Source organism: Paenibacillus paeoniae (genome assembly GCF_003388735.1).
Classification (GTDB): domain Bacteria; phylum Bacillota; class Bacilli; order Paenibacillales; family Paenibacillaceae; genus Pristimantibacillus; species Pristimantibacillus paeoniae.
Genome location: NZ_QUBQ01000001.1, coordinates 1,440,770 through 1,556,112 on the forward strand (window position 1 = coordinate 1,440,770; position 115,343 = coordinate 1,556,112).

General features: G+C 48.4%; 100 protein-coding genes (1 of these 100 cut by a window edge). 82 read left to right on the forward strand and 18 right to left on the reverse strand.

Annotated features, from left to right (window positions below; translation table 11 throughout):
- The 6 genes from DX130_RS06500 to DX130_RS06525 all read left to right on the forward strand — a co-directional run.
- Window positions 1-537, forward strand: partial view of a sigma-70 family RNA polymerase sigma factor gene (locus DX130_RS06500; protein WP_116043750.1) — the 3' end only. Its footprint begins 1,173 nt before the window's first position; only the last 537 of its 1,710 coding nucleotides appear in the window; its start codon lies beyond the left edge, outside the window; it ends in the stop codon at window positions 535-537.
- 305 nt (window positions 538-842) lie between these two features.
- Complete coding sequence (locus tag DX130_RS06505; protein ID WP_133297898.1) at window positions 843-1,364, forward strand: hypothetical protein; 522 nt, start codon at window positions 843-845, stop codon at window positions 1,362-1,364.
- A gap of 301 nt (window positions 1,365-1,665) precedes the next feature.
- On the forward strand, window positions 1,666-2,622 hold the full coding sequence (locus tag DX130_RS06510) for a copper amine oxidase N-terminal domain-containing protein (protein WP_116043753.1): 957 nt from the start codon (window positions 1,666-1,668) through the stop codon (window positions 2,620-2,622).
- A 2-nt stretch (window positions 2,623-2,624) separates the two neighbouring features.
- The gene (locus DX130_RS06515; RefSeq protein ID WP_116043755.1) at window positions 2,625-4,823 is read left to right on the forward strand and encodes a hypothetical protein; all 2,199 of its coding nucleotides are present in this window, start codon (window positions 2,625-2,627) and stop codon (window positions 4,821-4,823) included.
- A 1,254-nt stretch (window positions 4,824-6,077) separates the two neighbouring features.
- Window positions 6,078-9,689 (forward strand): glycoside hydrolase family 78 protein, encoded by a 3,612-nt coding sequence (locus DX130_RS06520; RefSeq protein WP_133297899.1) that lies wholly within the window; start codon window positions 6,078-6,080, stop codon window positions 9,687-9,689.
- 259 nt (window positions 9,690-9,948) lie between these two features.
- Window positions 9,949-10,569, forward strand: a complete 621-nt coding sequence (locus tag DX130_RS06525) for a rhomboid family intramembrane serine protease (protein WP_116043758.1) — start codon at window positions 9,949-9,951, stop codon at window positions 10,567-10,569.
- 185 nt (window positions 10,570-10,754) lie between these two features.
- On the opposite strand, the gene DX130_RS06530 is transcribed toward DX130_RS06525, so the two are convergent.
- A complete protein-coding gene (locus tag DX130_RS06530; RefSeq protein ID WP_116043759.1) occupies window positions 10,755-11,192 on the reverse strand; it encodes a CBS domain-containing protein in 438 nt (145 codons plus the stop codon).
- 419 nt (window positions 11,193-11,611) lie between these two features.
- On the opposite strand from DX130_RS06530, the gene DX130_RS06535 reads away from it, so the two are divergent.
- From DX130_RS06535 to DX130_RS06575, 9 genes are all read left to right on the forward strand, one after another.
- Entirely contained in the window at window positions 11,612-15,529 is a 3,918-nt protein-coding gene (locus DX130_RS06535) for a galactose-binding domain-containing protein (protein WP_116043760.1), read from the forward strand.
- A gap of 163 nt (window positions 15,530-15,692) precedes the next feature.
- On the forward strand, window positions 15,693-16,472 hold the full coding sequence (locus DX130_RS06540; protein ID WP_116043762.1) for a GNAT family N-acetyltransferase: 780 nt from the start codon (window positions 15,693-15,695) through the stop codon (window positions 16,470-16,472).
- A 167-nt stretch (window positions 16,473-16,639) separates the two neighbouring features.
- Entirely contained in the window at window positions 16,640-17,836 is a 1,197-nt protein-coding gene (gene ligD, locus DX130_RS06545) for a DNA ligase D (protein WP_240644326.1), read from the forward strand.
- A gap of 161 nt (window positions 17,837-17,997) precedes the next feature.
- Complete coding sequence (locus DX130_RS06550) at window positions 17,998-19,068, forward strand: undecaprenyldiphospho-muramoylpentapeptide beta-N-acetylglucosaminyltransferase (RefSeq protein WP_116043765.1); 1,071 nt, start codon at window positions 17,998-18,000, stop codon at window positions 19,066-19,068.
- A 363-nt stretch (window positions 19,069-19,431) separates the two neighbouring features.
- Window positions 19,432-21,144, forward strand: coding sequence for a proline--tRNA ligase (locus tag DX130_RS06555; RefSeq protein ID WP_116043766.1), 1,713 nt, complete (start codon window positions 19,432-19,434; stop codon window positions 21,142-21,144).
- A 145-nt stretch (window positions 21,145-21,289) separates the two neighbouring features.
- Window positions 21,290-22,192, forward strand: coding sequence for a LysR family transcriptional regulator (locus tag DX130_RS06560; protein WP_116043768.1), 903 nt, complete (start codon window positions 21,290-21,292; stop codon window positions 22,190-22,192).
- Window positions 22,193-22,333: 141 nt separating this feature from the next.
- Window positions 22,334-24,619 carry a 5-methyltetrahydropteroyltriglutamate--homocysteine S-methyltransferase gene (gene metE / locus DX130_RS06565; RefSeq protein WP_116043770.1) on the forward strand — a complete coding sequence of 762 codons (2,286 nt, stop codon included), beginning with the start codon at window positions 22,334-22,336 and terminating at the stop codon, window positions 24,617-24,619.
- Window positions 24,620-24,808: 189 nt separating this feature from the next.
- The gene (locus DX130_RS06570; RefSeq protein WP_116043771.1) at window positions 24,809-25,909 is read left to right on the forward strand and encodes a DUF3626 domain-containing protein; all 1,101 of its coding nucleotides are present in this window, start codon (window positions 24,809-24,811) and stop codon (window positions 25,907-25,909) included.
- Window positions 25,910-26,106: 197 nt separating this feature from the next.
- Window positions 26,107-26,556: an acetyltransferase gene (locus tag DX130_RS06575; RefSeq protein WP_116043773.1), complete on the forward strand. Its 450-nt coding sequence runs from the start codon at window positions 26,107-26,109 to the stop codon at window positions 26,554-26,556.
- 30 nt (window positions 26,557-26,586) lie between these two features.
- Here the strand turns inward: DX130_RS06575 and DX130_RS06580 are convergent, their stop codons facing one another.
- Window positions 26,587-26,790, reverse strand: a complete 204-nt coding sequence (locus DX130_RS06580) for a DUF6199 family natural product biosynthesis protein (protein ID WP_116043774.1) — start codon at window positions 26,788-26,790, stop codon at window positions 26,587-26,589.
- Window positions 26,791-27,007: 217 nt separating this feature from the next.
- Here DX130_RS06580 and DX130_RS06585 point away from each other — a divergent pair, with 217 nt between their 5' ends.
- Both DX130_RS06585 and DX130_RS06590 read left to right on the forward strand, forming a co-directional pair.
- Complete coding sequence (locus DX130_RS06585; RefSeq protein ID WP_116043776.1) at window positions 27,008-27,895, forward strand: ABC transporter permease subunit; 888 nt, start codon at window positions 27,008-27,010, stop codon at window positions 27,893-27,895.
- A complete protein-coding gene (locus DX130_RS06590) occupies window positions 27,892-28,809 on the forward strand; it encodes an ABC transporter permease (protein ID WP_116043778.1) in 918 nt (305 codons plus the stop codon). The genes DX130_RS06585 and DX130_RS06590 overlap by 4 nt, the downstream gene beginning before the upstream one ends.
- Before the next feature lie 105 nt (window positions 28,810-28,914).
- Here the strand turns inward: DX130_RS06590 and DX130_RS26855 are convergent, their stop codons facing one another.
- Entirely contained in the window at window positions 28,915-29,091 is a 177-nt protein-coding gene (locus tag DX130_RS26855) for a hypothetical protein (RefSeq protein WP_240644327.1), read from the reverse strand.
- Between DX130_RS26855 and DX130_RS06595 the strand changes: the two genes are divergently transcribed.
- The 11 genes from DX130_RS06595 (at window position 29,056) to DX130_RS06645 (ending at window position 37,449) form a co-directional block, all read left to right on the forward strand.
- Window positions 29,056-29,586: a TetR/AcrR family transcriptional regulator gene (locus DX130_RS06595; RefSeq protein WP_240644470.1), complete on the forward strand. Its 531-nt coding sequence runs from the start codon at window positions 29,056-29,058 to the stop codon at window positions 29,584-29,586. The genes DX130_RS26855 and DX130_RS06595 overlap by 36 nt on opposite strands.
- A 17-nt stretch (window positions 29,587-29,603) precedes the next feature.
- Entirely contained in the window at window positions 29,604-30,614 is a 1,011-nt protein-coding gene (locus DX130_RS06600) for an ABC transporter permease (protein ID WP_116043781.1), read from the forward strand.
- Window positions 30,607-31,458 carry an ABC transporter permease gene (locus DX130_RS06605; RefSeq protein ID WP_116043782.1) on the forward strand — a complete coding sequence of 284 codons (852 nt, stop codon included), beginning with the start codon at window positions 30,607-30,609 and terminating at the stop codon, window positions 31,456-31,458. The genes DX130_RS06600 and DX130_RS06605 overlap by 8 nt, the downstream gene beginning before the upstream one ends.
- A gap of 29 nt (window positions 31,459-31,487) precedes the next feature.
- Window positions 31,488-33,107 carry an ABC transporter substrate-binding protein gene (locus DX130_RS06610; RefSeq protein WP_116043784.1) on the forward strand — a complete coding sequence of 540 codons (1,620 nt, stop codon included), beginning with the start codon at window positions 31,488-31,490 and terminating at the stop codon, window positions 33,105-33,107.
- A gap of 51 nt (window positions 33,108-33,158) precedes the next feature.
- The gene (locus DX130_RS06615; RefSeq protein WP_116043786.1) at window positions 33,159-34,154 is read left to right on the forward strand and encodes an ABC transporter ATP-binding protein; all 996 of its coding nucleotides are present in this window, start codon (window positions 33,159-33,161) and stop codon (window positions 34,152-34,154) included.
- On the forward strand, window positions 34,129-35,094 hold the full coding sequence (locus DX130_RS06620; protein ID WP_116043788.1) for an ABC transporter ATP-binding protein: 966 nt from the start codon (window positions 34,129-34,131) through the stop codon (window positions 35,092-35,094). Before DX130_RS06615 ends, DX130_RS06620 begins: the two co-directional genes overlap by 26 nt.
- A 45-nt stretch (window positions 35,095-35,139) precedes the next feature.
- Window positions 35,140-35,565 carry an OsmC family protein gene (locus DX130_RS06625; protein ID WP_116043790.1) on the forward strand — a complete coding sequence of 142 codons (426 nt, stop codon included), beginning with the start codon at window positions 35,140-35,142 and terminating at the stop codon, window positions 35,563-35,565.
- A gap of 138 nt (window positions 35,566-35,703) precedes the next feature.
- Window positions 35,704-36,225: a ribonuclease domain-containing protein gene (locus DX130_RS06630; protein WP_116043791.1), complete on the forward strand. Its 522-nt coding sequence runs from the start codon at window positions 35,704-35,706 to the stop codon at window positions 36,223-36,225.
- Complete coding sequence (locus DX130_RS06635; RefSeq protein ID WP_116043793.1) at window positions 36,218-36,487, forward strand: barstar family protein; 270 nt, start codon at window positions 36,218-36,220, stop codon at window positions 36,485-36,487. Before DX130_RS06630 ends, DX130_RS06635 begins: the two co-directional genes overlap by 8 nt.
- Window positions 36,488-36,524: 37 nt before the next feature.
- A complete protein-coding gene (locus tag DX130_RS06640) occupies window positions 36,525-36,830 on the forward strand; it encodes a hypothetical protein (protein ID WP_116043794.1) in 306 nt (101 codons plus the stop codon).
- A gap of 52 nt (window positions 36,831-36,882) precedes the next feature.
- The gene (locus tag DX130_RS06645) at window positions 36,883-37,449 is read left to right on the forward strand and encodes a hypothetical protein (protein WP_116043796.1); all 567 of its coding nucleotides are present in this window, start codon (window positions 36,883-36,885) and stop codon (window positions 37,447-37,449) included.
- A 75-nt stretch (window positions 37,450-37,524) separates the two neighbouring features.
- Here the strand turns inward: DX130_RS06645 and DX130_RS06650 are convergent, their stop codons facing one another.
- Window positions 37,525-37,938 carry a hypothetical protein gene (locus DX130_RS06650; RefSeq protein ID WP_116043797.1) on the reverse strand — a complete coding sequence of 138 codons (414 nt, stop codon included), beginning with the start codon at window positions 37,936-37,938 and terminating at the stop codon, window positions 37,525-37,527.
- Window positions 37,939-38,144: 206 nt separating this feature from the next.
- Here DX130_RS06650 and DX130_RS06655 point away from each other — a divergent pair, with 206 nt between their 5' ends.
- Window positions 38,145-38,654: a hypothetical protein gene (locus tag DX130_RS06655; protein WP_116043799.1), complete on the forward strand. Its 510-nt coding sequence runs from the start codon at window positions 38,145-38,147 to the stop codon at window positions 38,652-38,654.
- Between the two features lie 65 nt (window positions 38,655-38,719).
- On the forward strand, window positions 38,720-39,604 hold the full coding sequence (locus DX130_RS06660; RefSeq protein ID WP_116043800.1) for a hypothetical protein: 885 nt from the start codon (window positions 38,720-38,722) through the stop codon (window positions 39,602-39,604).
- Here DX130_RS06660 and DX130_RS06665 read toward each other — a convergent pair.
- The gene (locus DX130_RS06665) at window positions 39,601-40,557 is read right to left on the reverse strand and encodes a LysR family transcriptional regulator (RefSeq protein WP_116043802.1); all 957 of its coding nucleotides are present in this window, start codon (window positions 40,555-40,557) and stop codon (window positions 39,601-39,603) included. The genes DX130_RS06660 and DX130_RS06665 overlap by 4 nt on opposite strands.
- 184 nt (window positions 40,558-40,741) lie before the next feature.
- Between DX130_RS06665 and DX130_RS06670 the strand changes: the two genes are divergently transcribed.
- The 3 genes from DX130_RS06670 to DX130_RS06680 all read left to right on the forward strand — a co-directional run bounded on the left by DX130_RS06670 (window position 40,742) and on the right by DX130_RS06680 (window position 43,132).
- The gene (locus DX130_RS06670; RefSeq protein WP_165861183.1) at window positions 40,742-42,001 is read left to right on the forward strand and encodes an APC family permease; all 1,260 of its coding nucleotides are present in this window, start codon (window positions 40,742-40,744) and stop codon (window positions 41,999-42,001) included.
- Between the two features lie 167 nt (window positions 42,002-42,168).
- Entirely contained in the window at window positions 42,169-42,618 is a 450-nt protein-coding gene (locus tag DX130_RS06675; protein WP_116043806.1) for a GNAT family N-acetyltransferase, read from the forward strand.
- 34 nt (window positions 42,619-42,652) lie between these two features.
- Window positions 42,653-43,132: a 2-thiouracil desulfurase family protein gene (locus DX130_RS06680; protein ID WP_116045778.1), complete on the forward strand. Its 480-nt coding sequence runs from the start codon at window positions 42,653-42,655 to the stop codon at window positions 43,130-43,132.
- Between the two features lie 37 nt (window positions 43,133-43,169).
- On the opposite strand, the gene DX130_RS06685 is transcribed toward DX130_RS06680, so the two are convergent.
- Window positions 43,170-44,243, reverse strand: coding sequence for a copper resistance D family protein (locus tag DX130_RS06685; RefSeq protein WP_116043808.1), 1,074 nt, complete (start codon window positions 44,241-44,243; stop codon window positions 43,170-43,172).
- Window positions 44,244-44,434: 191 nt separating this feature from the next.
- Here DX130_RS06685 and DX130_RS06690 point away from each other — a divergent pair, with 191 nt between their 5' ends.
- The 13 genes from DX130_RS06690 (at window position 44,435) to DX130_RS06750 (ending at window position 59,679) form a co-directional block, all read left to right on the forward strand.
- Entirely contained in the window at window positions 44,435-45,358 is a 924-nt protein-coding gene (locus DX130_RS06690; protein WP_240644328.1) for a poly(ethylene terephthalate) hydrolase family protein, read from the forward strand.
- A gap of 25 nt (window positions 45,359-45,383) precedes the next feature.
- Window positions 45,384-46,274 carry a GNAT family N-acetyltransferase gene (locus DX130_RS06695; protein ID WP_116043810.1) on the forward strand — a complete coding sequence of 297 codons (891 nt, stop codon included), beginning with the start codon at window positions 45,384-45,386 and terminating at the stop codon, window positions 46,272-46,274.
- A 414-nt stretch (window positions 46,275-46,688) separates the two neighbouring features.
- A complete protein-coding gene (locus tag DX130_RS06700) occupies window positions 46,689-47,375 on the forward strand; it encodes a hemerythrin domain-containing protein (RefSeq protein WP_240644329.1) in 687 nt (228 codons plus the stop codon).
- A gap of 121 nt (window positions 47,376-47,496) precedes the next feature.
- A complete protein-coding gene (gene adhE, locus DX130_RS06705; RefSeq protein WP_116043811.1) occupies window positions 47,497-50,103 on the forward strand; it encodes a bifunctional acetaldehyde-CoA/alcohol dehydrogenase in 2,607 nt (868 codons plus the stop codon).
- 79 nt (window positions 50,104-50,182) lie between these two features.
- Window positions 50,183-50,785: a molybdenum cofactor guanylyltransferase gene (gene mobA, locus DX130_RS06710; protein WP_116045782.1), complete on the forward strand. Its 603-nt coding sequence runs from the start codon at window positions 50,183-50,185 to the stop codon at window positions 50,783-50,785.
- 77 nt (window positions 50,786-50,862) lie between these two features.
- A complete protein-coding gene (gene pflB, locus DX130_RS06715) occupies window positions 50,863-53,133 on the forward strand; it encodes a formate C-acetyltransferase (RefSeq protein ID WP_116043813.1) in 2,271 nt (756 codons plus the stop codon).
- Window positions 53,134-53,171: 38 nt separating this feature from the next.
- A complete protein-coding gene (gene pflA / locus DX130_RS06720; RefSeq protein WP_116043815.1) occupies window positions 53,172-53,909 on the forward strand; it encodes a pyruvate formate-lyase-activating protein in 738 nt (245 codons plus the stop codon).
- Window positions 53,910-54,056: 147 nt separating this feature from the next.
- The gene (locus tag DX130_RS06725; RefSeq protein WP_116043817.1) at window positions 54,057-54,767 is read left to right on the forward strand and encodes a Crp/Fnr family transcriptional regulator; all 711 of its coding nucleotides are present in this window, start codon (window positions 54,057-54,059) and stop codon (window positions 54,765-54,767) included.
- A 20-nt stretch (window positions 54,768-54,787) separates the two neighbouring features.
- Window positions 54,788-55,189 carry a nucleoside-diphosphate kinase gene (ndk, locus tag DX130_RS06730; protein WP_116043819.1) on the forward strand — a complete coding sequence of 134 codons (402 nt, stop codon included), beginning with the start codon at window positions 54,788-54,790 and terminating at the stop codon, window positions 55,187-55,189.
- Between the two features lie 67 nt (window positions 55,190-55,256).
- Window positions 55,257-55,448, forward strand: a complete 192-nt coding sequence (locus DX130_RS06735) for a hypothetical protein (protein WP_116043821.1) — start codon at window positions 55,257-55,259, stop codon at window positions 55,446-55,448.
- A gap of 200 nt (window positions 55,449-55,648) precedes the next feature.
- Entirely contained in the window at window positions 55,649-57,619 is a 1,971-nt protein-coding gene (locus tag DX130_RS06740) for a serine hydrolase domain-containing protein (protein ID WP_116043822.1), read from the forward strand.
- A gap of 18 nt (window positions 57,620-57,637) precedes the next feature.
- Entirely contained in the window at window positions 57,638-58,312 is a 675-nt protein-coding gene (locus DX130_RS06745) for a response regulator transcription factor (RefSeq protein WP_116043824.1), read from the forward strand.
- Entirely contained in the window at window positions 58,309-59,679 is a 1,371-nt protein-coding gene (locus tag DX130_RS06750) for a HAMP domain-containing sensor histidine kinase (RefSeq protein ID WP_116043825.1), read from the forward strand. The genes DX130_RS06745 and DX130_RS06750 overlap by 4 nt, the downstream gene beginning before the upstream one ends.
- Window positions 59,680-59,876: 197 nt before the next feature.
- On the opposite strand, the gene DX130_RS06755 is transcribed toward DX130_RS06750, so the two are convergent.
- The gene (locus tag DX130_RS06755; RefSeq protein ID WP_116043827.1) at window positions 59,877-60,116 is read right to left on the reverse strand and encodes an indolepyruvate ferredoxin oxidoreductase subunit alpha; all 240 of its coding nucleotides are present in this window, start codon (window positions 60,114-60,116) and stop codon (window positions 59,877-59,879) included.
- A gap of 192 nt (window positions 60,117-60,308) precedes the next feature.
- On the opposite strand from DX130_RS06755, the gene DX130_RS06760 reads away from it, so the two are divergent.
- Both DX130_RS06760 and DX130_RS06765 read left to right on the forward strand, forming a co-directional pair.
- The gene (locus DX130_RS06760) at window positions 60,309-60,662 is read left to right on the forward strand and encodes a HesB/IscA family protein (protein WP_116043829.1); all 354 of its coding nucleotides are present in this window, start codon (window positions 60,309-60,311) and stop codon (window positions 60,660-60,662) included.
- A gap of 31 nt (window positions 60,663-60,693) precedes the next feature.
- The gene (locus tag DX130_RS06765) at window positions 60,694-61,695 is read left to right on the forward strand and encodes an NAD(P)/FAD-dependent oxidoreductase (RefSeq protein WP_116043830.1); all 1,002 of its coding nucleotides are present in this window, start codon (window positions 60,694-60,696) and stop codon (window positions 61,693-61,695) included.
- A gap of 245 nt (window positions 61,696-61,940) precedes the next feature.
- Here the strand turns inward: DX130_RS06765 and trhO are convergent, their stop codons facing one another.
- Both trhO and DX130_RS06775 read right to left on the reverse strand, forming a co-directional pair.
- Window positions 61,941-62,846: an oxygen-dependent tRNA uridine(34) hydroxylase TrhO gene (gene trhO, locus DX130_RS06770; protein ID WP_116043832.1), complete on the reverse strand. Its 906-nt coding sequence runs from the start codon at window positions 62,844-62,846 to the stop codon at window positions 61,941-61,943.
- Window positions 62,847-62,949: 103 nt separating this feature from the next.
- On the reverse strand, window positions 62,950-63,612 hold the full coding sequence (locus DX130_RS06775; RefSeq protein WP_116043833.1) for a helix-turn-helix transcriptional regulator: 663 nt from the start codon (window positions 63,610-63,612) through the stop codon (window positions 62,950-62,952).
- 344 nt (window positions 63,613-63,956) lie between these two features.
- On the opposite strand from DX130_RS06775, the gene DX130_RS06780 reads away from it, so the two are divergent.
- Window positions 63,957-66,338 (forward strand): polyprenyl synthetase family protein, encoded by a 2,382-nt coding sequence (locus DX130_RS06780; protein WP_116043835.1) that lies wholly within the window; start codon window positions 63,957-63,959, stop codon window positions 66,336-66,338.
- 71 nt (window positions 66,339-66,409) lie between these two features.
- On the opposite strand, the gene DX130_RS06785 is transcribed toward DX130_RS06780, so the two are convergent.
- On the reverse strand, window positions 66,410-68,530 hold the full coding sequence (locus DX130_RS06785) for a heavy metal translocating P-type ATPase (RefSeq protein ID WP_116043837.1): 2,121 nt from the start codon (window positions 68,528-68,530) through the stop codon (window positions 66,410-66,412).
- 228 nt (window positions 68,531-68,758) lie between these two features.
- Here DX130_RS06785 and DX130_RS06790 point away from each other — a divergent pair, with 228 nt between their 5' ends.
- The 7 genes from DX130_RS06790 (at window position 68,759) to DX130_RS06820 (ending at window position 77,853) form a co-directional block, all read left to right on the forward strand.
- Window positions 68,759-70,255, forward strand: a complete 1,497-nt coding sequence (locus tag DX130_RS06790; RefSeq protein ID WP_116043839.1) for a spore germination protein — start codon at window positions 68,759-68,761, stop codon at window positions 70,253-70,255.
- Window positions 70,252-71,448 (forward strand): Ger(x)C family spore germination protein, encoded by a 1,197-nt coding sequence (locus DX130_RS06795; protein WP_116043841.1) that lies wholly within the window; start codon window positions 70,252-70,254, stop codon window positions 71,446-71,448. The genes DX130_RS06790 and DX130_RS06795 overlap by 4 nt, the downstream gene beginning before the upstream one ends.
- The gene (locus DX130_RS06800; RefSeq protein WP_116043843.1) at window positions 71,438-72,538 is read left to right on the forward strand and encodes a GerAB/ArcD/ProY family transporter; all 1,101 of its coding nucleotides are present in this window, start codon (window positions 71,438-71,440) and stop codon (window positions 72,536-72,538) included. The genes DX130_RS06795 and DX130_RS06800 overlap by 11 nt, the downstream gene beginning before the upstream one ends.
- Window positions 72,535-72,738, forward strand: coding sequence for a hypothetical protein (locus tag DX130_RS06805; RefSeq protein ID WP_116043845.1), 204 nt, complete (start codon window positions 72,535-72,537; stop codon window positions 72,736-72,738). The genes DX130_RS06800 and DX130_RS06805 overlap by 4 nt, the downstream gene beginning before the upstream one ends.
- A 699-nt stretch (window positions 72,739-73,437) precedes the next feature.
- Window positions 73,438-74,802 carry a lytic polysaccharide monooxygenase gene (locus tag DX130_RS06810; protein ID WP_116045784.1) on the forward strand — a complete coding sequence of 455 codons (1,365 nt, stop codon included), beginning with the start codon at window positions 73,438-73,440 and terminating at the stop codon, window positions 74,800-74,802.
- Window positions 74,803-74,951: 149 nt separating this feature from the next.
- Window positions 74,952-76,943 carry a Na+/H+ antiporter gene (locus tag DX130_RS06815; protein ID WP_116043847.1) on the forward strand — a complete coding sequence of 664 codons (1,992 nt, stop codon included), beginning with the start codon at window positions 74,952-74,954 and terminating at the stop codon, window positions 76,941-76,943.
- 244 nt (window positions 76,944-77,187) lie between these two features.
- The gene (locus DX130_RS06820; RefSeq protein WP_116043849.1) at window positions 77,188-77,853 is read left to right on the forward strand and encodes an SDR family NAD(P)-dependent oxidoreductase; all 666 of its coding nucleotides are present in this window, start codon (window positions 77,188-77,190) and stop codon (window positions 77,851-77,853) included.
- Between the two features lie 77 nt (window positions 77,854-77,930).
- Here the strand turns inward: DX130_RS06820 and DX130_RS06825 are convergent, their stop codons facing one another.
- Window positions 77,931-78,506: a TetR/AcrR family transcriptional regulator gene (locus DX130_RS06825; RefSeq protein ID WP_116043851.1), complete on the reverse strand. Its 576-nt coding sequence runs from the start codon at window positions 78,504-78,506 to the stop codon at window positions 77,931-77,933.
- A gap of 182 nt (window positions 78,507-78,688) precedes the next feature.
- Here DX130_RS06825 and DX130_RS06830 point away from each other — a divergent pair, with 182 nt between their 5' ends.
- Complete coding sequence (locus DX130_RS06830; RefSeq protein ID WP_116043853.1) at window positions 78,689-79,429, forward strand: SDR family oxidoreductase; 741 nt, start codon at window positions 78,689-78,691, stop codon at window positions 79,427-79,429.
- Window positions 79,430-79,627: 198 nt separating this feature from the next.
- On the opposite strand, the gene DX130_RS06835 is transcribed toward DX130_RS06830, so the two are convergent.
- Window positions 79,628-80,890: a glycoside hydrolase family 19 protein gene (locus tag DX130_RS06835; protein WP_240644330.1), complete on the reverse strand. Its 1,263-nt coding sequence runs from the start codon at window positions 80,888-80,890 to the stop codon at window positions 79,628-79,630.
- A gap of 355 nt (window positions 80,891-81,245) precedes the next feature.
- Here DX130_RS06835 and DX130_RS06840 point away from each other — a divergent pair, with 355 nt between their 5' ends.
- Complete coding sequence (locus DX130_RS06840; RefSeq protein WP_116043854.1) at window positions 81,246-82,001, forward strand: arylamine N-acetyltransferase family protein; 756 nt, start codon at window positions 81,246-81,248, stop codon at window positions 81,999-82,001.
- A gap of 90 nt (window positions 82,002-82,091) precedes the next feature.
- On the opposite strand, the gene DX130_RS06845 is transcribed toward DX130_RS06840, so the two are convergent.
- Window positions 82,092-83,312, reverse strand: coding sequence for an MFS transporter (locus DX130_RS06845; RefSeq protein ID WP_116043856.1), 1,221 nt, complete (start codon window positions 83,310-83,312; stop codon window positions 82,092-82,094).
- A 123-nt stretch (window positions 83,313-83,435) separates the two neighbouring features.
- Here DX130_RS06845 and DX130_RS06850 point away from each other — a divergent pair, with 123 nt between their 5' ends.
- From DX130_RS06850 to DX130_RS06910, 13 genes are all read left to right on the forward strand, one after another.
- On the forward strand, window positions 83,436-84,230 hold the full coding sequence (locus tag DX130_RS06850; RefSeq protein WP_116043858.1) for an AraC family transcriptional regulator: 795 nt from the start codon (window positions 83,436-83,438) through the stop codon (window positions 84,228-84,230).
- Window positions 84,231-84,416: 186 nt separating this feature from the next.
- Window positions 84,417-84,599 (forward strand): hypothetical protein, encoded by a 183-nt coding sequence (locus DX130_RS06855; RefSeq protein WP_116045788.1) that lies wholly within the window; start codon window positions 84,417-84,419, stop codon window positions 84,597-84,599.
- A gap of 271 nt (window positions 84,600-84,870) precedes the next feature.
- The gene (locus DX130_RS06860) at window positions 84,871-85,296 is read left to right on the forward strand and encodes a DMT family transporter (protein WP_116043859.1); all 426 of its coding nucleotides are present in this window, start codon (window positions 84,871-84,873) and stop codon (window positions 85,294-85,296) included.
- Window positions 85,297-85,327: 31 nt separating this feature from the next.
- Entirely contained in the window at window positions 85,328-86,044 is a 717-nt protein-coding gene (locus tag DX130_RS06865) for a Crp/Fnr family transcriptional regulator (RefSeq protein WP_116043861.1), read from the forward strand.
- Window positions 86,041-86,523: a DMT family transporter gene (locus DX130_RS06870; protein WP_116043862.1), complete on the forward strand. Its 483-nt coding sequence runs from the start codon at window positions 86,041-86,043 to the stop codon at window positions 86,521-86,523. Before DX130_RS06865 ends, DX130_RS06870 begins: the two co-directional genes overlap by 4 nt.
- Window positions 86,524-86,817: 294 nt before the next feature.
- Complete coding sequence (locus DX130_RS06875) at window positions 86,818-88,296, forward strand: Lsa family ABC-F type ribosomal protection protein (protein ID WP_116043864.1); 1,479 nt, start codon at window positions 86,818-86,820, stop codon at window positions 88,294-88,296.
- Window positions 88,297-88,446: 150 nt separating this feature from the next.
- Window positions 88,447-88,953 carry a phosphotransferase-like protein gene (locus tag DX130_RS06880; protein WP_116043865.1) on the forward strand — a complete coding sequence of 169 codons (507 nt, stop codon included), beginning with the start codon at window positions 88,447-88,449 and terminating at the stop codon, window positions 88,951-88,953.
- Window positions 88,954-89,272: 319 nt separating this feature from the next.
- Window positions 89,273-90,310 carry a Cfr family 23S rRNA (adenine(2503)-C(8))-methyltransferase gene (locus DX130_RS06885; protein WP_116043867.1) on the forward strand — a complete coding sequence of 346 codons (1,038 nt, stop codon included), beginning with the start codon at window positions 89,273-89,275 and terminating at the stop codon, window positions 90,308-90,310.
- A gap of 359 nt (window positions 90,311-90,669) precedes the next feature.
- Window positions 90,670-92,118, forward strand: coding sequence for an SWIM zinc finger family protein (locus DX130_RS06890; RefSeq protein WP_116043869.1), 1,449 nt, complete (start codon window positions 90,670-90,672; stop codon window positions 92,116-92,118).
- A 14-nt stretch (window positions 92,119-92,132) separates the two neighbouring features.
- On the forward strand, window positions 92,133-93,941 hold the full coding sequence (locus DX130_RS06895; RefSeq protein WP_116043870.1) for a HEAT repeat domain-containing protein: 1,809 nt from the start codon (window positions 92,133-92,135) through the stop codon (window positions 93,939-93,941).
- Window positions 93,917-95,011 (forward strand): AAA family ATPase, encoded by a 1,095-nt coding sequence (locus tag DX130_RS06900; RefSeq protein ID WP_116045789.1) that lies wholly within the window; start codon window positions 93,917-93,919, stop codon window positions 95,009-95,011. The genes DX130_RS06895 and DX130_RS06900 overlap by 25 nt, the downstream gene beginning before the upstream one ends.
- Window positions 94,969-97,314 carry a DUF5682 family protein gene (locus DX130_RS06905; protein WP_116043872.1) on the forward strand — a complete coding sequence of 782 codons (2,346 nt, stop codon included), beginning with the start codon at window positions 94,969-94,971 and terminating at the stop codon, window positions 97,312-97,314. Before DX130_RS06900 ends, DX130_RS06905 begins: the two co-directional genes overlap by 43 nt.
- 3 nt (window positions 97,315-97,317) lie before the next feature.
- Window positions 97,318-98,559, forward strand: a complete 1,242-nt coding sequence (locus DX130_RS06910) for a VWA domain-containing protein (protein ID WP_116043873.1) — start codon at window positions 97,318-97,320, stop codon at window positions 98,557-98,559.
- 105 nt (window positions 98,560-98,664) lie between these two features.
- On the opposite strand, the gene DX130_RS06915 is transcribed toward DX130_RS06910, so the two are convergent.
- Window positions 98,665-99,582 carry a hypothetical protein gene (locus tag DX130_RS06915; RefSeq protein WP_116043875.1) on the reverse strand — a complete coding sequence of 306 codons (918 nt, stop codon included), beginning with the start codon at window positions 99,580-99,582 and terminating at the stop codon, window positions 98,665-98,667.
- A gap of 190 nt (window positions 99,583-99,772) precedes the next feature.
- Here DX130_RS06915 and DX130_RS06920 point away from each other — a divergent pair, with 190 nt between their 5' ends.
- Both DX130_RS06920 and DX130_RS06925 read left to right on the forward strand, forming a co-directional pair.
- Window positions 99,773-100,732: a helix-turn-helix domain-containing protein gene (locus DX130_RS06920; protein ID WP_116043876.1), complete on the forward strand. Its 960-nt coding sequence runs from the start codon at window positions 99,773-99,775 to the stop codon at window positions 100,730-100,732.
- Between the two features lie 105 nt (window positions 100,733-100,837).
- A complete protein-coding gene (locus DX130_RS06925; RefSeq protein WP_116043878.1) occupies window positions 100,838-102,049 on the forward strand; it encodes an MFS transporter in 1,212 nt (403 codons plus the stop codon).
- A gap of 125 nt (window positions 102,050-102,174) precedes the next feature.
- Here DX130_RS06925 and DX130_RS26375 read toward each other — a convergent pair whose 3' ends face one another.
- Window positions 102,175-102,321 carry a hypothetical protein gene (locus DX130_RS26375; protein ID WP_165861184.1) on the reverse strand — a complete coding sequence of 49 codons (147 nt, stop codon included), beginning with the start codon at window positions 102,319-102,321 and terminating at the stop codon, window positions 102,175-102,177.
- A 171-nt stretch (window positions 102,322-102,492) separates the two neighbouring features.
- Between DX130_RS26375 and DX130_RS06930 the strand changes: the two genes are divergently transcribed.
- From DX130_RS06930 to DX130_RS06950, 5 genes are all read left to right on the forward strand, one after another.
- The gene (locus DX130_RS06930; protein ID WP_116043879.1) at window positions 102,493-103,056 is read left to right on the forward strand and encodes a TetR/AcrR family transcriptional regulator; all 564 of its coding nucleotides are present in this window, start codon (window positions 102,493-102,495) and stop codon (window positions 103,054-103,056) included.
- 27 nt (window positions 103,057-103,083) lie between these two features.
- Entirely contained in the window at window positions 103,084-106,332 is a 3,249-nt protein-coding gene (locus DX130_RS06935; protein WP_116043881.1) for a bifunctional cytochrome P450/NADPH--P450 reductase, read from the forward strand.
- Between the two features lie 211 nt (window positions 106,333-106,543).
- The gene (locus DX130_RS06940) at window positions 106,544-107,491 is read left to right on the forward strand and encodes an ABC transporter substrate-binding protein (protein ID WP_116043882.1); all 948 of its coding nucleotides are present in this window, start codon (window positions 106,544-106,546) and stop codon (window positions 107,489-107,491) included.
- A 157-nt stretch (window positions 107,492-107,648) separates the two neighbouring features.
- Window positions 107,649-109,325: a helix-turn-helix domain-containing protein gene (locus DX130_RS06945; RefSeq protein ID WP_116043884.1), complete on the forward strand. Its 1,677-nt coding sequence runs from the start codon at window positions 107,649-107,651 to the stop codon at window positions 109,323-109,325.
- A gap of 99 nt (window positions 109,326-109,424) precedes the next feature.
- Entirely contained in the window at window positions 109,425-109,838 is a 414-nt protein-coding gene (locus DX130_RS06950; RefSeq protein ID WP_116043885.1) for a TerB family tellurite resistance protein, read from the forward strand.
- Between the two features lie 168 nt (window positions 109,839-110,006).
- Here DX130_RS06950 and DX130_RS26180 read toward each other — a convergent pair whose 3' ends face one another.
- The 3 genes from DX130_RS26180 to DX130_RS06965 form a co-directional block, all read right to left on the reverse strand.
- The gene (locus tag DX130_RS26180) at window positions 110,007-110,423 is read right to left on the reverse strand and encodes a hypothetical protein (RefSeq protein WP_133297901.1); all 417 of its coding nucleotides are present in this window, start codon (window positions 110,421-110,423) and stop codon (window positions 110,007-110,009) included.
- 230 nt (window positions 110,424-110,653) lie between these two features.
- Window positions 110,654-111,070, reverse strand: a complete 417-nt coding sequence (locus tag DX130_RS06960; RefSeq protein ID WP_116043889.1) for a hypothetical protein — start codon at window positions 111,068-111,070, stop codon at window positions 110,654-110,656.
- A 124-nt stretch (window positions 111,071-111,194) separates the two neighbouring features.
- Window positions 111,195-111,884, reverse strand: a complete 690-nt coding sequence (locus DX130_RS06965; RefSeq protein WP_116043890.1) for a Crp/Fnr family transcriptional regulator — start codon at window positions 111,882-111,884, stop codon at window positions 111,195-111,197.
- Between the two features lie 84 nt (window positions 111,885-111,968).
- Between DX130_RS06965 and DX130_RS06970 the strand changes: the two genes are divergently transcribed.
- From DX130_RS06970 to DX130_RS06985, 4 genes are all read left to right on the forward strand, one after another.
- Window positions 111,969-112,724: an HAD-IIB family hydrolase gene (locus tag DX130_RS06970; RefSeq protein ID WP_116043892.1), complete on the forward strand. Its 756-nt coding sequence runs from the start codon at window positions 111,969-111,971 to the stop codon at window positions 112,722-112,724.
- Between the two features lie 117 nt (window positions 112,725-112,841).
- Complete coding sequence (locus tag DX130_RS06975; RefSeq protein ID WP_116043894.1) at window positions 112,842-113,501, forward strand: cyclase family protein; 660 nt, start codon at window positions 112,842-112,844, stop codon at window positions 113,499-113,501.
- Window positions 113,502-113,638: 137 nt separating this feature from the next.
- The gene (locus DX130_RS06980; RefSeq protein ID WP_116043896.1) at window positions 113,639-114,277 is read left to right on the forward strand and encodes an HD domain-containing protein; all 639 of its coding nucleotides are present in this window, start codon (window positions 113,639-113,641) and stop codon (window positions 114,275-114,277) included.
- A 96-nt stretch (window positions 114,278-114,373) separates the two neighbouring features.
- Window positions 114,374-115,273, forward strand: coding sequence for a LysR family transcriptional regulator (locus tag DX130_RS06985; protein ID WP_116043898.1), 900 nt, complete (start codon window positions 114,374-114,376; stop codon window positions 115,271-115,273).
- Window positions 115,274-115,343 lie beyond the last annotated feature (70 nt).

Below are 115,343 nucleotides of genomic sequence, written 5' to 3' on the forward strand. Positions count from 1 at the left end.
ATCGGCAGAGGAAAAACATCGGAGATCAGCATCATTGCTATCCAGGAAGAGAGAGCTATAGATAGGAAGGCGGCATTGCTGCAAATGATTGATGCTGTGCTGGAGCATGGATATACAGAGGGTACTCGCAACACCGGTGATGGTGAGCTTGCAAGCGGACTCGCGGCATATGATGCATGGATGGAAGCTTTTCAAAGCGGGCGTATCGTTCCTTTTTTCAATGCTTACAATACAGTAGTTTACGCAGAGCTTCGCCAATATGCGAAGCAGTTTCTACATAGATTGTGTGATGATCCGGACTTTATTCAGGATCGTGAGCTGCTAGAAGCGGCTTCGGCCAGTTACGAAATAACTGCAAAAGCGCTGCAAGAGCTGGCTATCTTGTTCCCGTTCCCAATGGGAGGCGACCCGATGAATGAACAGCAAGTTCAAAAAGCCATCTTTTTGCTCCAGGAAGCCAAGCAGGCTGAAAAGGAAGGGTTATATCATCTTGCGTTTTGGAGAGATCGATTACGCTTGGAGCCGCCGTTAGATTGATGGAATTGTTAAGTTTATCCTATACCGCGGAAGTCTGTGCATCAGACTTCGCGGTTTTTGTATGTTTTGGGGTAGTAGTCTGCGTTTAAATAAATTTAAAATGAATCAAGAAGCTTATTCTTATTTTGGTGGTAGTCAGTAAAATACGTCTATTAAAAGGCTTGGTGGGAATTGCCCAAAATGTAGTTGATTAATAGATGTTATTTCCATTCATTTTCTTCTAAAGAGCGACGTGATAGGATACAATAGGAAGAAAGACAGATTGCGTTTCTAGTAAAAGGTTCTTATCGGAAGTGTCTATTACTATGAATAGGGGAGATTATGTGCGAAGATTGTCCCAGTTTGCTATGTTGCTGCTTATTCTGGTTATAGGCGCAGGATGTGCCGCCTCGAACTCTTTGAATGATACGGTTAAGATTAGGCCTGAGTCTGTAACTATAAATGAAGACGCTTTCCTGGCGGATAGCATGCAGTATGACCTAGACGGTGATGGACAAATGGAGATGATTCGGATGTACATCTATCCTGCACCAGCCGAAGCTGAAAATAAGCCGGGCCAATACCTGTGGCATGAGAGCCATCAATGGCAATTAATCGTAAATCGCGGAGAAGATACCTATTTGTTATACAATAATCATTTAAGCGGTAAGCTTAAGTTTTGGATTGAGGATCGAGGAGGTTCACAGAAAGCGATCGTGCTGCTGGAGGAAGGTAAAGGATTGCGCTTGGATAGCTTTACGCTTAACGAAGATCATATTTTTGAAAGAATGATGAATTATAATCAATTTAACTCCGTAATTGTAGAGAGCTCCACTACATTCAAATAATCTGTCGAATAAGTATCGACAAATTTCACCAAGAATGCTATGCTTTAGGTAATGGATATCTGCTAAGTCGACTTCGGAAGCACCGAACGGATGGGGATTTATTTCTCTATGTGTTGGGTGCTTTTTTGCGTGCGATTTGATCGTTGGCTATGGCTAGGTAGGAGAAAAATACTTTGGATTATTCGCTGACGATTGACAAACATGGAACATTATGTCGAAATAAAAGGGTCAGTGTTTATTCATTGGGTGTAGATTACATAGTTGAAATGCAATCATAATTTTAACGATGGGAGTGTAAGAAATGAAGAAAATGACGTATGTAGTTGCTCTTTTTCTATTGATGACCGCATTGATGGTGCCTGCTGCAGGTGCAGCGAGCAAAGTACCGCTTATTAAGATTAATGGAACTTTATTTGTGACGCCGGCAGGTGAGCCTCAGCCTTATATTAACAAGGATTACCGTACGATGGGATCGGTACGTTTGGTAGGGAATGCGCTCGGCGTATTGGATGACAACATTGAGTGGGACGACAAGGCCCGGACCGTTCGAATGGAGAAAAACAAGACGGTCATACTCATTACAGTGGGGCAGCAGGATTTGAGCGTAAATGGAAAGACAGTAGAAATGGATACAGTCGCGGAGTTGAAAAACGGACGCGTCTTTATTCCACTGCGATTTATCGCGGAGTCTCTTGGAGCTAAAATTGAGTTCGATGAAAAATCGAGGACGGTTTTGATTACAACGGATGATCCTTCGGTGGGGAAGCATAACCTTGCTAGTTATAAAGAGTTAAAGGTTGTTACCAATTTCCCGATTGTTCTGGAAGCTAGTGGTTTGAAGTTAACGGTTCATGATGTTTATTTGTATAAAGCTGACTCAAAAGTTGTAAAAGACTTGCATAAGAAATACAAGTTTCAGTTTTTTGATCGTGCAAAGTATATAGTTTGGAGCAAAATAACGTTGGAGAATAAGTCCAAACAAACGATTAGATATGATGGGTTAGATCTAAACCCTAAAGTTGAGTGGTTTACTGCAACCAAAGATACAGCAGGACTGTTTATAAATTCTAGCTCAGTGAATTATCCTGATATGAGTAGCTCTGATGTACTTAGTGGATGGATTCTTAAACCAGGTGAATCAATCACAAGTACAAATGTTCAAATAGATTATTTGAGCGAAAAACCATTTGATACATTTGGTGTTAATTTGAACTATAATAATGTTTCGTCAGCTGAAACAATCGCTATCGGGAAGTGATGATGAAAAAGTTAATTAGTATTATATTGTTGATATCATTTTTGATACCTATATCCACTGCAAAAGCTAACACAAACCTACAAAACACATATCATGTTAAAGAATATACTTCTGATGATGAACAACAGATCGAAATTATTATTGATTGGCCTACAGAGGCTGGAATGATAATACCTACTGGTTACTCGTTTAAAGGAAAAGGTAATCTTACGTCTTTTAAACCAGATACTAATACAAGAACCATAAAAGTTGTAATTGCAGGAGAAAAGAAATCTGTTACAGAGTTAGTAAAAGGATATCAAAACGTAATGAATGGGAAGGGACTAACCTTCAACAAATTACCAGGAAATGCTTTTTGTCGTTATAGTGATGGGGTAAAATGGCAAATAAACAGCTTTAGTGTAGACACAAAGTCGCAATCTAGAAAAGATTATTTTCGAGAGGCTTCAGCTTCACTTCCAACTATTTATCCACCTTATTCGCAAATGACTGAAATTGTAGGGTACATGGATATAAATCTTAATAATCATCAAGCAGTATGGATTAGCAATTTAGGGAAAATAGTTGATCCCAAAAACATAAAAAGAAACTCAATCATTATTCCACCCAAGTCACATTCATCATCGTTCAAGTCATATACAGCTTTAGGTTTATCAGATTATAATCCTACAAACCCAAGATTAGCTCTTCAATATAAAGCAGAACATTTTGATTTTGGTCCACAAAACCAAATCCCTGCATCAAATCCTGCTTTTTACACAGGCCACGCCCAATGTTACGGCTATCCATTTAATTTACAATATTACCTTCAAGCAGAAGCCGAATACGATGTTTACAATTACGGAGGCACGATTACTTTTAATTACGCTAAGGTTGCAACATCCTATATTGCAGGAGAAATGAAACCCGATCCAGTCAGCCAACGGTTTGAGGGAAAAGAAGTAAAGGTTAAGGTTACAATTAGTGCCGAAATAACTGACATTAAAGATCCCGGAGCCATTAGTCATTATGAAATTTATTTGAACAATGAGCTTGGCGATAAAATGTATGAAGAAAAAAACATTCTAGCAAACGGCAATATGAAGATAAGTCGAACTTTCGATTTTGTCATCCCAACCTCACGCATGACGAATAAAGATTCACATGACGAAGTATTCGTTGGGAGAGTAAGAGCTCATTTCAAAAAAAGCTCCTATTATGTCGATCCAACCTACGGCCATTATATGGATACTGGAAGGATATATGCATCTACGACTGTATACAAAGAAGCACCGCCAGCACCTCCCGCTAAGGGTATGGGTCCGGTCGCTATTATTGATGCTCCTAGTGAAGTTATGCTTGGTGATGATGTTACAATAAACGGATCGAGATCCTATGATCCGGACGGGACAATAGAAAAGTATGTATGGAACACACCAAATGCAATTGGCGATATGACGGACATGCCTTCTGGCGAAATTTATTTTACCAAGTTAGGGCCGCAAAAAATACAGCTTTGTGTATGGGATAACGACGGTGAAAGAGATTGCGCTCAGCATAGTTTAGTCGTTACGGAACCATTTGTGAGGGCTAATGTTTTCCAATCTGGAACGCTGAAAGAAAATCGGAAAGTAACCTTCGCAGAGTTCTCTTTCACCTCTTCACGTTATCCGGTTATTGATAGTAAGACGAGGTGGGCCATCAAACCAAGGTACGAAGAAATACCGCAAAGCTCGATTAAGTACAGCGGCAGTCTGGATGGAAAGAATAAATTTGATGTACTATTCAAGCAGCCAGGAGAATATGTTGTGACCCTAAGCGTTGAAAATACAGCAGGATATACCGATTCGACTTCACGCATCGTAACAATTCAGCCTGACTTGCCGCCTGTTACGGTCCTATCCGCTGAGTCTATGATCGAATACCGCGATCCCAAATATATGAACAAAGCCAAATTCATTTTACGAGATAATTCCTACTCGCCGGACGGAGATATTATCGCGTGGGGCAGATGGTATGTCATTTTCGACGCCAATAATGACGGAATATTCAGTGAACAACGAGTACTCATTTATGAAGGCGATGCAAAAGAAGTGGTGTACTATGCTGATCATGTTGGCAAGTACCGTTTCCATAAAGAAACCATAGAAGAGTTTGGACAAGAAACGATTCCTGCCTTTGTCACGGCTGCAGACCGTCGCCGGAGCCACACATGGGATTGAAGGAGATAACATATGTTAAAACCAATTGCCCACACGGGCCTGATTAAACGCAGGCCCTTTTCTTTTACGCTCATTTTCATGTTGATATTGTCGCTTAGTATGCCGCCAGTCAACGCAAATCCTGTTGACACAGAGGTTAAAAATTTGGCCCCGTTCGTGGATTTTGAAGTGAAGGAGAAGCGGAAGGTAGATGTAATTGTAGACGTAGGTAATACCAAGTATAAAAAGAACGAGATACAAAGTCGCGTCAATGAGTTTCTTGTCCCAGCCCTGCAAGCGTCAGGAATCGACTATCAAATAACAGTCGATGAATCCAATGAAGGGGACACTGCGATCTATTATACTGGCTCTAATGGGCAGCCTGGCAGTAGAACATCAGATTTATATAAATACGATATGATCACAGAAGAAACATCTTTAGTGGTAGCAGGAGTTGTTGAATCAGGGGGCTATGTGTTACCTAATGGTTTAATCATTTATGGCAATCACTCAGGTGGTAAAGGAGTGATAGATACTAAAAGCAAGCTCTACAATGCCATACCTAATACGCATGAGTCTTATGGGGAGTGGGTAGTAGCACCGGATGGAAACCTCTATGTCTTGGCTGGGGGTCATCCGGTTTGGTCAGGAACGTATCGAATCAATTGGCAAAACTATAAAATTGACCCGAATGCTAGTTACTATAAGATTAGCTTTCCCGACAACGAGAGAATCATCAGTCAGTCCCCATCCGAAGCTTCTAAGCATTTAATTATGGGCAAAGATAATCATTTTTATCAGCGTATCTACTGGTCGTCAAATGATAGTCTTAGCTTAAGTGTAATAAAAAACTATCGGATGCCAGATCAAAAATCAATAACCCTGGCTTCAAATAATCTTGATAAAGCAATGCAATTGACTCCCAATGGTTTATTTTTCTATTCTGTAAAAACACCCGTAAATTCATCATCCACATACGATATATGGGTGTACAACCAAGAAGATGATTCAAGGACCAAGGTTCTGGAAAAATTGCCTTATATCTATGATTTTTGGGCAATGGATGATGGCCGCTTAATAATCATGAAACCAAAAGAAGTGTTTGTTGATTTCACTCGTACGTATTGGATTATGGAAGATATTTATGATCCCAACTCACTCCGTCAAATACCCTTTAAATACGTTAGTGATTTTGCCGGTTACGTTGGTATACTCAGAGTCCAAGGATCAAATGTTATATACAGCCATGTTGTTAAAGATGTATATACCCTCAGAATGTACAATATTGATACAGGTGAAGATAAGGAAATTGTTAACCATAGAGTCTGGAGTCTTTTAAGATCTCCTCACTGGTACAATCCGAACACTCGCACAATCCAGGATATTATCGCTGCTGCACCCTTGCGACCTGACGCCGAGAAAATCTATGTACGGGTAGACGATCTTTCCATGAACTCGATTGCCAGAGCTGACGGCATGGGAGAAATTGCGGCATTGCTTGCACAGCACAATATGTCTTTTATTGGATTGGGTACGACTTCAAATCAAGACCAATTCTATAGGTTGCTAGAGAACATCGGTCATAACGGAACCTTCCTGAGTAATGGGAACTTGCGAACGGCCATGTCTGATCTGAGCGATTTTATTACCGAACGAAGGGAAGTCAACCTCCATGTGATCTTTGGAGACACACAGTATACGGAACAACAAATCCGAGATCGATTCAATCAACGGTTAATAGATCTTAGACTTTCCAACATACGTGTCAACTTGCAGCTTATTAAAGCGGAGGGGAAAAACCTTCAGGAGCTGCTTTACTTGGCCCACTGGGATTATAACAAGAATAACTACATCGCCTATGTCCATAACCCTTTAATGCCAGAGCTGGATGATGAATTGATCTATGACGATACGATTATTACGCTGAAAGAATACAATGCCCATTTCTTAGGTATAGGCAGCACGACTAACCGCACCACATTAAATAATATCGTTGCCTCCAACAATAACTTGGGTGCTTTTTACGACAATATTAATCTCGTATCTGCCGTTACAAAAACTATGAACTACATCAAAAATACGGCGATCACAAATGTTAAAAAGCTGACCAACTACATTGTTCTGAATGCTGATCCAAGCACAGGGGAGTATTCATCGGAGATCTCGGTTCAGACTTATTATGAAGATGCCGAGTCGGATCCCAAGCTAGCCGAGCGATGGAAGACGACACATGATCCCGACATTTATGAGAATAACATGGGAGTTCTTGAGGGTACAGGTCAATATACGCGGGAGCCGATGAAGAGCTTTACGAAAGTCGGCAAATATGAAATCGTAGCCCAGGTTCAAGATAATCCGTCTACAAACCCGCTGTTCAACGAATATCAGATGTGGAGTAAAGATTCGCTTTCCAGAATGGTCGTATACGTGCATCGAGCGCCTGTGGCTGATTACAGAGCAACAGTAGATGCAACAAGGATGTTATCTATTATTGACCAATCGTATGATTTGGATCGTTACTCGTATCCGGAAAAGGGGATTTCCCAAAAGATTTGGAAGTGGAAGAAGGTAGATGATTCAGTCTGGAGCGATGGCCGCCCGCCAAATATTCTTGACCCCAATACAGACTATCTTTTGTCACTGAAAGTGAAGGATTTGGACGGGGCATGGTCACCGGAAACGATAAAATTCGTATCAACAAACCCATACAATCGCCCGCCTGTCGCTTATTTTACGATAGATAAGAAAACAATTTCTCTAAACGGACAAGCCCTTTTTACAGATCTGTCCTATGATCCGGATAATGATCCGATTAGTGAGCGCGTGTGGAATGTAAGGAAAGATGGTATTCAATTGTATGAAGGTGTCATAAAGCCATCAGGGACATTGCTTAAGCAATATGCAGTCCAGAAGGGAGTTTCTCGGCTGGGCAAATATATCATTTCACTAAAAGTGCGTGATAATCCTAGAGTTGCTGAACCGTTATGGTCAAATCCTTATGTCGATTATTTGGATATCGTTAATTATCCGCCTATTGCAGCATTCGATCCGCTAGAGCCTACTTATCGGGATTCAATTAATGCTGTTATTAACCGAACCGCAGCTCCTGACCAGGATGGAGACCCGATCAGCTATCAATGGACGCTGCTTTATGGATCAAAGGAATATGGGGCAGGCCAATCAAGAGATATTTCCTTCCGAATACGCGATTTTAGATTAGGAAAACTCGCAGTCGGCACATGGATGCTGCAGCTTCAGGCATCCGATCCGCATGGTGCGTCTACCTTTGAGACACATTCATTCGAGGTGTTGAATCATTCGCCGGAATCTCTTATTACGCAGGGGATCTGGACAGGATACATCGATGAACCCTATTCGTATAGATCAATGCGTACTGATCAGGACACGGAGGATGTCGCCAGTTTGCAATCCTATTGGAAGCTGATTGCGCCTGACGGACAAATCCAAACCTTCAATACGCAGCATATTACGATAACTTTTGAGAAAAAAGGTAAGTACCGACTGGAGAACTGGGCAGTGGATCAGCTTGGTGCTAGGAGTGAAATTGATGCTAGAGAGATTCATATTGTCAATCAGAGGCCGATTCCGGGCTTCACCATTATGCCGACTCCAGCATTTATTGATTCACTTGTACGCATTAAGAGTACAGCAACTGACCTGGATGGTTACATTGATAGCCATCAATATTTTATTGCGCCGCCAGGGGGTACGGCTTCACCTTATACGACAATGGCCGACTTTGAAAGGATATTCGCTTCTATTGGCATATGGACCATTCGGCAAATCGTAACGGATAACGATGGTGCCAGTGCGGAGCTGACGCAGACGCTTCAGGTAGTGAATCGTCCGCCGACTGTAGAGATTCTTACGCCAAGTGGCGCTTCAAGTGCTACAGCAACAGAGTTTAATACACTGACGCCTCGTATCGTATGGAGAATGATGGACGCCGACAATCATCCCCAGCAAAGATACCGGCTCCTGGTGAAGAGGGAGAACGGTGTGCTTGTGTATGATAGTCAGCCTGTGGCATTATCCAGAAACGATCACGTGCTGCCTGCAAGTTCTGGGCTGGTAGAGAACATGAAGTACAGGGCAGAGGTGCAAGTGTATGATGGTTATGACTGGAGTCCGTATTCCGCTCCAAAGTATTTCTATATAGTGCTGAATCGACCACCGAGCGCAGACTTTAGCTGGTCGCCCCAGCCCATCTATGAAGGGGATACGGTTACCTTCAGGACAAATGTCGATGATGAAGACAAGGATGTGCTGTCTGTCCAGTATGAGCTCACAAATCCTGCTGGAGTAAAGCATCCGTTCCGCTATACCTTTAATCATCCTTATCCATCGAGCGGGCCCGTCTTCCGAATGACTGAGACTGGGACTTGGACGATGAAACTAACGGTCAGCGACGGAAAAGCAGCCCCTGTCATTGTGACCAAAACACTTCAAGTATTGCCGCTTAGTGTTACTGGTGCTGTTAAGCATACGGAGCTATGGAATGAGCATCGTCAAGCCTATAACTTGAAGCAATCGGGCAACGTTGAGTCGCCGCGCGGCTATTCCGTTTTTTGGGCGGGAGAGAAATTTATACTGGAAGCGGGCACAACAGAAACCGTCACAGCTACTATGGCAGAACGTGTAGAGGTCACGATGAACGCTTTCAGAACGGAACTGAAAACGACGGGAACCGCATTGGCAAGCTGGAGAGGAGAACTTTGGGACCCCTCGTTCGAAAAGCTGCCGAATGGCACACTGACTTTCATCTTCACGGCTTATTACACTAATGGAACGGTGAAAATCGAAGAAATTGAGGTTCAAATTTCTGGAAATATGAATGCATATCTCCAGGTGCATCGCGTGAAGTAGATGTTATGGGCAGCCCCCTTGATGCTTGTCTTCCTACGGCTGAGACCTAGCACATAGTATAGCAAGGCTATCGCGAAAATTTGAAACCTGCTAAAAAGCGGGTTTCTTTTTCGTTTGAATGGTTATCATTGTCTCTTTCATTTGAACCATCCCATTCGTTTGAACTATAATGGACATTACAAGCGATTTATGTTGACCATGCTGCATGGGAAAGACATCATTACACGCGTAGGTGAGCGAGAAGAGGACGGTTAACGTTATGTTTCTAAGAAGAGAAAGTTTAAAGGAGTATATGAGGCTGTATCCGGTGATCAGCATTATAATTGCGATCAATATTGTTATGTTTGGTATATTGGAATTGTCAGGAGGCTCTACAGATACCAGGACATTGTACCGTTTTGGCGCCATGTTCGGAGGATGGGCGATGGAGCCGGAATTGTGGCGTTACGTCTCCTCGATGTTTCTGCACATCGGATTTATGCATTTGCTGATGAACAGTTTCTCGCTATATGTATTCGCAGCTCCAATGGAGCGGATGCTGGGTGCGTGGAAGTTCGCGGTGCTTTACCTGGGATCAGGTATTGCAGGCAACATTTTCAGCTATCAATTGCAACAGGATCTTTATATCGGTGCCGGGGCATCAGGAGGCATCTATGGCATTTACGGAGCTTTTTTATTTTTGTCCCTCTTCAGGAAGGACGTATTGGATGCCGATAGCTCTAAAACGATCTCCATCATTCTGATTATTGGTATTGTGTATTCGTTCATTGTTCCGAATGTAGATCTGTACGCGCATATGGGCGGATTTCTTGGCGGTTTCCTGTTTATGGCGATTCTGAGTACGATTATTAAAAGAAGAGCAATGCGGCGTGGGTTGTAACGGACTGTGTTGGAGTAACCAGACAGATACATGAAAGAATGCATTTTACAGAACCGCACTCCAATGGTTAGAAATCATCTAAGCATTAGAGAGCTATTTGCAGCGGTTCTGTTACTTTTAGACTCATCAACAAGAAGCTCCAGGTGTGAATACGCCTAGAGCTTCTTGTTTTGCTGATTCGTAATTTAATGCAAAACCTGATGGTCTTCGGATATTTCGCTTAATGCGACGCCGGCATCATGTCCGGTCGTACTGCCCAGAGACAAATCACCAAGCGTAATTACTCCGACCAGCTTGTCGTAATCCACGACGGGAAGCCGTCGAATTTGATGCTGGGCCATAATATCGGCTGCTTCTTCGGCATCTTGATCCGGCGAAATGGTAATGAGGGATTCACTCATGACATTTTGTACGGAACAGGAGCCGGGCTGTTTCTCGGCATATCCACGAATGACCAAATCGCGATCTGTAACAACGCCAATCAGCTTGCTGCGGTCTTCCGCTTCCACTACCGGCACGAATCCGATATCATGCTGGGCCATCAATACTGCAATCTCATAAATATTGTCCTGTAGTGTTACTGTTTTGCAATCCGTCGTCATCAATTCTTTCACAGGTTTCATGTTTCGTACTCCTTCATTATTATTATAGCTTGGGGATATTCAATCCATGATCTCCCAACTGGTATAGCGTTCGCTATTATGGTCGTTATTATCCCGCAACGAAGGGATGTGGCCCATTATAACGGTCCCCCTATGTTCTTTTTGAATGACAAAGAATAGATGTCTAATGGGGAGAGAAAAACAAATCATCATGGAAACGCATACATTTTCCGTAGAATTGCTTCTATAGCTGGAGCCATTCCGTTTCTATAATGAAATTGTAGACATGAAATTGGATGGTCTACAACCCAAGTCACAGAAAGGAGGCTGAGGATGATGAATATAGGTAACATGAAGTAGGTAATAATGTAATCGCTTTCAATGCATGAGCTATGATTCATCCATCTTTTTGACGAACAAATTGATGAAGGAGGAATATCATGCGAACCAAGTACATGGCATGGTCGCTTATTGTCGCCTTGCTGATCACCACTTTGTTTCAATCCATTGGGCCGGGTGAGCCTGCTGAAGCAGCCGGGGGACCTAACCTGGCATTGGGTAAAACGGTAACCGCGAGCGGACAAGTTCAAACGTACAGTCCAAGTCAAGTGAACGACGGCAATCAAGGGACGTATTGGGAGAGTACAAACCAAGCATTCCCACAATGGATTCAAGTCGATCTAGGTGCAACGACAAACATCGATCAAATCGTACTAAAGCTTCCTTCCAACTGGGAGACGCGCACACAGACGATTGCCGTTCAAGGCAGTGCGAACGGTTCAACATTTTCGAATATAGTGGCTTCCTCGAACTATGTATTTAATCCATCGGTAGCAGGCAATTCCGTAGTGATTAACTTTGATGCTGCGAGCACGCGTTATGTCCGATTGCTTGTGACGAACAATACGGGCTGGCCTGCGGCACAACTGTCCGAGTTTGAAATTTATGGCGCAAACGGATCGACACCAACGCCAACCCCACCACCATCCGGAACCTATCAAGCGGAGTCCGCTGCATTGTCTGGCGGAGCAAAGGTGAATACGGATCATAGCGGGTATTCCGGAACGGGTTTTGTGGATGGCTACTGGACTCAAGGCGCAACAACAACCTTCACCGTCCAAGCGCTTACCGGCGGCAATCATCAAGTAACGTTGAAATATGCCAATGCTAGCGGAAGTGACAAAACTCTAAGCCTTTATGTCAACGGTACGAAGCTTCGCCAAACCACACTGGCTAATTTAGCGAATTGGGACACATGGGGCAACAAAGCGGAGACTGTCAATCTGAATGCAGGAGCCAATACGATCGCTTATAAATATGACCCGGGTGATTCCGGAAACGTTAACCTTGACCAAATTTCAGTAGAGGCGACTAGCTCCACACCAACGCCTACTCCAACACCAACGCCCACACCAACGCCCACACCTACTCCAACACCAACACCAACACCCACACCAAAGCCCACACCAACACCAACACCCACACCAACATCCACCCCAACAGTCACTCCAACGGTAACGCCTACGGTGACACCGACACCTCCACCAGGCAGCAATATCGCCATTGGCAAGCCGATTACGGCATCCTCCAGCATATTCACATTCGTCGCAGCCAATGCAAATGACAACAACACCAACACCTATTGGGAGGGCGGCAGCAACCCAAGCACATTGACACTCGATCTGGGTGCAAATCATGACATCACATCCATCGTATTAAAGCTTAATCCTTCGACGGCCTGGAGCACGCGTACACAGACGATTCAAGTGCTGGGCCACAACCAGAATACAACTGCTTTCAGCAACCTGGTATCATCACAGAGCTATACTTTCAATCCCGCAACTGGCAATACAGTGACGATCCCGGTAACAGCAACAGTGAAGCGTCTTCAATTGAACATCACGTCAAATACTGGCGCGTCAGCTGGACAAGTGGCGGAATTTCAAGTGTTCGGCACACCGTCTGCGAATCCGGATCTAATCGTTACAGGCTTATCCTGGTCGCCGTCTTCTCCGATTGAGACAAGCGCCATTACGCTGAACGCCACTGTCAAAAATGACGGTACAGCGCCATCCGGCGCCACAACCGTCAACTTCTACTTGAACAACACGCTGGCGGGATCTGCTCCAGTAAGCGGGTTAGCAGCAGGGGCTTCGACGACCGTCTCACTCAATGCGGGAACTAGGACAGCGGCTTCTTATTCCGTTAACGCAAGGGTGGACGAGGACAATTCCGTCATCGAATTGAACGAGTCGAACAACAGCTTTACGAACCCAACGCCACTTGTTGTAGCGCCAGTAGCGAGCTCCGATCTGGTTGGCACTGTATCCTGGACTCCTAGCAATCCAGTAGCGGGCAATGCCGTGTCATTGTCTGTAAATCTGAAAAACCAAGGCAACATTGCTTCCGCAGGCGGCGCACATGGCATTACAGTCACTCTGAAAAACCCGGCAGGCTCCACGCTCCAAACGTTCAGCGGCTCCTATAGCGGTGTATTGACTGCGGGTGCATCTGTTAACGTTACATTGCCGGGCACTTGGACAGCGGCGACTGGCAATTATACGTTGACGACTTCAATTGCAGTAGACGCCAATGAATTGCCGATTAAACAATCCAATAATGTAAGCAACACGAATCTGGTTGTTTATTCTCCTCGCGGAGCGAGCATGCCGTATACAAGATATGATACGGATGACGCAACGAGAGGAGGAGGAGCTACGCTGCAGTCCGCACCGACATTCGACCAAGCCTTGACTGCATCGGAAGCATCAGGCCAACGCTATATTGCTCTGCCTTCCAACGGTTCCTATGCACAATGGACCATTCGCCCTGGCGAGGGCGGTGACGGCGTTACGATGAGATTCACGATGCCAGACTCGTCCAACGGAATGGGATTGAACGGATCGTTGGATGTCTATGTCAACGGCGTTAAGGCCAAGACCGTATCGCTCACCTCCTATTACAGCTGGCAATACTTCTCCGGCGATCACCCAGCGGATACGCCGGCAGGCGGACGACCGCTCTTCCGATTCGATGAGGTGCACTGGAAGATGGATACTCCGTTGCAGCCAGGCGACACGATCCGGATTCAGAAATCCAATACCGACAGCCTGGAGTACGGAGTAGACTTCCTTGAGATTGAATCCGTACCGGCAGCTATTGCCCGTCCAGCGAATTCGGTCTCGGTAACCGATTTCGGCGCTGTTGCGAACGATGGACAGGATGATCTGGCAGCGTTCGAAGCTGCCGTGACTGCTGCTGTTTCATCCGGAAAAATACTATATATTCCTGCCGGCACGTTCCATCTGGGCAACATGTGGAAGGTTGGAAGCATAGCTAACAAAATTCAGGATATCACAATCATGGGCGCAGGCATCTGGCATACGAATATTCAGTTCACGAACCCTAATCAGGCGTCTGGCGGTATCTCGCTGCGTGTAACGGGCAAGCTGGATTTCAGCCATATTTATCTGAATTCGAATCTGAGGTCGCGTTACGGAGAGCAAGCCATCTACAAAGGCTTTATGGATAACTTCGGAACGAATTCCAGAATTCATAACGTCTGGGTAGAGCATTTTGAATGCGGCTTCTGGGTAGGCGACTACGCCCATACACCAGCCATAATTGCGAACGGACTCATTATTGAGGACAGCCGTATTCGCAATAACCTTGCGGACGGCGTCAATTTCGCTCAAGGCACCAGCAACTCAACTGTACGGAATAGCAGCATCCGCAACAATGGCGATGATGGGCTGGCTGTATGGACCAGTAACGTGAATGCCGCTCCAGCAGGCGTCAACAACACGTTCTCCTACAATACGATCGAAAACAATTGGCGCGCGGCTGCTATCGCATTCTTCGGAGGCAGTGGTCACAAAGCAACTCACAACCTGATTGTAGATACGGTAGGCGGCTCCGCGATCAGAATGAACACAGTATTCCCAGGCTACCATTTCCAGAACAATACCGGCATCCTGTTCTCGGATACGACGATTATTAACAGCGGGACGAGCAAAGATTTGTATAACGGCGAACGCGGCGCGATTGATCTGGAAGCATCCAATGATCCAATCAAAAACGTAACGTTCACCAATATCGATATCCGAAACACGCAGCGGAGCGCGATCCAATTCGGCTACGGCGGCGGATTCGAGAATATCGTATTCAATAATATTACTATTAATGGAACGGGCAAAGACGGCGTATTGACCTCGCGCTTTACAACGCCGCATCCGGGCGCAGCTATCTACACCTACACGGGCAATGGCTCGGCAACGTTCAACAACTTGACGACGAACGACATTGCGCATCCGAACCTGTACTTTATACAAAATGGATTCAACCTGACTATTCAATAATTTAGCGAAGAATGAAGGAGGAGGGGCTCGTGGAGAGCTTCTCCTTCTTTTTATGCAAGGTTAGCTATATTCTTTTGGTCTACTATGATTAAATGGAGGAAGTAAAACTAGTAGTTCATAATCAAGCACTTCATGAAGTGAAATGTAAGGAGAAATAAGACATATGATTTCACCATTACAGCCAGAAGAAATGGATACTATCCTGAATACCATAGACAGGGAGCGGCATTTTCTCTACTACTCTTACCTGACCTCGCGCAGATCGCGTTCGATCCATTTTGGCCATTACTCTGATACCGGACATTTACTCGGGATACTGGCTTACTGCAGCGGTTTGTCCTTTCATGCATTTTCGGTTTATCCCATACAGGACCCATTTTGCGTCAAACCGCTATTTGCCCATGTAAAAGAACGGTTAAACCTTCCTGCAGAGGCCGTAGGCAGCTTTATTGTACATGAAGAGGTCAAAGAACAGCTTGAACAGCAGCTCGTATTGGCAAAACCGTCTATCCCTATCCATTTGATGAAGCATCGGCATTCATTACCGTTGCCTCCAGCAGACGAACAAGTCGTACAGCTTGAACCGGCCAGTTACATAGAGATTGAAAACAAGCTGACGGAATGGAACACCATGGCCTTTGCCAAAGAAGAATTGCAAAATCCGTTTTATGGCATTTGGGAGGAAAGGCAGCTAATTGCACTTGGGGGCTATCATGTTTACTCCAAAGAGTACGTGGAGCTTGGCAATATCGGCACAGATGTGAATTGGCGAAATCGAGGAAACGGAAGAAAAATATCGGCTCAGCTTACGCGGTCCGGCTATGCGATCAGCGATCATGTTTATTTGAACGTTCTGGCGAATAATGCAGGCGCCATTCATCTGTATCAATCTTTGGGATATGACACGGTCAGCCATCAATTCATCGTTACCTTTAAGCTATAAGCGATTGAGGTTGAGGGATTCTGCTATAGCTGGATATTTGCTATCCGAATGGACAAGCTATCGCCAAATGAATCCAGATGAAAGGCGGACGGGCGAAGATGGACAGCGGGCTTTTGAGACCATTTCCCAAGCGGCAAAGGGAGCGGTATAAGGGTGTTTTTTTCATAATGGGGATAGAAAAGGGGACGAACTCCTTTGCCGTAGGCCTATATGAAAACCGCGAGATGGTGCACATAGGCGCGTTCCATAGAGGCTTGAAGGAGAAGGAGCAAGAAACGCTGCGTCAGACCATTATTCAAAATCAGACGCAGGATGAAGGTTCCTTCATCAAAGTTGCGCCGGCGATATGTGTAGAGCTTTCTTTCCAATCCATGGTGGGGCGAGAGCTCGTTGATCCGGTATTTGTTTCATTCCAGCTCGCCGTTCCTGCTATGGCGTGCACGTGGGACAAGCTTATATGTGACAATAACGACGTGCACCCGGACGTGCGCATCACGCATTCGGATAAGCTGGTGTGGAAGGATCTTTCGATCGACAAAGAGAACTATATCGCTTACCTCATTCAAATTTCGCCTTATATGCTGCCATTCCTGCGAAACCGAATTTTAACGCTAATTCGTTATCCGCAAGGGATACCTGGCGAATCATTTTTTCAGAAGGATTGCCCCAGCTATGCGCCTGACTTTATCGCTACTGAACGGGAAGGCGACAAATCCTATATCGTGTGCAATGATCTGTCCACATTATGCTGGCTTGGCAATCAATTGGCGATTGAATTCCATATCCCGTTTCAAACCGTTGGAGACGATCGTCCACTGGAAATTGTGCTTGATTTGGACCCGCCAAGCCGGGAGCAATTTCAATTGGCGGTCAAAGCCGCAATCGAGATGAAAAAAATATTCGATACGTTCGGCATTGTGGGCTTTCCCAAGCTATCAGGCGGGAAAGGGCTGCAAATTCATATCCCGATATCCAAGAGCAGCAGCTTAACATATGATGACGCTAGAGTGTTTACTTCTTTTCTTGCGCATTTTTTGGTCGAGCAGTTTCCCGATGATTTTACGATTGAGAGATTGAAGAAGAACCGGGGAGGAAGACTGTACATCGATTATATTCAGCACGCGGCGGGGAAAACCATCATCTGTCCCTACTCGGCGAGAGGGAACGAGGACGCTACTGTAGCGGCTCCGCTTTATTGGGAGGAGCTCAACGACCAGCTTTCGGCACAGACTTTCCATATTCCGTATGTGCTGGAGCGTCTCACGCGCGTGTCCTGTCCGATGAGTGGCTTTTTTAAGCAGGAGAATAGAGGACTGGATCTAGTAATTGCCAAGCTCAAGGAGAAGAGCACGGTGTTGCGCTAGCAACGGGCCGCAAACTTGCCCAGACATTCATTCCGATTGTGCAGAACAGCCGCCATTATTGCTGTTTTTGGCATGGCTGAGAAAGCTGGGTGATTGAACTTCTGTGCAACAATGATTGCTAATCGAGTATAATGGGTAAAAATCGAATGTCAGGTGACGGTATGAAAAACATTATGTTTACCGGGGGCGGATCAGCGGGACACGTAACCGTGAACATCGCTTTGATCCCGAAGCTGGCGGAGTCAGGCTGGTCCACTGCCTATATCGGTTCCAACGATGGTATTGAGCGGAGGCTGGTCGCGGAGCTGCCGCAAGTCAGCTATCACTCTATCTCGACCGGGAAGTTAAGACGGTACATGTCTTGGCAAAACATGAAGGACCCGTTCCGAGTAGTAAAAGGCATTTTTCAAGCCTATCGGATCATCAAAAAAGATAAACCTGATGTTGTGTTCTCCAAGGGAGGATTTGTGTCCGTGCCAGTCGTAATGGCAGCTTGGATGAATCGAGTGCCCGTTATTATACATGAATCGGATATCACCCCCGGACTTGCCAACAGACTGGCTAGCCCGTTCGCAACGGTCATCTGCACCACTTTTCCAGAGACAGCGAGGGCGATAGGTGAGAAGAAGAGCCGGTATGTAGGAGCCGTAATCCGGGAAAACTTAAAGCAAGGCAACGCGGATCACGGACGCTCCTTCACAGGACTTCCGGACAACGGGAAGCCAGTTCTTCTCATTATGGGCGGCAGTCTGGGCGCTCGACGTATCAATGAAGCCGTACGTCATGCTTTGCCGGAGCTAACAAAGGCTTATCAGATCATCCATTTGTGCGGGAAGGGCCAACTGGAAGGGACAATTAGGCTTCCGGATTACCGCCAATATGAATATGTGAATGAACAGCTTCCTGATCTTTTGGCCATGAGCAGCTGCATCATTTCCAGAGCAGGGTCCAATTCAATCTTTGAATTTCTATCCCTTAGGAAGCCGATGCTGCTTATTCCTCTCACCAAGCAACAGAGCAGGGGCGATCAACTTCTGAACGCGGCATCGTTTGAACGAAGCGGATATTGCAAAGTACTGCATGAAGAGAAACTGAATTCGGAATCATTAATTGCCTCCGTTCAGGACCTCTCGCGCAACAAGCAAGCCTATCTCCGCAGCATGGATCAATATGATGCTCAAGATGCGTTAACGGCAGTTTATGAGATCATTATGGAGACAGCAAAAGGTTAACGATTCGTGGGGTTAGAGGTATCGCTTGAACCGCAATCACACAGGTTGACGTAGATAGCCAATTCATGTAAAGTAATGTAAATTAGCGATACTGCAATAGCGTAGACCAAGATCAACACGTTCCAACTATTCGCTGTACAGAGAGGGAACCCAGCGGCTGAAAGGTTGCCCGATGCGAAGGAACGTCAACCTGTCTTGTGAGCTGCAATCGTGTTTTCATATACGGTTGCCGGCCAACGGCCGTTATCAGCATAAGGACCGCGCTTGCTAGGCTGCGGTCGAATATAGGGTGGTACCACGGCGCTTTCGTCCCTGACGAAGGCGTTTTTTTGCGTTTATTTATAGGAAGAAGGAGGTTTGTTTATGTATCAAAGTCGATTGTTATCAACCACATGGAGGGAAGCGCCAGCTGATGCCGAAGCCGTTAGCCATCAACTTATGCTGCGTGCGGGGCTTATACGCCAGCTTGCGGCGGGTATTTATACGTATATGCCGCTTGGCAGGAGAGTGCTGCGGAAGGTTGAGCACATTATTAGAGAAGAGATGGACCGGATGGGCGCGCAAGAGTTGTACATGCCTGCTATGCAGCCCGCAGAGCTGTGGAAGGAGTCGGGACGGTTTTTTGATTATGGACCTGAGCTAATACGATTTCAGGATCGCCATAACCGGGAGTTTGCGCTTGGCCCAACGCATGAGGAAGTGATTACAACGCTTGTTCGTGCCGAGATTAATTCCTATCGGAGGTTGCCGCTAACCCTCTATCAAATTCAAACGAAGTATCGAGATGAGCGCCGTCCAAGATATGGCTTGTTGCGCGGACGGGAGTTTCTGATGAAGGATGCTTATTCCTTCGATATAGATGGGGATGGTTTGGATCGTTCTTATTGGCAGATGCACGAAGCTTATAAGCGAATTTTCAGCCGTTGCGGTATCCGGTTTCGCGCTGTTGAAGCGGACGCGGGTACGATTGGCGGCGATGGCGGCACGCATGAGTTTATGGCACTGGCTGATATCGGCGAAGATACGATAGCCGCATGTACACATTGCGATTACGCTGCAAATCTGGAGAAAGCGGAACCTGGACCGTCCAAAGATAAGGCAAAGGGGGCTCCGGATGACGCCCCAGCTCTGGAGAAGGTGCACACGCCAGGCATACGAACCATCGATGAACTGGCAGCATTTTTGCAAATTGGTCCAAAAGAATGCATAAAGACACTCGTTCTAAAGGTGGATCAGCAACTGGCAGCTGTAGTCCTTCGAGGTGATCATGAGCTTAATGTATTAAAGGTAAAACATTATCTTCAAGCGAATGAGGTGACTTTGGCAGAGCCGGAGGAAGTATTGCGTGCTACGGGTGTTCCTGTAGGATTCCTCGGCCCTGTCAATCAATCCTTGCCGCTGTTGATTGACCGTACTGCTGCTGATATGGTGACAGCAGTTGCGGGGGCGAATGAATCAGATTATCATTACCGGCATGTCAGGCTGTGGCTAGATATAGCGGATCATTCCGTTGGAGATTTCCGCAATGTTACAGAAGGTGAGCACTGTTCTCGATGCGCAGAGGGGACATTGACGTTTCATCGGGGTATAGAGGTTGGTCATGTATTTAAGCTGGGCACCCGATACAGTGAGAAGCTTGGAGCACGATTTCTTAATGCATCGGGACAGGAACAATCATTTGTTATGGGGTGTTATGGAATTGGCGTTTCCCGTATTCTGTCCGCTGTCGTCGAACAGCATCATGATGAGACAGGTATCATATGGCCGATGTCGATTGCACCGTATCAAGTGCATCTGATTCCAATTTCGATCAAGAACGAGCATCAGATGGGAGCGGCTCATGATTTATATACGCGTTTGCAGAGTATGGGGATAGAAGCGTTATTGGATGATCGGGATGAGCGACCTGGTGTCAAGTTCAAGGATGCCGATCTGATCGGCATTCCCATAAGGATTGTAATCGGGAAGGATGCTGAGCAAGGGATGGTGGAGTATACGGAACGGAGAAGGCTGCAAAAGGAATCTCAGCGGATAGAAGAAGCGGTGGAGCGTATACGCCAAACCATAACAACTTAGACAGCAGCAGGCTTTCTCTTGTTTCCTGAGGACGGCATGAACTTTATTTTTGATAAATGCGGATCGTCTGTCACGCCTATTATTAGGTATAATGAGAGAAAGACAAGCGAATGACGCATACGCACGAAAAGAGGAGGCTTATTCTTTGACTCTGCAGCAGCTGAAATATGCAATTGAAGTGGCCAATCGTGGCTCTATTAATGAAGCGGCCAAGCGGCTGTTCATCTCCCAGCCCAGCTTGTCCAATGCGATAAAGGATCTGGAAGAGGAGATGAGCATCTCGATCTTCGAGCGTACCAATAAAGGCATCTCCCTCTCCAAAGAAGGCGTGGAGTTTCTGAGCTATGCCAGGCAAGTGGTGGAGCAAGCCGAGCTGCTGGAGAGCCGGTATCTGAATTCGAAGCCTTCTCCGCAGCACTTCTCGGTATCTACCCAGCATTATGCCTTTGCGGTTAATGCTTTTGTTAGCTTGGTGCAGGAACACGGCCAGGATGAATATGAGCTGGCATTGCGAGAGACCAAGACGCATGAGATTATTGAAGACGTCAAGAGCATGCGCAGCGAGATCGGCATCCTTTACTTGAATGAATTCAATGGGAAAGTCATTAATAAACTGCTCAAGTCAGCCAATCTTCAATTTACGAGCCTGTTTACAGCGAAGCCGCATATCTTTGTAAGCATCAAAAACCCGCTCGCCAAGCAATCGATTGTGAAGATTGAGCAATTGCAGCCTTATCCGAATCTGTCCTTCGATCAAGGCGAATACAACTCGTTCCACTTTGCCGAAGAAATTTTGAGCACATTGACGCATAAGAAGAGCATTCGGGTGAACGACAGAGCTACGCTGTTCAACCTGCTCATCGGCTTGAACGGGTATACGATCTCTACAGGCGTGCTGAGCGCCGATCTGAACGGCAACGAAATCATCCCCGTGCCGCTGGACTGTGAGGAAAGTATTAATGTGGGCTGGATTTCCCATAAGAACGTCGCTTTGTCCAAGCTTGGCATGTCCTATGTCGAAGCTTTGAAGCTGGCAATAGGGCAATAATCATCAGTTAGAGTGGCTAGAAATCGATTGCTTTTTTGATATAGCTATTGGCTATAACTAGTCATAGCATAATTCAGTTACACTATACCGATGAATCCGTGTTATCTTTCTTGTAACAATTCATTTAGGGGTGTGACGAGAATGGTGAAAAGCAGTATTTTGGGTTATCCGCGTATTGGAGCGGACCGTGAGTGGAAGAAAGCGCTGGAAGCATTCTGGGCTGGCAAGCTAGAGGAGTCGGCATTCGAGAACCAACTGCAGGACATCCGTTTGAATCATCTTCGCAAGCAAAAAGAGCGGGGTATCGACCTTATTCCGGTCAATGACTTCAGCTATTATGATCATATACTGGATACAGCCGCTATGTTCGGCATCGTTCCGAAGCGTTTTGCCTATGAAGGCGGTGCTGTATCTCTTTCCGTTTATTATGGTATGGCTCGTGGAACGAAGGAAGCTACAGCAAGTGAAATGACAAAATGGTTCAATACGAACTATCACTACATCGTGCCTGAGCTTGACGGCGCAACGCCAGCGCTTACGGAGAACAAACCGTTGAACGCATACCGTGAAGCAAAAGAAAAATTGGGCATCGAAGGCAAACCGGTTATCGTAGGTCCGCTGACGTTCCTGAAGCTGTCGAAAGGCTATGATGCATCTGAAACGGATGCATGGCTGGATCGCTTGCTGCCGCTTTACGTACAACTTCTGACAGAACTTGCAGAAGAGGGTGTGCAATGGGTTCAGATCGATGAGCCAATCCTGGTTACAAAAGTATCGGAAGCAGACATTGAGCGTCTTCGTAACATCTACGGAACTATTAATAAAGCTGTACCAGGCCTAAACATTTTGCTGCAAACGTATTTCGAGTCGGTGGAGAGCTACGAGGCTGTCGTACAGCTTCCAGTACAAGGCATTGGCCTCGACTTCGTACACGGCGGTACTGCTAACCTTGCCGCAGTGAAACAGTTCGGCTTCCCGTCGGACAAGGTACTGGGCGCAGGCGTTATCGACGGCCGCGGCATCTGGAAAGCTTCCCTTCGTGAGAAGCTGTCGCTTGTACAAGAGCTTGCTGGACTTGTGTCCGCAGATCGCCTGATTGTACAATCCTCCAGCAGCTTGCTGCATGTACCGGTAACGGTAGGCAAAGAAACAAAGCTTCTTCCTGAGTTGAGGGGCGCACTTGCCTTTGCTGACGAGAAGCTGGAAGAAATCGTATTGCTGACAAAAGCATTGAACGCTGGTGAAGAGGCAATTGCTTCGGAAATCGAGCAATATGAGAAGGACGTTCTTGCATTGAGAGAGTCCAGCCAGCGTAATCGTGGCGACGTGAAACAAGCCGTAGCGGCGATCAGTGCGGGCGAACCTAGCCGTCTGCCGTTCGAAGAGCGTCATATCGCTCAACAAAACAAATGGCAGCTTCCAATCTTGCCGACAACGACAATCGGCAGCTTCCCGCAATCCGCAGAAGTTCGCAAAGCGCGTCAATTGTGGCGCAAAGGCGAGTGGAGCGAAGCTCAATACGAAGCATTCATTCAAGAGCAAATCGATATCTGGATCAAGCTTCAAGAGGAAATTGGCATTGACGTACTTGTTCACGGTGAGTTCGAGCGTACGGATATGGTTGAGTTCTTCGGAGAGAAGCTCGCAGGATTCGCATTCACGCAATTCGGATGGGTTCAATCTTACGGCTCCCGCTGCGTGAAGCCGCCAGTTATTTTCGGTGACGTGGCATTCGAGCAAGCGATGACGGTCGAAGAGACGAAGTATGCGCAATCGAAGACAAACCGTCCGGTAAAAGGAATGCTGACAGGTCCAATTACAATCATGAACTGGTCGTTCGTGCGTGATGATATTACACGTGAACAGATCGCTTATCAACTGGCGTATGCTCTGAGACAAGAGGTTGAAGCGCTGGAGCAAGCAGGCATCGGCATGATTCAAGTGGATGAGCCGGCTGTCCGCGAAGGCTTGCCGCTGAAAGAAGCGGATCAAGCATCTTATCTGGCGTGGTCGGTGAAAGCTTTCCGTCTGACGACAGCTACAGTTCAGCCTGAGACGCAGATCCACACGCATATGTGCTACTGTGAATTCCATGACATGATCGGTTCCATTGAAGCAATGGATGCGGATGTTATCTCCATCGAGACTTCCCGCAGCCACGGCGAACTGATTCACAGCTTCGAGGAGAACACTTACAAGCTGGGTATCGGACTTGGCGTATACGACATTCATAGCCCGCGTGTCCCAGGCGTTGAAGAAATGACGAACATGATCGACCGTGCTTTGCGCGTACTTGATCCGAAGTTGTTCTGGATCAACCCAGACTGCGGATTGAAGACACGCGGTCAAGAAGAGACAGTTGCTTCTTTGCGCAACATGGTTGAGGCTACACAAATCGCTCGTAATAAACATGCTGTACAGGTTTAATACAAGTCTATTCCAAGTACAGAGACAGCGATTGGATAGAGTTTATATAAAAGAGCAGGCGCTTAGGCGTTCTGCTCTTTTTTACATTTCCCCTTCTAGTGATCATAGCTCATGCTTATCATTCACAAGAAATCTGCTATGATAGGAATTGAAAGTAAGTCGGAGTTCATCTAAACAGGAGAGAGCCTTATGTCCAATACCTTAACAAAAGCGCAGCGACTGGCGATTGATCATATTTCTGAATACGCGCAATCCCGCAAAGATGATGCGCGCTCCATTATAAAAGAAGTGCTCGTTATGTCTAACATAACGGAAGAGAAGCTGGAGCAAGCGCTAGCGAACATGATGATGCATGCCCAGGTTGCCTTACATTTTCATCCGGATCGTTTGAACCCGAAGATGAAGAGTATTGCGGAAGCTTTGCTGGATGAAGGCGTCTATAAAAGTCAATTCGAGACGTTGCTGTCTAATGGCAGCGTATCCGCATATCCAGGCGGTCAAAGGGATCTATGGGAAGAGAAACTGTTCGGCGGGGCGTATCAGTTGGAGGGAACCGTTCATGCAGAGCGTCCCAAGTACGGTGCGCTCAACTTGATGCTTCATCCGGACGGACCTGCCCCGCGGTTCGGATCATGTTATTTTCTATTGCACCCGCATGTCTCTGGACGTTGTACGTTCACCTATCTGGACTCGCATCAAGAGCGGGAGGAGAAGGGAAGCTACGAGCAATTCGACTTGGTGCTGGCAGCTTTGCTGAGCGACACGTTTACGAATGATTATGCGATCGGCGAGAAGGGCCTGACACCTGGCAGCTTGGTGGATCATTTGCTGAATGGTCTTGGTCTTCCGCTGCTCGATCCCTCCAAGCGGCCGGCGAATCGTAATTTGAACCATTACATAGAGACGCAAGTACACGGAACGATTTCGTTGAAGGAAGATGTAGAGGCGCTTGTTGCCGATCCATCCTTTAAAGGTACAAAGATCGGTTTTTGGCTGGAGCGATTGTGCCAATTGTATGCGATCAAGCTCTATTGGCATGGGGGCTTTTCTTTAGCCGTTGCAGATGTGCCTTCCGATTTCCGCGGGCCGACGATGCCCTCGCTGGCAGAGAGAATTGCTGTGAACGGTACCATTAATGCTTATGCCATCGGTGCAGCGGCAGCGGATGTAGTCAGGAATTCTGTTGCCTGGAGCCATAGAGGAAGTGCCAAAGAAGTGCTGCAAGAGTTGAAATTGTTGTGGCATGTACTCGTCCGTTATGGTAGTACCCTCCCGCTAGAAGAGGTATAATAGATGGGCTAATCTCTAACCGATGTGAAAAGCCAGATGATGACGCCGACTATCGTGCATACTAATAAAAGGAACAACAGGTTTCCCCATTTTGTTTTAGTTTTGACATGAGAATCATAGCGGTCTGGATTGCGGTCGAGAAAGCCGACTTCCAGTGTACTTAATCTATATTTAGATCCTTAAAGGAGTAACGCCATATGACTTATCCCATAGTTGCTTACCAGAATGAAACCCATGATCAGTTGGTCGACATTTGGCACCGCGCAGTCCGTGCCACCCATCACTTTTTAACAGAGCAAGATATTCAATTCTTTTACAGTATGGTAAGCGGCGGAGCGCTTGCCGAAGTGGAGATTTGGACTGCAGTTGATCAAGCAGGCAAGCCGCTTGGTTTTATCGGTCTTGAAGACAAGAAGATCGAAATGCTGTTTGTCGATCCGCTTAGTCATGGACTGGGAATTGGCAAAGCTCTCTTGAACCATGCGATTCAATTAAAAGGCAATGATATTGAAGTTGATGTAAATGAACAAAATGAAGGCGCACATACATTTTATCTCAAATGCGGCTTCCAGCAGATCGGACGTTCGCCGCTGGATGGTTCGGGAAAGCCGTTCCCACTGCTTCATCTGAAGCTGCGCTCCAAGTAAGTCAGTGCCAACAGCTAAGTTCTCGGCAGTTTAATAGAAAATACCGCTCAGCAGAAAAATGATGCCGACAAAAATAGCTACGATACCGCCAAACTTGGTCATCAGCAGATAACCTTCGCTTGGTTCAGAGTCGCCCTTTACTTTCCAGCCCTCATTGATATACCAAGCAAAATCCGGCTTTATAAGGTTAAGGATGCCTAATGCAATGAAGATCAAGCCAAAAAATACGAACATTCGATCCACTCCTTTACAAAGAAATACGCACAATACAAGGACAAGATTCCAATATGTTCCTGATGTTGATTCGGATTGTCCATTATGGAAAACCGTCGCAAGCGAATAAGCTTAGGCGGTTATTTCTTTATGTAAATTTTTGGACTTATGAAATGAAGAAAGTTAAAGCTATAATAAATTCATCCAAATAATAGTAGAGAGAGAAGGGACATTCACTATGCCGAAAGCGGCACAGATGACCATTATTATTCCGGGCATTCTTCTGTTGGTATGTCTATTCGCCATGATGCCGGTCGTGCTTCACTTCGGCCCGGGCGACGGTGGGCTGCAGTTTTCATGGGGTCAAGGATTTCAAAGCTTAAAAGATTACATCACAGGTCTGGGAACAGGGGAATCATTCACCTATTATTCTGGCAAGAACGAGCATCATTTCTGGGAGCGAATTGGCAGCTACTTTCTCACTTCATTCTATTATGTGGCAGCTGCAAGTATACTGGGCTCAGCCATTGGCATATTCGTAGGTATCTATTTTGCGGTATCGAAGGCGGGTTGGGCGAAGAGCATCGCTGATTTTGTTGGCGCGTTGCCTGATTTTGTAATCGTGCTGATCCTTCAATTTATCATTGTGCTTATTGCCAAAGAAACCGGGGTCGTCTTGTTTGAAGTTGCAACATTAAGCGCGGATGATCCGGCGGTCGTGCTTCCGCTTCTCGCGATGATCATTATTCCGGCTAATTACATGGTTCGCAATGTAGCGATGCAGATGAAGCTGACGCTAACGGAAGATTACATCAGCAACGCCAAAGCAAAAGGCTTGGGCAAGATATATATTATTTTTTATCACGGCTTGCCAAATGTACTGCCTTATGTAAAGGGCGATCTGCATAAGCTGATGGGCATTGTGATGGGCAATCTGTTTATCGTTGAGTATCTATTCAACAACAAAGGGGTGTCCATACTCCTATTCGCCCATGCGTTCGTTGGAGGAGAGTATCAATATGACATCGTAGTAAACGGATTATTTTCATTTCTGCTCCTTTATGGGCTGGGCTACGCCTTATTGAGAGCATTTTTATATGGGGTAGGGAAGGTGTTTCTACGATGAACAAGACGCTGCTTGTTGGCTTGGTGGTTACCGGAATGATGATTTTCATCGGCCTCTTCGGGCCGCTGCTTGCTCCGTATGGGATAGACGATCAACTTAAAATTGAATACATTGTGGACGAGGACGGGAAAGGCATGGTCATTGCGCCTCCTGTTGCCCCCAATGCGGAATATCCGCTAGGAACAGATAAGAATGGCTACGATCTTCTGACAAAGCTGCTGTATGGCGCTAAATATACGATCTTCCTAGCGATTGGCATTGCCATTGCCCGCGTAGTTATCGGGGGCTGGATCGGATTGATGCTTGGTTATTACGGTAAAGGGGAAAAGAAAAAGAAGGGTCAATCGTTCTGGAGCATGCTGAACGGCATTCCGATCTTTCTGATCGTATGGCTGATCTTGATCGGCATATCCATTAATCCGAATGCCTCGCCGTTCATGATGTCCTTGCTGCTTGCTGTCGTGTTGCTTATCATTGGCGTGCCGTCTGTAGCCACGACCGTGAAAGAAAAAACGGAGGTCATACGCGAGAAGCAGTTCGTTCAGGCGTCTGAATCGCTTGGGGCGGGAGGCTGGAAGATCATTCGCTCCCATCTGCTTCCGCATCTGAAGGAGAGCTTCCTCATCTTGATTGTGCAAGAAATTATACTGATCCTGACCTTGTTCGGGCAGCTGGCCATCTTCCATATCTTCGTCGGCGGCACCACGATGTATCCCGATCCGGCCGAATATTATAGCCGCACGAACGAGTGGGGCGGATTGATTGGACAGAACCGGATGAATTTTTACGTGAACCAATGGATCTTTTATGTGCCTCTTGTTGCTTATGTTGCACTTATTCTCGGTTTCCATCTGGTATCCAAAGGTTTGGAGAAGCGCTACGGCACCATGTTCTCCAAGCATTCGCGACTATAAGGACTCGAAAAACGGATAATCATGGATTGTCCGTTTTTTTGTGCGATCAAGAAGTTAGAATTCATTCATTGACAAATACCAAGTAAGTTTATATGATATATTGTATTAACTGACTGACCAGTCAATCGGAAGGGGCTGATTTTCATTTCTACCAGTCAACCTATATCTCAGCGTGATGTACGCAGGGAGCAGCTGCTTGCCGTAGCTGTCGAACGCTTTGCCAAGCATGGCTATCATCGAACCAAGATTTCGGATATCGTCGAGCAGGCGGGTGTTTCGCAAGGAACCTTCTATTGGCATTTCAAAAGCAAGCAAGAAATTGCCCTCGAAATTATAAGAGCCGGCCGAGAGGGACTGCTTGCGGTCATTAATCAGGGCTACCCAACAGAAGGGCGTTCGGTTGAGGAAATGGTTCGTCGTTCTCAGCGATTGCTGAAAAATATTTTTGAATTTGCGGCAGAGAATCGTTATTTCATGGAGCTGCTGCTGACAGAAAGCGGGGCGGAGGACGTCATCCGCGTCGCAATCAGAGAAACACGGATAGATATGCAAACAGCCTTCCGCAGCAATATCAAGCGGGCTGTGGAGCTAGACATGCTGCCGAATACAATTGATCTGGATATGAGATCGGCTTTTCTAGTAAGCCTGCTTGAAGGCGTCATTGCCAGATGGCTGATCGGTCCTGTAGTCGATGAATCCAAGCTTCAGCAGTTGTCTCCGGAGGAGCTGGCTGCTGAGACGGTGCGATTCGAATTTTTCGGATTGCTTGGGATCTAGAAGAAGGGAGATATATCTTGCTACGTTACACATTGCGAAGGCTTTTAGTCATGATACCCAGCTTGCTTGGCATCGTAGTCGTGACATTCATCCTTACTCGTGTATTGCCAGGCGATCCTGCCTTAATGATTACAGGCGAGCAGGCTTTGCCTGAATTTGTAGAGCAGGTACGGAAGGAATACGGCTTTGATCAACCGTTAATCGTCCAATTCGGCTCCTACATGAAACAGCTGGTACAAGGAGATTTCGGCTATGCCTGGCATACCGGACATGCTGTACTGGATGATCTTGCGACAAGATTTCCAGCTACAGTAGAGCTGACCTTGGCGAGTATGGCGATTGCACTGCTTGTTGCTTTGCCAATAGGTGTGCTAGCAGCATCACGCAAGGACTCCATGTTGGATCACACGGCCCGCGTTTTGTCGCTGATAGGCTCATCCGTCCCTATTTTTTGGCTGGGCTTGCTGATGATCTCGCTCTTCTATGCTTCCCTTGGCTGGCTTCCTGCTCCAATAGGCAGAATTAGCGGCGGCATTCATCCTCCAACGCATACAACAGGCTTATATGTGGTGGATAGCTTGCTTAGCTGGGATATGACAGCTTTGAAAAACTCGATTGCTCATTTGATCATGCCGGCACTTTGTCTCAGCATGGGTACAATGGCAGTCGTCATGAGAATGATTAGGACAAGCATGCTGGATGTAACCGAGCAAGACTATATGAGGACAGCACGTGCAAAGGGCTTGTCCGAGCGCAAGATCGTGTTCAAGCATGGACTTGTGAATGCCTTTATTCCAGCACTTACGATGATTGGACTGCAATTTGGCTCGTTGCTGGGCGGCGCTGTCATTACCGAGACGATCTTCGCTTGGCCGGGTGTAGGCAATTATGTCACAGAATCCATATTGGCTGCGGACTACGCTCCGATTCAGGCGATGACGTTGATCAGTGCCGTGCTGTATGGTCTAATTAACCTCGCTGTAGAGCTGATCTACGGCGTGCTTGATCCGAGGGTGCGCTATGAATAACACAACAAAAAGAGGATTTCCGCTAGTATGGCAGCGTCTGCTTCGCAATCGTATGGCGTTGATTGGATTGCTGCTTGTCATGATATGGATCGTGCTAGCAATTGCAGCGCCGTTTATCACGAAGTATCCGCCCAATGAAATTCGATTGGAACATAAGCTTCTTCCTCCAAGCGCCGACCATTGGTTCGGCACCGATAATTTCGGGCGAGATTTATTCAGCCGTATCGTATACGGCGGTCAAGTAACGGTATGGACAGGCTTCGTATCCATCGGCATTGCCTTCATGATCGGCGTTCCGCTAGGCGCAATTGCCGGATATTTCGGCGGTGTGGTCAGCAATGTGATTATGCGAATCATGGATACGTTGCTCGCTTTTCCATCCTTAATTCTAGCGATGGCGATTGCAGCGTCTATCGGACCGGGACTGATAGGCGCGTTGATCGCAGTCGGCATCGTAGCCATTCCTGAATTTGCAAGGTTAATGTACGGTCAGACAATCGTCATTAAGGAAAAGGAATATATCGAGGCTAGCAGGGCGATTGGCGTGAAGCATTTGTCGATTTTAAGAGGACATATATTTATCAATGCTTTTCCTCCGCTGCTTGTCCAAGTAACGCTTGGACTTGGCTCGGCAGTGCTCATTACATCAAGCTTGAGCTTTATCGGTCTTGGCGTAAAGCCGCCGACTGCGGAGTGGGGCTCCATGATTTCGTATGGCAGAGATTATATTATTTCTGGCGAGTGGTGGATGACCTTATTCCCGGGACTTGCCATTGCAACAACGATATTGGGCTTTAATTTGCTTGGAGACGGTTTGAGAGACGCTTTGGATTCCAGGCGTTAACACACTACATGTACAGGAGTGATCACACCATGTTTAAAAAAGGTTCTATATTCAAATTTGCAGCAACTTCACTATTACTAATGTCCGTCGTGATCGCAGGATGCACGAACAGTGCCAATCCGAAGGGTAATGAGACAGCACCGTCTTCAACACCTGCCGCAGGAACGGAAAATCAACCGGCCAAAGGAAGTACAATTACGATCGCCTACTCGCAAGGAGCAGGTCAAACGATGGACCCGCATGAAGCGGCTGACTTGACTTCCGCATCTTATGCGCTTGCCCTGTACGATCAGCTCGTAACGAGCGCTACAGAAGAAAAGGACGGCAAAACAGTAGGCCGTACGGATAAAGTCGTTCCCTCATTAGCTAAGGAATGGAAAGTATCCGATGATGGTTTGACGTACACCTTCACGCTAGAAGAAAAAGCGAAGTTCCAAAGCGGCAACCCGGTAAATGCAGACGCAGTTGTGTTCTCCTTGAAACGACTGCAGTCCAAAGGTGAAGGCGGCAGCCTGTATGCCCTGTCCAACATCGACAGCTTCACAAAAGTGGATGACACGACTGTTGAAATCAAGCTTTCTGCACCAAATCCGCTATTGCTGAAATACTTGGCTACCTTCACATTCTCCATCGTTGATCCTTCCGTTGTAGAAGGTCAGGCGGACGACTATTTGACACAGCATTCCGGCGGTTCCGGTCCTTTCTCTCTTGAGAAATGGGATCCGGCAACAGAAGCCGTATTCGTAGCGAACAAGTCTTACTGGAAGGGCGCTCCGCAAGCGGACAAAGTTATTGTGAAATATATCAAAGAAGCATCCAACCGTGAGCTGTTGCTTGAAAATGGCGATGTAGACGTAGCGCTGGACATTCCGACCAAAGATGTGGAGAAGCTGCGCGCCAACAAAGATTTGACGATCAGCTCGGAGTCTACAAACCGTATTGTGTACTTGGGCATGAACTCGAACATCAAGCCATTCGACAACTTGAAGGTTAGAGAAGCGATTAACTACATGATTCCGCAAGAGCAATTAATTCATAACGTGGCATATGGTCAAGCTTCACCGATGACAAGCTCGATTTCCAGCAAATCTTCGGCTCACACATCCGAAGGCAATAGCTTCAAGTTTGATCCTGAGAAGGCGAAGCAGCTTCTTAAAGAAGCAGGCTACGAGAATGGACTCAGCTTTGATCTGGTTGTAAGCTCCGCGACTCAAGATTATGAAGACATCGCGGTATTGCTTAAATCCGAGCTTGAAAAAATCGGCGTGAAGCTGGAGATCCAAAAAACAGCGCCTGCTCAATACCGTGAAATCATTAACAAGAAGGAAGCAGCTGCTTTCCTTGGCAAATATACATCCCTGGTCAATGATCCTTCGTATCACTACGGATTCCTGCTGGCTACAACAGGTGCGTCCAACTATGCAGCGTACTCCAACAAAGATGTAGACGCATTGCTGGATTCTGCAAAGTCCATTACGGACGAAGCAAAGCGCGTAGAGATTTTCCAAGAGGTGCAAAAGAAGATTACAGCCGATGCACCTTGGGGCTATCTATATGAAAGCAATCTGATCGCTGGCTTGCGCAACGAAGTGAAAGGCTATGTCTTCTATCCAGATGAAATTATCCGTTTCGTAACGCTATCTAAATAAGAGGTTAGCCCCCGATCCTCAATCGGGGGTTTTACTCCGAAGGAGGCTACCATGAAGCCATTGCTCGAAGTGTCCCATTTATCAACCGACTTTCATACTTCTGCCGGCAAGGTACGGGTCGTAGAGAACGTGTCCTTTACGCTGGCAGCGGGACAGACGCTAGGGATTGTTGGCGAATCAGGCAGCGGCAAAAGTGTAACCTCCTTATCGGTTATGAGGCTGCTTCCTAAGAAAAGAGCTGTCGTACAGGGCAGCATTAAGCTGCATGGTACAGAGCTAAGTACGCTCAAGGATAAGGAGCTGCGTAAAGTTCGTGGCAACAAAATCGCCATGATCTTTCAAGAACCTATGACGGCTCTCAATCCTGTGTTCAAAATCGGCAATCAACTGCAGGAGGCCATCATTCAGCATACAGGCAAGCGAGGCAAGCAGGCTCGCGAGCTTGCAATTCAATTGCTCAAGGATGTAGGCATTTCAGCGGCACAACAGATGATGTTGTCTTATCCTCATCAGCTATCCGGTGGGATGCGGCAACGGGTTATGATTGCAATGGCGATGTCCTGTGATCCTGAGGTGCTCATTGCAGATGAGCCTACCACTGCCCTTGATGTTACGATTCAGGCTCAAATTTTGGATTTAATGAAGGAGCTTCAGCGGAAGCGGGGAACTGCTATCGTACTGATTACGCATGATCTGGGCGTTGTTGCGGAAATGTGCGATAAGGTAGCCGTCATGTACGCCGGTCAAATCGTAGAGGAAGCGGATGTGAAGACGCTGTTCCAGTCTCCGAAGCATCCCTATACAAAAGGATTGCTGCAATCCCATCCGCAGCTGTCCGATGATCAACAGCGATTATTTTCTATAGCAGGTCAGGTTCCAACGCCAGCTCACTACGGAGACGGCTGCCGCTTTGCTTCACGCTGTTCATCCCGAATGGACATTTGCGATAAGATTCCGCCTGCGGTTACTTCTTTTGGTGATAGCCAGCATAGCAGATGCCACTTATATGGAGGTGAAGCTCATGTCAGCGCCCATACTGGAAGTTAAAAATTTGCAGAAGCATTATCCTTACAAAAAAGGACTGTTTCAAAAACCCGGATTAACGAAGGCGCTTGATGGAGTATCGCTAACTATAGAGAGAGGTGAGACGGTCGCCATCGTAGGGGAGTCGGGCAGCGGCAAAACGACGCTTGGGAAAACGCTGCTGCGTTTGATTGAGCCGACTGGCGGTGAGGTTCATTTCAAAGGAAGGGACATCACGGAGCTTTCTGCGGAACAGATGCGCAAGCTGAAGGCAGATATGCAAATTGTATTCCAGGATCCTTACGGCTCGCTTGATCCGAAGTGGACCATTGGACGCACGCTGGAAGAACCGTTGCGCACCCATCGCAGTCATCTGTCAGGGGCAGCGCTAAAGCAGGAAGTGAACGCGATGCTTGAGCGAGTGGGCCTTCAGCCGCATCATGGGGAGCGTTATCCGCATGAGCTATCCGGTGGACAACGCCAGCGGATTGGCATTGCGCGAGCTCTAATCTTGCAGCCGGAGCTGGTCGTGCTGGACGAGCCCGTATCGGCGCTGGATGTGTCAATCCAGTCTCAGATTCTAAACTTGATGCAGGACTTGCAGACGGAAATGGGACTAACCTATCTGTTCATCTCGCATGATTTGTCAGTCGTCCGATTTATTAGCAATCGGGTAGCGGTTATGTATTTGGGCAAGGTAGTGGAGATTGGGGAGACAAAAGAGGTATTTAACAACCCGTTGCACCCCTATACAGAGGCTCTCATATCTGCAATTCCAGTGCCAAACCCTAATTTGAAGCGTGAACGAATTGTGCTTGCCGGCGACATCCCAAGCCCGAGAAATCAGCCATCCGGCTGCGCATTTCATACGAGATGTCCGAAGGCGATGGCCCAATGCAAAACGCTCCAGCCGGACTTGAAGGAAATCGGATCGAAGCACTATGCGGCTTGTCACCTGTTTTAGAAAAGGTTTAATCCTGTTTTATTATTTTGTGAAGGAGAGATCGTTATGAACGTTACTACGCTTTGGGAAGGCGGGCGCGCTTTTACAGCCACAGGCCCTTCCGGCTACCCGATTCATATGGATGCTACAGCAGCTTACGGAGGAGAAGGCAAAGGCGCTACACCGATGGAGCTATTGCTTGCCGGACTTGCTGGCTGTATGGGCATTGATGTGACGATGATATTGAATCAGTCGCTTGAACAAGTAAAAACCATTCGAATGGAAACCAACGGCACCCGGAGAGAAGAAAAGCCTGCTGGCTTTACAGCGATTGAGCTCATTTTCCACGTGGAGGGCGAGCTGCCGGATTACCGGATATGGAAAGCGATTGATATGAGTCAGGAAAAATACTGCTCGGTATCGGATTCTTTGCATGCGGACATTACATTCCGGCTTATTTTGAATGGAGAAGAGCGTCCTAAAGGTGCTTAATCATCCATAAATCGAAGACATGCCTACTCCCAAGATGGAGGGGCATGTTTTTTTATGCCTGAATCATGTAAGATAGATTTCATTACTGTAAAAGAGAGATGAAGAGCGATTGCAGTAACGGAAGGGGAAGATGATACTATGCTGAAGGCGTGGAGCAAGTATGCAGGGGGATTCAAGCCGGTTTGGTTTATATCCGTATTATTGTCTTTAGCCGTTTTGTTAAGCGGCTGCGGCGCAACGATTGACGAATTATTGAACGTGTCTGGGCAGCCTCAGCATTCAAGCGGAGCTTCAGAACAAAAAGAAGAGCCGCTAACGAGTTTCAAAGGGGTCTCGGATTATATACGAAAGCATGAAAAGCTCCCCCCTAACTTTATAAAGAAGAAGGAAGCGGAAGAGCTGGGGTGGGTTCCGTCAGAGGGTAATCTGGACAAGGTAGCGCCAGGCAAAAGTATTGGCGGCGATCGATTCGGCAATCGTGAGGGGCTGTTGCCTAAAGCGAAAAATCGAAATTGGTATGAGGCCGATATTCATTATAAGGGTGGCAGACGAGGGGCTGATCGCATCTTATATTCAAGCGACGGTCTGATCTTTATGACAAGGGATCATTACAAATCATTTACCGACATTACGAAGGAAGGCAGCGTACCTCATGATTAGGACGATACAGCTTAAGCAATCTGATGCTGAACAATTTTCGGATGTGCATGATTGGCTCAAGGAGCGACTCTCGCTTCCTGAGTTTTATGGCCGCAATCTGGATGCATTATGGGATAGTGTGACGGGCATCGTGCCGCTGCCTCTGCGAATCGTATGGATTGCCGACACCGATCAAGCGGAGCGATACACCGCTTTTGTTGAGTTGTTTCAGGAAGCTGCAGATGAGTATGAGGATATAGCGTTTGAGATGGTGTCTGAGTGAAAAGAGTAACGGCGACTAAATGGAGGGGGGGATCTCTATGGATAAAGGGGTATCAGATCTCTTTGAGGAGTACTCTTTGCACTGGGGAACAAGAGGAGATCCTTATCTTTGGGAAGATTTGAAACAATATTTTTCAAATAAGGAACTTCCTTGCCCGGCGGAGCAATTCGAATTAGAGTTTTTTCTTGCTTTTGAACAGTTGACGGGCGTGTCGCTTGATAGCACACAAGAGCCATTTTTGGTACAGAAATATGCACATGGTGGCATGTCAAGCGGCTATATCAGCCCGAAGTTTTGGATGGAGACAGCGTTGCCTCTGTTAGTAGAGCGTCTAAAAGCATAAGGATAAGTCAATTCAACTCTTTCATCGAGGTTATGAAAGGAAGGTGCGGAGCATGAGTCTATTTTATTACATAGCTGCCAATCATGAGCTGCCTACAGGCTCTTTTGGTCATAAAAAGCAGGTCATGACGATTATGGAGTATTTGACGAATGTGAATCCGTCGGCAAGAGAGCAATTTGGGATGCAAGTGATGCTGGAGAAGGACCCTGAGGGCAAGCAACTTATGGAAGTTTTTGAAACGGAGGAGGATGCGGCGGGCATCTACGTCGTTCGACTGGACAATGCGGAGGTCGCAAAAGTGTTTACTTTGCCATTCGTATATCAAGTCAATCCTGAAGGCGGCTCCTACACGATCGATGATTCCTTGCAGGAAAAGATTCCGCATTTATACATTGGAAGTCAAAAGTGTGTAAGCACGCTGCTAAGCTATTTGGACGAGCAAATGAAAACAGGGGACAAGGTAGAGCTGTACAGCTGCTGGGCGGACGGTCTTGAACGTTTTGAGGAGCAGCCAATTAAGGAGCTGGAGCTAAACTGTACGATCTCGGAATGGAGCGAGCATAAGCCCTTTTCATGGAAGAAGCGCCAGCTTATTCGGTTGGTGAAGGATGTGCCATAGCAATCAAGAAATGGTTACTGATAATGAATTCTGCAGAGCTGATGTTCCTTGGACATCAGTTTTTTTATGTTTGCCTCATTCAACAAGAGATTTCATATCCTTCACAACCATTTCAATTCGATCATCTTCAGGATTGCCCTCAAAACTATATAACATTAAGACATTTGCGGCTTGATATCTTCTATGTGGTACGAGATTCGCTGTCGCTGTTTTATACTCAAAATCCTTTATTCCTTCCTTAACACCTTCACTGGACGCATATACATATATACTGATGATTTGTTTATCATTAATCAGATAAGATTCAGGCTCGATATCATTTAAAGTCATTTGAAATACATTATTCTTGTTTAAAGCTTGTTCTCCTAATAGAATCCCATGCTTCTCAAATAAATTTTTTATATGTACTAAATTGATTGTTTTCTCCCTATTTGTGCACGCTGTCATAAAAGAACACAGCACGAACAGCATTATCATAATCTTTTTCATGGTTGGCCCCCTTTTACAACTCACGAATAGTCTAACTGATAAATAACTCTACAGAGCTGATGTTCCTTGAGCATCCGTTTTTTTACGCTTGCTTAATATAAAATTGGAAATAAAGCAACATTTTACATGTTCGAGCTGTTTTAATGGTATATATAGCAAGGGTTTATTAGTGGTCAAATGGGTGGTTTTCAAACAAGGAGGTTTTTATGAAGATTAGAAAAGTATTGTTGATCAGTAGTGTACTCATAATTATAGGTGTCATATTAGGTATCGTCTATAGCCAATACAGCTTGAAGGGCTTTTTATTATGGAGAGGAATCAAGATGGATCAAGTCGTCATGACGCAACAGCTTAGTAATCCTAACGGCAGCGCTGTGCTTTACTCGAAATCCTCTAAAGCTGGAATCCTCTTTATTGAAAATTCAGGAAATCGTTATATAGAGATTAGCCATGAGTGGGCGGAAAAGAACAATAGCCCCTTCATGATGCTTGCATCTTCATATTTGTCGATCCTGGAGGGCGGAGTGCCCAAATCATCATTTATATTAGGCGGATATGGGCTTGTACAGGACGGCGAAAAATTAAAACTTCAATTAGGTGACCATTTAGTTGAACCTGAACATCATTTTTTTGATAGTGACAAAGGAATCCTCTATTTTATACATGTTGTGAAAAATGCTGACGAAATGGAGAGTTACAGCATAGTCGTGAGTTGATATGATGCAATCATTTATACAAGCGGGGTAAAAGTTCAGTTTTATGATAACAGGAGGCGGAGCGGGTGAAGAAGCGATTGTTGTTCGTGATCATGTTGATCGGATTACTCGTCTCAGGCTGTACAAAGATTGATGAAGTAACCACTATGGAAGAAACAAGCTCACCAATGGAGGTCGAGTTTGCGCAATTACGCGCTCAGCTGGAATCGGTGCAGGCCGAGCTTCGGGCTTCCAACGAAAGAAATGACATTTTAAATAAGGTGCTGGATACGATAGGCTTGGCAGCACCTGATTTTGAGAAATATCCGGAACTCGCCATCTTGTCGAATAATCCTGTTTTTGAGCGTATTGAGTTCAAGGGCGAAGGGGGAACTGTTTCAATTACAGATCCGAAGATCCTTTCGAGCGTTTCGTATCCATTTTACATTCAAGAAATTGCAGGTCTAGGCAGTCCTCCAATGGGAGATGTGGAACCAGTAGAATTGTATTTAACTACGGATCAGGGTTCGTTGAAAGCACAAATTTTGAAGCGAGACATGATGAGATTTGATGAAATAGATCCGTATTTATATTATTTAGTGGACCAAAGGTTTTATCAATTGGCAAAAGCTTTTATGAACCCGCCATCCTACTTATCGGCTGATCAATCGACAATCATGAAAATGATCGATAGCGGACTTCTGAAATCGAATCAGGATCAGTATACAACAGGAGCGGAGAGAATATTTGCTATGGCGAAGGCGTTTCACAACCTGGATAAGACGATTATTGCAAAACCTGTCCATTTAATGACGGTAGACCTCTCTCTTACTTTCTTCTATTACAGAGAAGAGATCCAATTAAACATCTATGAGAATCAGGCACAGCTTATAGATGGGAAGAATGAGACATGGTATGAGCTGCAAGAAGGTGATTCGGAATGGATGAGCCGAGTACTAACGGCAGGTTAGGATCGGGATTGTGCCCTGACTTTCTCAGTGAAGAGGATGGCCTTCTCGATGGACTCGTGCAGCAGGTTTACGAATAACGCGCCTTCTTCGCCCAGTTGCCGATTTTTCAGCTTGATCCAACCCAAATTCATTTTGTCGCTATAGCCTTCAAGCGGGATGGACATAATTCGATCATCCATAAATTCTTTTACAAGCAATCCGCTTCCCGTGGAGACGGCATCCGTATTGCATACGATATTGACAGCGGTTGCCCTATCATTCACGACAATCACCTTATTGGGCTGACGGGACGCAATCAAGTTGAATTCTTCGGAGAAATCAATCGATTCACCTTGCTTGTGTTCGAATGCCATATAGATGTAATCCGTTAACTGTTCTGCCTTTAAGGAGAGACTCCCGGACAGGGGATGTCCTTTTCGGACATAGACACAAGGCTGAATTTTTTTGACGAGATGAAATTCTATATTTCTAGTTTGCAGAAATCGCTTGATCATTTTTTCAGTCAAATTGGATGTGAAAATAACGCCAATATCCGATACCGAGGTATAGATGTCATCGATGACTTTGTCCATGCTTGTCTCCCGGATCGTCAAGTTAAATCGAGGGTCATCAATCCGGTTCACAAGCTGCACAAATGCGTCAACCGCAAAGGGATAGCGTTGGGTCGATATTGAAAACTGTAGTTCCGAAGCAACCTGCTCGGAAGCGTAGAGACTTTGAATGTACTCGTAGCGTTGAATTAAGGAATTGGCTTGGCTTAAAAATTGCCTGCCTTCCGATGTTAATTCGACGCCTTGATTGCTTCTTGTGAATATTGAAATAGCAAGCTCCGACTCCAGCTCTTTCAGCGCGCTGCTTATGCTGGATTGTGAGACGAACAGATTGCTTGCCGCTTTGTTTATGGAGCGGCACTTGGCAACCTCCACGGCATATTTAAGTTGTTGGAAAGTCATTTAGAACCTCCTTAAATCTCTTCGTTCACATCTTACCCTCCCTTTAACCAATCGGTCAATTCGTTATCGGTAAAATCGATAACGAATGGCATATTTTATGTGCTAACACATCATCAATAGGTCAAGTATAATTCATGTACATATCTTGGAAATGGATGATGATACGCAGGGGAGACGACAGATTGTGAAACAGAATAAAATGGGACCGTTAGCCTTAAGCGGGTTTATCATCGGGCCAATCTTAGGTTCGGGGATATTTATATTGCCGCCAATTGTGTATGGCATAGCAGGGGATTGGGCCATTGCGGCATGGGCGTTCATTATCGTCATCAGCTTTATTGTAGCGCTTATTTTTGGTTTTCTTAGTATTCAATTCCCGGGTGACGGAGGGGCAACGAATGCTATTGAGCATGTGTTTGGTGTGTATGTGAAGCGCTTGGCCGCCTTTTATTTGATCATCGGCGTTACTTTTGGTGCTTCGGCAGTGCTGCTGACAGCGGGACAATATATTGAAAAGCTCAATATCGCCTCAGACTTAACGGTCAGCTACTTGTTGTTGCCGGTCTGCATTCTGTTTCTGCTAGCCAGAATAAATCTGGTAGGCAAGATTGCCTTCGGCATGTCCATTATAGCTGCTCTCGTCTTATTCCTTGGAGGAGCCAAGAGCTTGTTGGACGCTCCCAAGACATTGGTCATTGCCAGCAGCTTCAGTCCTTCAGATTTCAGCTACGCATTACTCATTCTGTTCTGGGCGGTATTCGGATGGGAAATTATCGGTAATTACAGCGCGGATGTCATCCATCCTAAACAGACGATCACCAAAGCGATTTTAATTAGTATTACGGCTATATCCATCGTGAACCTTGTTGTAGCCGCCGCTATCCAATGGGCGGATTTCAGCGAGGTTTGGAGTGGAGAATTGACTATCACAGCCATTGTGTATTCCTTATTCGGAAATGCGAGCAATCTCATTATGGCTATAATTGCTTTATTTCTCTGTTGTTCCACGTATTTTTTGTATGTCGGAGGTTTATCACGTCTGATCGCTTCATTAGCGGCGGATCACGTATTGCCGAAGCTGCTGGGCAGACGCTCCAGACATAACGTACCGGTTATCGCGGTATTTGCCGTATTTTTATTAAATTTAGCCGTATTATTGCTTGTACAAGCGGGTGTGTTCGACTTGGAGAACCTCGTTGCCTTTGCGAATAGCTTCTTGACCATGAATGCCTTAATCGGGATTGGAGCAGGAGTCGTTCTTATTCAAAACAGGTTTTTAAAAGGGAGCGGGATCGCCCTGGCAGTCGCATTTATACTCATGCTTATATTCCATTCATCGATGATCGTATTGATTCTCATTGGTGCGCTAGCTATTTATTATGGTGTTAGGCAGGTTGCCGTGAACCGAGAGGTCAAATGGAGAAGCAAGGCGGAGGAACGATAATGGAGAATTTTGCATGGAAGCTGCTGGTTAAGTTATTTCAATGGCTAAGAATGCTTCTGGTCAACAATTGGAACGTTCTAGAGTGAAAGATTGTCTCCGGAATGGTACTATAGAAGTCTAGTCGATGTCCGGACGATATTTTTATAGCCAGAGGAGGAAGTCATACCATGAAATTTAGAAAAGCAGAGAGGGCAGATGTGCGGGAAATTGTCCGCATGCTTGCCGACGATGAATGGGGTTCTAAGCGAGAGCGTTATGAAGATCCTTTGCCAGAGGCTTATTATGAAGCATTTGCAGAGATGGAAGCGCAAGGCGGCAATCAAATTGTGCTGGCTGTTGAAGAAGACGCCATTATCGGTTGTCTTCAGCTAGTCATCATACCTGGATTAGGCAGACTGGGGATGAGACGTGCAATCATTGAAGCCGTGCGTGTCGATCGAGTGTATAGAGGAAGAGGGATTGGCCAAGCCTTGATGAGGGAAGCGATCGATATCGCCAGATCAGAGAAGTGCCAACTGGTACAGTTGACAACAGATAAATCAAGAAGCGATGCCCATCGGTTTTATCATCGCTTAGGATTTGAAGCGAGTCACGAGGGAATGAAGCTGTTTTTGTAAAATGGAGCGACTGGTCAACAGAAAGGACTACAGCATGAAACTATTGGTTAGCTCTTGTCTGGCCGGTTTGAAAGTTCGATATAACGGGACGGATTCGCTCGATACGACGATTCGGGATTTAGTCGAACAAGGTATCGCCGTGACGGTTTGCCCGGAGCTTTTGGGCGGATTCACAACACCGCGGGAACCTGCCGAGATTGTAGGCGGACTTGGCGATGACGTGTGGAGCGGAGGAGCCCAAGTGATCGAGAAGTCGGGCAGAGACGTCACAGATATGTATAGAAGAGGAGCGCTCGTGACTGTAGAGCTTGCTAGAAAGCATAACGCGACTCATATCGTATTGAAGGAAGGCAGCCCCTCTTGCGGAAGCTCGTTTATATACGATGGCACCTTCCAGAATACGAAGCAGTCCGGGTACGGGGTAACGACTGCATTGCTGAGACGAGAAGGCTATGAGGTGTTAGCCGAGCATGAACTGGCCGAATGGCTCCAATCAAAAAACTTCCGCGCATAGCTGCACGGAAGTTTTTTTGATGTCGGACTATTTTACACTAATGAACAGCAAGCAGAAGACCTAGAAATAGACATATCACAGCAAGAGCTGCAAGTAGTGAAAAATGGCTATGTTTGTTTCGCTTGTAACTGGAAAAAAGCATGCTTAAAGCCGCTCCTCCAACAAGAATTAGAACGACGGATGGAAGGTTCCAATGCCATCGCATGTTCAACAGCGACACATCTCCGTGCAGCAAAGTGAACAATCCGGAAGGGACCGGGTCTTCAAATTCGCCTTCATGCGGAGGTTCCTGCATACCCATATAAGCTGTAATCGCCAGAATCGCCAACGCGATAACAGTCTCTATCCTAAGCCAGCGGATCAACTTGCGTTCATCTTTCCCTTGTTTGCTTATTTTCGTTAGAAATCCGTTCATAAAGGCCAGTAGCAATAGCGGCAAAAAGACGAGATGCTTGAGCAGTAGAGCTTCGCCGTAGTTAATTCCCCATGAGCGAAAATATCCGTCTACCAAAATATACATCATAGCGAAGCCGGCAAACACGATGAGGAGCATGCTGCTGACCGCCATCGGCGTGTACCATCGGACAAAGGGCTTCCAATTCAAGCTTCCGCTTGTAAACCAGGCGACCAGAATGAGGACGCCAAGCCATAGGGATACCGCGGCAACATGGACAGATTGATAGACGAAACCCAAGCTTGAGAAGCCTGCAGGATGGCTGGCCCAACCATGAGCGAGTACGGTTAGGCACCATATCCCGGCAAGCAGCCACTTGAATCTATGAATCTTTGGCCGAAAAAGCTGTGCAATGGCATACATGGCGGCACCGCCAATTAGCATCCAAATCCATGCGTTGCCAAACTTGTAGTCTTTCAACACAATGAGGAGCAGCTCATAATAGGGCATGTTCTCCGCAAACGCGCGAAGAATAAAGCTTGTTCGGAGAATGGACATGAACGAGAACACAGGAATAGCCAATAAGCCATACTGAAACAGGTCGAAAGGTATTTTCATTTGTGGCTTGGAGCCCTCAGGCACGAACAATAGCAGAATAAATCCGCCTGTAAAGGCAAAGGACAAATAAAGCAGTGTTTCAAATAAGTAAATATACATGATGATCAGCTCCAGCTCCGAGTGAAAAATAAATGCCAGACCTATCTTATCACAAGAACAAATAATTCAACATACGTTCATATAATAGAGTTCGATTGAGAGTAAAATCTATGATAAGCTAATGATAACCAATTTAATTGGTTTGCATCGTTTGAAAATCGAGATTGTGAACATGGGGGCTGCTAGTACAGATGCTGCAATTGAAAAGAATACTTAGAAGTAAATGGACAATAGGAACGATGGGTTTCCTCTTGCTGCTTATTATCACATGTGCCGTCCTTATGTACCTCCTTGCCAACTCGGCTTCCGTATCCTATGCAGAGGGAAGCATTGAGGCTAAGTATGCAGCAATCGGCGAGTACCAGGTAGATACGATCGAGATAACTGACGAACAAGGGATAAAGCAGTATAAAGTTTATTATCCGCAAGGAGCTCAAACCGCGCATCCGCTTATCGCTTGGGGTAATGGAACAGGGGCGCTGCCGGAAAATTATGCGGAGTTGTTCCTTCATCTGGCCTCATGGGGATTCGTAGTCATTGATACGTATAGCACAACGACGGGTACGGGCACAGAAATTGCCGGCTCGATTGATTATATGCTTGCAGAGAACGATAATCCGGCAAGTATCTTCTATCAGCGGATTCAGACGGATCAAATAGCGGTAGCCGGTCATTCCCAAGGCTCCACAGGTGTTATTAATGCTCATACCAATCATGATACCGGCGCTGCAATCCGCACCGTGGTCTCGATTGCGCTGCCTGACTTGAAATGGTGCGATCCGGAGGACATTTATAATACCTCGGCTCTTCAGGTTCCATTTTTCATTATGGGCGGTACGCGTGATTTTATTGTATCACCGTCCTCTTCCAATAAGCTGGCGCTGGAGACTGCCAATCCGGATATACCCGTCATAATGGCCATGGCAAAGGGCGCGGCCCACACCGCTATTGAAGGCGATGGCGGCAAGCATAGAGGTTATTTGACAGCTTGGATGAGGTATCAATTGACGGATGATCGTGATGCGATGACGGCTTTTGCAGGGAATGATGCAGAAATTGCACGAAATAAAGACTGGAAAGATGTTCAGTCGGCTGGATTTGATCCGGGAAACTAGAATAAGTGCAAGCAGAGGATTTCTAATGAGAGAATATTTGCGAATAGAAGACTACAAGAATGATAACGTCTATAGAGAGAGCTTTAATGATCTGGCGAAATTGGTATTCGGATTGGATTTTAGCGCGTGGTACGAGCAGGGCTGCTGGAATGATCAATATATTTGCTATTCTTATGTTGATAACGGCAAGGTCATTGCTAATGCTTCCGTTAACAAAATGGTCGTCGTTTCGCATGGTGTGAAGTATAACACATTGCAGATTGGCACAGTCATGACGCATCCTGATTATCGCAATCAGGGTCTTTCCGGGAAGCTGTTGAGGTATATTCTTGAACTCTATGAACAGGAGTTTGATTTCATATACTTATTCGTCAATGAATCCGTTCAGGAGTATTATCCGAGATTTGGGTTTGAACGAGTAATTGAAAGCCGTTTCTCGGTAAGCGTTAAAAAGCTGGAGCGTTCATCAGAGCAGCTATCTACGCCTCGCCGGATGGATATCCAATCCTCGAAAGACAGCCGAATTCTTTCGTCATTTGCATCAGAGCGAGTACCGGTCTCATCCAAGCTCGGCATAATTGATAACGAACATCTCCTGATGTTTTATTTTGTCCTCATTTTCCCAGAAGATATTTATTATTTCGAAGAGTTTGAGGCAATCGTCTTGTTCAAGCATGAAGAGGATCAACTGCATATCTTCGATATCATAAGCCTCAAAAGCATAGCCATAGATACCATTCTTCCGAGTCTGATATCGGATCAGACAGAGACCATTCATTTTCACTTTACGCCGGATTACGACTTGAACAAGCTTCAGGTTGAATCTATCACAGATGAGGACGACACCTTGTTTGTCCGGCCTTCGTGGCCCCTTAAGGACAAGCATCTATTGTTCCCTGCGACTTCACATGCTTAATGCCGGCTAACGCCTTTTAGATTATAAAAGTGGCGGTGTTCAGGGTTACATTCCTGACATCGCCACTTTTTTGCGTCTGATTCAGCAGTCTGAGGACGAAGGTTTGTCCCTTCATCTCGTTGCTGATATTTTGGCGGCTTCGAGACAGCTATGTCAGGAAGGTTCAGGTTATTTTTCAATGCTCTATCATTCGTTGCACTAATGATCTAATGGCTGGAACAAACGGAGCAAGACCTATTCTGTAGAAGCGGCAGCGTTCGCCTTTGTATCCGGATTCCAACCTTTAAAGGTTGATTCAGGGAATCTGGATACAACAGCGATCGGAAGAATAGGTCTTGCGCAGTTTGCGCTTTAGCCATGGTTTGCCTTTAAGAAAGTGAATTACGAGCATCTATAGAAATTGGAAAACAATTCATGACTTATCGCAACATGGTGATCTATCTCACAGCGTGGCCGCCGTCAAGCCTTTATACTACAGGGGACAATGAGCTGATTCAATCTATTTATTTGGAGGTGGAGATGATGTTCCATACCCCGTCTAAAACAGTGAAATTAGACCCCAACGATTCTGCCAGGCCAAGCGCATTCATGCAGTTGGCCGTTCGATTACAGACGGAGCACGAGCAATTAAAGGCAAGTTGTGTCTCACTAGGCGAGCTTAGTGCAAGAACAGCTGCCAGCAATGGCGATTATGGCACGTTGCAAATGTTGAAGGAGCTTCGTATGCAAGCGGAAGAGCTGCTGAAAGAATTGGAGCGTCATGCGAAGTGGGAGGACGAAGAGCTGTTTCCCGTATTTTCTCGATACTACAAGCAGAAGGATGAACCGACTATTTTGCCATCCCTTTGGGTACTGGAGAAGGATCACGAGCTTGCACTGCAATTTTTCGAGTCCTTCCTTCAATCGAGCCGCACGCTAATTGGCATGCTGATGCTGGATCAAGGTCGCCCAGACTTGACGCTTATGAAGCTGTTGAAGGACGGCTGCGACCAGTTAACGCAAGGTTGTCTGATTTTGACTGGACACTTCCAAATGGAGGAAGAGCTGATCTTTCCGCTGGCGGAGGAAATATTGACCGACCTGGACTATTTATTTTCATAAAATCAATAAAATTTCCATTAAATTGTGATTTATGTCACCGTCTTCCTATCGACATTCCGTTAAGATGAGGTTATCAAGGAGATGGAAGTCCCTATACCAGATCTCCAAGGAGGAGAAACCTATGGCGGTAAAAGCAAGCCAATTAGATGTTCAAAGTTCGGTTCTCGAGGAAGTAGGCCAGCTGGTGGAGCGCGCAAGAGCCGCTCAGGAAGCCTATCTGTCCATGACGCAGGAGCAAATTGACCGCATCGTCCAGGCGATGGCGCTTGCCGGATTGGATCAGCACATGCCGCTGGCGAAGATGGCGGTAGAGGAGACAGGTCGCGGCGTTTATGAAGACAAAATGACTAAAAACATTTTTGCGACGGAGTACATCTACCATAGCATCAAGTCCGACAAAACGGTTGGTGTCATTGCAGAAAATTCGTATGAAAACTATCGGATGGTTGCGGAGCCAGTGGGCATCATCGCTGGTGTAACGCCGGTGACGAATCCAACATCCACCACGATGTTCAAAGCGTTGATCGCTACAAAGACACGCAATCCGATCATCTTCGCCTTCCACCCGTCCGCGCAAAATTGCAGTGCGGCGGCAGCGCAGACGTTGTTGAAAGCGGCAGTGGCACAGGGAGCTCCAGCACATTGTATTCAGTGGATTGCTACACCTTCCGTAGAAGCGACGCAGCAGCTGATGAATCATCCGGATGTTGCCCTTGTACTCGCTACTGGCGGATCGGCCATGGTGAAGGCGGCTTACAGCACAGGCAAGCCGGCGCTTGGCGTCGGACCGGGCAATGTACCTTGCTTCATTGAGCAATCGGCGGACCTAAGGCAAGCGGTTAACGACCTGATTCTATCCAAGACGTTCGACAATGGGATGATCTGCGCGTCAGAGCAGGCGGTCATCATTGAAGAGCCTGTCTATGATCAAGTGCGCAAGCTGATGAAGGACAACGGCTGCTACTTCCTGAACAAAGCTGAGACGGAAGCAGTCTCCAAGCTTGTCATCAACAGCGAGAAGTGTGCGGTCAACGGTGTTATCGTCGGCCAGCCGGCAGTCAAGATTGCGGAGATGGCCGGCATTGTAGTACCGCAAGAGACGAAGATTCTGGTCGCTGAGCTGGGAGGCGTAGGAACAGCGTTCCCGTTATCTGCCGAAAAGCTAAGCCCGGTACTGGCTTGCTACAAAGTGAAGACGGCAGCGCAAGGCATCGAGCGTGCAGCGGAAGTCGTTGCTTTCGGCGGCCTGGGGCATTCCTCGGTTATCCATTCGCAGAACGATGAGGTTATTCAAGCTTTTGCAGATCGGCTGAAGACGGGCCGGGTAATCGTCAACTCGCCTTCGACGCATGGCGCGATCGGCGATCTGTACAATACGAACCTGCCGTCGCTGACACTTGGCTGCGGCTCGTATGGACACAACTCCACTACATCGAACGTAACGGCTGTGAACTTGCTCAACATCAAGCGTATAGCATATCGGACAGTCAATATGCAATGGTTCAAGATTCCGCCGAAAATTTACTTCGAGAAAGGTGCTACACAGTACCTGGAGAAGATGCCGGGCATCTCGCGCGTCCTAGTTGTAACCGATGAGATGATGGTGAAGCTGGGGTATGTGGAGAAGCTGGAATATTACTTGAGGAAGCGGACTAACCCGGTTGCCATTGAAGTATTCTCGAATGTCGAGCCCGATCCGTCGGTGGAGACTGTCGAACGCGGAACGCGGCTGATGGACGGCTTCAAGCCGGACTGCATTATCGCGCTGGGCGGCGGTTCCCCGATGGATGCGGCGAAAGCAATGTGGCTCTTCTATGAATACCCGGAGACCGACTTCCACTCGCTCAAGCAGAAGTTCCTGGATATCCGCAAGCGTGTTTATAAATATCCAAGGCTGGGAGAGAAGGCCCAGTTCGTAGCTATACCGACAACATCGGGCACTGGCTCGGAAGTGACCTCGTTTGCCGTAATTACCGATAAGCAAGAAGGGCATACGAAATACCCGCTGGCCGACTATGAGCTGACGCCGGACGTAGCCATTATCGATCCTGAATTTGTTTATAGCTTGCCGAAGACCGCTGTTGCGGATACCGGCATGGACGTCCTGACTCATGCGATTGAATCGTATGTGTCGGTGATGGCAAGTGATTATACGGACGGCCTTGCGCTTCATGCAATCAAGCTCGTGTTCCAGTATCTGGAGAAATCGTATCATACGGCTGATCCGCTGGCCCGCGAGAAAATGCATAACGCTTCGACGATTGCCGGCATGGCGTTCGCGAATGCCTTCCTGGGTATTAATCACAGCCTTGCGCACAAGTGGGGCGGCGAATATCATACGGCTCATGGACGGACGAATGCGATTTTGATGCCGCACGTAATCCGCTATAACTCACAGAAGCCAACGAAGTTCGCTTCGTTCCCGAAATATAGCCATTTCATTGCCGATGAGCGTTATGCGGAGATCGCGCGCATGTTGGGCTTGCCTGCCCGCGCAACGGCGGAAGGTGTGAACAGCTTGATAGAAGCGATTCGCAAGCTGAACCAATCGCTCGGTATTCCGGAGAAGTTCCAGGATCTTGGCGTGGACCCGGGTGACTTCGAAGCCAAGGTTGATTATTTAGCCGACAGAGCGTTCGAAGATCAATGTACGACCGCCAACCCGCGGATGCCGCTTGTTACGGAGCTTGCAAACGTCTACCGCAACGCATTTTACGGCAACTTCTAAGAGAACTGGGCAAGCTGCCGATCTAAGGGATCGGCAGCTCCTTTTTCATCATCTACAGATGGGAGGAGCAATTATGTTCATGTCAGGCGTAATTCTGGCGGGCGGCAATCATCCCCGCATGAACGGTCGCAACCGGGCTTTACTGGAGGTTGACGGGGAAGCGATGATTCTTCGGCAAATTCGCGAAATGCAGACCTGCTGCAGCGAAATTACAATCGTTACGAATGATCCGCAGCCGTTTCTTCGCGTCGTGGACCGGGATATCCGTATCATTACCGATTACTTTATCGGTCAAGGATTGCTAAGCGGAATGCATGCCGGACTAGCGCTTGCGAAGCACCGCCATGTGTGGCTGCTGGGCTGTCATATGCCGTTTCCCTCTGCTTCTGCAGCCCTGCTGCTATTGTCCCGGTTGCAAGAGGGTATGGATGCCGTGCTTCCTTGGGTGAAGGGAAAAGCAATTCCCCTGCACGGAGTCTACGACCGTTCTAGTACTGAACCCATTGAGAAACTGCTCAAGGGAGGTTATTCCAGCAAGTCAGCACTGCTCAGTGAAATGAATTGGCATAAAGGAAGTGAATGGATTCTGAATGAGTATGGCATCGACAGCGGATTCATTCAGTCCATCCAGACGATGGAGGATTACGAGCGAATGATTCGCAGCACGATGAACGCACATTGAGTAAGTTAATGTGAGCTTTGTCATAGAGAAGTGAGCCGGAAGAGCGTAAGCTTACCTTATAACGGAGGTGTTTCATCATGGCAATGATAGAGAAGCAAATCGCGGATCGGCCGGGTACACTTGCAGCTTGGCGCGGATTCACGGCTGGAAGCTGGCAGAAAGGGATTGACGTTCCATCATTCATTGAACGCAATCTTACGTCCTATGAAGGCGACGAGAGCTTTCTGGCAGGACCGACGGAGAACACAGAAGCGTTATGGAGACAGGTTAGTCAGCTGCTAAAAGAAGAGCGTGAGCGCGGCGGCGTGCATGATATCGATGTCAATACGGTATCGTCCATTACATCCCACGCGCCAGGCTATATTGATCAGGCTAAAGAAAAAATTATCGGCCTGCAGACGGATGCTCCGCTTAAACGTGCGGTTCAGCCTTTCGGCGGCATCCGGATGGCCGCTGATGCTTGCGATGCCTACGGCTACAAGCTGGCGCCTGAACTGGACGATTTGTTTACTCATATTCGGAAAACGCATAACCAAGGCGTATTCGATGCTTATACAACGGATATGCGCGCCGCGCGCAGAGCTGGCATTATTACGGGATTGCCCGATGCTTACGGCCGGGGAAGGATTATCGGTGACTATCGCCGCGTCGCTCTGTACGGCGTAGATCGTCTGCTTGCTTCGAAGAAAGAAGAGCTGCTGCAACTGGAAGTGGATGCGATGACGGAAGACATTATTTTGCTTCGTGAGGAACTCTCCGAGCAAACTCGCAGCTTGGCGGAGCTGAAGAAGATGGCGGCAACCTACGGCTATAATATTTCTGCGCCGGCAGAGAATGCGAAGGAAGCGGTTCAGTGGCTGTACTTCGCTTACCTTGCCGCGATCAAAGAACAGAACGGTGCAGCGATGAGCTTGGGGCGGGTGTCCAGCTTCCTTGATATTTATATCGATCGCGATCAGAGAGAAGGCACGCTTACGGAAAGTGAAGCTCAGGAATTGGTGGACCACTTCGTCATGAAGCTGCGAATCGTCAAATTTCTGCGCACACCGGATTACAACGAATTGTTCAGCGGCGATCCGACTTGGGTAACCGAAGCGCTGGGCGGCATGGGCCTTAATGGCAAGACACGCGTTACACGCAATTCGTACCGCTTCCTGCACACTCTCTATAATCTCGGTCCTGCACCGGAGCCGAACTTGACGGTGCTATGGTCGACGCAGCTGCCAAAAGCCTTCAAGCGCTATTGCGCCCGTGTATCGGCGGAGACCAGCTCTATTCAATACGAAAACGATGATCTGATGCGCCCGCACTTCGGCGACGATTATGGCATTGCGTGCTGTGTATCGGCTATGCGAATCGGAAAGCAGATGCAGTTCTTTGGCGCTCGCGCCAACTTGGCCAAAGCTCTGCTCTACGCGATTAATGGCGGCGTAGATGAGAAGCTGGGCGGGCAAATCGGACCGGCGATTGCGCCTATTACGTCGGAAATTCTCGATTATGAGGAAGTGAAGGCCAAGTTCGATCTTGTGCAGGATTGGCTCGCCAAGCTGTACATGAACACGTTGAACGTCATTCACTATATGCATGACAAGTATTGTTATGAACGGATCGAGATGGCGCTTCATGACCGCGATATCGTGAGGACGATGGCTTGCGGCATAGCCGGCTTGTCGGTTGTAGCAGACAGCTTAAGTGCTATCCGGTACGCGAAGGTGCGTCCGATTCGCAATGAGCAAGGCGTTGCGATTGACTTCGAGATCGAAGGGGACTTCCCGCAATATGGCAATAACGACGATCGTGTCGACAACATTGCCGTCGAGCTGACAGAAGGTTTCATGAACCGACTCCGCAAGCATAAGACTTATCGCGGTGCGATCCCGACAATGTCTGTGCTTACGATTACGTCCAATGTGGTATACGGGAAGAAGACCGGAAGCACGCCGGACGGCCGTAAAGCCGGAGAGCCGTTCGCGCCGGGCGCCAATCCGATGCATGGCCGGGACAAGAAAGGAGCGCTTGCTTCTCTCGCATCTGTCGCAAAAATTCCATATTCCCATAGTTTAGATGGCATATCCAATACGTTCTCCATCATTCCGAAGGCGCTTGGAAAAGAAGAAGCGGAGCGCTCAGCTAATTTGGCTGCACTGCTGGATGGTTATGCGCTAAGCGGCGGTCATCATTTGAACGTGAACGTATTCAACCGGGAGCAGTTGATGGACGCCATGGAGCATCCGGAGCAATACCCGCAGCTGACGATCCGCGTCTCCGGTTACGCGGTCAACTTCATCAGGCTTACAAGAGAACAGCAACTGGATGTTATTAACCGTACGTTCCACGGCGAGGTCTAGAGCAGCGTGAACGTCACCAGGAAAGGAGCGTGACCCGCATGAAAGGACGGATTCATTCCATCGAAACATTCGGTACTGTGGACGGACCAGGCATTCGCTTTGTCTTGTTCATGCAGGGCTGCGCGCTGCAGTGCCGATTCTGCCATAATCCCGATACTTGGGATACGTCTAAGGGAAGACAAGTGACTGTGGACGAAATTTTGCAGGAGATAGAACCTTATCTGCCTTACTACCGGGCATCGGGCGGGGGGATTACGGTGACAGGAGGGGAGCCTACTCTTCAGGCCCCCTTCGTCGCCCAATTGTTCAAAGCTTGCAAGGAACGATACGGATTGCACACGGCGCTGGACAGCTCAGGGTTTTGCGAGCCGAGTCATGCCGCAGAGCTGATGGACTATACAGACCTTGTACTGCTCGACTTGAAGCAGCTGGATCGTGATAAGCATGAATGGCTGACGAGACAGCCTAATGACCGGATTCTGACTTTCGCGAAGTGGCTTTCGGAGCGCAAGCAGCCCATGTGGATCAGGCATGTACTCATCCCGGGAATAACGGACCAGGCCAGCGATCTTCAAGCGTTAGGCGCTTTTGTCAGCAAGCTGAAGTCAGTCGAGAAGCTTGATTTATTGCCTTATCACCGTATGGGGGTTTATAAGTGGCAGCAGCTAGGCCGTGCTTATACACTTGATGAGGTCCATACCCCAACGGAGCGGGAGGTCGACCGCGCAAGGCAATTGATCGAGATCGGCAGAAAGGAAGCAACCCTGCACGCATAGGCAGAGGTTTCCTGATTGTTCCAGAATAGTCCCTTCCAAGATATAGGGGATATTACCCTTGAAAGATCAGTGAAACCCCCGATGTTCGAAAAACTCATCCGACGGTATGATAGATACAAATGAATCGCTCGGAGGGAGAAGGACGATATGGGAATGAATGCAAGACAACCGGAAGGCTTGGAGCCCCTGCTGTCGCAAGAAAGCTTTGAGAAGCTGAAAGGCATCATGTATGTCAGGAACTTCGAGAAAGGCAGCTGCCTGTTCTGGGAGGGCGATGCCGCCAATCATTTGTATTACATCATGCAGGGACGAGTTCGCACGACAAAGTCGGCGGACAACGGACGGACATTAACCCTATATCTCCATCAGCAAGGCGATTTGATTGGGCAGATGGACCCGTTTCTGGAATCGGTGCACAACTTCAGTGCGGAAGTGACCGAGGATGTCCAGGTCGGTGTCATTCAGAGGAAAGACCTTGAAGTGCTGCTCTGGCAGAACAGCGACCTTGCCATTGAATTCATGAAATGGATGGGACTGATGCATCGTCTGACCCAGACGAAATTCCGCGATTTGATCATGTTCGGCAAAACCGGAGCGCTTTGCTCGTTGCTTATACGGCTTGGCAATTCGTACGGCAAGGAAACGGACGGCGGCATCTTGATCGACATGAAAATTAATAATACAGAGTTGGCCGATATGATCGGCGCTACTCGTGAAAGTGTCAACCGCATGTTGAGCGAGCTGAAGCGAGAAAAGGTCATTCAAAACCACAATGGTTATATGGTTATACAGGACTTGGCATATCTTCGGGAAGTGTGCCATTGCGAGAATTGCCCGAAGGAAGTTTGCCGCATGTAGGCATCAAGGAGGAGAAGTCGATGAGCGAAAAAGCATTTGTGATGATCAAACCAGACGGCGTAGAACGTGGACTAATTGGTGACATCGTCCATCGATTTGAGAAAAAAGGACTGAAGCTCGTAAGAGCCGAGCTGAAGTTTATCGATAGAGAAATTGCAGAGACGCATTATGGACATCTTCGGCACAAGGCGTTTTTCGAAGAACTGGTGGAGTATATTACATCCGGGCCTGTATTCGCCATGATTGTGGAAGGGACCAAAGCTGTACAGAATTCGCGCTCCATTATCGGTCCGACCAACCCGGCGGAAGCCCCGCCCGGCACAATTAGAGGCGACTTTGGTCTCGATGTTGCCGCCAATGTCATACACGGCTCTGACTCGGTAGACAATGCCAGCAGAGAGATCGACTTGTTCTTCAAATAAGGACACTTGAGGATAGGTTTACACCGCCCTTGAGCAAGAGGAGTCAAATAGCGGGAGGTTATGCGATATGACAACAAATATAAAGGTTAACGTTGTGACGGAAAATATGATCAAATACTGCTACACCTGTCCGGAAGCGCATAAGTGCGACACGGAAGAGAAATGCATCACTTGTTGGGAAGAGAAGGGCATTATGAAGAAAGAAGACGTGGAAGAGACGGTAACGACCGAGAAGCTGTTGAAGCTCTACGCAGAGTAATGGCAAGTCGGCACCGTTGACTGGCACCATAGCATAGTGGAATGTTGAGAAGGGCACAATCCTAAAGTCGTCAGACTGCTAGGAACGGTGTCCTTTTTGTTGTTCCGCTCCCTGTTCATTCTCCATTCATATTACTATGATAAGCTCGCTTCAGAGAGTCGGAGCTCCGTATCACACTATTGAATGCTGGAGGGTTAATGATGTCTACATCTAAGAGTAAGTTGTTTTTAAAACGTTTTGTTCTCATGCTATTGATTGTGTTGGCAGGGACCAATATAGGTGGTTTGCCTACGACGGTGTCAGCGGAGACATCTACGTCTATAAAGCCAGTCGACGAGGCGGCAGGCAGCTCCCCCAATCTGGACGATGCCGCTGAACTGGAGACTTTTATTGATAGCATAATAAATGCTCAGCTGGAAGATATGAAAATTCCAGGCGCCGTTATCTCCATCGTAAAGGATGGGAAGAATCTGCTTGCGAAAGGGTATGGCTTCTCCAATGTGGAGGAAAAAACGCCAGTCGACCCGGAGACAAGTCTATTTCGGATCGCCTCCACAACAAAGCTGTTCACCTGGACTGCTGTCATGCAATTGGTCGAGCAAGGGAAGATCGATCTCGATGCGGACATCAACACCTATTTGAAAGAAGTGAAAATACCGGCAACCTATAAAGCGCCAATTACGATGAGACATCTGATGACTCATACGGCGGGCTTCGAGGATGGAGGTGTCGGCTACCAAATAACGACAGATCAGTCGAAGCTGCCTGTATCGATCGCAGAGACACTTGCCAAACATATGCCTGCACGCGTCAAGCCGCCAGGTGAGATGATAGCCTACTCCAATTATGGCACGGCGCTTGCGGGATTAATTGTTGAAGATATTAGCGGCATGGCTTATAACGACTATATTCAGAGTAATATTTTCGATAGACTGGGTATGAAATTTGCTACTGTTCAAGAGCCAGTTCCGGCGGAATTAGCTCCCTATGCAGCCATTGGATATGCGTACGAGAATGGCGGGTTTGTAACCAAGCCGCTTACATTCGAAGGCGGATTCCGTCCGGCAGGATCGGGGTCAGTCTCGGCGATGGATATGTCGCGCTTTATGATTGCCCATCTGCAAGACGGACGTTATGAGCATACACAGCTTCTTGAGCCGGAGACAGCTAAACTTATGCATGCGCCGGCCTTTAAGTTCGACGAACGGCTGCCCGGCATGAATCTCGGCTTCTACGAGCTAAGAATGAACGGTCAACACATCATCTCGCATGGCGGCGCCGACCCGTTGTTCAACACGGAGCTGTATCTTGTACCCGATCAAGGAATCGGCATTTTTGTATCATACAGCGGAGGTGAAGGGGGATCGGCTGCCTATGCATTGGCGCACGAATTTTTCGATCGTTATTTTCCCGTCCAGGAAAGCGATTTTCCTCCAGTAGCGACTGAGTTTGAACAAGATTTGGAGAAGTACGCGGGTTCTTATCAGTTCCTGCGCCGTAATCACTCCGATATCGATAAGTTTTACAGCTTTTTGGCACAGATCAGCATTGGAGTGTCCGGTAATCGCTTAGTAATTGGCAGTGGAGACGAGCAACAGAGCTATGCTCCGATAGGACCGAATTTATTTCAAGCCGTCGGGGGCACAACTCAAATTGGATTTCGTACGGATGAATCAGGGAAGGTAACCCATTTTCTAATGGATTTTCTTTCATCAGAACCGCTTGAGCGTACACCTCTTATAAACCGTACGAGTTTGTGGTTGCCATTGCTAGCGGTTTCGGCTATTGTATGTATCACCATCCTGCTAGTATTTCCGTTCCGAATTCGCAAAATTCGTACGATGCCGAAGCCGCAACGATGGGCTGAGCGATTGTCGGTTGCTACCGCAGCATGGGCGCTAATGACTGGCGTTGCTACTTTTATTATTGTATTGAATATGGATCTGGTTGACCGGCTTAGCCGAATTACAACTTCCTTACATCTTTACTTGTTGATGCCGATTCTGCTCGTCATAATGGCAGCGGCAATGGTGGCGGCAAGCGTATGGGTATGGAAGAATAAATATTGGAGCGCAGTGAAGCGAGTACATTACACACTGGCGGCACTTGCAGCCGTAGCATTCAGCTTGTTCTTCTATCATTGGAACCTGCTGGGCTGGCACTTCGGGTAATTGGAGGCATGAAGGGGAATGACCAAAATTCTGATTGCGGATGATGATGCGCATATTCGCGAGTTGCTTGCCCTGTTTTTAAATGCGGAAGGGTTCCAAATTGTGGAGGCGAAGGACGGTGCAGAAGCACTGGACATCGTGGAGAACACCCATGTCGATATGGTCATTCTTGATATTATGATGCCGCATATCAATGGCTGGGACCTGTGCAAGGAGATCCGCAGTTTTGATGCCAATATTCCGCTCTTGATGGTTACAGCCAAAGGTGAGAGCGCTCAGAAGGTAAAGGGCTTCCAGCTTGGGACGGATGATTATGTGACGAAGCCGTTTGATCCGCTGGAGCTGGTGATGAGAGTGAAGGCTCTGTTGAAGCGCTACAGAATCGAATCCTCTCAGACCGTTCAGCTTGGTGACCTGCTGCTCGATCGTAGGAGCTATCAAGTGATGCGAGGCGATGAGAGAATCAGTCTTCCGCTGAAGGAATTCGAATTGCTGTTCAAGCTGGCCAATCAACCGGGGCAAATCTTCACCCGCGAGCAATTGATCGCTCATATTTGGGGAAAAGATTATGAAGGCGATGATCGAACGGTCGATGTGCATATTAAGAGGCTGAGAGAGAAATTTTCCGGAGAGACCGACTCCTTCCAGATTGAGACCGCTCGCAGTCTGGGATATCGGTTAGTGGTCACATGATTAAAACCTTGTACGTTCGAATTATGGCTACGTTTCTGGCGGTTATTTTGTTCAGCTTGTTATCTTCATTTCTGATCGGCTATTATTTCTTCAAGCAAGAGATTAATTCGACCGGCCAGAATGACATGTTTGCGGTCGGAGAGGAAATGAAGGTTCTCTACGACCAAACCAAGCCTGATCATCTGGATTCGTTCATTCAGCGGATGGTGAATATATCTGCTTATCCCATTCAGTTGTACAGCGAGACGGGAGAAGTGAAGTATTATAGCATTCCGGATACAAAACATGTCAAGGTCAAACCCGAAGCGATACGTGATGTACTGCTAGGGAATGAGTATCGATCCCCAAGTAATGGTGACCCGACTTACATCGGACTTCCATTCACGATAGATGGTCAGCCGCATGCGATGTTTATGCAGTTTTCTTCGCAGAATGAAGATGTACTGAATCGGATGATGTTGCTCATCTTGCTGATCGGCCTGATCATTGGCAGTGTTTGTGTCGTTCTGGCCGCCAGATATTTGGTGAAACAGCTGCAAGCGTTGACGCATGCGACCAAACGACTGGCAAAAGGCGATTTCGATGTCACCGTCAAACCCACTGGCGAAGATGAGATAGGGGCATTGACCCATCATTTTAATGAGATGGCGAAGGAGCTTAAGCAATTGGAGCAAATGAGGCAAGACTTTGTCTCGAATGTGTCTCATGAGATACAGACACCATTGACCTCCATTAGCGGCTTTGCAAAGGCGTTGAAACATGGCAGTCTGGTAGCTGAGGATAAGCGGAGCCATTATCTCGATATTATTATTGCCGAGAGCGGCAGATTGTCCAAGCTTAGCGACAATTTGCTCAAGCTGGCGTCGCTGGATTCAGAGCATCATCCATTCGAAGCGACCCGTTATCATCTGGATGAACAAATACGTGAGGTTGTGGTGACTTGCGAGCCGCAATGGAGGGCCAAAAACATCATAATCGACCTGGATTGGGAGGGCGCCGTCCCCATCATAGCTGATCGTGATCAGCTCAATCAGGTTTGGATGAATGTGCTCGGCAATAGTATCAAGTTTACGCCTGATGGCGGCCATATTGTTATCACACTATCCTTTTCGGATGATGAAGTTCAGTTGACCATTACCGATTCTGGAATCGGCATTGCCCCGGAGCAGCTTGATAAAGTATTCGAGCGATTCTACAAATCGGATCAATCACGTAATCGCAGTATTGGCGGAAGCGGTCTGGGACTGGCTATTGCGAAGAAGATTGTGACGCTCCACCATGGTCGCATCGCTGTGATGAGCGAAGAAGGCAAAGGAACGACGGTGACGGTACAATTGCCCCGGAGACAAGATCCCTATCGAAGCTGAACGGAATAGCTTTATTGAACAGGAATAAATACATCGTTTACCAGCTTCCAGGCGGTCATCGTTCCATTCGGAACATCCGCCTGGAAGACGTTGGTTTTCTTATAGTTTGTATAACAGAAGACGGAGCAGGACTGGTCCAGGGAGCATCCAATGATCCCGGGTCAGTCCTGTTGCTGCTTATGAATAAGTCATCGCATCTACGCGTTTTGGAAAAAACGAATGGCCTTCTCTATGTAATGCGACTCTCCGAGTGGAACATCGTATTCCTCGAAAACAGCTCCAACAGGACAAGCCGCCTCGCATGCACCACAGGAGATACACAGATCGGGATCAATAAAGTATTGATCGTCGCCTTCGACAATGCAGTCTACCGGGCATACGTCCACACAATCAGCCGCTTTTTCCGGAATACAGGGAGAAGTAATGACAAATGCCATGCTCGATTCCTCCTTCGTTGGTAAGGGAAGTGACACCTTAATCTTAAACACGAATGTCAACTTAGTCAATATTATCGTTTAAAAAGTTTATTTATTGACTCGACGAGAAATTACGATTATGATCAACCTAGTTAGTTTTTATATAAAGGCATATAAAAAGTGTGGAGTCTATATGAAATGAGGTTGAAATGCATGATAGAGATAAGTGAAAATGCATCGGAGCAGATCCTTGAGATGCTGCACAGTTTGGAGCTTGAGCACATGTATCTTCGTGTTGGCGTTGTCGATGGAGGCTGCAGCGGCCTGTCCTATGATCTGCGCTTTGACGATCAACAGACGGCGGAGGATATTTCCGTGTCTATGAATGGCTTTCAAGTGTTAGTAGAGTCGGGGAGCGTTCCGTTTCTAGAAGGTCTGAAAATCGACTATCAAAGGCAGGGAATGACCGGGGGGTTCACGATGGACAATCCCAATGTGAAAGCCAGCTGCGGCTGCGGGGCAAGCTTCCGTACTGCGACATACAGAGGTACAGCCAAGAAGTGCTAACATCATCGTATTAAAGGGGAATGCAATCGTTATGATCACAGAAAACCAACATGATATCGTAGATATGTTAATTATCGGGGGAGGACCAGCGGGGATGTTCGCCGCTTTCTATGCGGGCATGCGGCAATCCAGTATGAAGATTATTGACAGCATGCCGCAATTGGGCGGTCAATTGGCTGCTTTATATCCAGAGAAGAACATCTATGATGTTGCAGGATTTCCCGCGGTCACAGCCGGGGAACTGGTATCTCGCTTGGAGCAGCAGTTAAGCCTGTTCCCAGTACAGGTGCACCTGGAAGAAAAGGTGCAGCAGGTCGTGAAGGAAGAGGAACGACTATTCAGAGTCGTTACAGATAAAGACGTTCATTACGGGCGCGCTGTCATCATTGCAGGCGGTGTAGGGGCATTCGAGCCGAGACAGCTGGAGCTGCCTGAGGCAAAAGCCTATGCTGGGAAAGGGCTGCATTATTTTATAAAGGACCTGCAAGCCTTCTCAGGGCAAGATGTTGTCATTTGCGGCGGCGGAGATTCCGCAGTCGACTGGTCGCTTATGTTGGAGCCAATCGCGAAGAGCGTTACGCTCATTCATCGCAGAGATAAATTCAGAGCTCACGAGCATAGTGTAGAGCAGCTCATGAAGTCCGGTGTGAGGGTGATGACTTCGATGGATGTGAAGGCATTATCTGGTGATGAGCGCCTGGAAGGGATGACAGCTGCAAGCAGACGGACTGGCGAGGAAGTAACTCTTCCTTGCGACTCGCTTATTGTGAATTATGGATTTGTCTCATCGCTTGGCCCCATTGCGGAATGGGGGATCGAGGTTCAGCAAGGCTCGATTCGAGTCGATACCCGAATGGAGACAAGCATCCCGGGCATCTTCGCCGCAGGAGACATTACGACTTATCCCGGCAAGCTGAAGCTGATTGCAGTGGGATTCGGTGAAGCGCCGACGGCTGTCAACAATGCTAAGGTCTATATTGATCCGCAGGCTCGATTGTCTCCCGGGCATAGCAGTCATATGAAGTTGAAATAGCCGCTGCAGAACAGCGTTCTATCTGGAGAAAATGCTTTTTATTCTTTCCATCGCTGTTGTCCTTAAATTTTCTCAACTAGCAGTCATAGGTTGCCTTTCAAACACCTTTGAAAGACAGAAGAGGCGGTGCAGGGGTTTTCGCCCCGGCACCGCCTCTTCTTAGTTATCATCCTTTATTGACCAGGCAAGCTGACGGTCAACTATATGAGTATACTCATACTGTTAAGAACGCTCTTTTACTGTTGTTACTGAGCTTGCTTCCGAAGATTGTCGTTTGTCTTGCAGTCGTCGGAGCAATAGCTTTCGTGCGTCTCCAGACAATCCTCGCAAACCAGATGTTGACGATGGCACAGATCATCTTCGCAGTTAATGTAGCGATCGGTCGGGCTGTCGCAATGATGGCATTTGCCGACAATGATGTCCTCATCCGTCTGATTAATTCGGACAGAGATGCGTTCATCGAATACATACATTTTGCCATCGAAAAGACGTCCCTGTACGACCGAATCTTTGCCGTAAGTAGCAATGCCGCCGTCAAGCTGAGCGACATCGCTGAAGCCTTCATTCATCAATACGCCAGTAAGCTTCTCGCAACGGATGCCGCCTGTGCAGTAGGTAAGGATGGTTTTGTCCTTGGCATCCGGCAGGTTGTTGCGAATCCATTCCGGAAACTCACGGAAGGATTCCACTGTAGGACGAATGGCTCCGCGGAAGTGGCCAAGATCGTATTCATAATCATTTCTTCCGTCGATAATGACGACATCATCACGCTGGAGTTGCTCATAGAATTGCTCAGGCGATAGGCGTTTGCCGCTAATGACGTTCGGATCGAGTGGGGTAGGGTAACGAAGGGTAACCAGTTCCTTCTTGGGACGAACGAATAGTTTCTTGAAGGCATGCTGGTCGGTTTCGTCGATTTTGAATACCACATCCGAGAAGAGGGGATTGCTGCGCATATGGGCGATATACGCATCCGTCTGCTCGATAGTGCCGGATAATGTGCCGTTAATGCCTTCTTCAGCAATCAGGATGCGTCCTTTGACGTCAAGCGCCTTGCAATAAGCGAGATGCTCCGCTGCGAATGCTTCATAATCCGCGATCGTTACATATTTGTAATACAATAAAATACGGTAAGGTTGCTTTGTTTCCATGTTCGGTACACTCCTCATAAGTTGACGCTTACTCTATCCGCTTGGAATCTATATAATCAACATAATGAATACTATTGTATATAAAGTAGAAGCGCAGATGCCGTTAATTAGAATCTACAGCATGGTGGTCGGAAGATGACTTCTTCCGAATGCGGTAGACGCATTTTTTGCCTTGTTTGGCCAGACATTCCGTACGTTTCACATCGGCTCCCAGAAGAGATTCGAATAGTCGAAGCTCGCAGGTGCAAGCGTGATTGTAGTTGTTGGCCACTTGATAGATAGGGCAATTATACTCTGTTAGCTCATAGACATCATCGGAAGTTTTTTCCCAAGTCGCCATGTAGCCGTTATTGCTTTGAATTTGAGCCAGCGCTGCCACTTTGCTCTCCAGGTCCTTGCCGTCCATGTTGGACAGATATCGCTTCTGCAACGATACTTGCCTTAGATCAAACAAGTGATTAACCATCTCTTCCCCGGCTTCTTCCTTCAGCTCGGACAACAAATCCAGAGCAACCGCATGATAGCGCTTCGGGAAAAAATCCTCGGCTTTCTCCGTCAAGCGGTAGACGGATACCGGGCGACCCATCGGCTGGCGAACGGTCGTATATTCAATCAGCTCTTCCTTCTCCAGTACGGCAAGATGTCTGCGAACAGCCATACCAGTAATGCCAAGCTGCTCCGTAATATCTTTGGTGCTTAATTCACTTTGAGTTTTTAGCATTTTCATGATCAATTCTCGTGTGGATAATTCAAGCTCCTCTTTCATCCGTGCTTCACCTCCCGTATAAGAATGGGCTACAACATAAAAAAGAGTAGGGAGATTGCAATAGAGTCCTTAGACTTTATCCACGTGAACCTACATCATCTATATTATATATAAAATATGAAGCTATGTATACTAATCAGCCGAACAAGCGCCCAATACCCTTTCATTCCCACTGATATCTTCGTAACCCAAATGACTCCTTCGCGTATATAGTGGTGAGTATCATCCGATGCGGATTGGCTAAGACAGAAAGAGCCCAGTCATCCGTCTATGGAGCGACCTCATCTGTTCGAATGGAACAAGTTGATTTTATTATCATGATAGAAGTTGAGGGAACCCACTGTATGAATGAGACGATGATGGATGATGCTGATACATGGTATCGGCGGGCGGAACAGAAAGCCGCTCACTATTTGGCCGACTTACAGGAACAAGTGACCGACAAATCGTATGGGACTGTTCTTACTGATGATATTCGCCATTGGAAAAAAAATCCGATTCACCAATCCGTGCTGTCGTTCATGGCACGAAGCGCACGCAAGCCGGACTCCCGCCACTATGATCGCTATATTCAGTGGCTGAAGTATACGGGCAAGCTGGACGATTATTTGGATCGAAGCGTCTCCTATATCTATATGAGAGATCTGGGCCAAGCGCTGGACACTCCGAAGACGCAACAGAAGATACAGCGAGTAGTTAATGACATTAAGGAAAAGATTATACAGTCTCCCAAGCAAGGAGAGTCGGGAGAACAGGATGAGTTGAGCCTTGCAAGTTTGTATCGCTGGGCTCAGAAGGAAGGCGTGGAGGATGCGGCGATATGGGTCATGAGCAAGCTGAATATGGTATCCTCCAGATTGCCAGAGGAGCTGGACGGGGATCATGCCTTGCGCAAGCTGATCAAGATCATCGTCGGAGTCGTCCTGCATGTAGCGGATGATCTGGATGAGGAGACGGATCCCGCTGAGCGTTCCAGAAGGCTGGATGAAGCGATCAGACTTGGCTACTCCTATGGACTGACTTATCCGTTTATCGATGATTTGCTGGATTGCGGTCTTCTGGATGAGCAGGAGAAGGAGCAGTATTCGGAGATGATTCGTACTTCGCTGCTACAAGGGACGGTGCCTGAGCAATGTGATTGGTCCGGTTCCAGTCAGGAGCTGGTTCGATATGTTCATGGGGAGCTTCGCGAAGCATTTAACTATATTAAACATTATCAGAAGCCCGAACGATTGCAGACGTTTTTTGAGCAGTCCTACGTATTTTTTCATGCTCAGGACATAGATAGGCGAAAAGTGTTAACGAACCCTGCGTATACGAATGAAGAGCTTTATTTGCCCATCATTCTGAAATCCTCCTCATCACGCTTAATCGTTCGAACGGTATTGAGCGCTCCTGAGGATGAAGGTTTCGAGCAGCATACTTTCTATTACGGTATTTATAATCAGTTGGCGGATGATTTTGCAGACGTGTTCGACGATATGCGAGACGGTGCAGTAACGCCTTATACGTATTATCTCCACTATCGCGAGCAGCGTCCGGATTTGATCAATCCCTTTGAGTTGTATTGGAGCGTTATTGCTCACTTGATTCATAAGGTCTATCATGGCGACAGCAAGACGAGGGACGTTATGCTGGATCGGGCGATTAATGGGTTGAAGCGTTGCAAGGAACGAATCGGCTTGGAAAAGTATAGCGAATTAATGGATATTCTGGCATCCGGCCATCCCGAATTTAATCGCCTTATGGGGCAAATGGTACAAAGGGCGGATGACGTTGACTTCTATGATAAGCTGCTGCGAGACCGGCTGATTGAGGTCTTGAAGCGCAATCGCGAGGAGAAAGCCGCTTTCCACACTACGTTCGCATCCGTGAGAAAGGAGATCAACCAACATCTTCTCATTACCGCTGACACGGATTTACCGCCAATGAAGACGTCTTTGATAGATGCTGCGAATTATAGTCTTCAGGGCGACGGCAAGCGGTTGCGCCCCGTATTGGCTTGGGTAATAGGCGTGCAAGTGTACGGGCTGGCGCCGTCCTCATTTATGCCGCTTATACGCTCGCTTGAATATATGCATACGGCCTCCTTAATCTTTGATGATCTTCCGTCTCAGGATAACGCGTCGGTGCGCCGAGGGAAGCCGACCTTGCATCAGCTGCACGACAGTGCAACAGCAGAACTGACAGGACTTTATCTGATTCAAAAGGCGATACAGGAGCAAGCTTCGCTCATGGACTTCGATCCGAAGACGGTTTTGACTCTGATGAGATACTCTTCCCAGAAAGCGGGGGAGATGAGTATAGGCCAAGCGATGGATCTGCAGTTCAAGGGAATGGCCTTGACGCTGGAACAGCTGCGGGCAGTTTCTTATTACAAGACGGGTATCGCCTTCGAAGCTTGTCTGGTCATGCCGGCAATTCTGGCTCAAGAGAGTGACGGGGAGATGGAGAGACTCAAGGATTTTGCTTATCATGCCGGCATTGCTTTCCAGATCAAAGATGATTTATTGGATGCGGAGAGCGATACGTTGACGCTTGGCAAACCTGCCGGCCAGGATTCAGACAACAATATCTCTTCTTTTGTCGCCATCCTTGGACTGGATGCCGCCAGAAGAGAGATGTGGGAGCATTATTGCCAGGCAGCAGATGCGCTTAGCGGGATGGGGCGACCCAGCGGATTTCTGAAGCAGCTTCTGCACTACATGGTGAGCCGGAATCACTAGGGACAGACTTGTGGTTAGACAAAAGAACCTTCAGCAACCTCAGCGGTTGTTGAAGGTTCTTTGCGGTGCAGCTAGCCCTTGCGAAGCGATTTCCTGTCGATCAAGATCGTCAAGCTGACCAAAGTGACGAAGATAGTGGCGCCCATGTCAGATAGAATGGCGATCCATAACGTCAGCCAGCCCGGAATCGTTAAGAGCAAAGCAATGACCTTTAAGCCCAGCGAAACGATAATGTTGAACTTGATTATCCGATTTACGCGCTTAGCGACCGATACCGCTTCCGGCAGCTTGCCCAAGTGATCCTGCATCAGGACGATATCGGCAGTCTCAATCGCGCTGTCCGTGCCTTTGCCCATCGCTATGCCTAACTGCGCGGATGCAAGTGCAGGGGCATCATTAATGCCGTCTCCGATCATGGCAACTGTGCCTTGAGCAGACAGCTCCTTCACCCGAGTGACCTTATCCTCCGGAAGCAGTCCTCCGTAATAGTCGGACACGCCGACTGCTGCTGCGACCTTCTCCGCTGTCTTGGCATGGTCGCCCGTCAGCATGACCGTATGCTTAATGCCAAGCCGATGAAGCGAGGCAATAACGGCGCGGCTTTCTTCCCGAATCTCATCGGCGATGCCGAACAAGCCAAGCACCTGCTGGTCGTCTGCGACAAGCACGAGCGTCAAGCCGTCTTCCTTCATCCGGTTAATTCGGTCTTGAACGGATTCTGGTATGGATAGATGACCAATCGTTTTTTCATTACCCAGCCAATAAGTCTGCCCGTCCATACGAGCCTGTATGCCACTGCCGGTTAACGTTTTAATATCGTCCGCCACTGGAATGGCAATCCCCTTGCTATTCACTTCCTTCATGATAGCTTTCGCTAACGGGTGGGAAGAGGAACTCTCAATAGCGCCGGCAACGGAGAAGAAGCGATTCTCATCGTAGACCTCCATCTGAGCGACATGCGGCTCGCCTTTGGTCAGCGTTCCGGTCTTGTCGAAGGCCAGCGTATCGATCTTGCCAAGCTGTTCCAAGAAGACGCCGCCTTTCACGAGTATGCCATTGCGGGCAGTACGCGTAATGCCGGAAACAATCGCAATCGGCGAGGAGAGAATAAGGGCGCAAGGACATCCGACAATGAGAACGGACAGCCCTTGATATAGCCAAGTCATCCAATCTCCCTGGAATAGAAGGGGAGGAACAACCATAACTAGCAGCGCGATAAGCATGATTAGCGGCGTATAATACTTCGCGAATTTATTGATGAACAGCTCGGTTGGCGTTTTAGTCTCTTGCGCTTCCTGTACGAGATGCAGAATTTTGGCAAGCGAGGAATCCTTGTACGCCTTCTCGATTCGCACGATGAGCAATCCTTCATTATTAATGCTGCCGCCGTACACAAGCTCGCCGGCTTCTTTCTCCACAGGCAGAGACTCGCCTGTAATGGCGGCTTCGTTGACTGAGCTTCTTCCGTCGGATACGATTCCGTCGGAGGGAATTTTCTCACCGGGTTTAATTTTCACCAGATCGCCGACTTGCAAAGTAGAGATGGGGACGATGCGTTCCTGTCCTTGCTCCAGCTTTATGGCTTCTTTTGGCGCTACTTGCAGCAAGGTTTCCATGGATCTTCTGGCCTTCTCCATCCCATAGCCCTCAAGCAGCTCGTTAAGGCCGAACAAGATGGCGACCAAAGTCGCTTCCTTCCATTCCCCAATAGCAATCGCTCCTACGAGCGCAATCGTCATTAGCGTATCGATATTGAATTTGAGCTTGAACAAATTTTTCAAGCCCCGGATGAAGGTTGTATATCCGCTTATGACCGTAGCCATTAGAAAAAGAAGGATAATGGCTTGCTGATCCAGCATGCCTTCCAGCAGCAAGGCCGCTGCGTAGAGGACACCGGAGGTGACCAGAAGCTTAAGCATCTTCGAGTTGCCGCCCCCATGGCTATGGTCATGATCGCTATCGCCATGGTCATGCTCGTGATTATGGTGATCATCTGCCTGCTTCGCAATATAGGCGCCGTCTGATTTCAAGATCCGGTTAATCGCGGTCATGGATACATCGGGATGCACGGTTAACTTACCAGAATTATAGCTGAGCTTAGCTTCTTCGCCATGATCCAATTGTTTGATCTCGTCTTCAATACGCTGTGCGCATCCGGCACAGGACAATCCTTTGATCCGATATTCATTCATGAAGAACCCTTCTTTCAGAAACAATATATGAATACTTGTTCATATAATATGTTATTCCATTACATAAGTCAAACCTAATTTACCCATTTTGAAGAGAAGCAATCAGGTTCAGCGATTTTAAATTTCTCTAGTTCTACACTATGAGTGGATGATCTCTATGTGTGCATATTCAAAACCTGGTTGGACATAATGGAAGAAGATTACTGTTGACGAATGGGAGCTTCGCGTATGTCAAATCAAGATCCGCATCAGGTTCAGGAACTTAGCTATGACCACCATGACCCGCCCGCATTTATCGAATGGCTGAGAAATACGCTGCATAACCCGCCGGATCTTACGATCCATTCGCTAGTTGTAAGTCCGGATATTCCTTGTTATATCGTGTTTCTGGAAACGTTGACCGATAAAAACAAGATTGAAAAAGAACTGCTTTCATTTTTGACCGAAAAAGTATCATTGGAAGATAATGACTCGCCTGAAATTAGGCAGAACATTTTGCAGAAAAGGATGCCGTTCAGCTCGATCGCTTGCACCACAGATCTCAAGCTATGCGTAGATAGCCTGCTTAAGGGTACATGTCTGGTTATACTGTCCGGTTCTCCCGAGATTATTATGGTCAGGGTATCTCAGAGCAGCCACAGGGACGTATCGGAGCCACTGACAGAGTCTACGGTGCGGGGGCCCCAGTTGGGATTTACCGAAGAGCTGTCCAGCAATCTGTCCCTGCTTCGCAAACGGATCAAAAATGTACATCTGCATATAGAGGGAGTCGTTGTCGGAACGGAAACGGAAAATCATATTGCGCTGCTTTTCCTGGACAATTTGGCTTCTGATGAGGTAGTAGAGGAATTCCGTAGACGTCTTCATGCTGTGAAAGGGGACAGTGTGCTGGATAGCGCTTATGTGGAGGAATGGATACAGGATCGCACATTTTCACCGTTCTCTACACTGCTGAGCACTGAACGACCGGATATTGTGACGGCTCATCTATTGGAGGGCGGCGTAGCCGTGCTGGTGGATGGCAGTCCTATTGCGCTTGTGGGGCCGATTACACTGTTTCAATTTTTTATTGCCCCTGAAGACTACTATCAACGGGCGGATATTGCGACCCTGCTGCGCTGGGTTCGTATCTTATCGTTTATGCTATCCATTTTCGTTCCGGCTCTGTATGTCGCTGTCGTATCCTATCATCAAGAACTGCTTCCCACATCGTTGCTGATCAGCATTGCAGGACAACGGGAAGGCGTTCCATTCCCGGCATTCGTGGAGGCGACTATTATGATGATTACCTTCGAGGTATTGCGGGAGGCTGGACTTCGCATGCCGCGCATAGCTGGACAGGCGATATCCATCGTTGGCGCGCTGGTGCTTGGCCAAGCGGCTGTAACGGCAGGGCTTGTCTCTACGGCTATGGTAATCGTCGTGGCGATAACGGCCATATCCAACTTCGTGGCACCGTCGTACAGCTTTGGCATTACGCAGCGGCTTCTTCAGTTTTTCTATCTGATGATGGCGGGTTCAATGGGACTGTTCGGCGTGTTATGCGGCGTGCTATTTACCATTGTTCACCTAGCATCGATCAAATCTTTTAACGTTCCCTATCTGTCGCCTGTGGCGCCTGCAGTCATATCCGATTGGAAGGATGTGCTCGTCAGGGTGCCTCGTCCGTGGATGAAGAGTTATCCGCAAACCAATCAGCCGAAGAAGGGAAGGAGGTTTTCATGAGATCGGTATTCCGGAAGCTTGCACTGGCCGGAATCGTGTTATGTACGCTGACGGGATGCTGGGATCGGACCGAAATCAACGAGCTGGCGATCGTTGGTTTGGTCGGATCGGAGGAGAATGCGGATACTGGCAACACAATCGTCTACTATCAAATTGTCAATCCGGCAGCTTTCGCCCATGATTCGGGCAGAGGAGGCACTTCCCCGGTCTACACGTACAAGATAGAGGGGAAATCAAGAGGAGAGATGGGCCAAAAGTCCGCCGAGAGCTTGCCGCGCAGGCTGTTCACTGATCACTATCAGACCCATATCGTTACCGAGAAGCTTGCCAGTAAAGGGCTGCGGCCGTTTCTTAACTTCTACGAACGGCAGTATAATCGACGCTCCAGTCTGCTGCTGTTCGTTACGGATTCCAAGTTATCCGATGTCTTGATGACCTACACCCCGCTGGAGCAATTGCCTGGCCGCACGTTGCGGTCCCTTGTGTATAACACGAACAGGGCGACCGGAAGAATCAGCATGAAATCGAGAGTGAAGGATTTAGTTGATAATATGGAATCCTCCACGTATACGGTTCTGCCAATTATCAGCCTGCGGGACGATAAGCCAATTCTGACAACCAAGCGCTTCGAGACGATTGAGGCTAACCGCAGCAATCTAATTCTCAGTGGTGCCGCGGTATTCAAGCAGGACCGGATGATCGGCAAGATCGGGCTGCGGGAGAACGGCTATTACAACTTATTAAAAGGCGAGACGAATAGCTTCTTTCAATCGATTAAGCTGGACAGTCTAAGCATCGACTTATCCGCTAACAAAATCAAGGTGCAGCAGAGCTTGACCCAAACCGATGGAGTGCCGGTATGGAATGTGAGGATTACGGCCAATTTGGCCATTCATAACAATGAGCAGACGGAGAAGCTTTCGTGGGAGAACTTATCCCGGATAACGGAGCAATTCAACCAAGAAGTAAGCGAAACAGCGGGAGGACTTTTTCAGAAATCGCTTAAGAAAGAGTGGGATCTGTTCGGTCTGGCGGATAAGATCAAGTACAAGCGCGGAGGGGCGTGGAAAGCGATTCAGGGAAATAAGGATGCCTGGAAAGAAACCAAGCTCAAGCTTACTGTCACTAGCTCAGTGAATGATGTTGGAGAAATTATTGATCCGTACAAGGGGGGACTGTCGAATGGAAAATAACAGCATGACAGTATGGCAATTTTTCGTTCTGACCTTGTCCTTTCTTGCCGGGACCTCCTTCTTTTTCCTGCCGGGAGGGCTTATTGCAGTCGCCAAGCAGGATGCCTGGATGGTTCCGCTATGGGCAGGCGCTGCAGGAGTGATGGCGGCGTTGATCTGGCTCAAGCTTGCCCGGCAACATCCTGGATTGTCCATTATTCAGATTTGCACCAAAGTAGCGGGTAAGCCAATCGGAGGTTTGTTCGCTATTATGTACATCTCCTATTTCATTCAGCTGTCGGTGTTCATTACCCGTAATGTCGGCGACTTTATGAAACAGACCTTAATGCCCATAACGCCGCTGACTATGTTCCATGTCATGCTACTTGTAATCTCGGCGTATGCGGTTGTCAAAGGAATCGATACCATTGCCAGATCATCGGAACTGCTGTTCATTATTATGGCGATTACCTTTGTGCTCATTTTCTGCATGGCGCTGGTTGCGTGGGACTGGAGCCGGTTCCAGGGCAGCTTTAGAATGAATGTCTGGGAGACGCTGAAGGAGACACGATACATATTCGGCTTTCCTTTTTTGGAGGCGCTTGTGTTTTTAATGCTGTTCCCATTCGTACAGTCCAAAGTGAAACGAAGCTTTATTTTGGCCATTGTAGTCGCAACGCTTCTGCTTAGCGTAACGACCTTTTTTACAATAGGCGTATTGGGCGTTCCCCGTGCTTCTCATGATACGTACCCGTTGTTTGTCATTGCTCAGGAAGTGCATGTCGGGACATTTTTTGAGCATTTGGAATCGACCATTGCACTCATTCTACTGGCAGCTATCTTTATCAAATTGTCTATCGCTTATTATTGCTCTGTGCTGGGGCTATGCCAGCTGTTCCGCATTTCAAGCCGGCTCTGGGTGACACTGGCGTTAATCCTGCTTATATCCGGATTGTCGCTTGGCTATGATAACGTTGTCGAAAATATTGAATTCAGTCAAAGATACGATTTTGAATATACATTGCTATACAGCGTATTTATTCCGTGTCTGCTGCTGTTCGTTACGTGGATTCGGAAGAAAGTGAAACGCCGGGAGGGGACGGCTTCATGATTTGGTTTATCTTCATGTTCATAATCATGCTGGGCGGTATCCTGACGATTATGATTCGCAGCCGCACTGCTGCCAGGGAGATCGTTCTGGTGACCAGTCTGCTGCTGCTTGGATTTGCGGATTGGATCAGCATCTTTATGAATCATAAATTCAAGTCGAGTAAAATTATTGCGATTCTGATTGATTGGGTCGGGCTGTAGGGTAGTTTGTCAGCTTTTCGGGCATATCCAATTTTTTTCAAAAATAATAGTACACAAATAGTAGAATTTGCATTATAATAGAATTATTCTAAACCCTCAGCAGGAATCCGAACCAGGACCTACACTCTGTATCCGGTTAGATTCAGCTAGTTCAACCCCACAATCTTTCCGCAACCATACACCAGATTCATTTCAATTAAACCGAACAACACTCCAACTTCTGATCTTGCTCTCTACCTTCCACATTCCCTCCAATAATCGGACCACCATTTGCGATCGGCAGCTGTTCAGATCGAATCCCTTAACATGCCTAGCTTTACTCTATTTGAATCCGCACTGGAATGATAGCGTTTACAAGAGTTCATAGTGATTTTGGCTGCACCAAAGTAAATGATTCCATACAAATCTCATCATGTTCATCCCGTTACCCGTTACATACAGCAACTGAGCTTGCTTTCACGCGTACATGCGATGAACCCGTTCCAACTCGATTGTGCAGCATGTTCTTATGCGGTATATAAGCTCTTCTTGAGTTTATATAAATCGGTTGCAAAAGGGGGTTGGTCTATTTCGTTATGCTTCACTACTAGGTTTGGCCGTTAAGTAGAGAGGAGGCAGCTCGAACTGTATGCTCCGTAAGATGTGTAGGAGAAAGGTGGACAGCCATACCAACCTAAAACCCAAGGAGGTAATATGATGATGGTTCAAGAGCGTATGAATTTAACTCTCATAAGGCGCGTTCTGCTGATTAGCGGTGGTCTGTTGCTGTTTTTCGCCAGTATGCTTATTTTCGCCAAGTCGGTCTCTGCCCATGGATACGTGGATAGTCCCGCAAGCCGGGCGATCCAGTGCAAGAATGGCTTGAATACCAATTGCGGCAACATTATTTATGAGCCGCAAAGCCTTGAAGGTCCAAAAGGCTTTCCGGCAGCAGGTCCAGCGGATGGCCAAATTGCCAGTGCGGGACTCGCGGCCTTCTCTAACCTCAATGCGCAATCTTCAACTCGTTGGAACAAAGTGAATATGACTAGCGGTTCGAACACGTTTACTTGGAAATTTACAGCACGTCATTCATCAACAAGCTATCGCTACTTCATCACAAAGTCGGACTGGAATCCAAATGCGGCTCTAACTCGCGCTCAGCTTGAACTGACGCCATTCTGTACAGTTAACGCTAACGGAGCGCAGCCTCCGGCAACGCTGTCGCACACTTGCAACGTACCAGCCAGAACAGGTTATCATCTTATTCTTGCTGTATGGGATATTGCCGATACGGTAAATGCATTTTACAACGTGATTGACGTTCAGTTTAGCGGATCTAATGGTCCATCGGATACCGTTCCTCCAACAACTCCGTCCAATCTGACAGCGGGTTCGGTAGGTACGACGACAGCTGCGCTTTCATGGGGAGCTTCGTCGGATAATGTCGGGGTAGTCCGCTATGAAATTTATTCCGGCTCCAATACTTCGCCGATTGCTACAGTACCGGGCAACCAGACTAATGTAAGCTTAACCAACCTGCTTGCCGGTACGACTTACAATTTCACGGTGCGAGCCTTCGACGGCGCGGGCAACCGTTCATCGGCGAGCAATAACGTCCAGGTGACAACGGTTGCGGCTCCGAACGATACGACACCGCCTACCAATCCAACGGGACTTCATGTGATGGGGACGCCAGGCTCCACTTCGGTGTCGCTGATGTGGAATGCATCGACCGACGCTAACGGCATTGCAGGCTATCGCATCTACTCCGGCAACACCGTTGTGGCCACTGTAATCGGCACTGCAACGGATAAGGTTGTAACGGGTTTGTCGCCTAACACACAATACACGTTCACGGTAAGAGCGTATGATCCGTCGAATAATGTGTCCGGCAACAGCAACGCCATTACGGTTACGACGGCACAAGGACCAACCGCAACGGCATGGGCGCCGAATACGTATTATGCGGTCAATACACTTGTATCCTACAACGGCAGGGTCTACAAGTGCCTTCAGGCGCACACTTCGCTGACAGGCTGGGAGCCTAGCAACGTTCCAGCACTGTGGCAGTTGCAGCCTTAACGTTCTCAGAATATGCTTAGCCCTCGTTCCTCCTATTGGAGGGGCGGGGGCTTTTTACTTATTCAACTGGCTAGTTGGAGCATAATTGCGGGATGGAATCAAATAATAACCGTCTAGCCAATTGGTTTGTTAAGCAAAGGAGCATAGGTATGGAACTGTTTTTACTCGTCTTTATTATGATTGGTTTGATCGGAGTATCGAATGTGCTGAATCGCTTCGTCCCTTTTATTCCTATTCCATTAATTCAGATTGCGCTTGGGATGGCGATTGCGCTCATTCCCCTTGTGGAGCACTTGGAGCTGAATCCGGAATTGTTTTTTGTATTGTTCATTGCGCCATTGCTATTCAACGATGGAAGGCGAACACCTCGGAATGAACTGTGGCAGCTGCGGGCGCCGATTCTGCTGATGGCGCTGGGGCTTGTTCTTGTTACTGTGCTTGTTGCGGGTCCGTTCATCCACTTTCTCATACCGGACATTCCACTTGCCGCGGCGTTTGCCCTTGCCGCGATCTTATCACCTACCGATGCAGTTGCCGTCGGTTCGCTGGCAGGACGCATCCGGCTGCCATCCTCCATTATGAGGCTGCTTGAAGGGGAGGCGCTGATGAACGACGCTTCGGGACTGGTTGCCTTCAAATTTGCAATTGCAGCAGCTGTGACAGGGGAGTTCTCAGCCATGCATGCAACCGTAAGCTTTTTCCTTATTGCGGTGGGAGGATTTGCTGCAGGAGCGATTATGGCCTTTCTGATCATTTGGCTTCGAGTATATTTGCGGCGGCTCGGCATGGAGGATGTAACGGTACATATGCTCATTATGATTATGACACCTTTTCTGATTTATTTGGTGGCGGAAGAGCTGGGCGTTTCGGGAATATTGGCAGTTGTGGCAGGAGGGATCGTACATGCAATCGAACGGGATCGCATTCAAGCGGCTTCCGCAGAGCTAAGGATCGTATCCGAGAGCACCTGGACCGTTATATTGTTTATTCTGAATGGCTTGGTATTCGTCTTGTTGGGGCTTGAGATACCGCATGTCGTATCGGTTATTATCAAGGATGAAGCGTATCGGAATGGTCTTGTTGTAGGGTACATCGTACTCATCACAGCAGTGTTGCTGCTTCTGCGGTTCATCTGGGTATATTTGTTCGCTTCCGGCCGGAAGCTGCAGGACGCCTTGCTTACGTCGTTGTCGGGTGTGCGAGGTGCTGTAACGCTGGCAGGTGCCTTCTCTATTCCACTAATCGTCGCGGGAGGAAGCGTCTTTCCTCAGCGCGACTTGATCATTTGTCTGTCCGCAGGCGTCATCTTGCTGTCGCTGGTGCTGGCCAGCGCCGTACTGCCGTTTCTATCCCGAAGTCCACAAGCAGAAGCGGATACGGATGAAGGAATCTCGGAGAACCAGACTCAGATCAAGGTGTTAAAAGCGGGCTTGAAAACCGTACGCGATCATATGAATGATGATAACCGAGCGGCTGCGTTAACTATTATGTCTCAGTATCAGCAAGAGCTGCACTGGCTCAAGAGCAAGGAGCGGGGCAAGCTGGCAGATATGCAGAAGAAGACATTGGAGATGAAATTGCTCGCTCTGCGGACGGAGGCGAAGACGGTTCGCCGCGAGCTGGAGGAAGGGCAGCTCGATACGGAGGTTGCTGATGTATGCCAATATGCGCTTAGGCAGACGGAAGCGGCGCTTACGAATCGGCTCAAATTTATGTTCTCTTCTGTGTTGTTCACCATTCGCCATTTCATCAAGAAAAGCATCTACTCTCATCGCAAAAACAATTGGACGAAGGAAGAGCTGGAGCAATACAAAGAAATCAAGCTTCAATCCATCCATGACGCAGTAGAGAAAATAAAGGCATGTACGGACGACTCGAATCGTGAGGCAGCCATGTCGGTTATCGCTCATTATCGGCAGATTGAAGATTTCATTCGATCTGGACATGTAAAGCTGTCCCTGAATGATGAACTGCAAGAACAGAAGAAGGAGCTGCAGGCGAAGGCTATCCAGAGCGAGCGCAACGAGATCCAGACGTTATATGAGAGGGGAGACATTGACCGCGCGATGACAGGAAAGCTCCGCTTGTATATCAATTTCCGTGAAGCCAGTCTTTATGAGAATGAAAGCATGGAGACGTAGCAGGTTCAACGATACAGATATCTGTCAGCTCTGCCAGACGAAAGTCATCCTCAAGGATCTGCTGCAACTGAACGCTCACAAGATGGCCAGCCTCCTATAGAAGGATCAGGCTATAAGACGAATGCAATCAATAATTCCGATTGGATAACAAGGGATAATGATGCCATAATGAAAGTACAAATCCTGTAGTTCTTACGAATGCAATTCGTTGATGCATAATAAATTCGTGGAGGGAGTATTTCATATGAGCAAGCAATCGGCTGTTATTGTAGGAGCGGGTCCCGGAATCGGGCTAAGTGTGGCAAAAGCGTTCGGCAATAAAGGATATCGCGTTATTCTTGTATCACGCAAGTCGGAATCGCTGAATCAGCTGGTGGAGGAATTGGTATCAGCCAACATCGAAGCCTACGGCGTGCAAGGAGATGCGGGCGACACGGAATCCATCGGTGCAGCTTTCCAGCATATTAAAGCGAGCTACGGCGCGCCTGAAGTATTGGTCTATAATGCGGCGGCGCTTCAATCCGGCTTGCCGACCACACTGACACCAGATCAGCTTAGTCGGGAGCTGACGGTCAATGTGTCAGGCGCGCTTGCCAGCGTACTGCAAGTCATTCCCGGCCAGGAAGAACTGGGCCGTGGCACGATTCTGTTCACGGGAGGGGGCTTTGCCCTACATCCGTCAACCAAATACGCTTCCCTATCCCTTGGCAAAGCGGCTCTGCGAAGCCTGGCCTTCTCCTTGGGCGAGGAGTTAGCGCCCAAAGGCATTCACGTAGGCGTTGTTACCATCGCGGGTTATGTGGCGAAGGATACGTATTTTGATCCGGATCGAATTGCCGAGGTATATTGGGACCTGCACGCCAATCGCCAGGGGCATGAAGTCATTTATCAGGAGACGCAAGCGTCCTGAATCGATTAGAGCCTCCAGAACAGTCTGGAGGCTCTTTATTTTAGGATAGCTATAAATGTAAGATCCCTCCCGTTGCATCAGACAGGTATAGAGACCTCGTTTTTTTCGAAAAGCTTAAACATCTGCTCCGCCATATAGGCGGGTGGATACGGCATCTTGTTCTGAATCCACCACTCCACAACGCCGATGAAGGCTGAGGCGACAAACTGAGCATTCAGCTCATCATTGATCTCCGACGGAACTGTGTTGTTCTTCAGCTTGTCCCTGACACTGTCTGACATGAACTGAACCAGTCGTTCCCTGAACATAGAAGCTTGTTGATTGAAGAGCAGCGACGAAAAAAAAGAATAGTTCTCTTCAAAATAAAGGAATACCGGGCGAAGATCATGGACAAGAGGGGTTGCAGTCTGTGCTTCGTGATTCTGACAAAACGAAAAGAGTTTATTCAGATGCGATTCAATGCATTTGTCCAGCAGGTCGTATTTATCGCTATAGTGCAAATAAACGGTCCCGCGATTGACATTAGCCTTATCTGCAATATCGTTAATGGTGATGTGCTCCAGCTCTTTCTCCGCAAAAAGCTCCAGAAATGCTTTAACGATGGCTTCTCTAGTGCGTACGATCCGCCGATCCGTCTTTAATTTCGTTTCCATTTTGGTCTATTGCCCTCCACTTATTGAACATGATCATGCTTAATGTTGCATATGGGACAAAACCGCATACATTAGCGATTGAAAAAAGGGGTCGTCTCGCTATAATAATAATCAACGGCCGTTAAATAATCAACAACGATCCATTAACATACATTTGTTTATAAAAGGAGAGAGACAACAAGATGGAGAATTTGAAAGAAAAGGTTGTACTAATTACAGGAGCATCTAGCGGGATCGGGGAAGCAACAGCCAGACTTCTGGCACGGCATGGGGCCAAAGTCGTGCTGGTGGCGAGAAGAGAGGAACGCCTCCATAGGATTGTTGAGGAAATGAAGCGGGATGGCGGGCAGGCTGCCTATGTGACAGCGAATGTAGCGTCCAGAGAAGATATGCAGCAGGCTGTGGAATTTGCAAGCGAGCGCTATGGACGAGTTGATGTATTGGTGAACAATGCAGGGATCATGCCGGTATCCAGACTTCACGATCTGAAGGTCGAGGATTGGGATCAAATGATTGACGTTAACATAAAAGGCGTATTGAACGGCATAGCTGCTGTGCTGCCAACAATGAGAACGCAGAAGTCGGGACATGTGATCATTGTATCTTCCGTTGCGGGTTACGAAGTCAGCCCTACCTCTGCCGTCTACAGCGGCACGAAATTTGCAGTTCGAGCCATTGCGGAAGGGCTTCGCAAGGAAGAATCCCAAGAATCGCGCATTCGATCCACCATTATTTCACCGGGAATTACGGACACCGAGCTGATGCAAACCGTGTCCAGTCCGGAAGTTCAAGCGATGGCGGAGCAATTGAAAGGACTGGCTATCTCGCCAGACAGCATTGCCAGAGCGATTGCTTTTGCAATCAACGAGCCCGAGGACACCAGTGTTAACGAGATGATTATTAGACCGACTTTGCAGCCCTGAAGCGTTTGGGTAACGAATGGACGTTGGCCTCTCTATGTGAATAGGGGGGCTTTTGTGTGTTCGCAGTCATTTCCGATTAAGAAAGGACAGACATACGACTGAGCGAGTGGCCGCACGTCTGTCCATTCAACTTATAACGTAGGAGAATCGTAGTAGAACTTAGTTTATGCTAGCGTAGTATGTCCCAGCAGTTCTTCATTAGCAGGTAAGGTTGCCGCCAGTCGAGACACCCAGAATGTTGGCGAAGTTCGTGAAGTAATTGACTCGATTATTGACGGCTGTCGGATTGCCGCCATTACATTCCAGCGATCCGTTAATCGTACGAATCGTTTGTCCGAAGCCTGAGCCATTGACGATGGCATTATGCGAGGTCATGACGCCTGCTCCTGTCTGTGTTACCCAGAACCAGAGCGCGGTTCTCCACGCGACGGATGCATCTTGTGCGACCAGATCAGGATTGCTAAGCAGCGGAAGACCCAGTGCAGCGCCTGCTGCGCCATAGTTATAATTCCAGCTTAACTGAATTGGACCGCGTCCATAATATTGCTTGCCAGGCGCGCATGGGTATTGCGTGTTGGCTGTATTACAGTAGTGAGGATAATTGGCTGTGTTCAATTCAACGACGAATTGAAGATGTCCTGTTTCTTGGGCTACGTTGCCTAGGAATGCGGCTGCTTCCCGTTTCTTGATGGTGTCGCTGCCTGTGTTGGCGAAGGCAGGATAGGAGGATAAGGCTGCTACTAAGCCGGAGTACGTATAGAAGGAGTTGCGATTAGGGAACATTTGATTGAATTGAGCTTGGGAGACGACGAATCCGCTTGGATTGGGATTGGTTGTGCCGTTTGGCGTACACGCCTTGCTGGCGCTTTGTGGAGAAGAGACGACTGGAGATGAGTTGGCGTTCTGCGCTGCAACCGTATAGGTGTAGGTGGTTCCATTCGATAAACCGGAGTCAATTGTCGATAAGCCGCTAGCCCATCTGTACCAGCTGCCGTTCCGGTATACGTCGTACCCAGTTGCATTGGCTACCGAATTCCAGCTTAAGCTGCAGGTAGCGCTGGATGCGCTGACATTCAGCGTTGGAGCGGATAAGGAACCGCCTCCGCCTCCGCCAGCACTTGGCGTACATGTCCTGCTGACGCTTTGCGGTGAAGTTTCGATCGGAGTTACATTGGCATTTTGCGCGGCGACCGTGTACGTGTAAGTGGTGCCGTTCGATAATCCCGTATCGGCGGTCGAGAGTGTATTGACCCATCTGTACCAGCTTCCGTTCCGATAGACATCATAGCCATTTGCACCGGATATTGCGTTCCAGCTTAAGTTGCATGTTCCGCTTGAGGCGGTGACGTTGAGTGTGGGGGTAGCCAAGGCCCCAAAGGCTGTAAGCGAGTATAAGGGGACGCTTCCTATTACGATGACAATAATTAATAAAAACTTAACAACGCTGCTTTTCATTTTCATTACATATCCCTCCCAAAAGTTATGATGATGTCGGACGATCCAATCTAAGCTGAGTGAATCATACCTCGCTCATAACGGTTCGTTCATTCTCACTCCTTTCACAGGAAGAATCTATGAAGTTAAAGCGCTTGCAGTTAAATAATAGTATAGTATTTTCCTTTTATCAATTGTGAATTATTGATGAAGTTGCGATTAACTGCATTAAGGAATACCGTTAATCCTATAAATGTTCGTGATTTACAACACATGACAGAAGTATTCATAGGGATGTTCCCGTATGCTCCAGAGTTATTGTAGTATAGGGTATAGGAAATAGCGGATCAGATGGGATAACTCTTTAGATGGGGGCAAAGAAATGGACATTCAAGCGTATTTGCAAAGAATCGGATATACAGGGAGACTGGACGGTAGTGCCGAGATGCTGGCGGAGCTTCAGGAGTGCCACTTGCAGTCGGTTCCTTACGAGAACATTGACATTATACAAGGAGTGCCGGTTTCGCTGAATGTCGAGGACATCTATCGCAAAATTGTGGAGCGCCGCAGAGGCGGCTACTGTTTCGAATTAAATGCTCTATTCGGCTGGCTCTTGCGTGAACTTGGATATGACGTAGTGGATCATTTTGCGCGTTTCTGGAGGGACGAGACCGATTTGCCGCCAAAACGGAGACATCATGTGCTGCTCGTCACGATCGGAGATTCCCGTTACTTATGCGATGTAGGAGTAGGGGGAATCATTCCGATTCGACCGCTTCTCTTGATAGAAGGGCTGGAGCAGCCGCAAAGGAATGAACGCTACCGGCTTGACCGCGATGAGTATTATGGTTGGCTGCTAATGGAGAAGAAGGACAGCGAGTGGTCGAGACTGTTTTCTTTCACGGAAGAGCCGCAGCTCTCCAAGGATTTCCTGATGGCCTCCTACTGGTGTGAGCATGCTCCGGATTCGATCTTTAAAAATGTGAAAATGCTAGCCATTCAAACGAAGGAAGGACGCAATACGATTGCGGGCGATGAATTCCGATTGTTTACGAAGGATGGCGTAAGTGCCTTCACCCCAACATCCAAAGAGGAATATAACGAAGCGCTTAAGACGCACTTCGGCATCTGGATATAATCGCGTTCGGAAGTGTTGGCAATAGAGCTGTCCTCAGTCAGAAATGACTTCGGTACAGCTCTTTGTTTTTATGCCAGCAAGGACAGGTTATCAGGCTTGCCGCCCCATAATCGTAGAGTCTTTGGGCAGGAATAGTGCAAATAAGCCAAGTAGCGGCAGGAATGCGCATACTTTAACCATCAGCTCTACGCTATGCGTATCCATCAGCCAACCCATAACGACAGAACCTAGTCCGGCAAGACCGAAGGAAAGACCGAAGAACAGACCGGCGATTGTACCGACATGGCCTGGAAGCAATTCCTGCGCATAGACGATAATGACCGAGAAACCAGACATTAGAATAAGTCCGATCGCAATGCAGAGCAGAATGGCACCGGTTGGACCTGCATACGGGAGCAGCAGGGAGAATGGCGCTGTACCCAGAATGGAGAACCAGATGATGCGTTGTCTGCCGAACCGGTCTGCAAGCGGCCCGCCCAGGAACGTGCCCACCATACCGGCGAATTGAAGGGCGAACAGTACCAATTGGGCTCGTTCGAGAGGCAATTGATAGGTTTCCATATAATAAAAGGCGTAGTACCCGGTCATGCTGGCCAAATAAACGAACTTGGAGAACAGCATCATAATGAGAATACCGAGTACACATGCAATAAATGGCTTGCTGAATCGTTTGGCGGGATGGGCCGAGACAGTTGCTTTACGCTTAGCGACTGCAGCAGCCGACGTCTGCTTGCGATACCATTTGCTGATCCGGTATTGGATGAATATGCCGGCGATGGCGAGCAGTGTGAACCATAGAAATCCTAGCTGCCCTCTTGGGCTGATGACAAAGGCAACCATAAGCGGCGCAATGGCCTGCCCGGCGTTCCCGCCTACCTGAAAGACGGATTGGGCGAATCCTTTGCCCCGGCCTGCCGCCAGATGGGCGACACGAGACGATTCCGGATGAAGTACGGATGAGCCAACCCCGATTAGTGAAGCTGCCAACAGCAGAATGGCGTATGAGGGTGCGATTGCGAGCCCGATCATACCGAGCAGGGTGAATACCATGCCCAGCGGCAGCAGAATGGGGAGCGGTCTCCGATCTGTGCAAAGCCCAATGAGCGGCTGTAGAACGGAAGCGGTAATGTTCAAGGTGAACGCTACCCAGCCGATCTGAACAAAGCTCAGTTGGAGCTGCTGCTGGAAGATGGGGAATACGGCGGGTACGACGGATTGCATCGCGTCGTTCAGCAGATGCGCCATGCTGACGCCGAGCAAGACGGTCATAGCCGTCTGGTTGGCCCGAAGGGCCGGTGCGGATTGCGACATGATTCTCAACTTCCTATCTGGTAGATTTAGAATTCATCATAGCGGATAGGAGCATCCCGGCGCATCGCAAAAAATGCTTTCTATTCCCGCAATAATTGCTATAATTACTCCAGGGTGAGTGCCATGCAGACACAAATGCAAATTTTATTACCAGATATTGAACTGCACAAAATAGATAATGAGTTCGTAAATATCCCCCATGCGCATCATCACGAATACCAGATTACCGTCCCGATCAAAGGAAGCTGCGAGTTCCACTATGAGAATCGGGGGATGGAGCTGCGCGCGGGTGAAGGGCTGGTGGTCCATCCGGCTGATCGTCATTGCTTCCAGATGAGCAATCATTCGGGCATTATTATAGTCATCGCGAAGGATGAGCTGATCCGGCAAGCTTGCCGCGAGATAGAGCCAAGTCAGAGGCCATTCGAGTCTGCGGCTATGCTGTCCTACTTCCAGCGGTGCGCTTCCCGCTTTATCGCGATGGATCATATGGATCCGCTCGCTGTCGAGGAAACTCAGTCTCTGGCGCTAGCCGAACTTGAGGACATGCTTGCGGCAGGCGGGCAGCTTAGAACGGAAGCAACGAAGAAGGCGGAGCGGTCTTCGGATTGGAGCATGACACAGGTGCTGGCTTATATCGAGGCGCATTACACGGAGCAGCTGGATATTGATCAGCTTGCCGCCGTCGCGCTTCAGAGCCGCTACCATTTCATTCGTTCGTTTAAGCTGGCAACAGGCGTTACGCCTTATCAATACGTGCTGCGTCTTCGTATAGAGGAAGCGAAGCGGCAGCTTCGGATAAGTGCGCACACCGTGACGGATATCAGTTTTAACGTGGGATTTTCCAGTCCGAGCCAATTTTATCGGGTGTTTATGAAGTTTTCTGGTGTCACACCGGAGAGCTATCGGGGAATGTAAGGTTTGTAAATGGGATGTCGGGGTGTCTAAGCGAGCATGAGGGAGCAACTTTTCGAGCATCACTGCTCCTCTCGGTATTTTCAGGAAATGGCGAGAATTTTCAGTTTTATTGTGCCCATATGCGGTTTTTCATGTTTTTTCATCTCCGATATAATAGATAGGAAATGTAGAGGATGGTGAATGGACATGACTTACAAGGAACTGTTGGGCCGGAGAAGCGAATTGTTGAGACGCAACATCTATCGTATGATTTTGAAAGACAACCAAAAAGGGCTCAGCGTGAATGAAAGCAATGTCTACCAATCCATGCTGAAGAAACTGCACCACAATGAGGGTGCGCTGCAGACAGAGAGAAACAAGGACGCATAGACTTTCTTTAACCGGCAGCTCGGATAAGGGTCAGAGAATAAGTCGGGCAAGCTACTGAAAAGGATAGGTCCTTGCATCAACAACCAATTATGCAGCTAGATGCTGCCAGCCCCGGCAAAGAGCCGTGGGCTTTTTTGTTTAACGATCGTCCGAATAAAAGCAACGCTTCAGTTCAAATGATAAAAATACAAGTTGAGGACATATGTCCTTTTCGATCCCGGCTGCTTCCCGTTACATTATAAGGAGTTAATCATTGAGGGGGGAAATGGAAATGAAGGGCATAATCTATGCCTGTTTGGCCGGTGCATTTCTAACCTTGCAAGGTACAGCCAATGCAGCGATCGGCGATGAGATCGGCGCATGGCAGGCAGCAGCGCTAACACAGGGAACAGGATTTGCAGCAGCGCTATTAATCGTTTTGCTGCTTGGCGACAAGTCCTGGCGAAATTTGAATCAAGTTAAACCCATATACCGTTTAGGCGGGGGGTTCGCCGCCTTTATTCTGTTCAGCAATATTACCGCTTATAACCAGAACGGAGCGGCGTTGACGGTAGCCTCGTTATTAATTGCTCAGATGATCGCGACCTTGACGATGGAGAAGGCTGGCTGGTTCGGTACGGCGACTGGTCGATTGCGAAAGTCACAGTGGGCTGGCTTAGCATTAATGGTAATTGGTATTCTATGTTTAACCCTGTAAGGGCAGAGGTTCGGATGGAGGTTTAGGATTAGTGAAAGCGAGCCATAACGAGGAGAGGATCGGCGCTTATATTCGGCAATTTCAACTGGATGAGGTGATCCCCGAAGCGCTCAAAGAGCATTTGTTGCTGTTTCGATTGGAGCCGGATGAAGAGTTGTGCAGGCAGGGGGAGGATCCTCAGTACATTCATTTGCTTGTGCAAGGCAAGGTGAAGATCTATACGTCTTCATTCGAAGGCAATACGCTGCTGGTCGCTTTTACAACACCGCTGGGATTAGTGGGCGAGATCGAGGGGGTAAGAGGTTGGGAGAATCTGAATACCGTAACAGCAGTTACGGAGGTCGAAACGATTGGCTTTCATAAGCGATGGCTAGCCGAAAATGGCCATGAAGCGCAGTTTCTTCGATTTTTGCTCGATATGGTGACTCAAAAGTTTTATTCGAAGTCATTGTCGCTCAGCTTTAACTTGCTGCATCCAGTAGAAGTTAGACTAGCCAGTTATCTCTTGTCCGTCACATCTGACCGCAAGGACGGCAGCGAGGATGGCGTTCGGATTTCTACGCTTAAGGACACGGCCAGTTTAATCGGCACCAGCTATCGACATATGAACCGGGTTCTGCAGAGCTTTATTGCTGATGAGCTGGTAGTAAGAGAAAAGGGCTTGCTTATCGTAACAGACCGTCAAGGATTAACCCGGGTTGCAGGACGGAATATTTATGAAAGTCAGAACAGGAGGGAACGCTTATGATAGTGGGAATCGTAATGGCCTTGGCAGCAGGGTGTCTGATCAGCGTTCAGACGATGTTCAACAACAAAGTGAGCGCAGCGGTCAGCTCCCACACGACAACGGCGCTAGTGCTTGGTATGGGACTAATAGCTTCCTTCGGGATCGGATGGCTGATGGAAGGATCAAGCTTCTTTGCGACGGGAACGATGCCCTTATGGTACTGGTTCAGCGGCTTGCTGGGAATCGGGGTTGTGACTTTCGTCGTTAACGGAGTCAAGCAGTTAGGGGCTAGTTACGCGATATCGATCGTGATGGCATCTCAGCTCCTCTGTGCGCTTTGGTGGGATTCGATGGGCTGGTTTGGCCTGAAACAAGTTCCGCTCACGCCGCAAAAAGCAGTCGGTGCTGTATTGCTAATCATCGGACTGGTCTTATACAAAGTAACGGGAAAGACGAGAAAACAAGTCAATCAGGGGAAACCTGTGGCCGCCAGAGGTTGAATATCGGATACGGTTATGTTAATATGGCTGTAATTTAAGGACGGGAGATGAAGAGGAACATGTAGGATTTCTTGCAGACGATACCAGTGGATAAAACAAGGAAGTACGGACGACTAGCGCCGCTTGTTTTATTTATTTTGTATGCAAGAAAGACTGCTTCTTCTTCACTCAAACGGGATACCTCTACCCAATTTTGGTCCTAAGCCAGCTGGGTAGGCTGTATTTATTTAATTTGAGTTGCGAGAAAGCTTCTTTCTTGCAACTCTTATTTTTTTATACAGGGGGGCATCCTATATGTCATTAATTCAAGTATCGAACCTGACGTTTGCCTACGACGGCAGTTACGACAATATATTCGAGAACGTCAGCTTTCAGCTCGATACCGATTGGAAGCTGGGATTCACGGGCCGAAACGGTCGCGGCAAGACGACGTTTCTGAATCTGTTGCTTGGAAAGCATGAATACAGCGGTACGATATCGGCCAAGGTAAGCTTTGATTACTTCCCGTTTCAGGTAGAGAATCGTGACCAAATGACGATAGACGTTGTTGATGCGATCTATCCGGATTATGAATATTGGAAGCTGGCGCGAGAGCTTACACTGTTGCAGGTATCGGAGGAAGTGCTGTACCGGCCGTTCTCATCTTTATCTAACGGGGAGCAGACGAAAGTGCTGCTCGCAGCTTTGTTCCTGAAGGAAAACAGCTTCCTGCTTATCGATGAGCCGACAAATCATCTGGATATGGGAGCAAGGAAACTGGTTAGTGACTACTTGAAGGCCAAGAGCGGCTATATTCTGGTGTCTCATGACCGTTCGTTTCTGGATAATTGCGTGGACCATATCTTGTCGATCAATCGGACGAACATTGAGGTTCAGCGGGGGAATTTCAGTGATTGGTGGGAGAATAAGCAGCGCCAAGACCAGTATGAGCTGTCGGAGAATGACAAGCTGAAGAAGGATATTAAGCGATTGTCGGAAGCGTCCAAACGAACGAGCAACTGGTCAGATGAAGTGGAGAAGACGAAAAACGGCACTTTAAATTCCGGTTCCAAGCTGGACAAAGGATATGTCGGCCATAAAGCGGCCAAAATGATGAAGCGCTCAAAGTCCATGGAGCAGCGCCAGCTGTCTGCGATTGAGGATAAGTCCAAGCTTCTCAGAAACGTTGAAAGCTCCGATAGCTTGAAGATCTCGCAGTTGAGGTATCATAAAAATCAATTTGTCGAATTCGATCATGTATCTATCGCTTATGGAGAGCGGAAGGTTTGCCAAGACATTAGCTTTGTGATAGAGCAAGGAGATCGCATCGTATTATCGGGCAAAAACGGCTCTGGAAAATCTAGTCTTCTCAAGCTGTTGATAGGCGAGCCGATCAGCTATAGCGGTACAATAAGAAAAGGCAGTGGGCTGAAAATCTCGTATGTATCGCAAGATACTTCGCATCTTCAAGGCAATCTGACCGACTACGCCAGAGAGCATGGCATTGATGAAAGCCTGTTCAAAGCGATTCTTAGAAAGCTGGACTTCTCCAGAGTACAGTTCGAGAAGGATATCTCTGCATACAGCGGCGGACAGAAGAAGAAAGTACTCATTGCCAAAAGCTTGTGCGAAAGCGTACATTTGCATATTTGGGATGAGCCGCTCAACTTTATCGACGTTATCTCCCGCATGCAGATTGAAGAGCTGCTGCTGGAATACCAGCCGACCATCCTGTTTGTGGAGCATGACAGCGAATTTGTCAGCCGCATTGCGACCAAGTCGATTGAGCTATGAATGAAATCATCCTAAAACAATGGGGCACTCTATCGGGTGTCCTTTGCTTTTCCGCTGGTAAAGTTTGATTATACTGGTATAATCCATCCGATTGATCATCCGAAACTGTTAAACTACCACAATAAGGAATGAACAAGGGGGATTGCCTGAATGAACAGGGGTAAAATCATTTTTTTGAATGGAGTAACCAGTGCCGGGAAAACATCTATCGTAGAAGCCATTCAGTCACAATCGGAACAATTCTATTATGTAGTAGCGAATGATCTCTTCGAGGAGACGATAGGCGAGAGATATCTTCGTGAGGATTATTGGAAGTATTTGAGTGAGGCCATTATGCTGATGTACCATACTGCCAAGTTATTTTCGGATCATGGCAAAAATGTGCTGATTGATGGGATTATGGTAGAGAGACCAGAGTTGAAGCCGCATTATGGGAAGGTAAAGGAAATCTTTTCGGGATATCCGCTATCTATTATTGAAGTGTTTTGTCCTTTGGACATTTGCCGTGAGCGAAACATTGCGCGTGGCAATCGAAGGGAAGATCAGTCCCAGGAGCAGCATGACATGATGGCCAGAGATATCCCATACCATTACTCGGTTAATACTGGTATCAACTCTCCAGAACAATGTGCGGATCTGATATTAAACCATATATAGAGCGGCATGAATGGACTGAGGGCGAATAAGCTGCTATGATGTTGAATGTAGGTATTCTTATGTTTCGGAAGGAGGATGAAGTGATGTTGGATGTTGTAGATGTGGATGTGAACCTGTCATGGAAAGCGATTGTCGACATGGTTCACCAACATATGAAACAGCTACCGGAACTTTATCCTCCTATATATAGTCGCATTTAGCGTTGTTCTTACAGGGCTAGATGTTCTTTGACGTATAGTTGGTTATTGCAAAATGCAGAAAAGCACCGGTTCGCTGGTGCTTTTCTTTGCGTTTTCTCCGTGCTTGAGGGAGACGAAAAATGAAGCCAACATCCAGATACGAAATCATTCAACAGATTCTGCTAGATTTAAAGCAGCCAGGATATAGATATAAGCAAGTTGCAGACGCGGTATTTAAACAGAGAATCAGAGAATATGATCAAATGCACATGTTGCCTCAATCTGTGCGGAATGCTTTGATACAGCAATTGGGTAACCGAGTGTGTGGCGTTACACCGGTATTGGAGCAACAATCGGAGCAAGTCAGCAAGTTGTTACTTGCCATTGCAGGGAATGAACGGGTAGAAGCCGTCAGACTTAGCTACAAGAGAGGTTGGGAATCGTACTGTATCTCCTCTCAATGCGGCTGCGGGTTCGGCTGTCAATTCTGCTCCACCGGAACGATGGGGCTTAAGCGTAATTTAACGGCCGACGAAATAACGGATCAGCTCCTGCATTTTCACTTGAACGGTCATGCGCTGGATAGTGTTTCTTTTATGGGCATGGGGGAAGCTTTGGCCAACCCACATCTATTCGATGCGTTGAAGGTTATGACCGATCCGCAGCTGTTCGGGTTAGGCCAGCGCAGAATAACGGTCTCTACCATCGGTATTCTGCCGGGTATACAGCGGCTTAGAAGGGAGTTCCCGCAGGTGAATTTGACCTTCTCGCTTCATTCGCCATTCGATGATCAGCGAAGCAAGCTGATGCCGATTAATAACCGCTTTCCGCTGCAGGATGTATTGAAGGAGCTGGACAGCCACATTCAGCATACTGGAAGAAAGGTGTATATCGCTTATATTATGCTGAGAGGAATCAATGACGGTCCGGAACATGCGGAAGCCGTCGCTGCATTGCTGCGGGGAAGAGGATCATGGGAGCATCTGTACCATGTGAATTTGATCCCTTATAACGCCACAGTAGAGACGCCGGATCATTATGAACAATCCGATCGCGAGCGAGTCCGTCATTTTGTTAGAGTATTGAAGGCGAAAGGTATTCAGGTGACGGTTCGAACGCAATTCGGATCGGATATTAACGCAGGTTGCGGGCAACTGTATGGTTTGGAGCCAACATGACCTCTTTCTAAGTTGCATGATTCGTTGTCCAGGTCTATCGGTTTGGATCACCTATCTGCTCGACAAGTTGTATCAACGATTGCTGCGTATGATGAAGTAGCGTTTGGAGCCCTTTTTTAACAAGTAGAAAAATAGATTAAGGACTATACAAGTGCTGCAACTGGGCCTGTATAGTCCTTTTATTTTTGCGTTCTGACGGATGAAGAACATATCAGACTCATGATGGAGAGGAATGGCCGCCTGTCGGTACAGCATACGTTACTAGGAGGCTACTGATCGATTATCATGCTTCGTAAACAGGAAATGGGTCCTCCCATGTAGAAGATATTACGATTCCATCATCATTAGCGAGGTAGATCATGAATTTATTAACGGAAGCATTTATCGATCAATTGGCTCCTAATGCAGGGGCTATGAAGAATGGCCGGGATCTGGTCAAGAAAAACAGTTTCCAGGTGTTGCGCATTGCAGAAGATCGCACGCTCTTATTCGGAGAGTGCAAAGGCAGCGGCAAAGAACCCTACCGCTGCTCGGTCGATTTCATTCAACAGGAAAGTCCGGTATCCCGTTGTTCCTGCCCTAGCCGGCAATTTCCGTGCAAGCATGCGCTCGGGTTAATGTATGCATTTGCTCTTGGGAAGCCCTTCGAGCAAGCGGAGATTCCTGCGGATATTGCGGAGAAGCGTGAGAAGGCAGAGAAACGCGAGGAGAAGAAGAAAGCCGAATCGGCAGAAGCGAGAGAAGTGGCTCCGCCTGCCAAACGGAAAGTAAATAAATCCGCTCTTCTCAAAAAAATGAATGCTCAACTGGAAGGATTAAGCCTATTGGAGAAGCTGGTTCTTCAGACCGTTCATCATGGGCTGGGTGGTATAGACAAGCAAACGATACGTTTGTTCGAGGATCAAGCGAAACAATTAGGCAACTATTATATCCCCGGCGCGCAGGCAGAATTGAAGGAACTGGTGCTGTTGTTGACAGAAGAGGACAACAAGGAAGCGGTATATACCCGTGCCATGGAGCAGCTTATTCGTCTTCATGCGCTTGTACGAAAGGGCAGAAGCTACTTGGAGGAGCGTCTGGCTGATCCCGATTCACCGCAGGATACGGAGACGGCGCTGGAGGAATTGCTGGGTCACGCGTGGCAGCTTGCTGAACTTAGAGAGCTGGACCGGGTGAAGCGGGATGCAGAGCTTCTGCAACTGTCTTTCTTATCCTATACAGATAAGGCGAGAGGCGAATATGTGGATGCCGGTTGGTGGGTTGACCTGCATGACGGCACTGTACATATGACCAGACATCTGCGTCCTTTCCGGGCAGCCAAAGCGATGAAGGAAGAAGATACGGTTCACGCTGTTGTGCAGGCGGAAGAGCTGTTCATCTATCCTGGTGACGGCAATGCCAGAGTCCGGTGGGAGAAGGCGAAGCAGCGTGAGGCCGCAGATGCGGATTACAGCGCGGTGAAGTCTCTTGCAGCAGATTCGTACGCCGATGTGGTGAAAGCTGTGAAAAATGGAATCAAAAACCCGTTGTCAGACCGCAATCCCGTCAAGGTGGTAGCCTTCACAGCGATAGAGAAGGTAGTGGATGGTTATACGCTGCGGGATTCGCATGGCAAGCATCTTCCCATTGCATCCACAATCATGAAGGCTCCCCAGCGGTTGGAGGAGATCTTGCCGCTGCTTCCAGCCGAAGATTTGCGGGAACAGGCTGTACTAGTTATGTTCCGGCATGATGTTGATACCGGGCGCTTGGAAGTCCAGCCAATGAGCATCATCACGGAGCGCCGATTGATTCGGCTGCTGTACTAGAGGAGAGAGAAGATATGAGTGTAGATCTGTTGCTTCATTTGCAGCAAGAGGTTCGCCGTCTGTTTGTTGCCGGCAGCGCACTGGCAGAGGGTGACTTGCGATTATCGAAAATGGTGCCTTCTTTAAGGAGGATCGGCGAATCAGCCCCAGTGTTCAATCGCCTAGCCGATGCGGCGGAGGGACTGCTGTTCGCGTCTCAAGCCGATAGTTCCGCTAAGCTTCTGGAGCTGTCCACGCTGCTCAGCGCGATTCTTCATACGCAAGGCAAGACGGATGTTCAAGGAAATCCGCAGCCTGTGGAAAGCGAAGGGCTCCAATTATCCACGGACTTGACGTATCGGCGGCTGTACCCTTTACTTATAGCTCTTACTACGAAAGGCCAAGGGCGTCTGGAGCAGCTCCGTCAATCCTTCGAGGACCGCAGCTTCCTCGATTTGCGTGTAGTACCGGCGATCTGCGGTGCGCTTGACGATGTGTACGCCGAGATTCCGGATTTCGTACAGGAGAAGATGATCCCGGAGATCGGTGAGGCGGCAATTCCTGTTTTGCGCGCTGGACTCAACCTTCAAGGGGGCAAGGGGGATGCGAGAAGGCTGAAGCTGCTGTACCAATTAAAAGGAGATTCGGTGCTTGAGCTTGTGAAGCAAGCGGGGAGCGCCGGAACGACTGATCTTAAGATTGCGGCCATTGAATTGCTTGGCAGCTATTCCGATCAGGAGGGATTTCTGCTGGAGCAAAGTTCCGAGAAACGTCGGGAAGTCCGTCAAACGGCATTCTATGCTCTTGCTCGCTTGGGCTCTCCAAAGGCCATTGACCGCTTATTGGAAGCGGCTATGTCGAAGGGCGGAGAGCTTGTCATCGAGCCGATTCAGTCTTGCGACGAGTTGGAGCTGCACAGACGAATTATTTTGAAGGCGGAGCAAGAACTTAGCCGTTATATAGAGCTTGAGGGTAAAGACCGCGTCTCCGCAATTGGGCTGCTGTACACCTATATCCGATGCTTGAAAGGCCGGGGCCATGCGCTTGCTGGGGATGCTCTGCCGCTGGTAAAGAGGCTGCTTCATACGGAAGCTTTTATCGTCGCAGATACCGAAGCGGTACAAGAGGCCGCTGCGGAGCTGCTGCTTGAACTGAACATTGAAGAGGCGGATGAGTTTGGCATCGAACTGCATACCCGATACAAGCGCAAGTTTATCGGCTATAGCTTCCAGGCAGCGTACAGGCGTTTGACGCCATCCGAGTTGTATGATCGTTATGCTCAGGACTTGAAGGGGCGTTCCGCTTCGGCCAAAAGCTTGCAAAATGCACTGCAATCCATTGTTCGCGAGCAGGCATACCAGGGCAATGAGAAAGCCTATGTCGTACATGAAGGCGCTTGGGATTCACGCTGGATACATGTTTTTGCCGAACAGGATCTGACAGAGCTGGTATGTGTCTTCTGCCAAGAAGAAGATCGAGAGATTACTTCGTATTTGACGTCCAAGCTGAAGGAACGTGCCAGGATTCAAGATTATCAGACGCTTAGCGTGCTCCTGGCCTTGTTCCGAGTCGGCTATAAGAATGCGACGGAGCTGCTAATGGAGCTGCTTCGCAGCCAGGGGCAGCGAACATTCTACCATATAGACATACGATTACAGAGTATGATTGCATCGCTTCCGAAATCCTATGCGCCAGAACTGCGCGACATAGCAGGCAATATGGCCTATGAATCTGTGAAAGAACAAATGATAGAGCTTATCGAGGCGCTTGAAGCTGCGCCGGATGCAGCGGCTGAGGAGAGAGGAAACGGGGTATGGGAATGGATCAAAAACAAAATGTCTTAAGATTACCGGCAGAGAAGCTGTATGCGCATGAGCTTGAAGCGCTTCGGGAAGCGGACAAAGCGGCAGAGAAACCAGCGGGCTGGCAGCTATCTCCCCGCGCCGTGCTGACCTTTATTACAGGCGGCCAGGCGGGTGATACGGTCATTACACCGAAGTATATCGGCAATAAACGGTTGGTGGAGATGGCGATTGCTACTTTGCTGACGGACAGAGCGCTGCTCTTGATTGGGGAACCCGGTACGGCGAAGTCCTGGCTGTCGGAGAATCTGACCGCTGCGATCCATGGCGATTCGTCCAAGGTCGTGCAGGGGACGGCGGGTACAAGCGAGGAGCATGTCCGCTATTCATGGAACTATGCGCTGCTGCTGGCGCAAGGGCCTTCCGATCAGGCGATCATCCGCAGTCCGATCCTTCGTGCGATGGAAGGGGGAGGCATCGCCCGCTTTGAGGAGATTTCCCGTTGCGCGTCTGAAGTGCAGGATGCGCTTATCTCGATTCTGTCGGAGAAGACAATCTCCATTCCGGAGCTAGGGCGCGAGGTGTCCGCAGAGCGTGGCTTCTCCATCATTGCGACGGCGAATACCCGCGATCGCGGCGTTAATGAGATGTCGGCTGCCCTGAAGCGTCGCTTCAATATTATTGTGCTGCCGGCTCCGTCCAGCATTGAGACGGAGATCGATATTGTGCGCAGGCGCGTGAGTGAGATATCCGCCAGCTACGAGCTGCGCGCCTCACAGCCGGACGAGGATGCCATTCGCAAAGTGGTGACGATTTTCCGTGAGCTCCGCAGCGGCGTGACGCTGGACGGCAAGGAGAAGCTGAGGTCGCCTAGCGGTGTTATCTCGACGGCAGAGGCTATCTCTCTCCTGACTGGAAGCATGGCGCTGGCCGGCAGCTTCGGCAACGGTCAGTTGACCGACGAGGATGTGGCAGCAGGCTTGCAGGGCGCGATCGTGAAGGACGATGCGAAGGATCAGCAGGTGTGGAAGGAATATCTCGACAATATTATGAAAAAACGGGGGTCCTCATGGCGAAGCCTGTACAGCGCTTGTACGGAGATGAACGGGTGAGTGAAGCCTCGGGACCGCATTACTTTGGCATCCGGCATCTGTCCCCGGCAGGATCGTACCATCTGCTTGCTTTGCTGAATGACGTAAAGCCGACTGCGATACTGATCGAAGGGCCTAGCGACGCAGGGGAGCTGGCTGCTCAGCTGACGTCTCGGGGCGTCGAGCCTCCGGTGGCATTGCTTGCCTACACGGATCAGCTTCCCGTCCGCACGCTGCTCTATCCCTTTGCCGGCTATTCTCCGGAATATCAGGCGCTTAAGTGGGCCAGGTGGAATCATTGCCATGCGGAATTTATTGATCTTCCAACGGAAATCTCGCTGGCGCTGGCCGATCGGAGACGCGCTCCACGGGTGGAAGCATCCCAGACCGATGAGTCGCAATTATCGTCAGGAAGCTTGTACAGCCGAATAGCGGAACTTTCGGGCGAGCCGGATTACGAAGCGTATTGGGAGAGGCATTTTGAGCATAATCTGCAGCCGGATGCCTACCGGCGCGCTATCTTGCATTACTCGACCGAGATGAGAATTCTTACAGAGAACGAGGAGCTTAAGCAGGCTCCGCAAGAAGCTGCTTACAACGAGATACGCGAATCGTATATGAGGCGCAAAATTCATGAAGCGATCGCGAGCGGACATCTGCCTGAGAAAATTGTGGTGCTGAGCGGAGCGCATCATACGCCAGCGCTTGCGTTGTCGCTGCCTGCGATGACGGACGAGGAGCTGGCCAAGCTGCCGCGTAAGTCTGCGAAGATGACCTTAATGCCTTATTCATATTATAAATTGTCCTCTCATTCCGGATATGGCGCCGGCAACCAGGCCCCGGCTTATTTCGAGTTGTTGTGGCGCTGCATGCAAGAGGGCGAATTGGATTCGCTGCCTGCGCTTTATTTATCTTCCGTCGCTTCCCGAATGCGCGAGGAGGGAACGTGGCGGTCCACGGCTTCTGTTATTGAAGGCGTACGAATGGCGAAGGCCTTGGCTGTGATGCATGACGGCCATCAGCCTACTTGGCGGGATCTGCGGGATGCCGCAACGGTGCTGTTCGGTTACGGTGAATTTTCGGTCGTAGCTGAAGCGCTGGCGCGGACGGATATTGGCACCGCTATCGGCAGCTTGCCGGAGGGAGTCAGCCAAACCCCGGTGCAGGATGATCTGAACCGTGAACTTAAGCGGCTGAAGCTTGCGAAGTACAAGACGCTGGTGGCGGGTGGTCTGGAGCTGGACCTGCGCGAGAATCGAAGGGTGAAGTCGGAAGAGTCCGCCTATCTCGACCTGGGCCGCTCTGTATTTCTTCACCGGTTGTCTGCTCTAGGCATTCGGTTTGCCCGCAAGCAAGGCGTGAGACAAAGCGACGCGACATGGGCGGAGCATTGGGTGCTGCAATGGTCGCCGGAAGCCGAGATTGAGACAGTGGAGTCTACGCTCAAAGGCGAAACAATCGAGCTGGCGACCGCTTACGTCATTCACGAGGAGCTAGTGGCCTGCACCGATATTACGATGGCGGCGCAGATGATTCGTCGCTCATGCGAATGCGGGTTGCCGCAGGTGATGGGACAGGCGACAAGCGCGCTGCAGCGGCTTGGGGTAGATGCAGGGAGCTTCGAGCAGATTGCGAAGACGGTTCACGAGCTGTCCGTCATGCTGCAATATGGTTCCATTCGCAGAGTGGATACGACTGCGCTGGTTCCGATTATGAGGCAGCTTTTCTTGCGCGGAGCGCTAATGCTTCAAGAGGCGGCCGGCTGCAATGATGATGCAGCAGTCGGTATGATTGAGGCCATTCATTTGCTGAATACAGCCGCACAGGAGCATTATGAGGAAGTGGATGAGAGGCTGTGGGTGGAGCAATTAAGCATGCTTGCGGAGCGTGATGACCGTAACGCGAAGCTATCCGGCTATGCCTTCTCTATCCTGCTAGAGCGCAATGTGGCAGGTGAGGATGAATGCGCGAAGGAAGTGTCCAGAAGACTCTCCCCCGGCATCCCTGCCGACTTGGGGGCGGGCTGGTTCGAGGGGATATCCATGCGCAACCGATATGCGCTGCTGTCGAGAACATACTTGTGGCGGCAATTGGATGCATATATTGGCTCGCTGGAGGCGGAGCCGTTCAAGCGGTCGCTCGTATTTCTGCGTAGAGCGTTTGGCTCGTTCGAGCCGAGAGAGAAGGCTGCTATTGCGGAGATGATGGGCGATCTATGGGGAGTCAGTGCAGAATCAGCGGGCGCCCGGCTGCAGCAGCCGCTGAATGAACAAGAGAAGGAGAGTCTCGATGAACTTAATGACTTTGACTTTGGAGATTTATAGACGATGACGCAGCCTGATCCGGAACAAGTCAAGCGCTGGCGGCTGATCTTGGGGGCGGCTGCCGAAGAGAAGCTGCAGGCGTCGCGGGGCACAGCGGGAGATGCGCCTTGGCTGAGCAGCGAGGATCTGCTCATGGACGAAGCGCTGGCTGCCATCTATGACGGAACATCCGGCGGCGATTCCGATGCGGGCGGCCCCGGTCAATCGGGGGGCGCCTCTGGCGCGCGATTGGCGGGTTTGGGTTCTTCCTCGCCGAAGCTGGCCAAGTGGTTGGGCGATGTGCGGACCTTCTTCCCGCCCGACATCGTGTCGGTGATCCAGTCGGATGCAGTACATCGCAAAGGGCTGACGCAGCTCTTGTTCGAACCGGAGCTGCTGTCTCAGGTGAAGCCAGATATCGGGATGGTCGCAACATTGATGTCGCTAAGGGGACAAATCCCGGAGCGTACGAAAGAAACAGCCCGCTCCCTCGTCCGCGAGGTCGTGGATGAGATTGTAAAGCGGCTTGCCCAAGAAATAACGAGAGCGGTGACCGGCGCGCTCAACCGCCGTCAGCATTCGCCGCTTCCTTCCGTGACGGGGCTCGACTGGGCGAGGACCATCCGCAAAAACTTGAAACATTATGATACGGAGCGCAAGCTGCTCATCCCCGAGAAGGTCTACTTCTTCGATCGTGCGCGCAAGAGCAAAGAATGGACCGTCATTCTGGACATCGACCAGAGCGGGTCTATGGCCAATTCGGTCATCTATGCCTCTATCATCGGCTCCATCTTTGCGAGCATGCCTTCGTTGGATACGCGAGTCGTCGCCTTTGATACCGAGGTCGTCGACCTTAGCGAGCAATGCGCCAATGATCCTGTGGAGATGTTATTCGGCATTCAGCTTGGCGGAGGAACGGATATTAATAAATCGCTTGCTTATTGCGAGCCCTTCATTGCAGAGCTTAAAAAAACGATGTTTATTCTTGTATCGGACTTGTACGAAGGCGGCAATCGGACGGAGATGATCCGCAGGCTAAGAGAGATGCATGAATCCGGCGTCAAAACGATTTGCCTGCTCGCGCTGTCGGATGAAGGAGTCCCTTCTTATGACGAGGACGTAGCGAAAAAGCTGGCTCAATACGGCATCCCTTGCTTCGGCTGCTCGCCGGATAAGCTGCCGGAGCTGATCGAGGGAGCGCTGAAAAGCATGGATCTTCAGCAGCTTGCCGAACGAGTAGGGCAAGGAAAACAGGGAAGAGCTTAAGCTAAGCTGCTCACGGGGAAACCGTGGGCGGCTTTTTTGGTGCACAGCTATGTGCAGCTATCAGGGTCATTTGTAAGCAGTTATCAAGGGTGATATCCGTTAAAACTATATCATCAGAAGTCGGTCCAGCCCAATGCCGCTAATCAAACAGCGTTCCTTTCGATTCCCTAGCATGATTTGGGTCCAGTCAACGAATCCGCCGTCGCCAATTTCTGTATTACCATGCTGATTCGTCATAAACAGCTTGAAGTTGATGCCTTGATAATAGCCGTTCGTCAGGTTCGCCTCTTGGATTGTAAAGGAAGCCTCAGGCAACTGTGACTCCATCACAGCGGCCATACGTCTCAGAAATCCATCACCGTCCGTATAGCCGCTGCGTTGTTCGATGACGACGGATAATTTGGCCCGGAAGCGGGAGTAGAACAACGCTTGATAGTAACGCAGTTGCTTGCCAAGCAGGTTCGCTTCGCACTCATAGGAGCCTTTCGCTTTGCCGACCGACACCATGCCGTACAATCCGAAATGGGCGAATGCATCGGCGCTGTTGAAATGCTGGGCACGAATGACGCGATGCGTCGAGCAGAGATGGGCGCCCTCGTTATGGTTCCATATTCCTCGCTTGATCCGGTCGGCTGCAATAGTTGCCATCATGTTCGTAGAATCAGCAAGCACCTCCGTGCTTCTGGATGCAGACACGATCTTATTCTGGTCGACCGTACCGTAGCTGGAGCAGTTCCCAAGGGGCGCTACGGGAGACAATAGAACAGGCTGAATGTCCTGTTGCCGGGCAAGCTCAAGCATATTCGCCTCCAACTGATGGTAAGCAATCGGATCGAGCTCGCTTGGCTTCGAGAACCGGCTGCTTGCATAGCTGCGAAGCATATCGGACGGACGCTGCGAATCGGTCCGCGTCCGGTACACTTCGAGCATAAAGGAATTGAAGTCGGATGGAGAGAGTTCCTTCAGTTTCTGAAAAAGATCATCTCCAAGTTGGTGCTTCATGCGGTTAATCGGCTTGTTCATGGTTACTCCTCCTTCAATTGATTAGGTGGCGAGGCGGTGCTGCTGAGCGGCATACAGGAGTTATTTTTCAGTGATGACTGTTCAACAGCCGCTTTATTCGCTACAATGATTGATAAAGATTCTCAATTAGGTGATTAACATCATATCACTATACATGATCGGGAGCAAAATGAATGGGAGGTGAGTTTATATGAATTCTAGCGCGGTGACCCGCATCTATCAACAATATTTTGAAGAGGCACTGCTCCAGCAGGAGGATGGACGAACTTATCTGTTCCAGAAAAATACGGAACTTGGCGCGGTATACCGTGTCACCACGTATAGCGGCATCGAAATTGTATATTCCGACATACAAGTCGGCAGACCAGGTCCGATTGCCTTCTCGGCAAGCGGACAGATGATCGAGCTTCAATTCACTCTGGCCGGGGAGCGTCAAGCAGAAGTATCGGGTACGGAATATTCTCTTCCAGATGGACAAGGGGCTTTTGTGTTTTTGCAGGACTTTGAGGTTCACTTCCATACGCCCGCCAAAGGGCCGTACGTCACCTTTGCCCTTGGCATTCCGGTAACACTATTCCACTATGCCATACTCCAATTGGCAGCGGATCGCATCAAGAATCTGGAATTCAGACGAATCATCGAAGGGCAGATGCTCAAAGCATATGCTTTTCAGATCGACAGTTATATGCTGGCGATGATTCATGCTTTAATCAATGACCTGAAAGGGCCGCACACCTCTCCATTGCTGCTGGAGGCATCCGCGCTTGAGATGCTGAACAGGCTGCTGCTTCAAGTGTTCGAGCTGACCCCGCTGCCGGAAGGCTTGTCACGTGAGGATGTACGGAAGCTGCATCATGCGCGGGAGGTACTGGAGTCCCGTCTGACTGAGCCGCCTTCGCTGCTGGCGCTCTCCCGAATAATCGGACTGAACGATTTTAAGCTCAAAAAGGGATTCAAGGCGTGCTTCGGCGCGACTGTATTCGATTATTTGCGGGAAGTCCGGTTGAATCGTGCTATGGCTATGCTTCGCAATGAAGAGGCGAATGTTACGAAAGCGGCAGTCACCGTAGGATATAGCAATACCAGCGCATTCGCTGAGCAATTCTGCAAGCGATTTGGCGTGAAGCCCTCTGCCGTTAAAAAGATGTGATAAAATCCGTCTCGCCGTTTTTTTGTCCGTGCTAAGGCGGCAGCGCAGGGCGGGCTTTCCTATAATTCTTCCTGAGAGCAATTATGGCAAAGGAGAATGGGAGTAATGAACAAAATAAAGGGAAGCTTATTTTTCAGTGTATTTGTCGCGATGCTGGGCATGATGCTCATCGCGCCAATTATGCCTCCGCTCATTCGCGAGCTGGGGCTTAGAGAAAGCCATTCCGGTCTGATGATTTCGTTAGGTTCTATAGCGATGGCCGTTATGGCGCCTATATGGGGTAGAATCAGCGATAAGATGGGACGGAAGCCAGTCATTCTGATGGGCTTCGCCGGGATGTCCCTTAGCTGCCTGTTATTCGCGGCCGCACTGTTCGGAGGTTTGAACGGCTGGATGAAGGGAGGCGTTCTGCTTACGCTGCTGATCTTGACGCGCAGTCTGATCGGAGCATTTATTCCCGCAGTCTTATCAGCCTCGCAGGCTTACATGGGGGACATGACCAATGAGAGCGAGCGTGGAGGGGCGATGGCGATCTTAAGCGCGGCGAATGGCATGGGCCTAGTGTTCGGTCCGGCCATAGCGGGAGCCTTTACAGTGATTGGCTTGCTATGGCCGCTTTACTTCGGCATTGTGATAGCAGGCGCTGCGTTCTTCGTTGCGCTGCTGCTGATTCCGGCGGCGAAACCTGGCGTACGCGAGAAGGCAGCCAAGGTTTCGCCGCTGCAGCCGGGACTTCGATTTTATTTGTTGTTTGGTCTTATCACGATGATTGGTATTATGACGATACAGGTCATAGGCGGCTTCTATGTGCAGGACCAGCTTGCATTATCGCCGGAGGGGACTGCGCAGGTCGTGTCATTCGGGCTGATGTGCTCAGGCGTGGCGATGCTCGTGGTGCAGCTCGTCCAAGTGAAATGGCTGAAGTGGCCGCCACAAAAAATGCTGGCTATCGGCTCGATCTTTCTTGTTATCGGCATGCTCGTATTTCTGATATCAGACCGGATGGTGCTGACTATGCTGGCGTTCTTCATCTTCGGGATTGGAGCGGGCTGGATGATGCCGGGTTTTATGGCGGGAGCGTCTCTTGCCGTAGGCCGGGAGCAGCAGGGAGCAGCCGCAGGATTGGTAGGAGTCGTACAGGGCGTAGCTGCGAGCATTACGCCGATTACGATGGCTTCGCTCTATCAGGTCGATAAGTATTTGCCCTTTGCCCTTGTAGCTGTATTAGCGCTCGCAGCGGCTGTCGGTATATTGTGGCTGGCAAGAAAACCTCACGTACCGGCGCTTACTGCAAAAGATGAAGCCGCGGAACAGTAGAGTCTGGAGAAGACTGACAGTTATTCGGAAATAAGAGTGTTCTATAATGGAGCGACATTCACGATGAAGAAGCCTGGACAACAGGCTTCTTTTTACGTCCTCTTTTTAGAAAAAATGGATGAAGTTCATGGAGCAACAATCGCAGGATTGATTCCCGGCGTGGTTCGCAAATGCCATATCCTCAGTTCAACGGAGGTCTCGATATAACCCACGATCTGCTCAAAGGTGAATACATTCAGCTTTTCGTCCAGAAACGATGGCTTGTACGCCATTTACACTTGTTCCTCTAAAATTACATGTCGTCCATGCCCGAATGTTTTTATCGTGTTTGTCACCATCACTAATTGCAGCACAATTTGATTTCAGTTGGAATGTGTATTAAAATACTACCATATGATAGATTAATCTATCAATTTAGATGATCGCCGAAAGAAGGAATTTAGATGGGTCAATCCAGATCAGCAGCGAAGGAAGCCAAGCTTCACGCCATATTGGATGCAGCGACAGAATTGCTGGTAGATAAGCCTACCGCTTCATTAAACGAGATTGCCGAGCATGCAGGCATAGGCATTGCAACCTTGCATCGCTATGTGGAGAGCAGGGATCAGTTGATGCTGCAGCTATGCCTTAGAGTCACCAAGGTTGTAGGAGAGACGATTAAGCGCATTGCCGAGGAAACGGAGGATGAAGAAGCCTACATTCCGGCGCTTGTGGAAGCGTTGGTCCCAATGGGCGACAAAATTCATTATCTGACCCACGAAGCGTCGTTGTACTACAGCGACGAGATGGCAGCTGCCGAGAATGAAATTTTAGAACCAATCCGTTCGTCTATTCGAGCTTTGCAGGAGAAAGGGATCATGCGCCGCGACATGGATTCGGAGTGGATTCTGAACGTGCTGTACTCCTTGCTCATTTTGACGTGGCAGCAGGTCCAGCAAGGAAATATTGCGAAAAATTTTGCAGCCAAATTGGTATTGGACACACTGTATCATGGTGTTCGAACCTAAATTTAATACATCGGAGGGGTGTTCACGATGAAGGAAACCGTCAGAGGGAAGGTTCCCCAGCCCAAAACATTCGGACCGCTCGGCAATTTGCCCCTGATCGATAAGGATAAGCCATCTCTTTCACTCGGCAAGCTGGCGGAGGAGTATGGACCCATTTACCGACTGACCGCGCCGGGTTTCACCAGCCTCGTTATTTCCGGGCATGAGCTGGTTGCGGAAGTATGCGATATTAAGCGGTTCGATAAGCATATCTACAGCGAATTGGAGAATTTGCGCGCCTTCAGTGGCGATGGTCTGTTCACCAGCAGGACGTCCGAGCCGAACTGGCGCAAGGCCCATAACATACTGCTCCCGACCTTCGGCCAGCAAGCGATGAAGGGCTACCATGGCATGATGCTCGATATTGCGCAGCAGTTGGTGCAGAAGTGGGCTCGTTTAAATCCGAACGAGAGCATTGATGTACCCGATGATATGACGCGGTTAACGCTCGATACCATAGGACTCTGCGGCTTCAATTACCGGTTCAACAGCTTCTACCGAGAGCATCACAGTCCGTTTATCGTCAGCATGGTGCGCGCGTTGAACGAAGCGATGCTGAAGAGCTCGCGACTTGATATACAGAACCTATTCATGGTGAAGACGAGAAAACAGTTCGAAGCGGATATTGGGACCATGTTCTCTCTTGTCGATAAGATTATCGAGGAGCGTAAGGCAAGCGCAACGGGAGAGGAAACCGATCTGTTAGCTCGCATGTTGAGAGGCAAGGACCCGGATACTGGGGAGAAGCTCGATGATGAGAACATTCGCTATCAGATTATTACCTTCCTAATCGCGGGACATGAGACGACAAGCGGACTATTGTCATTCGCCATCTATTTTTTGCTGAAAAATCCAGAAGCGTTGCGCAAGGCGTACGAGGAAGTCGACCGGGTACTCACCGGCGCGGTTCCGACGTATGAACAGGTGCTTCAGCTAAAAAATGTGCGAATGATTCTGAATGAATCGCTGCGTCTCTGGCCAACGGCGCCGGGCTTTGATCTCTACGCGAAGGAAGACACCGTCATCGGCGGACAATACCCGCTGAAGAAAGGGGAGAGCGTCAGCGTTCTGCTGCCCCAGCTTCATCGTGACAAGGAGGCTTGGGGCGAGGACGCGGAACTGTTCCGTCCCGAGCGATTCGCTGATCCGTCGAAGGTGCCGCATCATGCGTATAAGCCGTTCGGCAATGGTGAGCGGGCTTGCATCGGCATGCAGTTCGCGTTATATGAGGCTACGCTTGTGCTGGGCATGATTTTACAGCACTTTGAGCTGGATGATTATCTCGATTATCAGTTGGATGTACAGCAGACGCTGACGCTGAAGCCCGGAGATTTCCGCATTCGCGTGAAGCCGCGCCCCGGCAAGCCGTTCTCAGAGCCGGCCTATGCGGGGGCGAAAGCTGAGACTTCAAGTGAGCGAGCGGAGCATGCTATGGAAGAGCGGAATGTACCGCAATCAGGAGTCGTCGCAAGCGGTGGAGAGGGAGTTCCACTGCTAGTGCTGTATGGCTCTAATTTGGGCACAGCAGAAGGAATTGCGAGAGGACTGGCCGATGCGGCTCGCATGTACGGCTTTCGCAGCGATACGGGCACGCTGAATGATTGGGCTGGTAAATTGCCGAAGGAAGGTGCGGTTCTGATCGTAACGGCATCGTATAACGGGAAGCCTCCACATAATGCGGCCGGGTTCGTCGAGTGGCTGGATGAGGCCGCGGTTGGAGAGCTACATGGCGTTCAATATGCTGTACTGGGATGCGGCGACCGGAATTGGTCGAATACGTACCAGAATGTACCTGTATGGATCGATGAACAGCTGGAACGAAAGGGAGCTGCTCGGTTGTCTCCCCGCGGCGAGGCGGATGCGGGCGGAGACTTCGAGAAGTCGGTTGACGAGTGGCGAGAGAGCATGTGGCAGCATGTTACACAGTCATTCGGACTGAAGCTGATGGATAAAGTGGAGTCTGTGCAGGAGACAGGCGGCTTGGACATCACCTTCGTAACAAATGGAGCAATCGAGCCGATTGCGCGGATGTATCATGCAGTCTATGCTAAGACAGTGATGAATCGGGAGCTGCAAGCTGACGGCAGCGGTCGCAGTACGCGTCATATCGAGCTCCAATTGCCCGAAGGCGTATCTTACCGGGAAGGGGATCATCTCGGTGTATTGCCAAGCAATAGTGATGTGAACGTGGATCGGGTTCTCCGCAGATTCCGTCTCCAAGGCAGCGAACAATTGGTGTTGAAGATCAGTGGCAGCAGCTCGGCTCATCTTCCGTTGGAGCGTCCTATTCATCTGCGTGAATTGTTGAAGCACAGTGTGGAGCTGCAAGACGCGGCTACACGTGCACAACTGCGAGCTCTTGCCTCCTGGACGGTCTGCCCGCCGCATAAACGGGAGCTAGAGGGGATGCTCGAAGAGGAGAAGTATGGACGCGACATTCTTGGAAAGCGGATCTCGATGTTGGATCTGCTGGAGCAATATGAAGCGTGCGAGCTGCCCCTCGGTGTATTCCTAGAACTGCTGCCTCCGCTGAAGCCAAGATACTACTCCATCTCCAGTTCGCCTGCGCAGCATCCAGTTCAAGCTAGTCTGACGGTTGCTGTTGTAGATGCGCCTGCTTGGAGCGGCAAAGGACAATATCGCGGAGTAGCTTCTAGCTATCTCTCTGAGCTAAGCGCCGGAGATAAGGTGCTGCTCTTCGCCCGAACGCCTGAATCCGGCTTCCAGCTGCCGGAAGATCCGTCCGTACCGATTGTCATGGTTGGCCCGGGCACGGGAGTGGCTCCATTCCGGGGATTCCTGCAAGCACGGGCGGCGCTTAAGCAGCAGGGCGTATCACTCGGTGAAGCGCATCTGTACTTTGGCTGCCGCAATGCCGCCGACTATCTCTATCGCGAGGAGCTGGAGGCGTATGCTCGTGAAGGGATTGTGACGCTTCACACGGCATACTCCCGTATGGAGGGTCAGCCATTATGCTACGTTCAGCATCTGATGGAGCGGCATGGGGAAGACTTGATGCGCCTATTTGCCAGCGGGGCCAAATTGTTTGTCTGCGGCGATGGCAGCCGGATGGCGCCAGAGGTAGAAGCAGCGCTTCGTGTGGCCTACAGCCAGGTATATAATAAAGATGCTCGAGCAGCGGCTGACTGGTTCAACCGTCTTGAAGAAGAGGGGCGCTATGCCAAGGATGTATGGGCAGGCACGCAAGGGCAGGCAACTACAGCACTTATCACATAATCATGATGTATAGATGGCTGCCTGCGGGCAGCCTTTTTCACCCCCATATGAGGTAGGCGTCAAGCGGCAACGAAGGGATGTTTTTGTAAGAATCGGCAAGCTTTAAAGGGGTTTAGCACAAAATTTTGTATAATCCTCCATTGTTCTCGTCTACATAGGCTTTTATAATGAACTCAAATGAGAAACATTATCAAAAGTTGGAGGGTACTTTATGCTAGCAAGAAATGCACACAAAATGATGCTCGGATTGGTTCTGTCATTCACTCTGGTACTGGGGGCATGCGGCAATGGAGAGAAAAAGGAGTCTGAGGCAAAGTCTGAGACTCGTGTTGTCAGCACAGTAAAGGGGGATGTAGAGATACCGGTTGAGCCTAGGCGGATTGTCGCCTTGTATTACCATCATATCTTGTTGGCTATGGATCTGAAGCCTGTCGGTGCGAATCTGACCTGGTGGGGCGGAAGTCCGTTCTTGGCGGAGCAGGAGAAGGATCTGGCTGACGTTGGCGGTCCTCCTTCGCTGGAAGCGATCGTTGCGCTGAACCCGGACTTGATTATTATGAACAGCAACAATGAAGAAAACTACGAAGAGCTTGCCAAGATCGCACCATCCATCTTGATTCCTTACGATGGCAGCCGCAACGCCTATGATGATGCGAAGCTGGTCGCAGAGGTGCTCGGTAAGCCGGATGCAGCCGAATCGCTGGAGAAGAAGTTCAACGAGAAAGCGGAAGCGGCTCGTAAGCGGATTGAAGGCAAGGTGTCGGAAGATACGACGGCAGCCATCATTCGAATTGAAGGCAAAGGCAGCCAGTTCAGCGTCTTCGGCGACAACTACGGCCGCGGCGGATGGTCCATCTATCATGGCCTGAACCTCAAGATGCCGGACATTATTAAGACCGAGCTTATCGACAGTAAAGCGCAAATCGTACAGCAGCTATCGCTGGAGAGGCTGTCTGAATATATAGCGGATGCCGATTACATCTTCGTATCCAACGAAGGCGAAGGGTTGGATCAGCTGCAAAACAGCGAGGTGTGGAAGTCGCTTCCGGCTGTGAAAAACAATAAGGTGATTGAGCTGGACAAAACCTATTTCTTCTTTGACCCCATCTCGATTGAAGGCCAGCTAGAACTCATCACTGATCTGATTGCAAGTAAGTAGAAAAAACGCATTACTTCCAGAGAAAACCGCCATGTTGGCGGTTTTTTATGTCTCGATTCGTTTGCATTAGAGATTGAAAGATACGGCTCCTTTCGATAAAATAGGGATTGTCGTTGATAATCATTCTCATGATTGGAAAGAGGGTTGAGTTGCAACTATGAACGCTTTCCCTATACCGTTTCGTTCCTGTCTGTTTCATCTGATCGATGTACAGAAGAATCATATGGAGGCTGGCGAGCGTCGAGTCAGTTCCTATGCTCAGCACTATATCATGATAGGCATCGCCGAAGGTGACGGAATTTGGCGAATAGATGGCAGACCTGTCCGCTTGATGAAGGGAGCCGGCTATCTAATTGCCCCCGGATCGGTGTATGAGGTCGAGGATAGCGGCGCTGCGCCACTGGGCTATTACCAGTTGGAATGCTCCATAGAGCTAGCTGCGAGTTTTACGGCAGAGCAGCCGGATACATCGGATACGTCGGATAAGGGGATTCTGCATACCTTATGCGGCAGGCTCCAGGTACAGCCTGTCCAATGGATCTCCATGCTGGAGCAGCTTTATCTGCATCAGCCATCTGCAAGCATGGAGGGAGCGGACTTGCAAGCGTTCCGTCAGCATATCCGGCTACAGGAGCTTCTCTATTATTTATGCGAACAGAACAGCTGGGAGACAGCGGTAGACCCGCGCCGGCTAGTCGATCAGACTATCGCTGAACTTCATACAGACAACGGCAAGAAGTACAGCATTCAGGAATTGGCAGGGCGGGCGAATACGGGCGTACGCCAATATAACAACCTGTTCAAGGAATTGACGGGCCGAAGTCCGCTGGAATATATGACGGAGCTTCATATGAATCAGGCAAAAAAACAGTTATTGATTTCAAACGTGCCGCTTAGCAGCATTGCACGAAGTGCCGGATTTCAGGACGTCTATTATTTCAGCCGCCGCTTTAAGCAGATGGTCGGTTTGTCTCCCAAGCAATATATTCGTCAGCGTCGCAGCGAACTGCGGGTCGTAGCGTTCTATTATGGTGGAATCTTGTTGTCGATGGGTGTGAAGCCTGTCGGCGCCAACTTGACCTGGTGGGGCGGAAGTGCATTTTTGAAGGAAATGGAATCGGACATAACCGATGTTGGGGTTACTCCTTCCTTAGATATGATCGCAGGGCTGGAGCCGGATCTGATTCTGATGAACAGCAATAACTTAGCCGATTATGAGCCGCTGTCGAAGATTGCGCCAGCGGTGATGATTCCGTATGACGGAAATCGAACGGTCTATGATGATATGAGAATCGTAGGCGAATTGATCGGCAGCACACCGAATGTGAATCGTTATATAGCCCGTTTCGAGAGTAAAGCAGCTGCCGCGCGTGCTATGCTCCACGCGGCAAAGGTGGCTGATGAGAGAACCGTGGCGTCGATTATTCGATTCGATGCCAAGGGCGAGAAGTTCGCCGTCTTCGGCAGCAATTACGGCCGGAGCGGCTGGTCGCTCTATAGCGGACTTCATCTCTTGCCTCCGCGTCCGGTCCGGTCTATGATGGAGCACGGCATTCATTTTGAGCAGCACATTCCGATCGATCGGTTGTCGGAGTATGCCGCGGAGTCGGATTACATCTTCGTCATTCATGAGACGGAAGGTACCGAGCATGTGGCGGGATGCGAGATATGGGAGCAGTTGCGGGCGGTCCGTCATGGACGCGTTTTTGAATTGGGGTACGAGCGTTATTCCTATTTTGATCCGATTTCGATAGAAAGTCAGTTAGACTTGCTTACAGCGCTGCTGCTTGGCCAGTCTGAGCTGGCGATGGTTCGATCGTTTTGCACACTGTAAAACTAGTTGAATTCCACTCGCGACTCTACTACACTGAACCTAACTCCCTGTTTCCACTCAATGGACTTGTTAGGGATGTCAGAAGAGGAGTGTGCAGATGTGTTTTTGCAATTTCTTGTAGAACGTGAACATAAGGAAGCCTTTCTTGATCTTGCGCATCGGATTGCTTCATCAGACGGATTCATTAACCGGAATGAGAGAAATTATATTCAAGGTTGGCTGCTTGAGCTTGGACTAGAAGGCTGGACGCCGGAAGCAAGAGCGCACTTGTCGACAGCCGAGCTGATCGGCAACTTACAGGACGATCGCATCAAGCATATCTTTCTTGCCGAGATGCTGCTGCTCATCTTCGCGGACGGCACCTTTAATGACGAGGAGAAGCGAATTGCCGCAGAGATGCAGCAACTATTCGGCTGCGATGACGAGACGTTCGGCAGATTCAGAAGCTGGGTAGAGGAGATGAACACACTTAAAGTTGAAGGGATGAAGCTGGTTCTTGATTTGCCAAGCTAGCCATACGTCTGAATAGGTGCGGCGGTAGAAAGGGACGGCGATGGTCTCATTCTACCGCTGTTTTCGTCCTTTATGTTGCCTATTAAAGTTTGACGTACAAGAAAGAGGCTCCCCTGGACAGGGCAGCCTCTTGAATAGAGCAGCTTAACTTAATTAAACTTAATTTAACTATCCCGCGTAATGGCCCATGTAAACGTATGATGCTCCGTTAGGATGGCTTGTGCCTGTCAATGTAACTTTCAAATAGTAGGTTTCGTTGGCTTGAACGCTAAGACCGTTAGGATGATAATGATTCGGGATCACATTAAAATTGGAATCCAGCACTTCAACTTGTAGCGGACCGCCGTAGTTTGTATAAACTACAGAGAAAATCGCTGTTCCACTTCTGTGAGTCGTAAACTTATGAATCTTCACACCTGGACCCATGGTCCCAATTGTGCCATTGTGAAAAACTACCCCTCCTGCTAATCTATCGCTCACAGTATGCGATGTATCATAATAATACGCTGAAACCTTACCTGCTGGTGTTAAAATACTTAAAGATAGAAGTGCGAAAGCGAGTATAAACGAAAACGTTTTTCTCATAAAACATACCTCATTTCCTAATTAGAATTAGAATCTATCTTTACTTTATATCGTTTTCATATTTATGTAAACGTTTACAGAAAAATAGTTATAATGTTACATCGTTTTACAAATTTCTATCGTTTTACTTCGTGAATGTACCCCCATTTGACGGATTATGTTTGACATACAAGAAAGAGACCGCTCTGGGCAGAGCAGTCTCTTAATAGAAAAGCTTAATTTAAACTTAACTATACCACGTAATGGCCCATGTAAACGTATGATGCTCCGTTAGGATGGCTTGTGCCTGTCAATGTAACTTTCAAATAGTAGGTTTCGTTGGCTTGAACGACAAGCCCGTTAGTATGATAATGATTCGGGATCACATTAAAGTTGGAATCCAGTACTTGAATAAGCAGTGGTCCACCGTAGTTCGTATGAACAACGGAGAAAAGCGCCGTTCCGCTTCTGTGAGTCGTAAACTTATGAATCCTTACGCCAGGGCCGAATGTTCCAATGGAGCCATTGTAGAAAGTAGACCCTCCTACTAATCTATCGCTCATCGTATGCGATGTATCATAATAATACGCAGAAACCTTACTTGTTGGTGTTAAAATACTTAAAGATAGAAGTGCAATAGCAAGTATAAATGTGTACGTTTTCTTCATTAAACCTACCCCTTTTCCTAATTAAAGTTAGAAACTATCCTCACTCTATACGTTTCCTATGTTTATGTAAACGCTTGCAGAAAAGTAGTCATAATGTTACATAGTAAAACAAATTTCTGCAGCCTTACTCGTATCGTAGCCCATTCGAAATGGCGTCCAGCTTCTTCCAGTCCTGAACCGAAATTTTTTTCTTTTCTTTCATGATGACGCCAATCTTGCTGAGGCTCGTCACAACACGGTTGAGATGACGGGGCGTCGTTCCAATCAAAGAAGCGATTTCGGCAATGTGAGGGGTTTGAATTTCCTTGCCAAAAGGGTGTTGGAGACGGGTCGATAGAAGATAGCTGGCAAATCGTTCTTCTACGGATGCTAATAGATTAATTCTGGATGCCGTCGTACATGTGAGAAGCTTATAGGAAAGATGTCGCAGCAGCTCATGCAGCAACGGGATATTATGCCGCAGCTCTGATTCAATGGCACGTTTGTTTACAAATAAGAAAGCGGAAGCTTCTATCGCTTCGACCTGGGATTGAATGGCTACTTTCTGAATAAGCTCAACATCTCCGAAGACAGACAACGGCCCGCAAAACCGCAATAGCAACGCCTTTCCAGTTGTTACGCTGGAGGAGACCTTTGTTCTTCCAGCTACCTGAAAATAGAGACCGTCCAATTCATCGCCTTCATGGAGAACGACTTCATCTTGTTCATAATAGCGCAGCTGAATAGGGAGCGAGTCGGATGGAGAAAGCAGCTGCTCTAGCTGAAACTGTTGAATATAGGATAGAATTTGTTGTGGATCAACGCTGGTTTTCATGATTTTCCTCCGGTTTTGGACATCTGTCCTTTTTATTATACTTGGAATTGATAAGATTAGAAAAAAAATAAGGAGCAAGACATCATGAAGATTGTATTCGATTTGGATGGAACCATCTGTTTTTCCGGAAGACCATTAAGTCCAAACATGATTCAAGCACTAGAGTTCCTTGAAAGTCATGGGTTTAATATTGTATTTGCGTCTGCTAGACCTATTCGCGACTTGCTGCCGATTCTGCCTGTACATATGCGTCATTATCCTATGGTAGGCGGCAACGGCGCTTTCGTAGCGGCGGAAGGCAAGTTGATTTCTATATCTCCATTTGATAAAGAGACGCTAGAGCAGCTCATTCCCTTGATTATGAAGGTTGAAGCTGAATATTTGATGGACGGCAGATGGGACTATGCTTATTCGGGAGAAGACACGCATCTGATTCGGCGTAATCTGGACCCCGAAGGGAAAGCTCGAAATCTACCGTATGATCAGCTAAATGAAATTGTGAAGATGGTCGTATTGCGTTGTCTTGATTCGGACCAATTGCACGAGGAATTGCAAAAGCTGCCTGTCGTAACCTATATGCACGGCTCTGAAGACATCATCGACATCAGTCCTAGGGGAGTTAGCAAGTGGACGGGGCTTCAAGCTTTGGGTGTACGCCCGCAGGAATTTATCGCCTTTGGCAACGATGCTAATGACATCTCGATGTTCCAGCAAGCTATCCACTCCATATGCGTCGGCGAGCATCCTGAATTAGGGCAGATGGCGAGTGAGCAAGTCATGAACGTGGAAGAACTGGTAATCGAGAAAATAAGAGAATTGGCGAGTTCGCGAACGCTATAAACGCTATAATCGATAGATGATTTCTATGAAAGGATAGAAAGCGCAGCATTGATTTTATGGCCGACAATCGCAATACTTAAGATCAGACAAGCAATACCATAATCGGGAGGCAATGGGATGGGGAAATGGATTGATTTGAGCCATGTGATTGAAGACGGGTTAGTGACGTACAAAGGACTTCCGGCGCCTGTTATTTGCGATTATTTGAGCAGGGAAGCTTCCAGGGGAATGTATGAAGAGGGCACTGAGTTCCAAATCGGAAAGATTGAGATGGTATCCAATACGGGTACGTACATCGATACGCCATTCCATCGTTATGCAGATGGCAAGGACTTGTCGGAGATGGAGCTGGAATCCTTTGCTGGATTGGATGCCATCGTCATACGAGCTGCGGAGGCTGGATCGGCAATTGGTGAGCAGACCTTCCACGGGGCTGAGGTGCGGGGGAAGGCGGTACTGATTCATACGGGCTGGGATCGTCATTGGAATACGGAGTCTTACTTCGTGAACGCCCCCCATTTGACGGAAGGTGCGGCTCGTTATTTGTTGGAGCAAGGAGCGGTGCTGGTGGGGATCGATTCCTTCAACATCGACGATACCTCGGGCAAAGCGCGTCCTGTTCATTCTGTCTTGCTCAAAGCCGGCATCCCAATCGTCGAGCATTTGTGCAATTTGCAGCAATTGCCTGATTCAGGCTTTAACTTTCATGCTGTTCCGCCTAAAATCAAAGGAGTGGGGACGTTCCCCGTTCGAGCTTGTGCAGAACTTCGATTCTAATCCGTTTTGAATATGAAGTGTGTGTTTAGTATGCACATCATCTATCCTAATCATAGAAACGATAACATTGATCTATCATTCCAGCCTGGATACAATCAAGATGCAACAGATTGAATCCATAAGGAGGCTGGACTACAATGAACAAGCTTGTCGCCGATATTCGAATTCCGGACAGTAAGCTTGCGGTTGGAGCAGCAGAATTACTGCGTGAGCACGGCAATGATCTATTATGGAATCACTCGCATCGCGTATTCCTGTTCGGGGCGTTGCAAGGGAAGCATGCAGGCGTGACGTTCGATTCAGAGCTGCTGTACATTAGCGCTTTGTTCCACGACTTGGGCCTGACGAAGACGTACAGCAGTCCGGACCAACGCTTCGAGGTCGACGGCGCTAACGCGGCGCGAAGCTATCTCCAGTCGCATGGTGTTCCGCAGGAGTCCATTCGTCTGGTGTGGGATGCCGTCGCGCTGCATACGACCATCGGCATTGCGCAGTATAAGGAGCCAGAGGTAGCGCTTATCTACTCCGGTGTCGGGTATGATGTCATGGGCGAGAACTTCGACAGCCTGACGGAAGAGATACGCTCGCAGGTAGTAACGGCGTATCCGCGAGACAACTTCAAGAACAAGATATTGCCTGCGTTTCTGGAAGGGTTCAAGCATAAGCCGGAGACGACCTTCGGCAATATTAAAGCCGATGTAAGCGCTATGCTGCTGCCGGGCTTTGAGCGGAAAAACTTTTGCGAGTGCGTGTTGCATTCACCCTGGAAGGAATAAGGATAAGACCAGAAATAACATCCAAAGCGTTGGGTGTTATTTCTGGTTTCGTCATTGAAATGTGTAAACAGCGGGGATTGCAGGAGGAGCAGAGCGATGGAGATTAGACAACTGGAATACTTTATGGCGGTGGCCAAGGAGCTTCATTTTACACGGGCATCTGAGCTGCTGGGTGTCACTCAGCCAACGTTAAGCCATCAGATCAAGGCGCTGGAGAATGAGATCGGGATGCCGCTCTTCGACAGGATCGGGAGGCGGACATCGCTGACGGAAGCGGGCCATATCTTGTTCAAGCATGGCAATCAAATCTTTCAAAGCATAGCAAGCGCCAAGCAAGAGCTGCAGGAATTGCAAGCGGCGAGATTCGGGAAGCTGTCGATCGGGGTATTGCCGGGTGAGCTGAATCGACTCCTCTCTACGCTTCTATTAGCCTTTCACCAGCAGTACCCGGATATTGAGATACGTATGATCGGCAGAGACGATGTGGTAAGCGGCATTATACACAATGAAATCGACATTGCGTTAACGATTGTATCGGTGTCTGATGATCGGCTGACGATTGTTCCTCTGTATGAGGAGGAGTTGTATTTGGCCGTTTCCGACCAGCATCCGCTGGCCAAGATGGTATCCGTTCCGTTGGCGCAGGTGAAGGACGAGCCGTTTATCGTCTTTCCCAAGGCCTATCAGTGCCGTATTCAGATTGATGCTGCGTTCAAGCTGATCGATGCGCCGCTGCGTCCGATGATCGAGACCGATGCAACGGAATCGATCCTGAATTTGGTACAGGGGGGAGCGGGGGTATCGATTCTGTCGAAGACGCTGCTGCATATGTGGAAGAGCGACCGGATCGTTATGGTGAGAATCGATAATCCGCCCCTTCGCAGGGAGATTGGACTGGTCTACCATAAGGAGAAGTATATCGGCTACGCCGCTCAGCAATTTATCCGCTTACTGCGGGAGACGATTATGGATCAAGGGTTGGCTGCAAAACGATAAACTTATTAATGTAATTAATCATTAATGTAGTTATGTATAGCTCATTGGCGTGCAAAGCATGGATTACATG

Coding starts and splice junctions, on each gene's coding strand:
- DX130_RS06505 (WP_133297898.1), top strand. CDS start 843: ATGAATAGGGGAGATTATGTGCGAAGATTGTCCCAGTTTGCTATGTTG.
- DX130_RS06510 (WP_116043753.1), top strand. CDS start 1,666: ATGAAGAAAATGACGTATGTAGTTGCTCTTTTTCTATTGATGACCGCA.
- DX130_RS06515 (WP_116043755.1), top strand. CDS start 2,625: ATGAAAAAGTTAATTAGTATTATATTGTTGATATCATTTTTGATACCT.
- DX130_RS06520 (WP_133297899.1), top strand. CDS start 6,078: ATGTACAATATTGATACAGGTGAAGATAAGGAAATTGTTAACCATAGA.
- DX130_RS06525 (WP_116043758.1), top strand. CDS start 9,949: ATGTTTCTAAGAAGAGAAAGTTTAAAGGAGTATATGAGGCTGTATCCG.
- DX130_RS06530 (WP_116043759.1), bottom strand. CDS start 11,192: ATGAAACCTGTGAAAGAATTGATGACGACGGATTGCAAAACAGTAACA.
- DX130_RS06535 (WP_116043760.1), top strand. CDS start 11,612: ATGCGAACCAAGTACATGGCATGGTCGCTTATTGTCGCCTTGCTGATC.
- DX130_RS06540 (WP_116043762.1), top strand. CDS start 15,693: ATGATTTCACCATTACAGCCAGAAGAAATGGATACTATCCTGAATACC.
- ligD (WP_240644326.1), top strand. CDS start 16,640: ATGGGGATAGAAAAGGGGACGAACTCCTTTGCCGTAGGCCTATATGAA.
- DX130_RS06550 (WP_116043765.1), top strand. CDS start 17,998: ATGAAAAACATTATGTTTACCGGGGGCGGATCAGCGGGACACGTAACC.
- DX130_RS06555 (WP_116043766.1), top strand. CDS start 19,432: ATGTATCAAAGTCGATTGTTATCAACCACATGGAGGGAAGCGCCAGCT.
- metE (WP_116043770.1), top strand. CDS start 22,334: ATGGTGAAAAGCAGTATTTTGGGTTATCCGCGTATTGGAGCGGACCGT.
- DX130_RS06570 (WP_116043771.1), top strand. CDS start 24,809: ATGTCCAATACCTTAACAAAAGCGCAGCGACTGGCGATTGATCATATT.
- DX130_RS06575 (WP_116043773.1), top strand. CDS start 26,107: ATGACTTATCCCATAGTTGCTTACCAGAATGAAACCCATGATCAGTTG.
- DX130_RS06580 (WP_116043774.1), bottom strand. CDS start 26,790: ATGTTCGTATTTTTTGGCTTGATCTTCATTGCATTAGGCATCCTTAAC.
- DX130_RS06585 (WP_116043776.1), top strand. CDS start 27,008: ATGCCGAAAGCGGCACAGATGACCATTATTATTCCGGGCATTCTTCTG.
- DX130_RS06590 (WP_116043778.1), top strand. CDS start 27,892: ATGAACAAGACGCTGCTTGTTGGCTTGGTGGTTACCGGAATGATGATT.
- DX130_RS06605 (WP_116043782.1), top strand. CDS start 30,607: ATGAATAACACAACAAAAAGAGGATTTCCGCTAGTATGGCAGCGTCTG.
- DX130_RS06610 (WP_116043784.1), top strand. CDS start 31,488: ATGTTTAAAAAAGGTTCTATATTCAAATTTGCAGCAACTTCACTATTA.
- DX130_RS06615 (WP_116043786.1), top strand. CDS start 33,159: ATGAAGCCATTGCTCGAAGTGTCCCATTTATCAACCGACTTTCATACT.
- DX130_RS06620 (WP_116043788.1), top strand. CDS start 34,129: ATGTCAGCGCCCATACTGGAAGTTAAAAATTTGCAGAAGCATTATCCT.
- DX130_RS06625 (WP_116043790.1), top strand. CDS start 35,140: ATGAACGTTACTACGCTTTGGGAAGGCGGGCGCGCTTTTACAGCCACA.
- DX130_RS06630 (WP_116043791.1), top strand. CDS start 35,704: ATGCTGAAGGCGTGGAGCAAGTATGCAGGGGGATTCAAGCCGGTTTGG.
- DX130_RS06635 (WP_116043793.1), top strand. CDS start 36,218: ATGATTAGGACGATACAGCTTAAGCAATCTGATGCTGAACAATTTTCG.
- DX130_RS06640 (WP_116043794.1), top strand. CDS start 36,525: ATGGATAAAGGGGTATCAGATCTCTTTGAGGAGTACTCTTTGCACTGG.
- DX130_RS06645 (WP_116043796.1), top strand. CDS start 36,883: ATGAGTCTATTTTATTACATAGCTGCCAATCATGAGCTGCCTACAGGC.
- DX130_RS06650 (WP_116043797.1), bottom strand. CDS start 37,938: ATGAAAAAGATTATGATAATGCTGTTCGTGCTGTGTTCTTTTATGACA.
- DX130_RS06655 (WP_116043799.1), top strand. CDS start 38,145: ATGAAGATTAGAAAAGTATTGTTGATCAGTAGTGTACTCATAATTATA.
- DX130_RS06665 (WP_116043802.1), bottom strand. CDS start 40,557: ATGACTTTCCAACAACTTAAATATGCCGTGGAGGTTGCCAAGTGCCGC.
- DX130_RS06675 (WP_116043806.1), top strand. CDS start 42,169: ATGAAATTTAGAAAAGCAGAGAGGGCAGATGTGCGGGAAATTGTCCGC.
- DX130_RS06680 (WP_116045778.1), top strand. CDS start 42,653: ATGAAACTATTGGTTAGCTCTTGTCTGGCCGGTTTGAAAGTTCGATAT.
- DX130_RS06685 (WP_116043808.1), bottom strand. CDS start 44,243: ATGTATATTTACTTATTTGAAACACTGCTTTATTTGTCCTTTGCCTTT.
- DX130_RS06690 (WP_240644328.1), top strand. CDS start 44,435: ATGCTGCAATTGAAAAGAATACTTAGAAGTAAATGGACAATAGGAACG.
- DX130_RS06695 (WP_116043810.1), top strand. CDS start 45,384: ATGAGAGAATATTTGCGAATAGAAGACTACAAGAATGATAACGTCTAT.
- DX130_RS06700 (WP_240644329.1), top strand. CDS start 46,689: ATGACTTATCGCAACATGGTGATCTATCTCACAGCGTGGCCGCCGTCA.
- adhE (WP_116043811.1), top strand. CDS start 47,497: ATGGCGGTAAAAGCAAGCCAATTAGATGTTCAAAGTTCGGTTCTCGAG.
- mobA (WP_116045782.1), top strand. CDS start 50,183: ATGTCAGGCGTAATTCTGGCGGGCGGCAATCATCCCCGCATGAACGGT.
- pflB (WP_116043813.1), top strand. CDS start 50,863: ATGGCAATGATAGAGAAGCAAATCGCGGATCGGCCGGGTACACTTGCA.
- pflA (WP_116043815.1), top strand. CDS start 53,172: ATGAAAGGACGGATTCATTCCATCGAAACATTCGGTACTGTGGACGGA.
- DX130_RS06725 (WP_116043817.1), top strand. CDS start 54,057: ATGGGAATGAATGCAAGACAACCGGAAGGCTTGGAGCCCCTGCTGTCG.
- ndk (WP_116043819.1), top strand. CDS start 54,788: ATGAGCGAAAAAGCATTTGTGATGATCAAACCAGACGGCGTAGAACGT.
- DX130_RS06735 (WP_116043821.1), top strand. CDS start 55,257: ATGACAACAAATATAAAGGTTAACGTTGTGACGGAAAATATGATCAAA.
- DX130_RS06740 (WP_116043822.1), top strand. CDS start 55,649: ATGTCTACATCTAAGAGTAAGTTGTTTTTAAAACGTTTTGTTCTCATG.
- DX130_RS06745 (WP_116043824.1), top strand. CDS start 57,638: ATGACCAAAATTCTGATTGCGGATGATGATGCGCATATTCGCGAGTTG.
- DX130_RS06750 (WP_116043825.1), top strand. CDS start 58,309: ATGATTAAAACCTTGTACGTTCGAATTATGGCTACGTTTCTGGCGGTT.
- DX130_RS06755 (WP_116043827.1), bottom strand. CDS start 60,116: ATGGCATTTGTCATTACTTCTCCCTGTATTCCGGAAAAAGCGGCTGAT.
- DX130_RS06760 (WP_116043829.1), top strand. CDS start 60,309: ATGATAGAGATAAGTGAAAATGCATCGGAGCAGATCCTTGAGATGCTG.
- DX130_RS06765 (WP_116043830.1), top strand. CDS start 60,694: ATGATCACAGAAAACCAACATGATATCGTAGATATGTTAATTATCGGG.
- trhO (WP_116043832.1), bottom strand. CDS start 62,846: ATGGAAACAAAGCAACCTTACCGTATTTTATTGTATTACAAATATGTA.
- DX130_RS06775 (WP_116043833.1), bottom strand. CDS start 63,612: ATGAAAGAGGAGCTTGAATTATCCACACGAGAATTGATCATGAAAATG.
- DX130_RS06780 (WP_116043835.1), top strand. CDS start 63,957: ATGAATGAGACGATGATGGATGATGCTGATACATGGTATCGGCGGGCG.
- DX130_RS06785 (WP_116043837.1), bottom strand. CDS start 68,530: ATGAATGAATATCGGATCAAAGGATTGTCCTGTGCCGGATGCGCACAG.
- DX130_RS06790 (WP_116043839.1), top strand. CDS start 68,759: ATGTCAAATCAAGATCCGCATCAGGTTCAGGAACTTAGCTATGACCAC.
- DX130_RS06795 (WP_116043841.1), top strand. CDS start 70,252: ATGAGATCGGTATTCCGGAAGCTTGCACTGGCCGGAATCGTGTTATGT.
- DX130_RS06800 (WP_116043843.1), top strand. CDS start 71,438: ATGGAAAATAACAGCATGACAGTATGGCAATTTTTCGTTCTGACCTTG.
- DX130_RS06805 (WP_116043845.1), top strand. CDS start 72,535: ATGATTTGGTTTATCTTCATGTTCATAATCATGCTGGGCGGTATCCTG.
- DX130_RS06810 (WP_116045784.1), top strand. CDS start 73,438: ATGGTTCAAGAGCGTATGAATTTAACTCTCATAAGGCGCGTTCTGCTG.
- DX130_RS06815 (WP_116043847.1), top strand. CDS start 74,952: ATGGAACTGTTTTTACTCGTCTTTATTATGATTGGTTTGATCGGAGTA.
- DX130_RS06820 (WP_116043849.1), top strand. CDS start 77,188: ATGAGCAAGCAATCGGCTGTTATTGTAGGAGCGGGTCCCGGAATCGGG.
- DX130_RS06825 (WP_116043851.1), bottom strand. CDS start 78,506: ATGGAAACGAAATTAAAGACGGATCGGCGGATCGTACGCACTAGAGAA.
- DX130_RS06830 (WP_116043853.1), top strand. CDS start 78,689: ATGGAGAATTTGAAAGAAAAGGTTGTACTAATTACAGGAGCATCTAGC.
- DX130_RS06835 (WP_240644330.1), bottom strand. CDS start 80,890: ATGAAAATGAAAAGCAGCGTTGTTAAGTTTTTATTAATTATTGTCATC.
- DX130_RS06840 (WP_116043854.1), top strand. CDS start 81,246: ATGGACATTCAAGCGTATTTGCAAAGAATCGGATATACAGGGAGACTG.
- DX130_RS06845 (WP_116043856.1), bottom strand. CDS start 83,312: ATGTCGCAATCCGCACCGGCCCTTCGGGCCAACCAGACGGCTATGACC.
- DX130_RS06850 (WP_116043858.1), top strand. CDS start 83,436: ATGCAGACACAAATGCAAATTTTATTACCAGATATTGAACTGCACAAA.
- DX130_RS06855 (WP_116045788.1), top strand. CDS start 84,417: ATGACTTACAAGGAACTGTTGGGCCGGAGAAGCGAATTGTTGAGACGC.
- DX130_RS06860 (WP_116043859.1), top strand. CDS start 84,871: ATGAAGGGCATAATCTATGCCTGTTTGGCCGGTGCATTTCTAACCTTG.
- DX130_RS06870 (WP_116043862.1), top strand. CDS start 86,041: ATGATAGTGGGAATCGTAATGGCCTTGGCAGCAGGGTGTCTGATCAGC.
- DX130_RS06875 (WP_116043864.1), top strand. CDS start 86,818: ATGTCATTAATTCAAGTATCGAACCTGACGTTTGCCTACGACGGCAGT.
- DX130_RS06880 (WP_116043865.1), top strand. CDS start 88,447: ATGAACAGGGGTAAAATCATTTTTTTGAATGGAGTAACCAGTGCCGGG.
- DX130_RS06885 (WP_116043867.1), top strand. CDS start 89,273: ATGAAGCCAACATCCAGATACGAAATCATTCAACAGATTCTGCTAGAT.
- DX130_RS06890 (WP_116043869.1), top strand. CDS start 90,670: ATGAATTTATTAACGGAAGCATTTATCGATCAATTGGCTCCTAATGCA.
- DX130_RS06895 (WP_116043870.1), top strand. CDS start 92,133: ATGAGTGTAGATCTGTTGCTTCATTTGCAGCAAGAGGTTCGCCGTCTG.
- DX130_RS06900 (WP_116045789.1), top strand. CDS start 93,917: ATGGATCAAAAACAAAATGTCTTAAGATTACCGGCAGAGAAGCTGTAT.
- DX130_RS06905 (WP_116043872.1), top strand. CDS start 94,969: ATGGCGAAGCCTGTACAGCGCTTGTACGGAGATGAACGGGTGAGTGAA.
- DX130_RS06910 (WP_116043873.1), top strand. CDS start 97,318: ATGACGCAGCCTGATCCGGAACAAGTCAAGCGCTGGCGGCTGATCTTG.
- DX130_RS06915 (WP_116043875.1), bottom strand. CDS start 99,582: ATGAACAAGCCGATTAACCGCATGAAGCACCAACTTGGAGATGATCTT.
- DX130_RS06920 (WP_116043876.1), top strand. CDS start 99,773: ATGAATTCTAGCGCGGTGACCCGCATCTATCAACAATATTTTGAAGAG.
- DX130_RS06925 (WP_116043878.1), top strand. CDS start 100,838: ATGAACAAAATAAAGGGAAGCTTATTTTTCAGTGTATTTGTCGCGATG.
- DX130_RS26375 (WP_165861184.1), bottom strand. CDS start 102,321: ATGGCGTACAAGCCATCGTTTCTGGACGAAAAGCTGAATGTATTCACC.
- DX130_RS06930 (WP_116043879.1), top strand. CDS start 102,493: ATGGGTCAATCCAGATCAGCAGCGAAGGAAGCCAAGCTTCACGCCATA.
- DX130_RS06935 (WP_116043881.1), top strand. CDS start 103,084: ATGAAGGAAACCGTCAGAGGGAAGGTTCCCCAGCCCAAAACATTCGGA.
- DX130_RS06940 (WP_116043882.1), top strand. CDS start 106,544: ATGCTAGCAAGAAATGCACACAAAATGATGCTCGGATTGGTTCTGTCA.
- DX130_RS06945 (WP_116043884.1), top strand. CDS start 107,649: ATGAACGCTTTCCCTATACCGTTTCGTTCCTGTCTGTTTCATCTGATC.
- DX130_RS26180 (WP_133297901.1), bottom strand. CDS start 110,423: ATGAGAAAAACGTTTTCGTTTATACTCGCTTTCGCACTTCTATCTTTA.
- DX130_RS06960 (WP_116043889.1), bottom strand. CDS start 111,070: ATGAAGAAAACGTACACATTTATACTTGCTATTGCACTTCTATCTTTA.
- DX130_RS06965 (WP_116043890.1), bottom strand. CDS start 111,884: ATGAAAACCAGCGTTGATCCACAACAAATTCTATCCTATATTCAACAG.
- DX130_RS06970 (WP_116043892.1), top strand. CDS start 111,969: ATGAAGATTGTATTCGATTTGGATGGAACCATCTGTTTTTCCGGAAGA.
- DX130_RS06975 (WP_116043894.1), top strand. CDS start 112,842: ATGGGGAAATGGATTGATTTGAGCCATGTGATTGAAGACGGGTTAGTG.
- DX130_RS06980 (WP_116043896.1), top strand. CDS start 113,639: ATGAACAAGCTTGTCGCCGATATTCGAATTCCGGACAGTAAGCTTGCG.
- DX130_RS06985 (WP_116043898.1), top strand. CDS start 114,374: ATGGAGATTAGACAACTGGAATACTTTATGGCGGTGGCCAAGGAGCTT.